This is a genomic window from Nitrospirota bacterium, from assembly GCA_040752355.1.
Taxonomy (GTDB): Bacteria; Nitrospirota; Thermodesulfovibrionia; order Thermodesulfovibrionales; family Dissulfurispiraceae; genus JBFMCP01.
Genome location: JBFMHE010000015.1, coordinates 1 through 92,495, shown reverse-complemented (window position 1 = coordinate 92,495; position 92,495 = coordinate 1). Strand labels below are relative to the sequence as shown.

General features: G+C 57.9%; 97 protein-coding genes and 1 tRNA gene. 57 read left to right on the top strand and 41 right to left on the bottom strand.

Annotated features, from left to right (window positions below; genetic code table 11):
• On the bottom strand, positions 1–1,831 hold a 1,831-nt coding region (locus AB1805_11815), incomplete at its 3' end, for a hypothetical protein (protein MEW5746109.1).
• Positions 1,832–1,882: 51 nt separating this feature from the next.
• Entirely contained in the window at positions 1,883–2,695 is an 813-nt protein-coding gene (locus tag AB1805_11810) for a CbbQ/NirQ/NorQ/GpvN family protein (protein MEW5746108.1), read from the bottom strand.
• Between the two features lie 137 nt (positions 2,696–2,832).
• Between AB1805_11810 and AB1805_11805 the strand changes: the two genes are divergently transcribed.
• The 3 genes from AB1805_11805 (at position 2,833) to AB1805_11795 (ending at position 4,863) form a co-directional block, all read left to right on the top strand.
• Positions 2,833–3,486 (top strand): histidinol phosphate phosphatase domain-containing protein, encoded by a 654-nt coding sequence (locus AB1805_11805; GenBank protein MEW5746107.1) that lies wholly within the window; start codon positions 2,833–2,835, stop codon positions 3,484–3,486.
• A 59-nt stretch (positions 3,487–3,545) separates the two neighbouring features.
• The gene (locus AB1805_11800; protein MEW5746106.1) at positions 3,546–4,226 is read left to right on the top strand and encodes a tetratricopeptide repeat protein; all 681 of its coding nucleotides are present in this window, start codon (positions 3,546–3,548) and stop codon (positions 4,224–4,226) included.
• 247 nt (positions 4,227–4,473) lie between these two features.
• Complete coding sequence (locus tag AB1805_11795; GenBank protein ID MEW5746105.1) at positions 4,474–4,863, top strand: DUF2845 domain-containing protein; 390 nt, start codon at positions 4,474–4,476, stop codon at positions 4,861–4,863.
• A 78-nt stretch (positions 4,864–4,941) separates the two neighbouring features.
• Here the strand turns inward: AB1805_11795 and AB1805_11790 are convergent, their stop codons facing one another.
• From AB1805_11790 to AB1805_11730, 13 genes are all read right to left on the bottom strand, one after another.
• Positions 4,942–6,654, bottom strand: coding sequence for a transglycosylase SLT domain-containing protein (locus AB1805_11790; GenBank protein MEW5746104.1), 1,713 nt, complete (start codon positions 6,652–6,654; stop codon positions 4,942–4,944).
• Positions 6,655–6,763: 109 nt separating this feature from the next.
• A complete protein-coding gene (locus AB1805_11785) occupies positions 6,764–7,906 on the bottom strand; it encodes a 4Fe-4S binding protein (protein ID MEW5746103.1) in 1,143 nt (380 codons plus the stop codon).
• Positions 7,907–8,015: 109 nt separating this feature from the next.
• Positions 8,016–8,609, bottom strand: a complete 594-nt coding sequence (locus tag AB1805_11780; protein ID MEW5746102.1) for an Rnf-Nqr domain containing protein — start codon at positions 8,607–8,609, stop codon at positions 8,016–8,018.
• Positions 8,610–8,621: 12 nt separating this feature from the next.
• On the bottom strand, positions 8,622–9,281 hold the full coding sequence (rsxE, locus tag AB1805_11775; protein MEW5746101.1) for an electron transport complex subunit RsxE: 660 nt from the start codon (positions 9,279–9,281) through the stop codon (positions 8,622–8,624).
• Entirely contained in the window at positions 9,259–9,852 is a 594-nt protein-coding gene (locus tag AB1805_11770) for an FMN-binding protein (protein ID MEW5746100.1), read from the bottom strand. Before AB1805_11770 ends, rsxE begins: the two co-directional genes overlap by 23 nt.
• Positions 9,849–10,877 carry an RnfABCDGE type electron transport complex subunit D gene (locus tag AB1805_11765; GenBank protein MEW5746099.1) on the bottom strand — a complete coding sequence of 343 codons (1,029 nt, stop codon included), beginning with the start codon at positions 10,875–10,877 and terminating at the stop codon, positions 9,849–9,851. The genes AB1805_11770 and AB1805_11765 overlap by 4 nt, the downstream gene beginning before the upstream one ends.
• Before the next feature lie 10 nt (positions 10,878–10,887).
• Positions 10,888–12,195 carry an electron transport complex subunit RsxC gene (rsxC, locus tag AB1805_11760; protein MEW5746098.1) on the bottom strand — a complete coding sequence of 436 codons (1,308 nt, stop codon included), beginning with the start codon at positions 12,193–12,195 and terminating at the stop codon, positions 10,888–10,890.
• A gap of 242 nt (positions 12,196–12,437) precedes the next feature.
• Positions 12,438–12,773: a metalloregulator ArsR/SmtB family transcription factor gene (locus tag AB1805_11755; protein MEW5746097.1), complete on the bottom strand. Its 336-nt coding sequence runs from the start codon at positions 12,771–12,773 to the stop codon at positions 12,438–12,440.
• 84 nt (positions 12,774–12,857) lie between these two features.
• Positions 12,858–13,502 (bottom strand): protein-L-isoaspartate(D-aspartate) O-methyltransferase, encoded by a 645-nt coding sequence (locus AB1805_11750; GenBank protein ID MEW5746096.1) that lies wholly within the window; start codon positions 13,500–13,502, stop codon positions 12,858–12,860.
• A gap of 22 nt (positions 13,503–13,524) precedes the next feature.
• Positions 13,525–14,937, bottom strand: a complete 1,413-nt coding sequence (locus AB1805_11745; protein ID MEW5746095.1) for an NAD(P)/FAD-dependent oxidoreductase — start codon at positions 14,935–14,937, stop codon at positions 13,525–13,527.
• Positions 14,937–15,071, bottom strand: a complete 135-nt coding sequence (locus AB1805_11740; GenBank protein MEW5746094.1) for a hypothetical protein — start codon at positions 15,069–15,071, stop codon at positions 14,937–14,939. Before AB1805_11740 ends, AB1805_11745 begins: the two co-directional genes overlap by 1 nt.
• Positions 15,056–15,817, bottom strand: a complete 762-nt coding sequence (gene surE / locus AB1805_11735; protein MEW5746093.1) for a 5'/3'-nucleotidase SurE — start codon at positions 15,815–15,817, stop codon at positions 15,056–15,058. The genes AB1805_11740 and surE overlap by 16 nt, the downstream gene beginning before the upstream one ends.
• Before the next feature lie 74 nt (positions 15,818–15,891).
• On the bottom strand, positions 15,892–16,875 hold the full coding sequence (locus AB1805_11730; GenBank protein ID MEW5746092.1) for a ribonuclease Z: 984 nt from the start codon (positions 16,873–16,875) through the stop codon (positions 15,892–15,894).
• 115 nt (positions 16,876–16,990) lie between these two features.
• Between AB1805_11730 and galT the strand changes: the two genes are divergently transcribed.
• The 4 genes from galT (at position 16,991) to AB1805_11710 (ending at position 22,611) form a co-directional block, all read left to right on the top strand.
• Positions 16,991–17,989, top strand: a complete 999-nt coding sequence (gene galT / locus AB1805_11725) for a galactose-1-phosphate uridylyltransferase (protein ID MEW5746091.1) — start codon at positions 16,991–16,993, stop codon at positions 17,987–17,989.
• Positions 17,986–19,458, top strand: coding sequence for a glycogen/starch synthase (locus tag AB1805_11720; protein ID MEW5746090.1), 1,473 nt, complete (start codon positions 17,986–17,988; stop codon positions 19,456–19,458). Before galT ends, AB1805_11720 begins: the two co-directional genes overlap by 4 nt.
• Positions 19,459–19,520: 62 nt before the next feature.
• Positions 19,521–22,250: a PAS domain S-box protein gene (locus AB1805_11715; protein ID MEW5746089.1), complete on the top strand. Its 2,730-nt coding sequence runs from the start codon at positions 19,521–19,523 to the stop codon at positions 22,248–22,250.
• A 1-nt stretch (position 22,251) separates the two neighbouring features.
• On the top strand, positions 22,252–22,611 hold the full coding sequence (locus tag AB1805_11710) for a response regulator (protein ID MEW5746088.1): 360 nt from the start codon (positions 22,252–22,254) through the stop codon (positions 22,609–22,611).
• A gap of 83 nt (positions 22,612–22,694) precedes the next feature.
• Here AB1805_11710 and AB1805_11705 read toward each other — a convergent pair whose 3' ends face one another.
• The gene (locus AB1805_11705; GenBank protein MEW5746087.1) at positions 22,695–23,087 is read right to left on the bottom strand and encodes a response regulator; all 393 of its coding nucleotides are present in this window, start codon (positions 23,085–23,087) and stop codon (positions 22,695–22,697) included.
• Positions 23,071–24,657, bottom strand: coding sequence for an ATP-binding protein (locus tag AB1805_11700; GenBank protein MEW5746086.1), 1,587 nt, complete (start codon positions 24,655–24,657; stop codon positions 23,071–23,073). The genes AB1805_11705 and AB1805_11700 overlap by 17 nt, the downstream gene beginning before the upstream one ends.
• Before the next feature lie 249 nt (positions 24,658–24,906).
• On the opposite strand from AB1805_11700, the gene AB1805_11695 reads away from it, so the two are divergent.
• The 9 genes from AB1805_11695 to AB1805_11655 are packed head-to-tail and all read left to right on the top strand — an operon-like array spanning position 24,907 to position 30,544.
• On the top strand, positions 24,907–26,061 hold the full coding sequence (locus AB1805_11695; protein MEW5746085.1) for an ATP-binding protein: 1,155 nt from the start codon (positions 24,907–24,909) through the stop codon (positions 26,059–26,061).
• Between the two features lie 8 nt (positions 26,062–26,069).
• Entirely contained in the window at positions 26,070–26,426 is a 357-nt protein-coding gene (locus AB1805_11690; GenBank protein ID MEW5746084.1) for a DRTGG domain-containing protein, read from the top strand.
• Positions 26,427–26,428: 2 nt separating this feature from the next.
• The gene (locus tag AB1805_11685; GenBank protein ID MEW5746083.1) at positions 26,429–26,872 is read left to right on the top strand and encodes an ATP-binding protein; all 444 of its coding nucleotides are present in this window, start codon (positions 26,429–26,431) and stop codon (positions 26,870–26,872) included.
• A complete protein-coding gene (locus AB1805_11680) occupies positions 26,866–27,222 on the top strand; it encodes a DRTGG domain-containing protein (protein ID MEW5746082.1) in 357 nt (118 codons plus the stop codon). The genes AB1805_11685 and AB1805_11680 overlap by 7 nt, the downstream gene beginning before the upstream one ends.
• Positions 27,223–27,269: 47 nt before the next feature.
• Complete coding sequence (locus tag AB1805_11675; protein MEW5746081.1) at positions 27,270–28,010, top strand: PHP-associated domain-containing protein; 741 nt, start codon at positions 27,270–27,272, stop codon at positions 28,008–28,010.
• Entirely contained in the window at positions 28,010–28,558 is a 549-nt protein-coding gene (locus tag AB1805_11670; GenBank protein ID MEW5746080.1) for an ATP-binding protein, read from the top strand. Before AB1805_11675 ends, AB1805_11670 begins: the two co-directional genes overlap by 1 nt.
• 1 nt (position 28,559) lies before the next feature.
• On the top strand, positions 28,560–28,928 hold the full coding sequence (locus AB1805_11665; protein MEW5746079.1) for a response regulator: 369 nt from the start codon (positions 28,560–28,562) through the stop codon (positions 28,926–28,928).
• A 5-nt stretch (positions 28,929–28,933) separates the two neighbouring features.
• A complete protein-coding gene (locus AB1805_11660) occupies positions 28,934–30,316 on the top strand; it encodes a sigma-54 dependent transcriptional regulator (protein MEW5746078.1) in 1,383 nt (460 codons plus the stop codon).
• A gap of 21 nt (positions 30,317–30,337) precedes the next feature.
• Positions 30,338–30,544 carry a uracil-DNA glycosylase gene (locus AB1805_11655; protein MEW5746077.1) on the top strand — a complete coding sequence of 69 codons (207 nt, stop codon included), beginning with the start codon at positions 30,338–30,340 and terminating at the stop codon, positions 30,542–30,544.
• Positions 30,545–30,593: 49 nt separating this feature from the next.
• Here the strand turns inward: AB1805_11655 and AB1805_11650 are convergent, their stop codons facing one another.
• Positions 30,594–30,926 carry a thioredoxin fold domain-containing protein gene (locus AB1805_11650; GenBank protein ID MEW5746076.1) on the bottom strand — a complete coding sequence of 111 codons (333 nt, stop codon included), beginning with the start codon at positions 30,924–30,926 and terminating at the stop codon, positions 30,594–30,596.
• A gap of 9 nt (positions 30,927–30,935) precedes the next feature.
• Positions 30,936–31,364, bottom strand: a complete 429-nt coding sequence (locus tag AB1805_11645) for a disulfide isomerase DsbC N-terminal domain-containing protein (GenBank protein MEW5746075.1) — start codon at positions 31,362–31,364, stop codon at positions 30,936–30,938.
• 219 nt (positions 31,365–31,583) lie between these two features.
• Between AB1805_11645 and AB1805_11640 the strand changes: the two genes are divergently transcribed.
• From AB1805_11640 to AB1805_11630, 3 genes are all read left to right on the top strand, one after another.
• Complete coding sequence (locus tag AB1805_11640) at positions 31,584–32,510, top strand: GGDEF domain-containing protein (GenBank protein MEW5746074.1); 927 nt, start codon at positions 31,584–31,586, stop codon at positions 32,508–32,510.
• Positions 32,511–32,687: 177 nt separating this feature from the next.
• Positions 32,688–33,461 (top strand): transglycosylase SLT domain-containing protein, encoded by a 774-nt coding sequence (locus AB1805_11635; protein ID MEW5746073.1) that lies wholly within the window; start codon positions 32,688–32,690, stop codon positions 33,459–33,461.
• A gap of 69 nt (positions 33,462–33,530) precedes the next feature.
• Positions 33,531–34,043: a hypothetical protein gene (locus AB1805_11630; GenBank protein MEW5746072.1), complete on the top strand. Its 513-nt coding sequence runs from the start codon at positions 33,531–33,533 to the stop codon at positions 34,041–34,043.
• 24 nt (positions 34,044–34,067) lie between these two features.
• On the opposite strand, the gene AB1805_11625 is transcribed toward AB1805_11630, so the two are convergent.
• Positions 34,068–34,565: a DsrE family protein gene (locus AB1805_11625; GenBank protein ID MEW5746071.1), complete on the bottom strand. Its 498-nt coding sequence runs from the start codon at positions 34,563–34,565 to the stop codon at positions 34,068–34,070.
• 135 nt (positions 34,566–34,700) lie between these two features.
• Entirely contained in the window at positions 34,701–35,543 is an 843-nt protein-coding gene (locus AB1805_11620; protein ID MEW5746070.1) for a YihY/virulence factor BrkB family protein, read from the bottom strand.
• Between the two features lie 125 nt (positions 35,544–35,668).
• Between AB1805_11620 and AB1805_11615 the strand changes: the two genes are divergently transcribed.
• Both AB1805_11615 and speD read left to right on the top strand, forming a co-directional pair.
• Positions 35,669–35,744 (top strand) — tRNA-Phe (locus AB1805_11615).
• Between the two features lie 298 nt (positions 35,745–36,042).
• The gene (gene speD / locus AB1805_11610) at positions 36,043–36,489 is read left to right on the top strand and encodes an adenosylmethionine decarboxylase (GenBank protein MEW5746069.1); all 447 of its coding nucleotides are present in this window, start codon (positions 36,043–36,045) and stop codon (positions 36,487–36,489) included.
• A 201-nt stretch (positions 36,490–36,690) separates the two neighbouring features.
• On the opposite strand, the gene AB1805_11605 is transcribed toward speD, so the two are convergent.
• From AB1805_11605 to AB1805_11595, 3 genes are read right to left on the bottom strand one after another with little or no spacing between them, the layout of a single operon-like run.
• Positions 36,691–37,923 (bottom strand): phosphoglycerate kinase, encoded by a 1,233-nt coding sequence (locus tag AB1805_11605; protein MEW5746068.1) that lies wholly within the window; start codon positions 37,921–37,923, stop codon positions 36,691–36,693.
• Between the two features lie 2 nt (positions 37,924–37,925).
• Positions 37,926–38,930 (bottom strand): type I glyceraldehyde-3-phosphate dehydrogenase, encoded by a 1,005-nt coding sequence (gap, locus tag AB1805_11600; protein ID MEW5746067.1) that lies wholly within the window; start codon positions 38,928–38,930, stop codon positions 37,926–37,928.
• Positions 38,931–38,954: 24 nt separating this feature from the next.
• A complete protein-coding gene (locus AB1805_11595; protein MEW5746066.1) occupies positions 38,955–40,220 on the bottom strand; it encodes a DUF1015 domain-containing protein in 1,266 nt (421 codons plus the stop codon).
• A gap of 162 nt (positions 40,221–40,382) precedes the next feature.
• Here AB1805_11595 and AB1805_11590 point away from each other — a divergent pair, with 162 nt between their 5' ends.
• The 6 genes from AB1805_11590 to AB1805_11565 all read left to right on the top strand — a co-directional run bounded on the left by AB1805_11590 (position 40,383) and on the right by AB1805_11565 (position 46,129).
• A complete protein-coding gene (locus tag AB1805_11590; protein ID MEW5746065.1) occupies positions 40,383–41,981 on the top strand; it encodes a DUF3365 domain-containing protein in 1,599 nt (532 codons plus the stop codon).
• Positions 41,978–43,333, top strand: coding sequence for a sigma-54 dependent transcriptional regulator (locus tag AB1805_11585; GenBank protein ID MEW5746064.1), 1,356 nt, complete (start codon positions 41,978–41,980; stop codon positions 43,331–43,333). Before AB1805_11590 ends, AB1805_11585 begins: the two co-directional genes overlap by 4 nt.
• Before the next feature lie 413 nt (positions 43,334–43,746).
• The gene (locus AB1805_11580; protein ID MEW5746063.1) at positions 43,747–44,163 is read left to right on the top strand and encodes a universal stress protein; all 417 of its coding nucleotides are present in this window, start codon (positions 43,747–43,749) and stop codon (positions 44,161–44,163) included.
• A 13-nt stretch (positions 44,164–44,176) separates the two neighbouring features.
• Positions 44,177–45,286: a putative sulfate exporter family transporter gene (locus AB1805_11575; GenBank protein MEW5746062.1), complete on the top strand. Its 1,110-nt coding sequence runs from the start codon at positions 44,177–44,179 to the stop codon at positions 45,284–45,286.
• A gap of 12 nt (positions 45,287–45,298) precedes the next feature.
• A complete protein-coding gene (locus AB1805_11570) occupies positions 45,299–45,697 on the top strand; it encodes a biotin/lipoyl-binding protein (protein MEW5746061.1) in 399 nt (132 codons plus the stop codon).
• Positions 45,698–46,129, top strand: a complete 432-nt coding sequence (locus AB1805_11565; protein ID MEW5746060.1) for a universal stress protein — start codon at positions 45,698–45,700, stop codon at positions 46,127–46,129.
• 158 nt (positions 46,130–46,287) lie between these two features.
• Here the strand turns inward: AB1805_11565 and nrdR are convergent, their stop codons facing one another.
• From nrdR to AB1805_11535, 6 genes are all read right to left on the bottom strand, one after another.
• Positions 46,288–46,758: a transcriptional regulator NrdR gene (gene nrdR / locus AB1805_11560; protein MEW5746059.1), complete on the bottom strand. Its 471-nt coding sequence runs from the start codon at positions 46,756–46,758 to the stop codon at positions 46,288–46,290.
• A gap of 2 nt (positions 46,759–46,760) precedes the next feature.
• Positions 46,761–47,999 (bottom strand): serine hydroxymethyltransferase, encoded by a 1,239-nt coding sequence (glyA, locus tag AB1805_11555; protein ID MEW5746058.1) that lies wholly within the window; start codon positions 47,997–47,999, stop codon positions 46,761–46,763.
• A 59-nt stretch (positions 48,000–48,058) separates the two neighbouring features.
• Entirely contained in the window at positions 48,059–48,529 is a 471-nt protein-coding gene (gene rpiB, locus AB1805_11550; protein ID MEW5746057.1) for a ribose 5-phosphate isomerase B, read from the bottom strand.
• 131 nt (positions 48,530–48,660) lie between these two features.
• Entirely contained in the window at positions 48,661–48,957 is a 297-nt protein-coding gene (locus AB1805_11545; GenBank protein ID MEW5746056.1) for a cytochrome c, read from the bottom strand.
• A 12-nt stretch (positions 48,958–48,969) separates the two neighbouring features.
• Positions 48,970–49,884 carry an ornithine carbamoyltransferase gene (gene argF / locus AB1805_11540; GenBank protein ID MEW5746055.1) on the bottom strand — a complete coding sequence of 305 codons (915 nt, stop codon included), beginning with the start codon at positions 49,882–49,884 and terminating at the stop codon, positions 48,970–48,972.
• The gene (locus AB1805_11535) at positions 49,881–51,089 is read right to left on the bottom strand and encodes an acetylornithine transaminase (GenBank protein MEW5746054.1); all 1,209 of its coding nucleotides are present in this window, start codon (positions 51,087–51,089) and stop codon (positions 49,881–49,883) included. Before AB1805_11535 ends, argF begins: the two co-directional genes overlap by 4 nt.
• Positions 51,090–51,179: 90 nt before the next feature.
• On the opposite strand from AB1805_11535, the gene AB1805_11530 reads away from it, so the two are divergent.
• From AB1805_11530 to AB1805_11480, 11 genes are all read left to right on the top strand, one after another.
• A complete protein-coding gene (locus tag AB1805_11530; GenBank protein MEW5746053.1) occupies positions 51,180–51,956 on the top strand; it encodes a carbon monoxide dehydrogenase accessory protein CooC in 777 nt (258 codons plus the stop codon).
• A gap of 10 nt (positions 51,957–51,966) precedes the next feature.
• Positions 51,967–52,578: a 5-formyltetrahydrofolate cyclo-ligase gene (locus tag AB1805_11525; GenBank protein ID MEW5746052.1), complete on the top strand. Its 612-nt coding sequence runs from the start codon at positions 51,967–51,969 to the stop codon at positions 52,576–52,578.
• Positions 52,559–53,116, top strand: coding sequence for a GTP cyclohydrolase I FolE (gene folE / locus AB1805_11520; protein MEW5746051.1), 558 nt, complete (start codon positions 52,559–52,561; stop codon positions 53,114–53,116). Before AB1805_11525 ends, folE begins: the two co-directional genes overlap by 20 nt.
• Before the next feature lie 51 nt (positions 53,117–53,167).
• Positions 53,168–54,076, top strand: coding sequence for a bifunctional methylenetetrahydrofolate dehydrogenase/methenyltetrahydrofolate cyclohydrolase FolD (folD, locus tag AB1805_11515; protein ID MEW5746050.1), 909 nt, complete (start codon positions 53,168–53,170; stop codon positions 54,074–54,076).
• Positions 54,077–54,524: 448 nt separating this feature from the next.
• On the top strand, positions 54,525–55,124 hold the full coding sequence (locus tag AB1805_11510; protein MEW5746049.1) for a 4Fe-4S dicluster domain-containing protein: 600 nt from the start codon (positions 54,525–54,527) through the stop codon (positions 55,122–55,124).
• Between the two features lie 9 nt (positions 55,125–55,133).
• Positions 55,134–56,012 carry a CoB--CoM heterodisulfide reductase iron-sulfur subunit B family protein gene (locus AB1805_11505; GenBank protein MEW5746048.1) on the top strand — a complete coding sequence of 293 codons (879 nt, stop codon included), beginning with the start codon at positions 55,134–55,136 and terminating at the stop codon, positions 56,010–56,012.
• Complete coding sequence (locus AB1805_11500) at positions 56,009–59,053, top strand: FAD-dependent oxidoreductase (GenBank protein MEW5746047.1); 3,045 nt, start codon at positions 56,009–56,011, stop codon at positions 59,051–59,053. Before AB1805_11505 ends, AB1805_11500 begins: the two co-directional genes overlap by 4 nt.
• 84 nt (positions 59,054–59,137) lie before the next feature.
• Entirely contained in the window at positions 59,138–59,635 is a 498-nt protein-coding gene (locus AB1805_11495; protein ID MEW5746046.1) for a hydrogenase iron-sulfur subunit, read from the top strand.
• On the top strand, positions 59,632–60,330 hold the full coding sequence (locus AB1805_11490) for a methylenetetrahydrofolate reductase C-terminal domain-containing protein (GenBank protein ID MEW5746045.1): 699 nt from the start codon (positions 59,632–59,634) through the stop codon (positions 60,328–60,330). Before AB1805_11495 ends, AB1805_11490 begins: the two co-directional genes overlap by 4 nt.
• Positions 60,331–60,349: 19 nt before the next feature.
• The gene (locus tag AB1805_11485) at positions 60,350–61,327 is read left to right on the top strand and encodes a methylenetetrahydrofolate reductase (GenBank protein ID MEW5746044.1); all 978 of its coding nucleotides are present in this window, start codon (positions 60,350–60,352) and stop codon (positions 61,325–61,327) included.
• A gap of 435 nt (positions 61,328–61,762) precedes the next feature.
• Positions 61,763–62,977 (top strand): type II secretion system F family protein, encoded by a 1,215-nt coding sequence (locus tag AB1805_11480; GenBank protein MEW5746043.1) that lies wholly within the window; start codon positions 61,763–61,765, stop codon positions 62,975–62,977.
• Positions 62,978–62,981: 4 nt separating this feature from the next.
• On the opposite strand, the gene AB1805_11475 is transcribed toward AB1805_11480, so the two are convergent.
• Entirely contained in the window at positions 62,982–64,361 is a 1,380-nt protein-coding gene (locus AB1805_11475; protein ID MEW5746042.1) for a sigma-54 dependent transcriptional regulator, read from the bottom strand.
• A 19-nt stretch (positions 64,362–64,380) separates the two neighbouring features.
• Positions 64,381–65,523, bottom strand: coding sequence for a HAMP domain-containing sensor histidine kinase (locus AB1805_11470; GenBank protein MEW5746041.1), 1,143 nt, complete (start codon positions 65,521–65,523; stop codon positions 64,381–64,383).
• Between the two features lie 232 nt (positions 65,524–65,755).
• Here AB1805_11470 and AB1805_11465 point away from each other — a divergent pair, with 232 nt between their 5' ends.
• The 13 genes from AB1805_11465 to lpxI all read left to right on the top strand — a co-directional run bounded on the left by AB1805_11465 (position 65,756) and on the right by lpxI (position 78,903).
• On the top strand, positions 65,756–66,202 hold the full coding sequence (locus AB1805_11465) for a prepilin-type N-terminal cleavage/methylation domain-containing protein (protein MEW5746040.1): 447 nt from the start codon (positions 65,756–65,758) through the stop codon (positions 66,200–66,202).
• A 242-nt stretch (positions 66,203–66,444) separates the two neighbouring features.
• The gene (locus tag AB1805_11460; protein MEW5746039.1) at positions 66,445–66,933 is read left to right on the top strand and encodes a GspH/FimT family pseudopilin; all 489 of its coding nucleotides are present in this window, start codon (positions 66,445–66,447) and stop codon (positions 66,931–66,933) included.
• Positions 66,911–67,375, top strand: a complete 465-nt coding sequence (locus AB1805_11455; GenBank protein MEW5746038.1) for a prepilin-type N-terminal cleavage/methylation domain-containing protein — start codon at positions 66,911–66,913, stop codon at positions 67,373–67,375. The genes AB1805_11460 and AB1805_11455 overlap by 23 nt, the downstream gene beginning before the upstream one ends.
• Before the next feature lie 42 nt (positions 67,376–67,417).
• Entirely contained in the window at positions 67,418–68,161 is a 744-nt protein-coding gene (locus tag AB1805_11450) for a prepilin-type N-terminal cleavage/methylation domain-containing protein (protein MEW5746037.1), read from the top strand.
• A 15-nt stretch (positions 68,162–68,176) separates the two neighbouring features.
• Complete coding sequence (locus tag AB1805_11445) at positions 68,177–68,653, top strand: hypothetical protein (GenBank protein ID MEW5746036.1); 477 nt, start codon at positions 68,177–68,179, stop codon at positions 68,651–68,653.
• A gap of 11 nt (positions 68,654–68,664) precedes the next feature.
• Positions 68,665–71,646 (top strand): PilC/PilY family type IV pilus protein, encoded by a 2,982-nt coding sequence (locus AB1805_11440; GenBank protein ID MEW5746035.1) that lies wholly within the window; start codon positions 68,665–68,667, stop codon positions 71,644–71,646.
• Positions 71,647–71,704: 58 nt separating this feature from the next.
• Positions 71,705–72,430, top strand: a complete 726-nt coding sequence (locus AB1805_11435) for an Ig domain-containing protein (protein MEW5746034.1) — start codon at positions 71,705–71,707, stop codon at positions 72,428–72,430.
• A 294-nt stretch (positions 72,431–72,724) separates the two neighbouring features.
• A complete protein-coding gene (bamA, locus tag AB1805_11430) occupies positions 72,725–74,977 on the top strand; it encodes an outer membrane protein assembly factor BamA (GenBank protein ID MEW5746033.1) in 2,253 nt (750 codons plus the stop codon).
• A gap of 117 nt (positions 74,978–75,094) precedes the next feature.
• Positions 75,095–75,685, top strand: coding sequence for an OmpH family outer membrane protein (locus AB1805_11425; protein MEW5746032.1), 591 nt, complete (start codon positions 75,095–75,097; stop codon positions 75,683–75,685).
• A gap of 69 nt (positions 75,686–75,754) precedes the next feature.
• Entirely contained in the window at positions 75,755–76,777 is a 1,023-nt protein-coding gene (gene lpxD, locus AB1805_11420; GenBank protein ID MEW5746031.1) for a UDP-3-O-(3-hydroxymyristoyl)glucosamine N-acyltransferase, read from the top strand.
• Positions 76,774–77,205 carry a 3-hydroxyacyl-ACP dehydratase FabZ gene (gene fabZ, locus AB1805_11415; GenBank protein MEW5746030.1) on the top strand — a complete coding sequence of 144 codons (432 nt, stop codon included), beginning with the start codon at positions 76,774–76,776 and terminating at the stop codon, positions 77,203–77,205. The genes lpxD and fabZ overlap by 4 nt, the downstream gene beginning before the upstream one ends.
• Positions 77,206–77,213: 8 nt before the next feature.
• Positions 77,214–77,993: an acyl-ACP--UDP-N-acetylglucosamine O-acyltransferase gene (lpxA, locus tag AB1805_11410; GenBank protein ID MEW5746029.1), complete on the top strand. Its 780-nt coding sequence runs from the start codon at positions 77,214–77,216 to the stop codon at positions 77,991–77,993.
• A gap of 94 nt (positions 77,994–78,087) precedes the next feature.
• Positions 78,088–78,903: a UDP-2,3-diacylglucosamine diphosphatase LpxI gene (gene lpxI, locus AB1805_11405; GenBank protein MEW5746028.1), complete on the top strand. Its 816-nt coding sequence runs from the start codon at positions 78,088–78,090 to the stop codon at positions 78,901–78,903.
• Between the two features lie 860 nt (positions 78,904–79,763).
• Here lpxI and AB1805_11400 read toward each other — a convergent pair.
• The 4 genes from AB1805_11400 to AB1805_11385 form a co-directional block, all read right to left on the bottom strand.
• The gene (locus AB1805_11400; GenBank protein MEW5746027.1) at positions 79,764–80,630 is read right to left on the bottom strand and encodes a biotin/lipoate A/B protein ligase family protein; all 867 of its coding nucleotides are present in this window, start codon (positions 80,628–80,630) and stop codon (positions 79,764–79,766) included.
• Between the two features lie 185 nt (positions 80,631–80,815).
• Positions 80,816–82,003: an HD domain-containing protein gene (locus AB1805_11395; GenBank protein MEW5746026.1), complete on the bottom strand. Its 1,188-nt coding sequence runs from the start codon at positions 82,001–82,003 to the stop codon at positions 80,816–80,818.
• A gap of 43 nt (positions 82,004–82,046) precedes the next feature.
• Entirely contained in the window at positions 82,047–82,241 is a 195-nt protein-coding gene (locus AB1805_11390; protein ID MEW5746025.1) for a CooT family nickel-binding protein, read from the bottom strand.
• On the bottom strand, positions 82,234–82,647 hold the full coding sequence (locus tag AB1805_11385; protein ID MEW5746024.1) for a DUF3842 family protein: 414 nt from the start codon (positions 82,645–82,647) through the stop codon (positions 82,234–82,236). Before AB1805_11385 ends, AB1805_11390 begins: the two co-directional genes overlap by 8 nt.
• Before the next feature lie 107 nt (positions 82,648–82,754).
• On the opposite strand from AB1805_11385, the gene AB1805_11380 reads away from it, so the two are divergent.
• Positions 82,755–83,972, top strand: coding sequence for a DUF401 family protein (locus AB1805_11380; protein MEW5746023.1), 1,218 nt, complete (start codon positions 82,755–82,757; stop codon positions 83,970–83,972).
• Positions 83,973–84,328: 356 nt separating this feature from the next.
• Here the strand turns inward: AB1805_11380 and AB1805_11375 are convergent, their stop codons facing one another.
• The 4 genes from AB1805_11375 to serS all read right to left on the bottom strand — a co-directional run bounded on the left by AB1805_11375 (position 84,329) and on the right by serS (position 86,911).
• The gene (locus AB1805_11375; GenBank protein ID MEW5746022.1) at positions 84,329–84,538 is read right to left on the bottom strand and encodes a hypothetical protein; all 210 of its coding nucleotides are present in this window, start codon (positions 84,536–84,538) and stop codon (positions 84,329–84,331) included.
• On the bottom strand, positions 84,513–84,800 hold the full coding sequence (locus tag AB1805_11370; GenBank protein ID MEW5746021.1) for a BrnT family toxin: 288 nt from the start codon (positions 84,798–84,800) through the stop codon (positions 84,513–84,515). Before AB1805_11370 ends, AB1805_11375 begins: the two co-directional genes overlap by 26 nt.
• A 7-nt stretch (positions 84,801–84,807) precedes the next feature.
• Positions 84,808–85,257: a hypothetical protein gene (locus AB1805_11365; protein ID MEW5746020.1), complete on the bottom strand. Its 450-nt coding sequence runs from the start codon at positions 85,255–85,257 to the stop codon at positions 84,808–84,810.
• Positions 85,258–85,645: 388 nt separating this feature from the next.
• Positions 85,646–86,911 carry a serine--tRNA ligase gene (gene serS / locus AB1805_11360; GenBank protein ID MEW5746019.1) on the bottom strand — a complete coding sequence of 422 codons (1,266 nt, stop codon included), beginning with the start codon at positions 86,909–86,911 and terminating at the stop codon, positions 85,646–85,648.
• Positions 86,912–86,987: 76 nt separating this feature from the next.
• Here serS and AB1805_11355 point away from each other — a divergent pair, with 76 nt between their 5' ends.
• The 5 genes from AB1805_11355 (at position 86,988) to dinB (ending at position 91,710) form a co-directional block, all read left to right on the top strand.
• Complete coding sequence (locus AB1805_11355) at positions 86,988–88,568, top strand: flagellar hook-length control protein FliK (protein MEW5746018.1); 1,581 nt, start codon at positions 86,988–86,990, stop codon at positions 88,566–88,568.
• Between the two features lie 5 nt (positions 88,569–88,573).
• Positions 88,574–88,840, top strand: a complete 267-nt coding sequence (locus AB1805_11350) for an EscU/YscU/HrcU family type III secretion system export apparatus switch protein (GenBank protein ID MEW5746017.1) — start codon at positions 88,574–88,576, stop codon at positions 88,838–88,840.
• Between the two features lie 159 nt (positions 88,841–88,999).
• Positions 89,000–89,659: an endonuclease III domain-containing protein gene (locus AB1805_11345; protein ID MEW5746016.1), complete on the top strand. Its 660-nt coding sequence runs from the start codon at positions 89,000–89,002 to the stop codon at positions 89,657–89,659.
• Positions 89,656–90,585, top strand: a complete 930-nt coding sequence (locus tag AB1805_11340) for a hypothetical protein (GenBank protein MEW5746015.1) — start codon at positions 89,656–89,658, stop codon at positions 90,583–90,585. Before AB1805_11345 ends, AB1805_11340 begins: the two co-directional genes overlap by 4 nt.
• An 84-nt stretch (positions 90,586–90,669) precedes the next feature.
• Positions 90,670–91,710, top strand: a complete 1,041-nt coding sequence (dinB, locus tag AB1805_11335) for a DNA polymerase IV (GenBank protein ID MEW5746014.1) — start codon at positions 90,670–90,672, stop codon at positions 91,708–91,710.
• A gap of 34 nt (positions 91,711–91,744) precedes the next feature.
• Here the strand turns inward: dinB and AB1805_11330 are convergent, their stop codons facing one another.
• A complete protein-coding gene (locus tag AB1805_11330; protein ID MEW5746013.1) occupies positions 91,745–92,152 on the bottom strand; it encodes a hemerythrin family protein in 408 nt (135 codons plus the stop codon).
• Positions 92,153–92,495 lie beyond the last annotated feature (343 nt).

The window sequence follows — 92,495 nt, the reverse complement described above, 5'->3', positions numbered from 1 at the left end:
AGCCGTAGATGGCGTAGCGGTCGCCGAGCGCCTCGAGGGCCTCGCACATGAGCACCAGCGCTTCCTTTTCCGCCTCGTTCACCCACCCCTTCGTCGAGCCGCTCATGTCGATCAGGAAAAGAACGGCGATGTCGCGCTTCTCCCGCTGGGTCCGCGTATAGATATTCTCCTCCGGGACCAGGCCTGCATGGAGGTCGGAGAGCGCCTCGACAGCGGCGTCGAGATCGATCATATCGCCGTCCCCCTGTTTTTTCGCCCTCTGCTGACCGGTCTTTATGCGTTCGAACTTCTTCTTGAGCACGGCGACCTGCCTCCGGTAATGCTTCATGGTCGTCTCGACAAAAGGCTCATCGCCGGCCTCGACATCCTGCTCGTAGAGGATGCACCACGCTTTCTTGTAATCCCCCCGGTGATAATCCCATTCGTCATAAGCGATCCCGCCGTGCCTCACGCGCGCCAGCTCTTCCTCAGTGACCAGATCCTCGAGCATGATGTACGAGCTTCCGCTCTCGAGCGTGCTCCCCTTCACGAGCGCTCCCTCGGGAATGACGGCGCCGCCCTTGATCTTTTCCTGCAGGTCCTTGTCAATGGCAACCGTCCGTCCCTTGATGACGAGATATTCCTGTTCGGGTTTGACCGGCCGCTCCTGCAGAATCCTCTTGCCCGCAGGGCGCTGGCGCAGATCGCGCTTCGGCATATTGAGCAACGTGGAGATCATGCGCTCGACCTTTTTCCTCATCTCGTTCCGCCTGGCCCTGAGGCGGCGCACGATCCGTTCCGGCTTGACCGTCCCGAGAAAGAAGACCGGCCGGTGCGGCTCGTAGAGGCCGTCGAGCGCCTGCGCCGCCGCATAGCAGGTAATGAGCGTCCTGATGATCTCTGCCGGGCTCTCGGCCTGCCGGAGCCCGAGTATCTCCGGCGTCAGCCGCGCGAGGGCGTCCGGGGCCGGTCCCTTCGTCCTCCCGGCCAAATAGAGATGGTAGACCCCCTCGCTGAAGGAGGTCTTTTCCGACACCTCGTTCAGCGCAGGCCGCTCATCGAAGATCTCCTTCTTGAGCGAAGCCGAACGTTCCATCAGGCCGGGGAGCTCTCTCCACAAAAAGGCATCGAGCATGAACGCCTCGAGCAGCGTGAAAAGATCGATAGCGAGCTCCCGCTCGGGAAAGAGATTGAAAAGAGCTTCGAGATCCTCCGGGGCATCCTCCTCGCCGGCAAAGGGAGTCCCCGCGAGCGCGAGGCCGAGGTCGGGCGTCAGCGTTCCGGTGGCTATCTGCGCCCATTTGTGGGCCGCCATGAGCAGATAGACGAGCAGGTTGTCGTCCGCCCGCTTGAAACGGCTCAGCACCGCCGGGAAATAGACGGTGTCTATATCGGTGGAGGACTCGATATCCGTGCCGACGGCGAGATCGCTTCCCGAGATCCCCTTGAGGTAGAGCTCTATCGTCGTCGCCACCTCCTTGAAACGCAGCCGGTCGACACCGGCAAAGGCCTTGAGGTGCTCCTCATCCGTCCGCGAAACGAAGCGGAAGAAGGCGTCGGTGCCCTGGCCGTTCAGGATCTCGGCAGCGCTGTCGATCCATTTCTCGAGGTCCGCTGCATCGAGCTTCCGGCCGACCTTCTGTATGCGCCGCAGGGTGCTGGGGATGATCGACGGGGTCTCGTCGGAGAGGATGACGCAGAGGACGAGCACCTTGAGCCTGAGGCGCTCGTCAAAGGTATCGACCGCATCGATGATCCCGATGATGTCCTGATTATCGAAGAAATTGAGCCTCAGGTTCTTGATGAGCTCGCCTATAAGACGCTCGCTATGGGTATCGATGGTAATCGGCATAGGGGTCAGGAGTACGGCAGCGGAGGTTAGGTTCCGTACGGAACCGGGAACTCAGAACAGCGACTGGACAATCTCGGAGAGGGCCTTCAGCATCTCGTGGTCATCGGTAAGGGCCTCGGATATCGCCACTTCGCACGCCTTTCTCGGCGGAATATCCGAGCGGATCAGACGTGCGGCATGAATGAGAAGCCTCGTGCTCGCCCCCTCGGTAAGCCCCGCATCCACGAGATTCCTGGTCTTCTCTGCAAAACTGACGAGCAGCTCGGCGACACGCATCGGCACCCCGGTCTCGTGCACGACGATCTCCATCTCGAGCTCCCGCTGCGGGTAGTTGAATTCAATGGCGAGGAACCGCTGCCGGGTGCTCTGCTTCAGGTCCTTCAGCACGCTCTGGTATCCCGGATTGTACGAGATGGCGAGGAGGAACTCGGGCGAGGCGGTCAGTATCTCCCCGCGCTTTTCGATGGGGAGGATCCGCCGATGGTCGGCGAGAGGGTGGATCACGACGGTCGTATCCTTTCTCGCCTCGACGATTTCATCGAGATAGCAGAACCCGCCCGCCTTGACCGCCCTCGTCAGCGGGCCGTCCACCCACTCCGTCTCGTCGCCGCGGATGAGATATCTCCCGACGAGGTCAGAGACGGTAAGGTCGTCATGGCACGATACCGTCACGAGCGGACGCTTGAACTGCCAGGCCATGTACTCCATGAAACGTGTCTTGCCGCAGCCGGTCGGCCCCTTGAGCAGCACGGGGATGCGGTTCCTGTACCCTGCTTCGAAGAGCGCTTTCTCTCCGTTGACCTCGAGATAGTAAGGCTCCTCCTCGATCAGGTACTCTTCTATCTTGACGATATCGGCCTTCATATGCATAGTTAAATTGTACTGTACCGGGCTCCATTAGTAAATCTTTTCCGGGATTTCCGGCTGTCGCGCCCGCAGTCCCGCGCCCCCCGTTGTCTTTACTTTTCAGCGATTTTTCCGGTATTCTTAACAATTGCGCAATGATAGACCTCCATACACACAGCATATTCAGTGACGGGGAGCTCATTCCGGCGGAGCTGATCCGGCGGGCGGCGGCGATGGGGTACGAGGCCCTCGCCATCACCGACCATATGGACCATTCGAACCTGGACCTTATCATCCCGCGCATCGTCAAAGCGGTGGCGGCGTTGCAGAAGCACGTTCCGCTCGCCGTCATCCCCGGCGCCGAGCTCACCCATGTGCCTCCGGCGCTCATCCCCGACCTGGTGAAGGAGGCGCGCTCGCTCGGGGCGAAGATCGTGGTCATTCACGGAGAGACCGTGGTGGAGCCGGTAGTCAAAGGGACCAACAGGGCGGCCATAGAGTCGGGAGCGGATATTCTCGCCCATCCCGGGCTCATCTCGACCGAAGACCTCTCCCGTGCAAAGGAGACCGGGATCACCCTCGAGATCACCGCGCGGAAAGGGCACAGTCTCTCGAACGGCCATGTGGCCAAATACGCCCTGCAGTACGGCATTCCGCTCACCATCAATACCGACGCCCATGCGCCGTCGGACCTCATCTCCACGACCTTTGCACGCCAGGTGCTCCGCGCTGCCGGGCTCGACGACCGCCAGGCGGACGGGGTCTTCGCCCACGCGCGGACCGTCATCGAGAGAGCGCTCAAATCATAGTATCCATGGTAAAATAAAAGCTCATCATTAGCGCACCGGCACACGAGGGAGGGAACGAGATGCCAAGACCGATAAAAAAATACGTTAAGAAGAGCGACTATGAAGAGACCGATATCAGGGAGACCGTCGAGGATATCCGGGAACGGCTGAAGGGGCAACAGCGCACGCTGATCTATGCGCTCCTCGCTTTCGGCATAGTCGTCATAGCGGTCGGGGGATTCTACATCTATCACAGCGTCTCTACATCGAGGGCCGAGGAGCTGCGCTACGAGGGCTACAAGCTCTTTCATGGTATGACCCAGGCCCCCTTTGCCGCTCCTGCCGAGCGGTACAAGAGCGCCCTCGAGAAGTTCAAAGAGTCCTACGCCACCAGGAAGAACCCGGCGACCCTGCTCTACATCGCCAACAGCCACTACGAGCTCGGCAACTATGACGAGGCGATCACGACGCTCAAGGAGCTTACCGCCCGCTATTCCGACCCCCGGATCATGCCGCTGGCGACGTATAAGTTGGGAATGACCTATCTGAAGAAAGGCGATGTGAACAACGCCCTGACCACCTTCAACAATCTCGCCGCCATAAAAGACAGCCCGTTCCAGGATATGGCCCTGCTCGAGAGCGGCAAAATCCTCGAGTCGATGGGAAAGACCGAAGAGGCGAAGGCGAAATACCAGGAGCTCGTCAACAAGTTTCCCCGCTCGGCAGCGGTGAGCGAAGCGAAGGCCCGCCTCGGAAGCTGACCGGAACAGCTGCCGTAGAGCCGATAGAGAATGAGAAAAGGGGCTGCTCCGGAGCCCCTTTTTTGTTGACCGAAAGCGCTTCTCCCGCTCATCATACCGCTCGATGCGCTTGAATTCACAATCCTTCACCCCCCTTTCACAGCAGGTTCACCGCTATTTGGTATAGTAGAGATAAGGACATCTGCAGGGGAGGGGAATCGTTGCCTCTCCCGGTACTGCGTTTGCCGGCTGCTTTGGGGATCGTGCTATGAAGAACCTATGGATATATGCGATAACCTTGCTTTCTCTTTTGGTGCTCCACACCGCCTCTTTTGCCCTCGACTCCCTCCGGTGCGGCTCGCGGATCGTGACGATCGGCGAGACGAGGGCCTCGGTCCGCGCCAAATGCGGGGAGCCTGCCGATAAGGAGGTGCGCTACGAGAAGAGGATCGCGCGCGACTTTTACCGGGACCTCTTCCCGCCCCGGGGGTACGAAAGACAGAGGGAACGAGAGAAGTACCGGGAGCCCCTCTTTGTCGAGGTGTTCGTCGAGATCGAGGAGTGGACCTACAACCTGGGGCCGACGTCCTTCATCCGCTACCTGACCTTCGAGAACGGAAGGCTCGTGAGTATCGAGACCGGCGACTACGGCTATTGATCGCAACCGGAGCAGCAGGGGCAGGCACTTTGGAGAAGGGATGCTGCTGGAGGGACAACAGGGGAGAGGGCCGTGTGCTCAGGCCCTCTTTGTTTTTACTTTACTCTTCTTCGCCTTGCTCTTCACTTTTGCGGTTCCGGCGCTCTTGGCGGTTGAGGTCTTTTTCTTGGCAATGCCGGCGCTCTTCGCCTTCTTGCTCTTCGTCCTCACCTCGGCCTTCTGCGTGCTCTTCTTCCCCCGTTTGCCGATGCGCTTCTTCTCCTCTTTATCCGCCACCCGCTTCTTGTACACCGCCTTCTTCGCCAGGCTGCGCATATCGTTCCGGTCATCGAGGTCAGCGGAAAACTTCTCCTGCGGCGGAAGCTTTATCACCTCTCCTGCGCTGATCCGCTCGATGCCCGACAGCGAGTTCAGGGCGAGGATCGCGCTTACCGGCGTTCCCGTCCTCTGGGCGATCTTCCTGACCGAATCGCCTTTCCTGGCGATATAGGTGTCGACCGTAAACCGCTCCTCCTTGGGGATCGAGGCGAGGCTCTTCTGAAAAGCCTCTTTGCTTCCCGCCGGGATGCGGATCGTGTACTGCGGGACATTGGGAGGCGTGCTCCACCTTCTCAGCTCGGGATTCAACTCCCGTATCTCTTTCACCGTGCATTCAGCGCATCGCGCGATAATATCGACATCGAGGGGCGCGTGTATGGTCACCTCGTCATATTCGAGAGGCTCATGGTATTCCAGGTTTTCGAATCCATACTCCTCCGGCGTATGGGCGATCATCGTCGCCGCGATATAGCGGGGCACATACTCCCTTGTCTCGGCAGCGAGCTGCTTCGTATCGATGAGCGACCAGTAGTCGCCGGTGTCGGTCTTTTTAAGAGCCCGCATGATCCTCCCCTCGCCGGCATTGTACGCGGCGAGGGCGAGATTCCAGGAGCCGAACATCTTGTAGAGGTCCTTGAGGTAGTCTGCAGCGGCCCTGGTGGATTTGACCGGGTCTTTTCGCTCGTCGCGCCACCAGTCGATCACCAGTCCGTAGCGCTTCGCGGTCGCGGCAATGAACTGCCACGGGCCGACCGCCCGGGCGCTCGAATAGGCATTCAGGTTGAACCCGCTCTCGACGATCGGCAGGAAGACCAGCTCTTCGGGAAGGTTCTTTTCCCTGAGCACATCTTTCATGATCTCCACGTAGCGTGCCGACCGCTCGAGCCAGACCGAGAAGCGTTCTTTGAGCCTGTCCTTGAAGAGGGTAATATTGCGCTCTACCGCCTTCATCGCCGTCTCGTTGGTCATATGGGAAGTATCGATCAGGGGCGGCGCGGCTGGTCCCTGCTTTTCGGCGGGGGCGGCTGCAGAGACCTGCTTATCGCCCTCGACAACGCCCGGCGCAGCCTGCCCCGCCTTGACCTGGGCCTGGGCCTGGACCTGGGCCTGAGCCTGAGATTGTAATGGTGCTCCGGTTACTTTAGTCGATGACTTCTTATCGGCGGAATTCTTGGGTTTAGCACTGGAGGGGGCTTCGTTCTGTCCGCCGTCATTCGGCGCGCTGTGAGTCGCCTGCCCGGCCGCCGCTTCGGGAGGGGGCACGGAGATGACCTCTTCCGCCGAGTGCTCTACGACAACGGAAGCCGCGACAGAGATGGCCTGCTCCCTTTCGGGCTCCTCTCCTGTCATGAGGGGCTCCGGTTCGGCAGCCCAGAGCAGCCCTCTCACCGCATCAGCAGTGGAGAAGGCGCTCATGAAGAGGAAGAGCATCACGAGAAAAGTAATTCCTATGGAGCCGCTGTACCGTTTCATAAGGAGACCGTGTATTTGTACCTTAAGCGCCCCTGAAAAGTCAAGAGTTCGCCTCCTCTTTTAATCGGCGAACTCTCGAAAAAGTTTACTCTCTGCTTTTGGGAAAGGACTACGCTGCTGCTGCTTTCTGCTTCCTGGCTGCTGCTGCGGCGAGCACCGCTGCGGTATTGAAGGTGCCCTCGATGGCCTGCACCGGGCACTTTGCCGTGCAAATGCCGCAGCCGACGCACCTGCTCTGGTCCACGGCGTGCTTCTTCTTCGGCTCTCCGCTCGCAGCGTTGACCGGGCAGACTTTCGAGCAGATCTGGCAGCCGATGCATTTATCCGTGACCGCCGCCTTGGGCCGCTGGGGAATGAAGTCGACGACCGCCTTGGTCGGGCAGACAGCGACACACTGGCCGCAGACCCTGCACTTGCCCAGATCTATCCGTGAGAGATTGCTCTCGACCTTTGCCGCGTCGAAGGGGCAGACCTTCGCGCACTTGCCACAGGCGATGCAGCCGACCTGGCAGTTCTTCCGCACCTCTACGCCCTTGTCCTTCGAATGGCACGCAACGAGGACCGCCTTCGAAGCGGGGAGCACCTCGATAACCCGCTTGGGGCAGGCAGATTCGCACTTTCTGCAGCCCGTGCACTTCGCCATGTCGATCACCGGGAGGTTATCGCCGCTCATCGAAATGGCGCCGAAGGGGCAGACCTTTGCGCAGGTCCCGTACCCGAGGCATCCATAGATGCATGCCTTGTCGCCGCCGCCCGCGAGCACCGCAGCCCGGCAGTCTTCTACCCCCTCGTATTTGAAGCGCTTCGTCGACCTGCTCGAGCCGCCCTGGCACATCACACGGGCGAACTCCGGCTCCTTCACTTCCGCTTTCTTGCCGGTGATCAGGGCGACCTTCTCGGCTCCTTTTGCGCCCGCGGGAATGCAGAGCGCGGGGGATACCTCCGGATTATTCACGACCGCCTCGGCGTACTGTTCGCAGCCCGCATAGCCGCAGGCACCGCAGTGCGCGTGGGCAAGGCAATCTTTCACCTGCTCGACCCGGGGGTCGATCTTGACAGCGAACTTCTTCGAGGCGAACGCGAGGCCGGCCCCGAAGACCGTCCCGAGGCCCGCAAGGAATATGAGGGTGAACTTCACGAGGGGGATGAAATCGACACGCTCCTTGGCCTCGACTCCGCCTCCGACGCCTGCCGAAGCGAGCGAGGGACAGAAGAGGGCGAGTGCGGCGACGGCACAAATAAAAAGGAGCATACCGGGAACTGCTTTTCTTTTATGTAGCATCGGAATGGTAGACATCTCTACTCCTTTGTTTCTTTGTACGTTAATTGATACGGCAAACTTCCTCTTTTATTATAGCTTATTACAGGGTAATCAGTCCCGAAAATCCGGTGAACGCCAGGGCGATCAGCCCGGTCACCACAAACGCCATGGGAAGGCCCCTGAACGGCTTCGGCACATCGGCAAGCTCGAGCTTCTCGCGGATGCTCGCCATGATGATCAGGGCGAGCGCGAAGCCTATGCCGGAGCCGAGCCCGAAGGCGAGGCTCTGGATAAAGTTGTAGTGCTCGCCTGCATTGACCAGCGGAACCGCCAGGATGATGCAGTTCGTCGAGATAAGGGCAAGATAGATGCCGAGCTTATAATAGAGCCCCGGGGCGATCTTTCTCATGATCGTATCCGACGCCTGAACGAGGCCGGCGATGATGCCGATGAAGACGATGATCTTCAGGAACGTGATATCGAGCGGGACCATCATGTAGTTGTAGACGACCCAGCTCAGCGCTGCGCTGATCATCATGACCGCCGTAAAGGTAATGCTCATGCCCACCGCCGTCTCCATCTTCTTCGAGACGCCGAAGAAGATGCAGAGACCGAGGAACCGGGTAAAGACGAAATTGTTTATCAGCGAGGCCGAAACGACCAGCTGAAACAGTTTGGTGAATTCGCCGTCCATCGTTCTCCTCCTTTAGTGAGCGGCAGGCGCGCTTGCGGCAGGGGCGCTCGCAGCGCGTGCGCTCTTCTCTTTGTACCGTGCATCGAGCCAGTTGAAGAGGGCCATCAGGAGCCCCACCGCAAAAAAGCCCCCTGCGGGGAGAATGGCGATCAGCAGCGGCTTTGCGTTCACGATCGGAACGCCCCAGAGCGCGCCTTTCCCGATCAGCTCCCTGAAGAAGCTGATGACGGTAAGGGCGAAGAGGAAGCCGAGCCCCATCCCGATGCCGTCGGCCATCGAGGGAGCGATACGGTTCTTGCTCGCGAACATCTCCGCGCGGGCGAGGATGGAGGCAAAGGCGACGATGAGCTGGATGTACAGCCCCATCTGCCGGTAGACATCGGGCACGAAGGCGGCCATCGACATATCGGTCACCGTCACCCATCCCGAGATGACGAGCATGAATATGGGCAGCCTGACCTTGGGGTGGATAACCCCCTTCAGCGCCGAGATGGTGATGTTCACCATCACCTGCACGAAGAGCACCGCGACGCCCATGAGAACGCCGTTCTTCAGGCTGTTCGTCACCGCGATCGAAGGGCAGAGACTGAGGGCAAGCTTGAATATGGTATTCTCTTTTACCAGTCCGTTGGTGATAAGCTCTACGTAATTAGTTGTGCTTTCCTGCGCCATCTGCCGCTCCTCCCTCTCTTACCGTCTTTATAAGAAAGCTGACGCCGTTTTTCACGGCATCCTCGGTGACCGCCCTAGTCGAGATCGTCGCCCCCGAGATGGCTTCGACGTACTCCGCAGTCTCGGTCTTCACCACCTTCAAATGGTCCACGTCTTTTCCCTTGAGCCGGTCCTTGAAGTAATCGAGCTCTATCTCATCTCCCAATCCCGGGGTCTCGGTGTGGCCGAGTATATCGATCTTCTGCACCCTGAACTCTTTGTCCACAGCAGTGAACGTGTTGATGTACCCCGAATAGCCCTTGCCGAAGGACTGGATAACGTAGCCGATGACGGCGCCGTCCTTCTTCGCAGCGAAGTACTCGGCCTTCTTGCCGTGGGGAGTCCAGTCGCCCAGCTTCTCGACAGCGTCAGCTTCCGGCGCAAGCGCTTTCAGCGCCTTCTCCTTCTTGATGACCTCGTTTCTGAACATGATCGGCGAGGTCTTGGCGTAGACCCCTGCCAGGATGAGTCCGCCGAAAAGGTAGATGATGACGAGATTGAGGGTTACCTTCAGGATATCTTTGCCGGTCATTTCGTCGCCTCCTTTGCCTTGGCCGGTTTGACCGCCCCGAAGACCTTCGTCTTGAAACCGCGGTCGATGAGAGGGGCGAAGCAGTTCATGATGAGGATCGCGAACATGACGCCCTCGGGATAGCCTCCCTTCAAACGGATGAGCATTGTCAGGAAGCCGCAGCCGATGCCGAAGAGGATTTGTCCCTTCTTGACCGAAGGACAGGTGACGTAATCGGTGGCCATGAAGAACGCGCCGAGGAGCATGCCGCCGCTCAGGAGGTGCACGATCGGGTCGCCGGCGAAGAGCGCGCCCTTGGCGCCGAAGACCCAGGCGATCACCGCCGCGGTGCCGAGGAACGAGACCGGGATATGCCACGAGATGTAGCCGCGGTAGAGAAGGAAGGCGGCGCCGATGAGCAGCGCGATCGACGAGGTCTCGCCGATCGAACCTGCGCGGTGCCCCACGAAGAGCTCCGCATAAAGGTTGATCTTGTCGCCGAAGGCCTCCATCAGCTTCGCCACGCCCTCTTCCTTCAATATACCCAGGGGGGTCGCGGTCGTCACCGCATCCATCTTTACGAAGGCCGCATCCGGCTTGATCCAGATCGTCATCAGCTTCGGGAAGGAAATGAGCAGGAACGCGCGGCCGATGAGCGCGGGATTGAAGACGTTGAAGCCGAGCCCGCCGAAGAGCTGCTTGGTAATGACGATCGCCACAAAGGAGCCGATGATCGGGATGTAGAACGGCACCGACGCCGGCAGGTTCATGCCGAGCAGGAGCCCTGTCAGCACAGCGCTGCCGTCGCCGACCGTGATCTTCTGGTTGAGCGCCTTCTGGTAGATATATTCGGACAGCGCGGCCGCGATGATGCAGAGCGCAACCGTAACCGCCGCGCGGGGGCCGAAGAAGTAGATGCCCATCACCGTTGCAGGGAGGAGCGACGCGCTCACGCTCCACATGATGCGGCTCGTGGTCTCCTCGCTCTTCACATGCGGGCTGACCGAGACGATGAATTGATGGTCTTTCTTTGTTGTCATTTCCATGAGTGGCTCCTTACGGTTTGACCTGCGACTTCGCGAGCCGGACGAGCTGCACGATCGGCCTCTTCGAGGGGCAGACAAAGGTGCAGGAGCCGCACTCGAAGCAGTCGAAGAGATTGTACTCCTTCGCCTCCTCGTAGAACCCCCTCTCCGCGAGCACGCTCAGCATGGAGGGCATGAGGTTCATGGGACATATCTCGATGCACCTGCCGCAGCGGATGCAGGGGCCGAAGTCTTCGGCGTGCATCACCCCCTCTTCGGGCAGGACGAGAACGCCCGAGGTCCCCTTGGTCACCGGCACCTCGAGGGAGTACATGGCGAACCCCATCATCGGCCCCCCGGAGATGACCTTGGCAGCCTCGGTCTTGAACCCGCCGCACTCTTCGATGAGGTCGGTGGTGATCGTGCCGATCTTGACCATGAGGTTCTTCGGCTCCCTGATCCCTTCGCCGGTGACGGTCACCACGCGCTCGATGAGCGGTTTGCCGTAGCGCGCCGCTTCGTACACGGCGACCGCGGTGCCGATATTCTGCACCACCACCCCGGCATCCATGGGGAGTCCTCTCGCCGGCACCTCGCGGTCGACGGCGGCCTTAATGAGCATCTTTTCAGCGCCCTGCGGATACTTCACCTCGAGAGCGCATACCCTAAGAGCGGGATCTCCTGCAACGGCCTGTTCCATCGCCCTGATGGCATCGGGTTTGTTGTTCTCGATGCCGATAACCCCTCTGCTCACCCCGACGATCTTCATAAGGGTCCTCAGTCCCTCGACGACCTCCTTCGGCCGTTCGACCATCAGCCGGTAGTCGGCGGTGAGATAGGGCTCGCACTCGGCGCCGTTCAGGACCACCACATCCACCGGCTTCTCCTTGGGAGGAGAGAGCTTCACATGCGTAGGGAAGGCGGCGCCGCCCATGCCCACGATGCCGGCGTCCTTTACCTTGGCCTTCAACGCTTCGGGAGAGAGGCTCAGATAATCGGGATTGTCCTTTAATGCGATCCACTCTTCTTTGCCGTCGTTCTCGATGACCACCGACGTGACCATTCTTCCGCTAGCAAGGGGAAACTCGCCAACAGCAACGACCTTTCCCGACACCGATGCGTGGACAGGAGCGGAAACAAATCCTTCCGGGCTGCCGATGACCTCGCCTTTCTTCACCTCCTGGCCGACGCTCACCGCCACTTTACAGGGGGCTCCGATGTGCTGCACCAGGGGGATCACGACTCGTTTCGGCGGTTTGGCGGGGGAAATGATCTTGTCTTTGGAAAGTTCCTTCTTGTCAGGAGGGTGAATCCCTCCTTTAAAGGTTGCAAGAGACATTGAAGGTTCCTCCATTCAGGGAGAATATATACTCAAAATCAGGGTTGAGTACCTGGTAAAGGCCTAAGCCTTTAAGTAATAACATGTTGCAAAACAATATGTCAAGCAATAATGAGAATTATCAGGAGTTCTGGCCAGTTGTTAAAAAGGAGGGATTGACCGCAGTACAAACTAAGGGACGGAAAAATGCACCGGAAGGCAGGCCAGCGGACCAGCGGACCAGAGGAAAGGAGGGGACGGTGCTATTCGCCTTTCCGCATGAGGCTCGCCATCTTGCTCCGCTCGGTCAGCAGTTCGGTGAGCACCTCTCTCATGAGCATGCAGGCCTCGATCACCTTCGGGTGGGCGATGCTGTAGAAGATATTGACGCCATCCCGCCTGGTCTTCAAGATGCCTTTGAGGCGCATGACCGCAAGATGCTGCGAGACGTTCGCCTTGGGAGTGTCGAGGATATCGACCAGCTCGGTGACCGACTTCTCTCCCCCCTTCAGCGCGTTGATGATCTCGAGCCGCTTCGGGCTCGAGAGGATCTTGCAGACCTCTGCCTGGAGCTCGTATATGGATTTTTCCTTTTTCATACAACCTCTAGTTTAGTGCCTAAGCAATCTAAAGGTCAAGACCCCGGACATCAAAGGAGAGGGACCGGCGAGATGCGGCATCCGCTATTCGTTCCAGCCGTACTCGCCGATGAGCGGCACGAAGACGCAGGGCGTGCTGCGCTCTTCCACGAGAGCGCCGGCTCTCTTTCTCCCCTTGATCAGGATCTGCGAAAACCGCTCTCCCACCGGCGCAACGATGACGCCGCCCTCGCGGAGCTGTTCTGCGAGGGGCGCCGGCACTTCGGGGGCAGCGGCGGTCACGATGATGCCGTCGAAGGGAGCCCGATCGGGAAGCCCTCTCGTCCCGTCCCTGACGATGACTTCGACATTGGCATAGCCGAGCCTTCTCAGGCGCTCCTGCGCCTGCTGCGCCAACGCGGGCACACGCTCGATGGTGAACACCTCTCGCGCGAGCTCCCCGAGTATCGCCGCCTGGTACCCGGAACCGGTCCCGATCTCGAGCACCCGCTCGTCTCCTTTCAGCTCGAGGAGCTCGGTCATGACCGCCACCATGTAGGGCTGCGATATGGTCTGCCCTTCGCCGATGGAGAGGGCCATATCCTCGTAGGCGCGGTGCCGCATGGGCTCCGGAACGAAGAGGTGGCGCGGCACCTTCCTCATGGCGCTGAGGACGCGCTCGTCCGTTATGCCCCGCGGCACGAGCTGGGAATCGACCATCATGTTTCTCAGAGCGCTGAAATCATCCATAGTATCGCTGCAGCGTTGAGCACTATAACGCCGTACGCTGCACCCCCGAACGCGTCAATATCTCCCGCGCGGCGATGACGCCCGAAGCCGACGCCTGGATAAGGCCCCTGCTCACGCCCGCGCCGTCGCCTATGGCAAAGAGGTCGGCGATCTCGGTCTCGAGCGTATTCGAAAGGCTGAGCTGCATCGAGTAGAACTTCACCTCCACGCCGTACAGCAGCGTGTGGCGCGAGCTGACGCCGGGAGCGATGCGGTCGAGCGCTTCGAGCATCTCCATGATATTGGCGAGATACCGGTAGGGAAGCACGAAGCTGAGATCTCCCGGCGTTGCATCCCGCAGCGTCGGCTGCACCAGGCCCCGGGCGATCCGCTCCGGGGTCGAGCGCCGCCCCTGCAGGAGGTCGCCGAGCCGCTGGACAATGACGCCGCCTCCGAGGAAGTTCGCGAGTCGCGCGATATAGGTACCGTACGAGATCGGCTCGTTGAAGGGCTCGGTGAAGAAGGTGCTCGAGAGGATGGCGAAGTTCGTATTGTTCGTCCTGATACCGGCATAGCTGTGGCCGTTCACGGTCCAGATGTCCTTCAGGTGCTCCTTCACCACCTCGCCGTAGGGGTTGACGCAGAAGGTCCTGACCTTGTCGTCGAAGCGCTTTGAATAAAAAATCAGCTTCGGCTCGTAGGTGACACTGGTGAGAGGCTCGAGGACCGCTGCAGGGAGCTCGACCCTCACCCCGATATCGACAGGATTCTTCAGAAGGGTGAGCCTGAGCCGCTTCGCCTCTGCCTCGAGCCACCGGGAAGAGGCCCTTCCGGGAGCAAGGACAACGAAAGGCGCCCTTATCTCCCTGCCGTCCGCGAGCCGGACGCCCGCGACCCGCTTCCGCTCGACGAGCAGCCGCTGCACTGCTGCGCCGAAGAGCGTATCCGCCCGGGCATCTATCGCGTCTCTCATGCCCTTCAGCACCTCGCGGCAGCGCTCGGTGCCGATGTGGCGGATATGGGAGGGAACAAAGCTGAGGTCGTTCCTGGCGGCCAGGTCCTTTATCCGCTCGATCTCTTTCTCGTCGCCGCCGTGAAGCTCTGCCGGGGCCCCGTACTGCACGTAAATGCGGTCGACATACTCGATCAGCTCGCGCAGTGCCGCCGGTTCGAGATACCGGGAGAGAAATCCGCCGATCTCGGGCGAAAGCGTCAGCTTCCCATCGCTGTAGGCCCCCGCTCCTCCCCATCCGCTCACCAGCTCGCAGTCCGGGCAGGCCCAGCAGGCCGACTGCTCCTCGCCCCCAGGGCCTTTGCTCATGGGGCAGTGGCGCTTGTCGATATCCTTGCCCTTTTCTACAATGAGGACCTTGAGCTGCGGCGCGCGCTCGATAAGCTCGAGGGCGGCGAAGATGCCCGCCGGACCGGCGCCGACGATGACGACATCGTATTTCATCAGAAAATCCAAATTCCAGATTCCAAATTCCAGGCACCATCCAAATCCTCAAGGACCGAAATCCCAGGATATCCGGAATTTTCCTTTTGTTTGTATTCTGGAGTTTGGAATTTGGGATTTATTCTTTCTTCCATGTTTTCTTCATGTATTCGAGCGCCTCGTAATTGGTGAGATTGAGATGGACCGGCGTCACCGAGACATAGTTGTGCAACACTGCCTGGATGTCCATGTCCTCTCCATGCTCCCAGTAGGGCGTACCCCCGCCGATCCAGTAGTGCTTGTCGCCCCAGGGAGAGAAGACCTCCTGAATGGAGCCGTCGTAAATCCGCTTCCCCTGCTCGGTGATCCTGATGCCTTTGATCATATCTTTTTTCGCCGCGTTGGGGACATTCACGTTGAGCAGGGTGTCAAAGGGCAGCGACTGCTGGAGAATATACGTTCCCACCTCGATCGCGAAGGGAGCGGCGGTGTCGTAATGGAACGGCCGCTGTCCGATTATCGATATGGCGAACGAGGGAACGCCGAGGATCGTGCCCTCCATGGCCGCCGAGACGGTCCCCGAGTAGGTGATATCGTCACCGAGGTTCGCGCCGTTGTTGATGCCCGAGGCGATGAGGTCGGGCTTCCTCGGGAGGACTTTGTGCACTGCGAGCGCGACACAGTCGGTCGGCGTGCCGTTCACACTGTAGACATGGTCGCGGAGCTCCTCCACCTTGAGGGGCCGGTGGAGCGTAAGCGCATGGCCTACGGCGCTCCGCTCGCGATCGGGGGCAACGATATAGGCATCGCCGAGCTCCTTCATCGCCTTGAAGAGGGCGATGATGCCGGGCGCGTGTACGCCGTCGTCATTCGTAACGAGTATCAGGGGCTGCGTGCTCATGTAAGATAAATATTACACCAATTTACCCTTTCTGAGTAGCCGAAAAAAGCGCCGCTCCCGTCAGAAGCCGGGCATCAGGAGCCGGAAGATACGCCTCTGAACGCATCCATCGCCTCCCGGTAGAGGGGCTCTACCTCGTCCCGGTACTTCGGCGAGATATGCATGACCTCGAGGCTCCCCACTGCTGCGGCCCTGGCGATCCGGCCTGCAAGCGCAGCGGTGAGATGATGCCGCTCACAGGCCCGGTCCCTGTCCCGCTCCATGAAATATGCCTCGCAGAAGAGCAGGTCAGCGCCCCGGACAAAAGAGACGGCCCGTGCGATATTCTCCTCTGTCGGCGACACATCAGTTACATAGGAGACCTTCTGCCCCCGGGTGACCATCGCGATGTCGCGCAGCTCATCGAGCGCATGCCGGCCCGCTCCTGTATCGAATACCCTGTCGCCGGGAGCGCCTTCACGGAGCGCTCTCTTGAAATCGGCGAGCCAGGGACCCACCGGAAGGCGCCGTTCCTGCAGCTTCGCCTTATTGATATTGATATGGAGCTCCTCTTCCAGCGAATAGGCCATTACCGGTATATCGTGGGTAAGTGTCGTAGCCTTGATGGTGAACAGGGGGTCTTCCAGGAGCGTCCCGCTGAACGCAGCGGCGCCGTTATCGACCCTCCTGAAGCTGTTCCCGGCATGAAAGCTCGCATGGTGCAGGGTATCACCCCTCACCTCGAAGACCTCGATCCTGAGCGGGTAATCCCGGATGAGGTTCCAGATATACCCGTTGAGCTTGCCCTCGACACACCGTATAATATGCTCGGGGCCGAAGATGCGGAGGGGCGCCTCTCTCCTCAGGCTGTTCCTCAGCAGCATATCAAAGCCGAAAAAGTGATCGATATGCGTATGGGTGATGAAGACATCGGATACCTTCAGGACACTCGACGCGCTGAGCCTGCCGATATAACCCAGGTCGAAGAGGAGGGCCCGGGCCTCTCTCAAAATCCTGATGAAAATACAGGGATCTTCGAAGGGGCCGTTGACCGGGGCGGCATGAAAAGTTGGCTTCATAGTGATATAATTATACCATTCAGCAGAGAGGGAACATATTACGATTGCACCTTATCCTACATCTCGCTGTTCACCCCGTGCCGTTCACTACGCATACTTTGACTGAGGAGGATTTATGCCCGAACTGAGAAAGGACCCAATCTCCGGCAGGTGGGTAATTATTTCTATCGAGAGGGGGAAGAGGCCGTCGGATTTTGTGTCCCCCTCCCAGAAGCGGAGGGCGGGAGGGTTCTGCCCTTTCTGCCCGGGAAACGAGCACACGACCCCGCCGGAGATAATGGCCTTCCGCCCCGCGAGCACGCCGCCCAACTCCCCCGGCTGGACATTGAGGGTCGTCCCCAATAAATTCCCCGCCCTGCAGATCCACGGCGACCTCAACAAGCGGGGCGAGGGCGTCTTCGACAGGATGAACGGCGTCGGCGCCCATGAGGTCATCATCGAGACCCCCGAGCACCAGCTCTCGCTCGCCACCATGCCGCAGCGGGCGGCCGAGGATGTGCTCTGGGCATACTACTTCCGGCTGACAGACCTGAAGAAGGACAACCGTCTGAAATACGTGCTGATCTTCAAGAACGAGGGAGAGATCGCCGGAGCCTCGCTCGAGCATACCCACAGCCAGCTCATCGCGCTGCCCATCATACCGAAGAGCGTGCGGGAAGAGATGGATTCGGCAAAGAAGTATTACGAAGCGAAGGAGCGCTGCATCTTCTGCGATATCGTCAGCCAGGAGCTCGGTTCCGACAAGCGGGTGGTCTATGAAAACGACCGGTACGTAGCGATCTCGCCCTTTGCCCCGCGGGAGCCCTTCGAGACCTGGATACTCCCGAAAAACCACGAGTCGAACTTCTCCCCCCCTGAAAAGAGCTTCGCCAGCTTCGCCGAGATACTCCAGCGGGTGCTGAAGCAGCTCGACCGGGTGCTCGACTCGCCTCCCTATAACTTCATCATCCATACCTCGCCGTTCAAGGAGGAGGTGAACGACTACTACCACTGGCACCTCGAGATCGTCCCGAAGCTCACCAAGACCGCGGGCTTCGAGTGGGGCTCGGGCTTTTACATCAATCCGACCCCCCCGGAAGAGGCGACGAAGTTCATGCGAGACGCCAAACTATGAGAATCGCTATAGTCGCATCCGAGGCGGTCCCCTTCTCGAAGACAGGGGGGCTCGCCGACGTTGCGGGGACGCTCTTCAAAGAGTACCGCTCCCTGGGTATCGAGACCTGGCTCTTTGTTCCCCTTTACAAGAGAACAAAAGAACAGTTCGGGGACGGGATACGGGATACGGGGATCAGGCTCTCGATCCCCCTGGGCAAAGCGTCACGGACCTGCTCGGTCTTCATGCTGAAGGACCAGGGGACGGGAAGCCAGAGGCGAGGCGCGGACCGCAGTACGGCTGCCGGCGGGGTCTTCTTCGTCGGCAATGACGACTTTTTCGAACGGGACGAGCTGTACGGGACACCGGCCGGCGATTATCCCGACAACGATCAGCGCTTCATCTTCTTTTCGCGGAGCGTTCTTGAGATCTGCCGGGCCTTCCGCATCGCCGTCGATGTCGTGCATTGCAACGACTGGCAGACAGGGCTCATTCCGCTCTACCTCAAGCGGCTCTACCCGGGAGACCCCGTGCTGCGGGGGGCCGTCTCGCTGATCACCATCCATAATCTCGGCTACCAGGGGCTCTTTCCGCCCCAGACGCTCTCGATCACCGGGCTCGGCACGGACCTGTTCCATCCCGACGGGATCGAATTCTACGGGAAGGTGAACTTTCTCAAGGCGGGGATCGTCGGCGCCGATATGATTACTACCGTGAGCACGACCTATGCACAGGAGATCCTCACCCCCGCGATGGGCTTCGGGCTCGACGGGATACTGGCCAAGCGGGCCGATGTCCTTGCAGGCATCATCAACGGCATCGATTACAGCGAGTGGGACCCGTCCCGCGATCCCTTTCTCCCCCGGCAGTATACTGCAGAAGACCTCTCGGGCAAGAGGGCCTGCAAGAGCGCCCTAGCGGAGCGCTGCTCCCTGAAGGACAGCCGCGCTCCGCTCGTCTGCTTCATCGGAAGGCTGTCGGCGCAGAAGGGGGTCGATCTGATTGCCGAAGCGACGCCGTCCCTGATCGACGAGGGGGCGAACCTCCTTGTCATCGGCAAGGGGGATGCGCCGTACCATGCCCTCTTCGACTCCCTCGCCGGGCGGTTCGCGGGCCGCCTCTACGTTTATTCCCGTTTCGACGAGGCTTTCGCGCATATGGCCTATGCGGGGTCGGACATCTTCCTGATGCCGTCGCAGTACGAGCCCTGCGGGCTCGGCCAGATGATCGCCATGCGGTACGGGACCATCCCGGCGGCGCGGAAGACCGGCGGCATTACCGATACGGTCGAGGACGGAGAGACGGGCTTTCTTTTCGAAGAGTACACCGTGGAGTCGTTCCTGGGATGTCTGAGGAGAGCGCTGAATGCCTTCGCCAGCAAAAGAACCTGGCAGAGGGTTATAATAAAGGCGATGAGCAGGGATTTTTCGTGGAAGCGGTCGGCGGAACAGTACGTGGCCTTGTACCGCCGCGGCCTTGCCGCCCGGTAGCCGTGTCGTAACCACGTGCAGATAAACCGTTGCAGTCTTACCCGGCAGGTGCTATGGAGAACATGAGAAGACAGGACGAACAGCTCGCAGCCCTCGGCGAGAGCAACAGCGATATGCTGCACCAGCTCGAGACCGCGCTCGAAAGAAATGTCGATCTGTATAAAACCACGCGCGAGCAGCTCAGCCGCATCACCGTCATCTATGAGCTGACGAAGGCGATCCTCTCGATCCGCGACTTCGACGAATTGCTGAAGAGGATCACGGTGGAGACGACGCATCTCTTCAATGCGCAGGGCTGTATCATCCGCCTCATCGAGGAGGGCATGCTCAGGGTCAAGGCATACTACGGCTTTCCCGAGGAGATCATGAACTCCATAACCCTCGGCATGGGCGAAGGTCTCGCCGGAAAGGTCGCGGCCGAGGGGAAGACGCTCCTCGCCGACGCCTCGGCGGATTTCGGCGCCCTGTCGCAGCATATGCAGATAAAATCGGCCCTCTGCACCCCCCTGAAGATCGGGGAGCAGATCATCGGCACCTTCGGTCTGTATGACAAGAAGGCGGCCTCGGGCGACGGCAGCGAGCTGATCGTCCCGTTTACCGAAGAAGACATGATCACCCTCGAAGGGTTCGCTTCGATAGCGGCGATCGTCATCGATAAATCGATCCTCTACGAGAAGGCGGTGCGGCAGGAGCGGGAGGCGATCGAGGCGAAGAAGCGGGGCGAGGAGCTGCGCGACTACCTCCAGGGATTCATCGACAATACCGCCGATGCGATCGTGACGACCACGCTCGACGGCGTCATCACCTCCTGGAACCTCGGCGCCGAGAGGATCTACGGGTTCACCCGGCAGGAGGCGCTCGGGAAGTTCCTCCCCTTTGTGCCCGATTTCCTCGTGGAGGTCGAAAAGAGCTACAATGAACGCGTTAAGCGGGGCGAAACGATAAAAGATATCGAGACCGTGCGGAAGACAAAGGACGGCCGCCTGATCGATGTCAACCTCACCCTCTCGCAGATCAAGGACGCTTCGGGCACCATCATCGGCATCAGCGGCATCGCCCGGGATATCACGGAGCGGAAGCGGATAGAGAAAGACCTGCTGAACAAGAACGCGGTGCTCTCCAAGCTCTTCCTCATAAGCTCGGCCATGCGCGGCACCCTGGAGCTCGACAAGCTGCTCAGGATGGTGCTCACCGCCGTCACCATGGGAGACGGGCTGGGGTTCAACCGCGCCATGCTCTTTCTCGTGAACGATGAAGGGAATATCCTGAAGGGCGCCATGGGCGTGGGCCCGGCGAGCCACGAAGAGGCGTGGGAGATATGGTCGCGCCTGACCATGGAGCAGAAGAGCCTCCACTCGATCATGGAGGAGATCGAGATGGGCCCCCTGAGAAAGGACTCCTTCATGGACCGGCTCTGCTGCGGGGTGGCCGTCTCCCTCGACTCCGCTACGATCCTTACCAAGGCGGTGAAGGAGAAGCGGGCCTTCAACGTCACCGATGTCCATGCCGAGCCGCTCTCCGATCCCGTGCTCATTCAACAGCTCGGCACGATTGCGTACGCGGTGCTCCCGCTGATATCGAGGGACCGGGTCATCGGCGTGCTCTGGGTCGATAACATCTATACCGGACGGCCTATTACCGAACACGATATGGAGTTCCTGCGGGGATTTACCGACCAGATGGCCTCCGCCATCGAGAACGCCCGTCTCTTCGAGCACGTGGCCCAGGCGGAGCAGGAGCTCGAGAATATCTTCGAATCCATTTCGGACCTCCTCTACTTCAACAGCAGCGATTATACGATCAAGAAAGTGAACAAGGCGGTGGTGGCGAAGCTCGGCAAGCCCGCGGACACGATCGTCGGAAAGAAGTGCTATGAGCTCTTTCATGGTACACCGGGACCCTGGAAGAAGTGCCCCCACCACAAGACGATCACGACCAAGCAGCCCTCTGTCGAGGAGATCGAGGACCCGGTGCTCGGCGGGACCTTTCTCGTCTCGAGCTCTCCCATCTTCGACAAGGCCGGGGAGCTCCTCGGCACCGTGCATATCGCCAGGGATGTCACCGAGATCAAGAAGCTGCGCGAGAAGGTCGCGATCGCGGACCGCATGGCCGCACTCGGCGAGATGGCGGCCAAGGTGGCGCACGAGATCCGCAACCCGCTGCTCTCGATCGGCGGGTTCGCGCGACGGCTCGAAAAACGCCTCGACACCGACCTCAAAGAGTACGCCAGGATCATCGTTGATGAAGTGAGCCGCCTCGAGGGAATCCTGAACGATACGCTCAGCTTTGTCAAAAGCTCGAAGATAAAGAAGGGCGCCTTTGACTTGGGCGAGCTGATCGACGGCATTCTGAACCTGCTCGAACCCGCAGCGCACGAACGGGGCAACACCCTGATAAAAAATATGCCCGCCGCCGTCCCTGTCAATGCCGATTATGACCGTCTGAAAGAGGTGCTCCTCAATCTCGTCACCAATGCGAACCAGGCGACCGATACCGGCATGATCACGGTGCGCGCCTATACCGCAGCACTGCCGGTGCCACCCGACCTGCCGGGGCATTCGACCGAAAGGAGCGAGGTGGTTATCGAGATCGCGGACAACGGGTGCGGCATCCGGGAGGAAGACGTAGGGCGCATTTTCGATCCCTTCTTCACCACCCGGCCCACCGGCACCGGCCTCGGGCTCTCGATCACCAAGAGAATTGTCGAGGAGCACGGCGGGAGAATTGAGGTTGCGAGCACCTGGGGCGGCGGCACGAAATTCAAAATTTACATACCTTCAGAGGAGGCGTGATATGAAGATACTCGTTGTCGATGATGAGAAGAATATATTGAAGCTCTACCAGGCGGAGCTCGAAGACGAGGGGTACGACGTCGTCACCGCCAATTCGGGGAGAGAGGCGCTGGAGGTCTTCGAGCGGGAGAACCCGGACATCGTTACCCTCGACATCCTCATGCCCGACATGGACGGCATCCAGGTGCTGCGGCAGATGAAGGAACGGCGCTCCACCGTGCCGATCATCATGCTTACGGCGTACGATTACCGCGACGACTTTTCGGTATGGGTTTCGGACGCCTATGTCGTGAAGTCGTCGGACCTCACCCAGCTGAAAGCTACCATAAAGCAGCTCCTGAGCAAGACGGCATCCTCGTAATACGAGGGCATCTATAAAGCAGCAAAGGGCCGCCTTCATAGAAAGGCGGCCCTTTTTTTGAGCGGCCGGGAGCAGGGCAGCGCCTAGAGAGGAGGCCCGTCCTCCCGCTTCTGTTTAAGGGCGTTCTCTACCGTCGCCAGTATGCTGTCGGGGGTGAACGGCTTCTCGAGGTAATCGAAGGCGCCGAGCTTGATCGCCTGCACGGCAGAGGTGATCGTCTGGTATCCGGTAATCATGACCACCTCGATATGCGGCCACTCTTCCTTGACCCTCCTGAGCACTTCGATGCCGTCGATATCGGGCATCTTCAGGTCGGTAAGGACGAGGTCGAAGGGCTCCGCTTTGAGCAGCGCAAATGCATCGGTAGCGCTCTTTACGGTCTTGACGTCATAGCCTTCCGGCGTAAGGAGACGGTTGCAGCTTATACGGACTATTTCTTCATCATCGACGACAAGAATTTTACCTTTGGGCATCATGTTCAGGGCTGATCGGGAGCCGTATGGTGAACGTCGTTCCCTTCCCCACCTCGCTTTTTACTTTAATATTACCACCGTGGTCCTCTATTATGCCATAGCTGATTGCGAGACCGAGACCGGTGCCCTTGCCGACCGGCTTGGTGGTGAAGAAGGGCTCGAATATCTTCGGGAGGTCCTCTTCGGAGATGCCGTGCCCTGAATCGGCAAAATCGATCTCGACCCACTCCTGGTCTCCCTCAGCTGTCCTCCGCGTCGCGATCCGGAGCGTCCCCTCTCCTGCCATGGCATCGGCGGCATTCAGGACCATGTTCAGGAAGACCTGCTGCAGCTGCGCGCCGCCTGCCTTGACCGGCGGGAGCTTATCGGCGAGGTCTACCACTATTTTTATATTGAAGAAATCGGCCTTGTGGCCGATGATGTCGAGCGAGCCCTTGAGCAGGACATTGATATCCGCATCGGTCTTTTCAGGGGAAGCGCCGCGCGCAAAGCCGAGGAGGCCCTTGATGATATTGGAGCAGCGCTCCGCCTGCTCGATGATGAGCTTCACATCCTCTTTCTCTTCGCTCCCCTCCGGGAATTTCCGGTAGAGCAGATGGCCGAAGGTGACGATGCCGGTGAGCGGGTTGTTGATCTCATGCGCTACCCCGGCAGCGAGCCTGCCGAGGGAGGCGAGCTTTTCGGATTGGATCAAATGGGCCTGCGTCCGCTTGATCATATCCGTCTTCTCCGCCACCCTCCTTTCGAGCATGCGGCCCCAATCGAGAAGCTCCCCCTTGGCACGGGAGAGGTCCTCGGTCATGGCATTGAACGATTGCGCGAGCTCCCCCATCTCGTCTTTCGTATTGATTATGACCTTGTGGTCGAGGTCGCCGGCCGCAACCTTTCTCATGCCCTCGGCGAGCATATGCACGGGCGTCGAGACGAGCTTCCAGAGGATCGTGCAGAGCACCACCGAGAGCACCCCGAGAAAGACCAGGACGTACGCCGAAATAGCGAAGCTCTGCTGTTCGATCGCCATATCCATGAGCTCGAGCGAAAAATTGGCCTCGACGAAGCCGAGAACCCTCTTGTTCCGGGGATGCACATGGCAGGAAGAGACGTAGCAGGCAGGCTCGTTATAGACGGGCTGCACCACGTTGAGCACCCTGAATCCCCCGTCACCCTTGCTGATGAACCACTTCTGGGCCGCGGCAGGCCTCTGCCCGGCATGGCAGGCGGCGCAGGCCGGCGCGGTAAGGGGGAGCGTCGCCCCCCTCTCTTCCTTGAGAGAGGAGTGCGCAATGCGGCCGGTGCAGTTGTAGATCCGCACCCTCATCACTCCCTCGGTGGACGCGACCGCCTCGATGGTCTGCTGGATGATAAGGCTCTCGGAGGTGAGCATCCCGTAGCGGGTGCTCTTCTTCACGTTATCCGTAAAGGACGTGCCGTACCGTACAAAGCTCTTCAGCAGCTCTTTCTCCTGGTACTTGATCAGGAAAAACCAGAAGACGCTGCTCACCACGAGGACGAGAGTCCCGATGGCGATGAGGAGCTTGCCGGTCAGTGAGCTGAAGGGCTCGTCTTTTCTCATATAGCACCCCGTGCCGTCATTCCGCCATTCCGCTGGTGCGCCACGCTGCACGAGACGGGGCGCAGGCAGAGCGCGGTACTGCGGTACGGTGTATTTAGCTTAAGAGCTCTCAGGAGCTCCCGTCAAGCCTTCCTCGTGCTGGAAGGCGGGGCCAAGGCCCGGGAACAGCGCGGATTCCCTTGTTTTTCAAAGCACGCCGTGGCGCCTGCTCCTCTATGGACAGCCGAACAGACCGTGAGGTATTATTAAATGATGTTTAATCATAAGCGGTCATTGGAGTCCCTCGCCGGGAAGCTCATCTTCTCCATAGGCAGCCTGATGGTCATCATGGGCCTGCTCTTCGCTTATACGTTCAACCGGCAGTATCCGGGTGTCAGCCTCTTCGAGGTCCTCCTTTACGGCGGCCCCTTTGTCATCATCGTCTCCTTCGTCCTCTGTCTTATCCTCTACAACTTCGTCACCAAGCCCATCTCCTATCTCGTGGACGGTATGGACCGGCTCGGGAAGGGCGACATGGACTTCCGGATCAATCTTACCACCAAGGACGAAATAGGGATGCTGGCCCGCTCCTTCGATTCCATGGCCGAGGAGCTGAAGGAATACCGGAGCAAGATGGAAGACTGGACCAAGCGGCTCGAGGAAGAGGTCCAGAAGAAGACGGAGGAGATCTACAAGGCGCAGGAGCAGCTCATCAATGCGGAGAAGCTCGCCTCCCTGGGCCGCATGGCTGCCGGCGTGGCGCACGAGATCAACAGTCCGCTCACCGGCATCGTCACCTTTTCCCACCTGATGCTCAAGCGCACCCCGCCCGAGAAGCAGCAGGACATCGAGGACCTGAATATCATCATCGACCAGGCCGAGCGCTGTTCGAAGATCATCAAGGGCCTCCTCGGCTTCTCCCGCAAGACCGCCTCTGAAAAGGCGCCGGTCAACCTGAACACCCTCGTCGAGAATACGCTCGCGATGGTGCGGAACCAGGCGAAATTCTACAACATCGAGTTCGACATACGGTTTGCGCAGGAGATCCCGGAGATCACGGTCGACCCGAACCAGATCCAGCAGGTCTTCCTGAACCTCCTCATCAATGCCGCCGACGCCATGGACAAAAGGGGGAGGATCACCATAGGGACGCGGCTGGTCGAGCACGAAGGGACCAGGTTTATAGAAATGGAGTTCACCGATTCGGGGCACGGGATTCCCGAAGAGATACAGGGCAGGATTTTCGAGCCGTTCTTCACCACCAAACCTACGGGCAAGGGCACCGGGCTCGGCCTTGCGGTGAGCTACGGCATTATCAAGAAGCACGGCGGCAATATCTTGGTAAGGAGCACGCCGGGGCAGGGCTCGAGCTTCTTTATCCGCTTCCCCGTGGCGGAACCGGTCGCTGCGGAGCCCGAGGCGTAGAGCACCGCATGGAATTGCAACGAATCGTCGAGCTGGTCGAGGGGAAGATCGTGGTCAGCGGCAGGAGCAGCCCGGGCTCGGGGGTCTCGGTCACCTCTGTCTACAGCACCGATCTCATGAGCGACGTGCTGCATTACGCGATACGAGGGTCGCTGCTCATCACCGGGCTGAACCAGTCGCAGGTGATCAGGAGCGCCGAGATCGCCGACATCCCCGCGGTCCTGGTCACCCAGGACAAGAGGATCGACAGGGAGATGGCCGAACTGGCGAGGGCGAAGGACATTACCATCATCTCGACCCGCCTGCCGATGTTCACGGTCTGCGGGATACTGTATGAGCAGGGGTTGAGGAGCTCCAGGGAGTAGGCGTGTCCGCTGCCGAGCCGATAGAGGGATGCTTTCAGCTGATGGGCGGCGACTTCACCAATGCCGGCGCTGCTTCGAGCGAGCTCAAGGCGATTCTTGCGAAGCGCGGCGTCTCGCAGGAGGTGGAGCGGCGGGTGGCCATAGCCGCCTTCGAGGCGGAGATGAATGTCATTATCCATGCCGTTGCCGGGACCATGCACTACACCATAACATCTGAAGCGGTGAAGGTGACGGTCACCGATATGGGGCCCGGCATCGAGGACATCGAGCTGGCGATGCAGGAAGGGTACTCGACGGCGCCCGACTGGGTGAGGGAAATGGGCTGGGGAGCGGGCATGGGACTGCCGAACATCAAGAAGAATGCGGACCTCTTCTCGATCGACTCCGTTGTCGGCGAGGGGACGACGCTCGAAATAACCATCCACATAAAGGATCGTCCATGTTGACCGTACGGGATATCACCGATCAGATGGGACTCGGCATTGCAGTGGAAGGCGCACAGCACAGGCCGGTGAGCGGGTGCTACATCAGCGACCTCCTTTCCGATGTTATGGCGCACGGCAGGGACGGCGAGATATGGATCACGCTCCAGACCCACCCCAATACCGTGGCGGTCGCCGTGATAAAGGGCATTTCCGCGATCCTCATTCCCAACGGCCGCCGGCCCGACCCCGAAACCATGCGGAAGGCGGCAGCGGAAAACGTAGCGATCGTGACCACACCGCATACGACCTTTACGATAGCGGGACGCCTCTACAATCTGTTCCAGAACGATCAGCATCCCGCCCCGGGGTAGCCTCCCGATGCGCGAACGGCACAGCCCCTGCCGGGGATGACCCCCTCATGAAGCGCTTCCTCGCTGACCTCCATATCCATACCTGCCTCTCGCCCTGCGCCGAGCTCGACATGACCCCCCGCCGCATTATCGAGCAGGCGGAGAGAAAAGGGGTCGAGATCATCGCCATAGCCGACCACAACTCGGCGGAGAACACCGCTGTCGCCGTCGCGCTCGGCAGGGAGAGGGGGATAACCGTACTGCCTGCGCTGGAGCTTACCTCCTCCGAGGAGGCGCACCTGCTCGCGCTCTTCGGCACGACCGAACAGGCCCTGGCCATGCAGGCGGTGGTCTACCGGGCGCTGCCGGAGGGGAGCAATGATGAACGGGCCTTCGGCTACCAGCTCGTCGTGAACGAGCAGGACGAGATCCTGGAGTTCAACAAGCGGCTCTTCTTTGCCGCAGCGGACCTGCCGCTCAAAGCGCTCGTCGATACCGTCCATTCGCTCGGGGGCCTCGCGGTTGCGAGCCATATCGATCGCGAGTACTTCAGCGTCATATCACAGCTCGGGTTCATCCCCCCTGACCTCGGCTTCGACGCCCTCGAGATCTCGTACAACACCGGGAAGACGATGGCCCTTTCGCTCTTCGGCGAGTATCGGTCGCTGCCCTGGATCACCTCTTCCGACGCCCATCACCTCGATGAAATAGGCAGGAGGACCACCTCCTTTCTCCTGAGGGAGGCCTCGTTCGAGGAGATGGCATCGGCATTGAAAGGCGAACGGGAGCTGGAATGGAATACTGAGTAATGGAAGACCTCTCACTGCACATTCTCGACATCAGCGAGAACTCCATCGATGCCGGCGCCGGCAGGATAGAGATACGCATCATCGAGAGCGAGAGCGCCAACAGGCTGACGCTCGAGATCAGGGACGACGGGAGGGGTATGGACGAGGAGACGCTCATGAAGATCAGGGACCCCTTCTTCACCACAAAGAGCGTCAGGAGGTTCGGCCTCGGCATCCCGCTGCTCGCCCAGGCAGCGGAAGAGTGCAGCGGCGCCTTCTCGGCAGATTCGGCGCCGGGGCGGGGCACCGTGATCACGGCGTCGTTCCAGCGCGACCATATCGACCGGAAGCCGCTCGGGGATATGGGCGCCACCATGATGGCGCTCGTCGGCAGCCATCCGGAGCTGCACTTCGTCTTTACGTATCAGAGGGAGACGTCGGGGGAGACCGGCACCTTCACCTTCGACAGCAGGGCCTTTGCCGCGCTGCTCGACGGTATACCCTTAACCCTGCCCGATGTTTTACAATTAATAAGGAACAGCATCAATGTATCGCTGAAGGGAGAGTAGCATGACCACGCCGAAGAGGATCCTCGTTATCGATGATGAAGAGATCGTCAGGAAGAGCTGCAAGAGAGCGCTCGAGCCGGAGGGGTACACGGTGGACATCGCCACCTCGGGCCGGGAGGGGTTCGAGCTCCTCGGCAAGAACACCTATGACCTCCTGCTCATCGACCTGAAGATGCCGGGCATCGACGGCATCGAGATGCTCCGGGACATCAAGAGGGAGCACCCCGGACAGAACGTCATGATCATGTCCGGATACGATACGATCGAGCATGTCGTGCTCTCGCTCGCGTCGGGCGCGGAACACTATCTCGAGAAGCCCTTTACTCCCGATATGCTCATGGCGCGGATAAGAGAGGTGCTCGAGGATTGACCGTCATGACCCCGCGCATACTCGTCGTCGATGACGAGGAGATCGTCAGGAAGAGCTGCGTCTCCATCCTCTCGCCGGAGGAGTATACGCTCGACACCGCCGCCGACGGGGGATCGGCGCTGAAGAAGCTCAAGAGCGCGCCGTTCGACCTGGTCCTCACCGACCTCATGATGCCCGACATGACCGGCATCGACCTCCTCAGGCGGATCAAGGAGGAGTGGCCCGATACCGAGGTTATTGTCATTACCGGGTACGGGACGGTGAAGACGGCCATCGAGGCGCTGAAATACGACGCTTACGACTTCATAGAAAAGCCCTTCACCCCCGAGGTGCTGCTCAACGCCGTCTCGCGCTGCCTCGAGAAGAAGCGCCTTTATATCGAGAACGTCAAGCTCAAGAAAGAGATAAACGCCCTCTACAGCCTCGACAACATCATCGGTGTTTCGAGGGAGATGCAGAAGATCTTCAAGCTCGTCGCCACGGTCGCCCCCCTGGGCAGCACGGTCCTGATCTGCGGCGAGAGCGGCACCGGCAAGGAGCTCATCGCCCGGGCGATTCACTACAACAGCGCCCGGAGAGAACAGCCCTTCATCGTCGTCGACTGCGGCACCCTTCCGGAAAACCTCATGGAGTCGGAGCTCTTCGGTCATGCCAAGGGGTCCTATACCGGTGCGGTCACCACCGAGAAGGGGCTCCTCGAGACCGCAAACGGCGGCACGCTCTTCCTCGACGAGATCAGCAATCTCCCTCTCGCCATGCAGGCGAAGCTGCTGCGGGTCCTGCAGGAGAAAGAGCTCAGGGCAGTGGGCGGCAAGAGGATGCTGAAGGTCGATGTCCGTTTTATCGCAGCGACGAACAGGGACCTGTCGGCCATGGTCAAAGCGGGCGCCTTCAGAGAGGATTTCTTTTACCGGCTCAACGTCTTTCCGGTCCACCTGCCCCCGCTCCGGAGCAGGAAGGAGGACATCCCCGCGCTCGCCTACCATTTCCTCCACAAGTACGGCAAGGAGGTCGGAAGGGATATTCCCCACATCGCCACCGAAGCGATGCGGCAGCTCATAACCTATGACTGGCCCGGCAATATACGCGAACTCGAGAACGTCATCCACCGGGCGGTCATCGTATGCAATGGACGGTCGCTGAAGCCCGAGCATATCATCGTCCCGCTCGAGGCCGGACAGGAGGCCCCGCGTACGATGGAGGAGCTCAAGAAGCTGAAGAAGGACTTACGGCTCAAGTCCATCGAGGAGATCGAAAAGAACTTCCTCGTCTCGGCCCTGCAGCGCAACAGCTGGAATATATCGAAGGCAGCCCGTGAAGTCGGCATGCAGCGCACCAATTTCCACTCCCTCCTGAAGAAGTACAGGGTAACGCGGAATGGCGACTGACAATCTGCGGTAACGTGCGCTATGGACCGGCCGCTCATAGATTGCTTCAGATGCAGGCACTTCTCCATTACCTGGGACAAGCACTTTCCCTACGGCTGCAAAGCCATGGGCTTCAAATCCAGGAGCCTGCCGTCACGGGATGTGTATCACGCCTCGGGTGCTGGTTGCATGAGCTACAGGGAAAAGATAACGCCTGCAAACAGGGACACCGCCGGCAACATCCCGTGAAAATGAAGACGGGAGCGGCAATGCACCGCTCCCGTCTTCGTGAGCCCCGCTACTTCGCTTTATCCACCATATCCTTAATTGTCGCTGCGTCCTTATAGCCCGAGACGAGCACCCCGTTCGGCAGTACCATCGCAGGCGTACCATTAATGCCGAGCTTTCTGGCAAGCTGTATCGTTTCATCGACAGCCGTGGTCTCGCATGTGGCGGGCGGGACCGGCTTCTGGTTATAGGCGTCCTCGAGGAGCTCCAGCGACTTCTCGCAGACGATCGTCTTGGACTTGCCGTAGGCGTCCTTGTGCATGGGCAGGGGGTAGAGCTTCATGTAAAAGGCGATATCGTTCCTCTCGGCGATCACTTTCTTCATCTCCTGATGAAGTTTCAGGCAGTAGGGTCAATCGGGGTCGGTGAAGACAATGACCTTGTGCTTCGCATCCTTATTGCCCATGACGAGCGCATCCTTGAGCGGAATCGAGGCGACATCCACTTTGCTGAGCTCGGCGAAGCGCTCCTGGGTGATGTTCCGCTTCTCCTTTATATCGATGAGCGAGCCAAGGAAGAGGTGCTTCTTCGAATAGTCGATGTAGATAATCCCCTTCTGGCCCCCTGCCTCGACCGCCACCTCCCAGACCGCCGGCGCCGCGCTCTGGTTGATCGCCGTCACCGAAGGGTTCGGGATAATCTCCTTGATCAGCGCCTCGGCCTCCTCTTTCTTCAAAGTATGGCATTTCGAGCAGTCCTGGCCCATGGTGGCAAACCCGTATGTCGAGGCCGTCGGGTACAGCAGCATTACGAGCATCAGTGCAAGCACTCCCTTTCGCATCCGTTCACCTCCGTGATTTTCTACATAGTACCACAAAACTACCCGACCCGCAAAAAACAGCCGCACGCATGCGTGCGGTCGCCGCATCCTCAAGCCTCGAGAATGTTAAATCGAGAGCTGTCAGGTCCTCTTGCTTTTCGCTTGACAAGCCGGCCCGCTTCTAAGTAATAATCCATAACCACTTCGCATCATTACCCAGAAGAGGAACTTGCCGCTTACATGGAAATCAGACTGCCCGAGAACGAAATCCTCTACTTCCTGAACAGGCTCAACAGGGATATGGAGGAGTTCCTCAAGAACTCCCTCGAGCACGGCTCGGAGGGAAAAGAGTGGAGCACCCTCCATAACGATTTCCGGCTTCTCCGCTGCCGGGAGGTGAAGCAGTGCGACAAGGAAAAGTGCCCGGCGTACCGCAGCAAAGACTATCGCTGCTGGCTTGTAACGGGCACCCTGTGCGCCGATGAACCCCTCGGCGATTACTCGAAAAAATACCAGACCTGCTCTGCCTGTCCTGTTTTCCAGAAGGTCGCGAAAGACCCGCTCCTCGCCCTCTACGAAAATATCAGCATCCTCATCTACCATCTCCAGCAGCGGGCAAGCAGGTTCCGGGACCTCGCGATCAGGGACCAGCTCACCGGGCTCTACAACAGGCACTTTTTCAACGAGATCATAGGTCGCGAGATCGTGAGCCTGGGCAGGAGACCCGAGGTGCTCTCCTTCGCCATCGTCGACATCGATTGTTTTAAAGAGATCAACGACACACTCGGCCACCTCATGGGCGACGAGATCCTGGTCGAGACCGCCGCCCTGATAAAGAGCGCTGTCCGCAAGTCGGATGTCGTCTTCAGGTTCGGCGGCGACGAGTTTCTCGTCATGATGTCGACGGCCGACACCGCCGTACGCAACACGGTCGACGAACAGATCGGCAGTGCAGTCGCCGCGTGGAACCGGAAGAATGCACAAAAGTACGGGGTCGAGCTCTCCCTGAGTATCGGGTGCGCCACCTGCGGCAAAGACGGCGACTACCTCGCTGCTCTCAAAGAGGCCGACAAGAGAATGTATCTGAACAAGGTGACGAAGAAAGGAAAGATGAGAGCACCCGGGCTGCCCGATATCCAGTCCGATATCCGGACAGCGAACCAGTAAGCGCTCTTACTCCGTGATGCGGAGTGCGTACTCGCTCTGCTCACGCCCGCCGCCGCCGAGGGTCTGACAAACGACCGGGAAAATGCTATAATGGTTAAAACCAGAACAATCAGAGCCCTTTTTCCCTTTTGGCCGTTCACTATGCTCCGTCGAGGTGAAGGAATGATAAAGTGGTGTATGTCGTCAGTCGCAACGCTGTCGCTGCTCCTGGCGCCCTCGACGATGCCCGCTGCCGACTACCTCCACACCATACAGAAGAAAGAGTCGATTCGCGGCTATTACGACCGCACGATCGAATTTTTCACTAAGAAGGTCCCCGAGGCCTTCGATAAGAAGCTTACCCTTGCCTACAAATACATCGACCTGATCACCCCGATCCTCGATGAAAAAGGGATCCCTGCGGATATCGCCTATCTCCCCCTTATCGAGAGCGGCTTCTCCCCCTTTGCCGTCGGCGCAGGCGATGCGGTCGGCCTGTGGCAGTTCGTGAGGGGTACTGCGCAGAAGTACGGCCTTAAAATCGATACATACGTGGACGAACGGAAAGACCCGGTCAAATCTACCCGCGCAGCGGCACACTATCTGAAGGACCTCTACCGGCTGTTCGGCAAGTGGGACCTTGCTCTCGCTGCATACAACGCGGGCGAAGGGAAGGTCAGGAACTACCAAAAGAGCAATGCGCAGTATCTGCCCGACTTCCTCAATCGCTACATCGGCACCTTCGTTGCTGTGGCGGCCATAGCCCGCGACCCCGAGCGCTACGGGTTCCAGCCGAACGACGATATGCACGATGAAGATTACGTCGAGATCACGACCGACCAGAGCATCAGCCTGAAGACGTTGGCAGCGAAATACGACACGACCGTCAAGACGATCAGGGAGATGAACCCCGCCCTGCTCACCGACTACACGCCTCCCTATGCGTACCGCCTGCGACTGCCCACCTACTGATGTCCTCCGGCGGCAGCGGATGCGGGGAGCGGGTATGCCCTCCCGGCACGCTCCTCCGATACGCCCTCAATGGTAGGAGCGCTCGGTGCGTTCTGGGGAGTGGCGGGAGTAGCGCTGCTTCTGGGGAGCGCCATGTACCGGCTCGGCGCTGTTGCGCTGACCGCCTTCGCTCACGAGCTCTCTCCGTCCCACTGGGCCTCGCTCCTGCTGGTCATTCTCTTCATGGCATACGCAGAAGGGTACCGCGGCTTTCAGCAGCGGTTCGCGCCGCGCGTTGCCGCGCGCGCCCGCTATCTGCGGCAGCATCCCCGCGCCCTGCACCTCCTTCTCGCGCCGCTCTTCTGCATGGGGTTTTTCCACGCTACCCGGAGGAGAAGGCTCACCTCCCTCTCGGTAACCTTCACGATCGTCGCCCTGATCTTGTGTGTTCGCCTTCTGCCGCAGCCCTGGCGGGGTATCATCGACGCGGGGGTGGTCATCGGGTTGGCGTGGGGGCTCTTTTCGCTGCTCTTCTTCGCAATCCGGGCCTTTACCGCGGAACGGTTCGACTACGCGCCTGATGTGCCCGAAGATCAGCACTGAGGCTGCCGGGCAAGAGCTTGCCCCTCACCTGCTGTCGCGCACGGGAAGGTATGCGTAGCCTTTGTTCTGGAGCGCGGCAATCGTCGCCAGGACGTTTTCGCCCGCGGCGACGAAGGGGAGGAGATTGTCTCCGGATATCTTGCCCTGATCCATCGAGATCTTGCAGGTGATGATCCTCATCCCTTCCCGGTGCATCTCTTTGAGCCGTTCCTGTATATCCTCCCGTTCCTCGATGCGCTCTTTCTCGAAGCGGGTCCCGGAGAGGCGTTTCGCTGCAAATTTTACCGAAGGCCCGTTGAGCGCAACGACAAAGACCGGGGTGATGCCTTTCTTGCGGAGCACTTCAGCGGCGTGCTGAATGAGCGCAAGCTTGTTCTCGAACGATTCGCTCTCGGTCGCCGTCACATCCCATACGGCCCGCACCCTCTTGAGGCCGTCGAAGTCGCTGCTGTATGCGGGGCATGGCACGATACCGATGGCGAGGACAGCAAGGAATGCGAAGAATGCGGACCGGCAGCTCATGATAGTCCCTCCCTTCGGCGGTCGTTGAGATCGGTCCACTGCATAGAGTATCCTTTCGTTGCTGCAGCGATGGAGTAATGAGACGATGGCCTCATTAACAGTATAGCAAAACGAAGAGCGGGTGTTGAGAGGGCACTACCGCCGCCCGGGAAGAGCTTTCCCGGGTGTCCCGAGGTTATGCACGACCTCTGCGCCGATCAGGAAGATGCATGATGAATAAAAGACCCAGAGCAGGAAGATGATGAAGGCCGAGAGGGGACCGTAAACAGCGCCGAGCTTGGCGACCTCGACCACGTAAATGGCAAAGAGATGCTTGGCAGCCTCGAGGAAGACGGCGGTGATAAAGGCTCCCGCGACCGCGTGGGCAGCCCTCACCCTCCTCCTCGGCAGCAGCTTGTAGAGCGTGGCGAGGATGAACGAGATCAGGACAAAGGGGACGACGAACCTGATGAGAAAGCCGCTTATCCTGTTGATCTGGCCGATAGGGGCCTCGGGGAAATGCTCCCGCAGCGCCTTCAGCACCGATATGGCCGAGGTCGCCCCGAAGGAGACGAGAATAAAGATCATGATCAGCGTGATAATGAGCAGCGACAATATCAGCGTAACGGCAAAGGACCGCCCGGTCCTGATCTTGAAGATGGCATTGATGGCCGACTCGAGCGAAGAGAAGAGCTGGTACGAAAGAAGCCCGTACAGCACGAAGGAGAAGGTGCCGAGCCCCTTGTACGAAATCAGCTTCCTGAGCTCTTCCGTAACCTTGTGGGTGACTGCCGGGAAAAAGCCGACGAGTTTTCCGGAGAAGAACTTCAGGATGACCTCGTTTTCGCCGAGCACATACCCGAAGATCGTGACGAGAAAGAGGCAGAACGGGACGAGCGCCATCATCGAGAAATAGGAGAGAGAGCCTGCCAGCATGAGGCCGCCGTCACGGAAGAAATCGATGAAGCTCTTAACGAGGATGCCCGGGTAGTATCGCACAGCTTTTCCTTCTCCTTAGCTCTGCATTATAGGGAGAATACGGCTATCCGGTCAAGGTCGCGCGACCGGAAATCTTGACTTTTCGTGCCCTAAACGTTTAATGTTTAAGATTGCGGCAATGCTGCGGGCAGTTAGCTCAGTCGGTAGAGCAGGGGCCTGAAAAGCCCCGTGTCGGGAGTTCGATTCTCTCACTGCCCACCATCCTTTTCCCGTCGGCCTTTCTTCCGGACGCCTCCTGTTCCTGGTGTGCTCAGCTTCTTCTAACCCCGCATGGCTGCTGCTAAATTTTTGTGGAAATGGGGGCAGCGATTGTATAATATATAGATAACTCGGCCGCCCTGGGCGCCGGCGATCAACCGGTCGTGACCGGCAGAGAAAGGAGAGGAAAGCAGGGGAAAGTAAGGAGCGATGCAGGGGATTCCAGGCCCGGTAAGCCGCTGCAAAAATCCTTGACAAGGAAATATAATTTCCTGTAAGATGTAAGGCTTGTAAGGAGCGGTTGCTCCTTCGATTCTTAACTGAAGGGGGTAGAGGGTTGAATGCTTTAGGTACCCATCTTTTGGTGGAATTGAGGGACTGTAATCCTGAGATTCTCAAAAATCTGAGCATGGTAAAAGAGGCTTTGGTTTCCGCGGCGAAGGAGGCCAGAGCGACAATCATCGATGTATCCTTCCACGAGTTCAATCCCTTCGGGATCAGCGGTATGGTCGTCATCGCCGAATCACACCTCTCCATCCATACCTGGCCCGAATACGCGTACGCTGCCGTAGACATCTTTACCTGCGGGGACGTCATCAAGCCCGAAGTAGCCGCTCATTATCTCATTCAGCAGTTCGAGAGCAAAACCCCCTCCATCGTGGAGTTGAAGCGGGGGATCATCTCTCTTTCGAATGAGAAGCTGCCGCACAAGGTCTGTGACGATGTCGAGCTCCAGGTAGCTTCATGAGGAACACCGAATAAGGAAAGAGCCCGTCGCCAGCACGACGAGCGCGGATGGCAAGGCGCCGCGGCGCAGAGCGCTGCGGAGGGTTGCCGTTATCAACAGACTACCCAGGAGCGCGATCTCCTGTTCCTTTCCATAAAACAGAACCGGGGGGCTGCCGAGCATCTTCGGCAGCCCCCCGGTTTTACCTGCTACGTTTCCTTGTTACTTTTTATCCGTCAATGCCGAAATGCCGGGGAGGTCCTTGCCTTCCAAAAGCTGGAGCGAGGCGCCGCCGCCCGTGGAGATGAAGGTGATGGCGTCACTGACCCCTGCCTTGTGCACCGCATAGTCGGTGTCGCCCCCGCCGACGATCGTGAGCGCGTACGCATCGGCCACCGAGTGGGCGATGGCATACGTCCCGCGCGAGAAGGCGTCGATCTCGAATACGCCCATCGGTCCGTTCCAGATAATGGTCTTGGCGTCCTGGAGGGCCTCGGAAAAGAGCTTGACCGATGCAGGACCGATGTCGAGGGCCCGCCAGCCAAGGGGGATCTCTTGCGTCGTCACTATCTTGGTCTCGGCCCCTGCCTCGATGTTCTGGGCGATAACGCTGTCGACCGGCAGGTAGAATTTCACGTTATTTTTTCTCAAATTCTCGATGATACTCTTGGCGAGATCGAACATGTCGGGCTCGACCAGGGAGTCGCCGATCTCGTAGCCCATCGCCTTGATGAAGGTATAGGCCATGCCGCCGCCGACAATAACCTTGTCGACCTTGCTCGCGAGGTTCTCGAGCACGCCGATCTTGCCCGACACCTTCGCGCCGCCCAGGATCGCGACAAAGGGGCGTATCGGATTTTCGACGACCCCTTTGAGATATTCGATCTCCTTCTTCATGAGGAATCCCGCCGTGGCGGGCTGGAGGAACGCGGTGATGCCCGCCGTAGAGGCGTGCGCCCGGTGCGCTGCGCCAAAAGCGTCGTTGACATACACATCGGCGAGCTTGGCGAGGGCCTTTGCAAAGGACTCTTCGTTCTTCTCCTCTTCGGGATGGAAGCGGAGATTCTCGAGCAGGAGGACATCTCCCTCCTTCATCTTCGCGACGAGGTGCTCGACCTGGGGGCCTACACAGTCAGGGGCGAAGACCACCTCTTTGTTCAGGAGCCTCTGGAGCCTCTTGGCTACCGGGGCAAGGCTGAACCGGGGCTCCACCTTTCCCTTCGGCCTGCCGAGGTGCGAGGCGAGGATCACCTTCGCGCCCTCGTCGATAGCGTAGTTGATCGTCGGGAGGGTCGAGCGGATCCTGCTGTCATCGGTGATCACCATGTTGTTGTCGAGGGGCACATTGAAGTCCGCCCTTATGAACACCCGCTTGCCTTTGATAGCGACATCCTCTATCGTGAGCTTGCCGAGGATATCCTTTATCCCCGCAGGAATGCCGTTTCTCCTCGCCATGCCTAGCTCCTCTTGCTGATGAGCAGGATGAGATCCCTCAGCCGCGTGCTGTAGCCCCATTCGTTGTCGTACCAGGAGATGACCTTCACCATGCGGCCCTCCATCACCTTGGTCAGCGTCGAGTCGAAGATGGAGGAGTGGGGATTGCCGTTGAAGTCGATCGAGACGAGCGGGGCGTCGACATACTGGAGGATGCCCTTCATCGGTCCGTCGGCCCACTTCTTCATCGCTGCATTGACCTCCTCGGCCTTGACCTCCCTGCCCAGCTCGGCGACGAGATCGACGACAGAGACGTTGGGGGTGGTGACGCGGATCGCGAAGCCGTCGAGCTTGCCCTTGAGCTCGGGCAGCACGAGGCCGACCGCCTTTGCAGCCCCTGTCGTGGTCGGGATCATCGAGAGCGCTGCTGCACGGGCCCTCCGCAGGTCCTTGTGCGGGAGATCGAGGATCCGCTGGTCGTTGGTGTAGGAGTGCACGGTCGTCATCAGGCCCCTCAGAACACCGAACTCCTTGTTGAGCACCTTCGCCACCGGGGCGAGACAGTTCGTAGTGCACGAGGCGTTGGAGATGATCTTGTGCTTCGCGGGATCGAGCGTCTCGTCATTGACGCCGAGGCAGACCGTCACATCCGGCTCTTTTGCCGGCGCAGAGATGATCACCCACTTCGCTCCTGCATCGAGATGCTTTGCCGCCTTCTCCCGGTCGGTGAAGAGCCCCGTCGATTCGACGACGATGTCCACCTTCAGCGCCTTCCAGGGGAGGTTTTCGGGAGCCCGCTCGGCAGAGACCTTTATCTCCTTGCCGTCCACGATGAGGGTGCCGTCTCCGGCCGCCACGTCGGCATTGAAGATGCCGTGCACCGAGTCGTACTTGAGGAGGTGGGCCAGCGTCTTCGCATCGGTCAGGTCGTTGATGCCGACGATCTCGATATCGCCGATTCCCTTGCAGGTCCTGAAGAAATTCCTTCCGATCCTTCCAAAGCCGTTAATCGCTACGCGCACTGCCATATGAAGCCTCCTTGGAATTTGAATTTAAAACCTGTATATAACCATACCGGTAAGAAGTTTCGGGTAGAAGTACGTAGACTTCGGAGGCATTCTCAGGTTCGACAGGGCGACCCGCTCCACATCGCCGACCCCTGTAGGGTTGAGAAAGAAGACGCCGTCGAAGTCCCCGTTGCGCACTCTCCGGAGCGCCTCCTTCGCATCCATTTCGAAGGCGACCTCCGTTATCCCCAGGTCGCGCTTGAGGATCAGCTCGTGGAGAATCACCACATCGAGCTCCCTCAGCGCAGGAGGGACGTCCTGCAGATGGTCCTCTCTATAGTTCAAGACATAGAGCTGCTGTTCCGTATCCAGGTACAGCCCGAACGCGTGGCCGCTCTCTCCGGACAGCAGCCCGGCGATATCCGCATCCAGCGGCGCCCGGGAAACGGCGAAATCAGGGGCCAATTTTTCGAGGACGGCGGATTTATCCGCAATTCCCTTGACCATCCGGTGCGTGGGAAGGATACTCACTCCCTCATCCGCCATATTCGCAAGGAACATCAGCACATAGTCCCAGGGGCGGGATGCTTCGGCTGAGCGCTCTCCGGGGGATGCGGACTGCTCCCGGCGGTCCATCTCCCGCTTGAACTCGAGCGCCACTTCATAACGGTGGTGCCCGTCGGCTATAAATATATGTTTATCACACAACTCTCTCGTTATCAACTCAATTTTCGCAGGATCGGCTATCCGGTAGAGGCGGTGCTCGGCGCCGTCCAGGTCTTCGGCGCTGAAGTACGGCCTCCCGGCAGCGGCCTCTTCGAGGAGCGCGGCGGTCCCGTGCTCCGGGCTGTTATACAGCGCGTAAATGGGGCTGATATTGGCATGGCACCACCGCATCAGGTTCAGCCGGTCTTCCTTCGGCTTCGCATGGGTAGCCTCGTGGGGATAGACGCCCTTGCCCAGCTCCTCGAGCTTCACCAGGCCGAGAAAGCCCCTGAGGCGCTTCCGTTTTCCCCTCAGCTCGTAGTCGGCCTCATAGGCATAAAAGGCGGGCTCGCTGTCCCTCGAAAGGACCCCTTCCTGCTCCCACTGCGCGAGCAGGTCGCGGGAGCGCGAATACCGGTTGACGCTCTCGTTATCCCCCGGCAGCTCTTTGCCGAAGTCGATCCGCACGATGTTGTACGGGCTCTTCCGGTAGAGCGCCTCTTTGTAATCGGGGCTGATGACGTCGTAAGGGGGCGCGATGACCTCGTTCCCGGATACCTTGTCCGGGTTGTAAAGGAGTCCTTTGAAGGGAAGAATGCGTGCCATGACTATCGCTGTTTCCGTATCGTACGTGTATTTTCCGTCTTTTAAAGCGCCGCCGGAGAATTATTATATTAGCAATTCAAACGGAGGGAATTCAATAAATTATTCTCTTCCCCCTGCACGCGTTCTCTCGCTGTTATGCTCTGTGTTACAATGAGAAAGACGATGAGAACCAGAAGCTTCAATCTCGGGATACGGTTCAGCTTGATGATCGGCGCCCTGCTCCTCGCTTTCTGTGCCTTCTTCTCCGCGATCCTCTATGCGTATCTGAAAGCCCAGGTCATTAACGAGGCAAAAGACAAGACCGTTATCATCATGACCCATGTGAAGGCGCTGGGGACCTATGTCAAGGACTCGCTGCGTCCCAGGATGTTCGATCTCCTGTCGAGGACGACGACGGAAGATGCCTTCGTCCTCGAGGCGATGTCGACGACGCATGTCAATCTCCAGGTCATGAAGCACTTCGCCAGGGACCTCCCCGAGTACGTGTATAAAAGAGTATCGGACAAGCCGCTCAATGTCCAGAACCGCGCCGACCGCTTTCATGTACGGATGATGCGCTATTTCGAGGGGGGGAGGGACAGGACCTCCTGGCAGGGGATCGAAACCATCGACGGCAAGGAGTATCTCGTCTATGTGCGGCCGATCCTCTCGGAGAAGAGCTGCCTCAAGTGCCACGGCGAGCCGGGGGATGCGCCGCAGCCGCTGCGCGCCAAGTACGGTCCGACCGGGACGTTCGGCTGGAAGGACAATACGATCGTCGGGGTAGAGTCGGTCGCTATCCCGCTCTCGGTAGCGCTGGCCAACGTAAAGAAGGTGGCGCTCGACACCTTTGTCTTCGGTATCGCGACTCTCGGCATTCTCTTCATCGCCCTCTTCGGCACCTTCCGGGGCCTCGTATCCAAGCCCCTGCACAACCTCTCGCGCATTTTCAGGGGCATTGCGCACGGGAACGAGCCGCTCGGCAAGGATATCCCGATCTCGCGCCATGACGAGATCGGCGACGTGACCGCGTCGTTCAATCTCCTCGCACGCCACCTCCTGGACGCCCAGGAAAAGCTCAAGAAGACCGCCGAGATCGAAAAGCAGATGATCGAGACGGAACGGCTCGCCTCGCTGGGACAGCTCGCGGCAGGGGTTGCGCACGAGATCAACAATCCGCTCGGCGGTATCAAGCTCTGCTTCAACAACCTGATCAGCACCCCTATGGACGAGGAGAAGAGAAGGCAGCATATCGAGATCGTCAATGCAGGGTTCACCAGGATACAGATGATCGTAAAGAACCTCCTCGACCTCTCGAAGAATGCGCCGTTGTCCATTGCGCCGTGCGGGATCGCCGGCATCATCGAGACCGTGCTCAGCCTTACCGAATACCTTATCGGCAAAAAAGGGATCGTCCTGGTCAGAGAGCTCTCCCCGGACATCCCGCCCATAGCCGCGGACGCCAGCAAGCTGGAGCAGGTCTTTCTCAATCTCGTCATAAACGCTGTTCAGGCGATGGAGGGAGGCGGGACCCTGACCATTCGGGCGCAACGGGCCGGGGCCTCGTGTGCGGTGGCGATCTCCGATACGGGGAGCGGCATTCCGGAAGAGATACTCCCCAGAATATTCGACCCCTTCTTTACCACCAAGGGAATGGGGGAAGGGACAGGGCTCGGCCTTACGGTGAGCAAGGCTATCGTAGAACAGCATAAGGGAGAAATAAGCGTGACGACCTCGGCTGAAGGGACGACCTTTACCGTGCTCTTGCCGCTCCAGCCATGAAAAAGCAGCTCCTCATCGTCGAAGACGAGCCGATCATGCGGCTCGGCATGGAGCACCTGCTCACTTCCGAGGGCTATACCGTTTCGCTCTGCGCCACGGGGGATGAGGGGTTCCGCGCTCTCGAAAAAGAGCGGTTCGACCTCGTCATTACCGACCTGAAGCTTCCCGGCAAGGACGGATTCTCCCTTCTCAAGAGAACGAAAGAGATCGCTCCCGAAACCGGGGTCATCATCATCACCGGATATGCAGAGGTGAAGGATGCGGTCCAGGCGATGAAAGAGGGCGCTTTCGACTATATCGGAAAGCCCTTTGCCAATGACGAGCTCCTCATAGCCATCGAGCGCTTCTTCCGCTACCGGAAGCTCGAGGACGAGGTCACCTTCCTCAGGGAGACCCTCAAGGAGAAGGTGGAGTTCGAGAGCATTATCGGCGTAAGCCCCGTGATGCGCGACGTCTTCGACCGCATCGCCGCTGTTGCCGGGACCGATGTCCCGGTGCTGATTCAGGGCGAGAGCGGGACCGGCAAGGAGCTGGTGGCGAATGCCATCCATCGGCTGAGCCAGCGGAACACCAAGCAGTTCGTCAAGATCAACTGCGCGGCCATTCCCGATACCCTCTTCGAGTCCGAGCTCTTCGGCCACGAGCGGGGGGCCTTCACCGGCGCCACCGAATTGAGGAAGGGCAAATTCGAATACGCGAGCGGCGGCACCATCTTTTTCGACGAGATCGGCGATATCCCGGTAGCGCTCCAGCCGAAACTGCTGCGGGTGCTGGAGGACAATACCATAACGCGCTTGGGAGGGAATACGCCGGTGCGGGTCGATGTACGGGGCATTTATGCCACCCGCAAGAGCCTGAAGGAGAGCGTCGCGGCAGGCGCCTTCAGAGAGGACCTGTTCTACAGGATCAATATCGTGCCGATCGCCCTGCCGCCGCTCAGGGAGAGAAAAGAGGATATCCCCTATCTCATCGACCATTTCCTCAAGCTCTTCAAGGAGCGGCTGAACAAGACCGAGGTGAGGCTCTCACAGTTCGCCTACGACGCTCTCCTCGCCTATAGCTACCCGGGCAATGTGCGCGAGCTGAAGCATGCGATCGAGCGGGCCGTGGTGCTTTCAAAAGATGGGGTTATCGATCTCAGGCATCTCCCCGACGAGATATCGGACGATACCGACAGGACCCCCTGCATTACCCAGGACCTCACCCTCGAAGCGAGCCTCAAATGCTTCGAGCGGCAGAGGATCATCAAGGCGCTCAATGAATCGGGCGGCAAGAAGATCGAAGCAGCCGCCCGGCTTGGCATAAGCAGAAAGGTCCTCTGGAAAAAGATGAAAGAGTACGGGATCGATTAAGAGCGTCTAACAGAATGAGGAAAGGGAGCCGGACGAAGCACAGTATGTTCGACTCATTCTCGGTCGATACGACCTCCGAGGTACCAGCTCGCTTCGTCATCCATGACTTCGCTTCAGGCTGCTAAAACCGCTCACCTACTGTACCTCGTCCGACCCCAAGCTCTTTCAGTTCGTCAGGGGCTCTAAGTTCCCTTGCGGGAACCCGTGCCACACTTCCACGTTCCCGCAAGGGAACATTTTTTCAGCACTCTCCGACAAATCTCCTTATCTTTCAAGCCGCTCACTATCTGGCACCGCACTTGCTCGGCAAAAGCAGACCCTCAGCCAGTGTACCGGCGCTCATGAGCCTGGAGGGGGCGAGAGAAAGGCCAGAGGGGGACCAGAAGGGGACCAGAAAGGGAAAGGAGAGAGGGATGAAAATTCTAGTCGCACATGACGGATCGGAGCAGGCGAACAAGGCGCTGCGAGAGGCAGCGACTATTGCCGGGAAGACCGGGGGAGTGCTGAACATCGTCACCGTTGTTCCGGACCTGTGCCTCATGGAGGTATCAGACAATGAATGCAAGACCATCACCGAGTCGCTGTTCTCCGATGCAAAAGGATCGATGAAGAAGGTGGCCGACGAGATCGCGGCCAGGGGGATCAAGGCCGAGATTCTGACCAAAGAGGGCCACCCGGCAGAAAGGATCATCGAGACGATCAGGGAGACCGGCGCCGATATGGTCGTGGTGGGCGCCCACGGGAAACACGGCGCAAAGAAGTTTCTGCTCGGGAGCGTATCATCGAAGGTGGTAGAGCATGCTCCTTGCCATGTTCTCGTCATAAAGTAAAGGAGGAAGGTATATGGAGGATAAGAGTTTACTGCAAAAACTGCCGGCGATAATCCCCGGCCTGGCGATGATGGTCCTGACGCTCTATGCGTTGAGAACCTATGTCGAGCCCTGGATGGCGGACGCGGTAGTCTTCGGTCAGAAGGGATGGCTCACGAAGGCCGCAGGCCTCAACTATGTCCTGCTCGCCATTATCGTGGGGGTCTTTTACCGGAACGTGCTCTTCGGCGGGAAGATCCCGGGATGGGCGGAAGAAGGATTCAGGACGACGAGGCTCTTCATCAAGACCGGCGTTATCATGCTCGGTTCGCTGTACACCATTCAGAGCCTCTTCAAGGTGGGCGGCATCGCCATCGTCCTCATCCTGTCCTTCGTCTTCGGCACGATATTCTTCGTGATGCTCTACGGGAGGCTCGTCGGCATGGACCGGTCGATGATCGGCACCATGGGCGCTGCCTGCGGCGTCTGCGGCGTCTCTGCTGCCATTGCGACATCGACTGCGGTTAAAGCGAAGCCGTCGGAAGTCGCCATGGCCATTGCAACGATCCTCGGGTTCGGCATCGTCAGCATGTTCGTCGCCCCGTTCGTCGGCAGGGCGCTCGATATGTCGGATTACCAGTTCGGCGCCTGGGTCGGCACCGGCATCCTCAACTCCGGGCAGGTCCTCGCAACATGCCTCGCCTACAATCCCAACATAGCTCCCGGAACAGCGGTCGCCTACGGAGAGATATGGAATGTGGTGAGGGTCATCAGCATTCCGTTCGTCGTCTTCTTCATCACCGCATGGTTCTGGAAGGGCGAGGCGAATGCAGAACATATTTCCCTGATGCAGATACTGAAGGACAAGTTCCCCATCTTCGTGCTGGGGTTCTTCGGCATGACCGCCCTCTCCTCCATCGGCGCCCTGGGCGAGGAGGGTTCCGAGACCCTGCACCTCCTGCGGGAGGTCATGTCCTGGATATTCGGCATCGGGCTCGTCGGGATCGGCGCCTACATCGATGTGCGCGAGATACGGGCAGCCGGCGGCAGGCCGCTCAAAGTAGGAGTTGCGGCGGGCTTGATCAAGATCGTGCTTGCGCTGATTATCATCCTGCTGTTCGTTCCCAAAGTGGCGAATTTCTAAAGAGGAGGAGATATGGCTGAGGAAAAGAAAAAGGGAATGACTGTATTCAAGAGTGACCGGCACGAAGACTGGGCCTCCATCGTCGCCGCGGGGCTCGTGGTGATCGCGGTCCTTTCCTATATGGCGTTCTTCGTGTCCAGTGTGCCTTTCAAAGCCCCGTCGGACGGGAAGATACTGGCGGTGAAGGTCACCGAGAACTCCATCGTGAAGAAAGGCGATACGCTGCTCACCATGGAAATAAAAGAGAAGAAGGTGGTCCAGGGGGTTACGGAGGAGAAGGTAGTCCAGAAGGACATCAAGGCGAAGATCAACGGGAAAGTAGTGAAGGTCGCCAAAAAAGAGGGCGACACGGTGAAGAAGAAAAAGGATGTCCTCATGGTCCTGGAGCCCGAGAGAGGACAGCTCCCCTAGATGAAAATTCTCCTGGCGCTCGATTCATCGCCTGACGCCATCGAAGAAGCGGTGAGGCTTGCAAAGGAACGCGGCGCAAGCCTTACCGCTCTCTTCGTTCTCGATGCCTCGTGGTCCGAGTACATCGGCCACGACTGGCTCTCGGGAAGCAATGCGCGGGAAGGCTTCCTCACCTACATTTCCGACAACGAAAACGCCCTGGCCGAAAAGACCGTTCAGGAATTCAAGGAGAGGGCCCGCGGAGTAGCTTCTGAGATCAAGATGGTGGCGGGGCGTGTGCCCGACGAGATACTGAGGGAGCTGAAGAACGGGTACGATCTGCTGGTCATGGCCGCTCCGTTCAAGCGGGGACTCGAGATCCTGAGGAATCCGGCGGCAAAAATTATCGAGAGCGCTCCCTGCTCCGTCTACCTCGTAAAAGAGCCCGTTTAATCTGCACGTGCTGTTACGGGAGAGGGAAGAGAGGGTCGAGGAGATCGAGACGAAGCTGCGGGAGGTGCTCAGAACATGGCTGGGGAGGATCAAGGAAAGGGTCGAATCGGAGGCCGCGCCGTAATACCGGCCGCTCTGCTGCCGGGTTGCCCGGCGGGCTACTGCTTCTTCAGCTCCTTCAGCTCGAAGAGCGCCTTCACCTCTTCCATGAGGTCGTTGATGTCCTTGAACTGGCGGTAGACCGAGGCGAACCGCACATAGGCGACTTTGTCGAGCTCCTTCAGGGCGGACATGATCTCCTCGCCCACCCAGGTGCTGTTGATCTCCTTGACCCCCATGCCGATGAGCTTCTTCTCGATGGTGCTCTCGACCTCTTCGAGCTTCGAGATGGGGATCGGGCGCTTCTCGCAGGCCTTCTTCAGCCCGGTGATGATCTTATGGCTGTCGAAGAACTCGCGGCTGCCGTCTTTCTTGATGACCATGGGAAGGGGATCTTCGACCCGCTCGTAGGAGGTGAACCGCTGCGCACACTTGAGACACTCGCGCCTCCTGCGGATAACGTCACCGTCCTTACTCGTCCTCGAGTCGATGACCTTATCCTCGATGCTTCCGCAGAAGGGACATTTCATAATCAGTAGATCGGGTACTTGTCGCAGAGCGCCTTGACCCGGTTGTTCATCGCCGCGCGGAGGGAAAGGTTACCGTTGTTTCTGATGACGGTGGCGATGATATCGGCTATTTCATCCATCTCGGCTTCACCCATGCCCCTGGTGGTGACGCAGGGAGTGCCCAGCCTGATACCGCTCGTGATCGCCGGCGGCTTCGTATCGTAGGGGATCGCGTTCTTGTTCACCGTAATGCCCGCCGCATCCAGCGCCTCCTCGGCATCCTTGCCGGTCACCTCCATGGCACTGAGGTCAACGAGCATGAGGTGGTTATCGGTCCCTCCTGACACGATGCTGAAGCCCCGCTTCCTCAATCCCTCGGCAAGGCTCTTCGCATTGCGCACGATCTTGTGCTGGTACTCCCTGAACTCTTCCGTCAGCGCCTCCTTGAAGGCGACCGCCTTGGCGGCGATGACATGCACCAGCGGTCCACCCTGGATACCGGGGAATATCATCTTATCGATCGCCTTGGCATGCTCTTCCTTGCACATGATCATGCCGCCCCGGGGGCCCCGGAGCGTCTTGTGCGTGGTAGAGGTCACGAAGTCGGCATAGGGGAACGGCGAAGGGTGCGCTCCCGCGGCGATCAGGCCGGCGATATGCGCGATGTCGGCCATGAGATAGGCGCCCGTCTCTTTCGCGATAGCGGAGAAGGTCTTGAAGTCGATGGTGCGCGAGTAGGCGCTCGCCCCGACGATGATCAGCCTGGGCTTGTGCTGCCGTGCGAGGCTCTGCACCTCGTCCATATCCATATAGCCCGTCTCCCTCTTGATGCCGTAGGAGACGGCGTTGTAGATGATCCCGGTGAAATTTACTTTTGCTCCGTGCGAAAGGTGCCCGCCATGGGCGAGACTCATGCCGAGGATCGTATCGCCGGGCTTCAGGCAGGAGAAGAAGACCGCCATGTTCGCCTGGCTTCCCGAATGGGGCTGCACATTGACATGCTCTGCGCCGAAAATCTTCTTGGCGCGCTCGATCGCCAGGCTCTCGATCGCGTCGGCATACTCGCAGCCGCCGTAGTACCGCCTGCCGGGGTATCCCTCGGCATATTTATTCGTGAGCACCGAGCCCTGGGCCTCGATCACCGCCCGGCTCGCATAGTTTTCGGAGGCGATGAGCAGTATCTTTTCCTGCTCGCGCCTCGTTTCGCTCTCGATGGCGTCGTAGACCTCGCGGTCCGTCTTCTTGAGGTGTTCGAAATGCATTGTTCAATACCAGCAGGGATTCCCGGGCAGCAGCACACCGGGGCTGCAGCACTGCTGTCTCAGGGAATCCTTTTCGTTCCTTTCGCTAACATTCTCTCTTCGATGAGCTTTATTTTGTTGAGCCTGTTCTCATGCCGCCCCCCTTCGAAGGGAGTGGTCATCCAGGTCTTGACTATCTCGCGCGCCAGGTCACGACCTATGATCCTTCCGCCGAGGACGAGCACATTCGCATCGTTATGGAGCCTGCTCATCCGCGCGGAGAAGAGCTCGTTGCAGAGCGATGCCCGGACATAGGGGAACTTGTTCGCCACGATCGACATGCCGATCCCGGTGCCGCAGATGAGGACCCCCCTCTCGACCGCTCCCGTCGATACGGCATCGGATACCTTTTCACCGAAATCGGGGTAGTCCACGGACTGCGGGGTCTCTGTGCCGTAATCGACGTAGTCGTGGCCAAGCTCGGTCAGAAGCGAGATAATCTCCCGTTTCATATCGAGCCCGGCATGGTCGGAACCTATAGCGATGCGCATCTTCCTCCCACCGCAGGCCACCGGCTGGCGCCCCGCTGAGCAGTAAAAAACTCCTATGGCTAATCAGGGCAAGTACCTACGGAAAGTGTATCTTATCTAAGAGCGCGACGGTAAGTCAAGAAAGCGGGAGGCTACTCTTTCAAGTAATCAATAAGGGCCTGCATCTCTTCATCGGAGAGGTGCCGGTAGCTCGGCATCGCCGAGTGGGGGAGAACGGCTTGAGGCATTCTGAGCTTATCCCTGATCCATGCGTCATCATGCCTCTTATGAACTGCGGTGAGGTCAGGACCCGCTGCGCCTCCCCGCCCCTTGAAGCTATGGCATTCGATGCAGCGCTCTCTCTCGAAGATCGATTTACCCGGGGAAGGGGCGCAGGCAGCCAGAACAATCACTGCAAGAAAAAGAAGCGTTCGCTGCAGAGAGACCATGCATTCAGTATATTAAGCGGTCAAGAGAAACTCAAGAAGCGCCTTTTCGGTATGCAGCCTGTTTTCGGCCTGGTCAAAGACAGCGCTGTGGGGCCCGTCCATCACCTCATCGGTGATCTCTTCTCCCCGATGAGCCGGGAGACAATGGAGAACGGTCACCTCGGGCTTCGCGCACCGGAGGAGCTGAGCATTGACCTGGTATGCCTTGAGCTTCGCCTTCTTCCTTTCGGCCTCAGCCTCCTGCCCCATGCTCACCCAGACATCGGTATAGACCACATCAGCCCTCCCCGCTGCCTCGCGGGGGTCCCTGAGGACCACGATCTCTCCCGAGGCTTCCCGCCGGGCCTTTTCGAGCACTTCGGGGTCTGGCTCGCACCCTTCGGGGCAGGCTATGATCATGGAGAGGCCGGTCATCGCCGCTGCCTCGAGCAATGAATTGGCTACGTTGTTGCCGTCGCCGATGTAGGCGAGCCTGATCCCTTCGAGCCTGCCTTTCCGCTCCTGGATCGTCATCAGATCCGCCAGGGCCTGGCAGGGATGGTGGATATCCGAGAGACCGTTGATCACCGGCACCGCTGCATGCCTGGCGAATTCCCGGATCAGGGCATGGGTATGGGTCCTCAAGACGACACCACTCAGATAGCGGGAAAGAACTGCTGCCGTATCGGCGATGGTCTCTCCCCTGCCGAGCTGTATCTCCTTGGGATTGAGGTAGAGCGCCTGCCCCCCGAGCTGGTAGATACCCACTTCGAACGAGACCCGCGTCCTCGTCGAGGGTTTTTCGAAAAAGAGGCCGACACTCTTGCCGATGAGGGGGCACTTCTGCCGGTCGGCGCCGGCTTTGAGCTCCTGCGCTCGCTTGAGCACGTATCCCAGCTCATCGCGCGACAAATCGCCTACTGTGAGAAAATCGCGCTTCCGCCTCATAGCGCCTTTTCCAGAAGCTCGTCGAGGACTCCCACCACATGGTCGATATCCTTTTCCTCAACCGTCAGCGGCGGCATGAACCGGAGCACATTGCCGCCCCCGGTGCAGTTGATCAGGATGCCGCGCTCGAGGCACGCGGTGACGATCGGCATGCCGTCCCTGGTGAGCTCCATGCCGACGAGGAGGCCCCTGCCCCGCACCTCCATGATCTGCTGGTGGTATTCTTTGAGCTGTGCCAGACGCTCCACGAGATAGTTCCCCATGCGGTTGCAGTGGTCCAGGATGAAGCCGTCCTCGATCACCGCCTCCAGGGTCGCGATCGCAGCTGCGCAGACGAGCGGATTGCCGCCGAAGGTCGAGGCATGGTTGCCTGGCTTGAATGCCGCTGCCACCCGGTCGGTCGCGAGCATAGCCCCGATCGGGGCGCCGCCGCCGAGCCCTTTGGCGAGGGTCATGATGTCGGGAGTTATGCCGTAATGCTCATAGGCGAAGAGCTTCCCTGTCCTGCCGATCCCGGTCTGCACCTCATCGAGGATCAGGAGGAGGTCATGCCGGTCGCAGAGCTCCCGCACCTGTTTCAGGTACTCCTCCGAAGGGAGCTTCACCCCGCCCTCGCCCTGAATCGGCTCGAGCAGGACCGCGCAGGTGTTCCTGGTCAGCGCTGCCTCGAGGGCCTGGATGTCGTTGAACGGCACATACTTGAAGCCGGGCATGAGCGGCTCGAACCCTTTCTGGAACTTCTCCTGGCCCGTAGCCGTGATCGTGGCGAGCGTCCTCCCATGAAAGGAGTTCAGGGCCGTAATGATCTCGTAGCGGTCATGGTCGCGATGCCCTGAATGCTCTTTCGCGTACTTCCGGGCCAGTTTCATGGCAGCCTCGTTGGCTTCCGCTCCCGAGTTGCAGAAAAAAACCTTATCGGCGAAAGAGTGGGTTACGAGGATCCTGGCCAGCTTTACCTGGGGCTCGATATGATAAAGGTTCGAGACATGGAGCAGCCGCTGCGCCTGCTTCTGGAGGGCGATGACGACCTTGGGATGGCAATGCCCGAGCACATTCACCGCGACCCCGCCGACGAAGTCGAGATACTCCTTGCCGTCGGCGCCCCATACCTTCACTCCCCGGCCTTTTCTCAACACCACGGGGAAGCGGTTATAGGTATGCATCAGGTAGCGGTCTGAATCCTCAATGATTTTTCTGGCTTCCATGAAAAATGATAACACACGGCAAAACAGCAGGGCAACTTAACTACAGAGGAACTGCTGTGAGGCAGTATCGTTGTGTTATAATTTAAGATCATGAAGATAGCGGTTACCGGCAAAGGAGGCGTCGGCAAGACGACGCTCTCGGCAGTATTAAGCCACCTCTTTGCATCAGAGGGGAAACGGGTCATCGCTGTCGATGCCGACCCGGACGCCAATCTCGCGCAGGCCCTCGGGGTGAAGCCCGCCGATATACAGAAACTGAGGCCCATCGCAGAGATGGACGACCTTATCGAGGAGCGTACCGGCGCCAGGCCGGGCAGCCCCGGCAGCATGTTCAAGCTCAACCCCAAGGTCGACGACCTGCCCGAAGGGATCGGGCATCGGATCGATGGGGTCACCCTCCTCGTCATGGGGAAGTCGAAGGCGGCTGCTTCCGGCTGCTACTGTCCCGAACATGTCTTTTTACGGAGACTGCTCAAGCACCTCATCGCCGAGCGCGATGAGGCGATCATCGTCGATATGGAAGCGGGCATAGAGCACCTCACCCGCGGAACTGCCGAGGCGGTCGATGCCTTCATCGTCGTCGTCGAGCCGGGACAGAGGAGCGTGCAGACCGCGCATACGGTCAAAGAGCTTGCCAAAGGGCTCGGCGTGCAGAAGGTGTTTGTCGTCGCCAACAAGGTGAGGAGCGACAGCGACCTCGCCTTTCTGCGGGAGCACCTCGGCGAGATGGAGCTCCTGGGCGCCATGCGCTTCAGCCAGGAGGTCATGGATGCCGACCTGCGCGGCGTCTCTCCTTTCCAGACCTCTTCACTTGTCAGCGACATCAAAGAGATCAAAGCCAGACTCGAACAGTCGATGCGACGCTAGGGGCGGCGCTTTGGAAGACCGGGGCCAGGAGAGCAGCCTGTTCAACGAGAAGCGCCTGATGCGCAAAGAGGTCCTCTCCCGCCGTGACGCCATAAGCGAGGAGCTCAGGAACGCCAAAGACCGGGCGATCGGAGAGCGCCTTGCGGAGCTCCCGGAATTTCATACTTCCCGCACCATTCTTTTCTACGCCTCGTTCAGGAGCGAAGTCGACACCCTGACCCTGCTCCGGCAGAGCCTCGCGGAGGGGAAGCGCGCCGTCCTCCCGAAAGTGGACCGCGCAAGCGGCCTCCTCGCCCTCTACGAAATCAAATCCATGGAAGAGCTCGTCCCCGGCTACCTGGGGATACCCGAGCCGCAGCTCTCTGAAGAGCGGAGTGTCGATATTGCAGCGGTCGATGTCGTCATCGTGCCCGGCGTCGCCTTCGACGGGCAGGGCAACAGGCTGGGATACGGCAAGGGGTTTTATGATAAACTACTTTGTCGTACGGCGGCCCGTACCGTTGCGCTGGCGTACGAAGAGCAGATGGTGGAGCGCATTCTCTCCGAAGACCATGATATGAAAATGGATATAATCGTTACCGATAGAAGGATTTTACGCTTCGATGGACGCAAAAAAAATTAGAGAAGGGGTAAGATTGATCCTCGAAGGGATCGGGGAGGATACTGCCAGGCCCGGCATCAAGGATACGCCCGAGCGGGTGGCGAAGATGTTCGCCGAGATCTTTTCGGGACTGCAAGACCCTGAAGAGGACCTGCTCAAGCCGATCGACGGCGAGAGCCACGACGAGATGGTGCTGCTGAAGGATATCCCCTTCTACTCGGTCTGCGAGCACCACCTGCTGCCCTTCATCGGCAAGGCGCATATCGCCTATATCCCTTCGGGCAATATCGTCGGCTTGAGCGAGCTGGCCAAGGCCCTCGAGCACCTCGCCAAGAGGCCGCAGGTCCAGGAGCGGCTGACCGCACAGCTCGCCGATATGATCATGACCAGGATCAAGCCTCGGGGCTGCATGGTCGTCATCGATGCAGAGCACCTTTGCATGAGCATGAGGGGAATCAAAAAGCCGGGATCGAGGACGACGACGTCGGCAGTGCGGGGGATCTTCAGGTCGAAACAGAGCACCCGCGAAGAGATGCTCTCGCTGATCAAGGGCGCTTAACACACCGATATTTGCTTCCGTTTTTCAATAAAAGCTAAAGAGGAGGTCAGAATGTCAGCAAAAATCATCAGCGGCACCGAAGTAGCAGCGCAGATCAGGGAGGAGCTCAAGAAGGAAGTAGCCGATCTGAAAGCAAAAACAGGGGTCGTGCCCGGCCTGGTCACCATCCTGGTAGGCAAGAACCCCGCTTCAGTCAGCTATGTTACCGCCAAGCAGAAGACCGCGCATGAGCTCGGCTTCCACTCCATTCAGGACGATCAGCCCGAGGACCTCTCCGAAGAGGGTCTGCTCACGCTCATCGAAAAGTACAACAAGGATCCGAAGATCCACGGCATCCTCGTCCAGCTCCCGCTCCCCAAACATATCAATGAGAAAAAGGTCCTCAATGCCATCGACCCCGACAAGGACGTCGATTCCTTCCATCCGGTCAATGTGGGCCGCCTGATGATCGGCGGCTCGGAGGCGAAGTTCCTCCCCTGCACCCCTGCCGGCATACAGGAGCTGATCGTGCGCTCCGGCTATGAGACCTCGGGCGCCGAGGTCGTGGTGGTCGGCCGCTCGAATATCGTCGGCAAGCCCATCGCCAACATCATGCTCCAGAAGGGCAGAGGTGCAAACTCCACCGTCACCATCGTGCATACCGGGACGAAAAACCTCCAGTCTCACTGCAAGCGCGCCGATATCCTCATCGTCGCTGCCGGCGTGCCGGGCCTGGTAAAACCCGAATGGATCAAGCCCGGCGCCTGCGTCATCGATGTGGGCGTCAATCGCGTCGGTGAAAAGAAGAGCGAGAAGACCGGCAAGATGGTCCCCATCCTCAAGGGCGATGTCGATTTCGATGCTGCCAAAGAGATTGCCGGCGCCATCACCCCTGTGCCCGGCGGCGTCGGTCCGATGACCATCACCATGCTCATGAAGAACACCGTCACGTCGGCAAAGATGCACGCCGGCATAAAGTAAGCACCTGAAATGCCAAGATTATGATGATACCCCGGGGCGTACAGGAATCTGCGGCGCTCCGGGGATAGCGATCAGAAGAGGAGGGGGCAGAGGTGAGTCATTTTCGCTCATTCTCGGTCGATGCGACCTCCGAGGCGGGGCAGCTCGGAATCGAGTCGTACCGACCCGCTCCGGAATTCCCGAAAAGTCTACGACTTTCCGGGAGCCCTCTGCATCTCTATGGGGTCCCCAAAAAGACAACGTCTTTTTGGGGCGGGGCTCCGCTTGGGCTGCCCATGCCGCTCCAAATGACTCACCTCTGCCCCCTCCTTTTGAGCGGCGCCTTTTTATTGCATAAACCAGAAAGGCGATGGTAATATAAATTTTAATTATCCTCGTATAAAAGACGCCCCTGGCATACCTGTATCGTGCGGGAATTCCAGAGTAAAGTCTTCTGAAGGAGTAGGCTATGTCGAGAACTGCATTGAAGTATGAGCCTGCGCTCTCCACGTCTCTGTTACAGGAAATCGTCGACCGGTCGGGCCAGAACCTGCGCGCCTGCTACCAGTGCCGCCGCTGTGCAGCAGGCTGCCCGGTAGGAGAAGAGACCGAAGGGGTCACTCCCGACCGCCTCATCAGGATGATCCTGCTCGGCGACAAGGAGGCAGCCCTCAACAACCTCCTCGTCTGGAAGTGCCTCTCCTGCTATACCTGCGGTACGCGCTGCCCCAACAATATCCAGACCGCCCGCATCAACGAGACCCTGAAGCAGATGTCCAAGGAAAACCACAGCCAGCCGCTGCTCCCCAAGGTGGCCGCTTTCCATGAATCCTTCATGAAGTCTGCAGCGCACTTCGGCCGGTTCAACGAAGCGGAGTTCATGGGACTTTATATCGTCAAGGAGATGAAAGAGGGCGGCATGAAGGCTGCGCTCGACGAAGTGAAGAGCGCCTCCCGGCTGGGTCTCGCGATGATGGGCAAGAAGAGGCTGCATCTCGGGCTCGGAAAGGTCAGGAACCGTTCCGAGGTCAAGAACCTTTATAAAAAGTCCAGGGAAAAGGCAAAGTAGGGGTATTTTATGGTAGAGATAGCGTACTATCCCGGTTGTACCTTACATGCTTCGTCCGAGCTTTACGATATCCAGTGCAAGGCGGTGCTCGGTAAGCTGGGGATCGAGCTCAAGGAGATAGAGGACTGGAACTGCTGCGGCGCAACCTCGGCCGCAAAGACCGATGAGTTCCTCTCCATCGCCCTCCCCGCCCGCAACCTCGGTATCGTCGATGCCAGCGGTTATGCGGAGATGGTGATTCCCTGCTCCTCCTGCTACAGCAGGACCCTCGTCTCCCAGAAGAAGCTGCTCGAGGACCCCGAGCTGAAGAAGACGATCAATGAAGAGCTGAGCAAGAAGGTCGAAGGAAAAACGAAGATCAGGAGCATCCTCGAAGTCCTCCTTCCGAAGGTCACCTCCGGCGAGCTCGCCGAGAAGGCGGCCAGGAAGCTCGAGGGGCTGGTCCCGGTCTGCTACTACGGCTGTCTCATGACCCGCTTCCCGATGGACCTGGATGTCCCCGACAGTGTCGAGAATCCGCAGGGGATGGAGACGGTCCTCAAGGCCCTCGGCGCAAAGCCCCTCGACTGGAGCTTCAAGACCGACTGCTGCGGCGCCGCCGCCTCGGTCAACGATACCGACACCTCGCTCTTCCTGATGTCGAGGATCATGAAAGACGCCCTTGCCCGCGGCGCCAACTGCTTTGTCGTCACCTGCCCGATGTGCCAGTTCAACCTGGACGCCTACCAGGACCAGGTGAGAGAGAAATTCGGCATCCCCGAGCGTCTGCCGGTCTACTTCATCACCGAGCTGATCGGTGTCGCCCTCGGCCTCGATGCCCGGCAGATGCAGATCGACCGGCACTTTACCGATGCAATGGGACTGTTAAAGGAGCTGAAACTGCTATGAGCGCGAACCCTTCATCTAATAACGGTGGCAAGAAGCGCGGTTCGGTCCTCATCGTCGGCGGCGGCATCGGATCGATGCAGGCCGCCCTCGACCTCGCCGACAGCGGATTCAAAGTCCATCTCGTGCAAAAAGATCCCTCCATCGGCGGCACGATGGTCATGCTCGACAAGACCTTCCCGACCGGCGATTGCGCCATGTGCATGATCTCGCCCAAGATGGTCGAGGTGGGCAGGCATCTGAACATCGATATCCACACCCTCGCCGAGGTGACCTCGGTAGAAGGCGGACCCGGCAACTACCGGGCAACAATAAAGCTCGCTCCCCGGTATGTCGATCCCGAAAAGTGTACGGGCTGCGGCGACTGCGAAGCGAAATGCCCCAAGAAGGTGACGAGCGAGTTCGAGCAGGGGCTCGCGACGCGCAAGGCGATCTACTCGCTCTTCGCCCAGGCGGTGCCGAACACGAGGGCGATCGACGCGGGCCAGTGTCTCTATCTCACCAAAGGCGTCTGCCGCAGCTGCCAGAAGGTCTGCAAGGCGGGCGCGATCAATTACGAAGACAAGGGCCGGGAGATAGAAGTAAACGTCGGCGCCGTTATTCTCGCTCCGGGCCTGGACCGCTACAACGCGAAGGTGCGCGGCGAGCTCGGTCTCGGGCGCTGGCCCAATGTGGTCTCTTCCATTCAGTTCGAGCGCATCCTCTCGGCCTCGGGTCCGTATAAGGGCGAGGTGAAACGGCCTTCCGACGAGAAGCATCCGCACAAGGTCGCCTGGATCCAGTGTGTCGGCTCCAGGGACTCGCACAATGCCAATCCCTGGTGCTCCTCGGTCTGCTGCATGTACGCGACCAAGCAGGCGATCATCGCCAAAGAGCACGACAAGCGCATCGAGCCCACCATCTTCTACATGGAGATGCGGGCCTTCGGAAAAGACTTCGACAAGTATGTGGAAAGGGCAAAGAAGGATTACGGCGTGCGGTATCAGCGCGCCATGGTCTCGGCGGTCAGGGAAGAGCCCGGCACCGGCAATCTCATTACGCGCTATGCCGACGAAGAGGGGCGGCTTATCGATGAGAGCTTCGATATGGTGGTCCTCTCGGTCGGGCTCGAGCCGCACAAGAACGCCGATGAATTCGCCAAGACCTTCGGCATAGAGACCAACGCCTATAAATTCGCCAGGACCTCTCCGCTCCTCCCGGTGAGGACCAGCAAAGAGGGTATCTTTGTCACCGGCACCTACCAGGGGCCCAAAGACATTCCGGATACGGTGATGCAGGGAAGCGCCGTTGCAGGGGAGGCCATGGCCCTCCTCGGCGAGGCCCGCGGCACCGAGACGGTGAAGAAAGAGCTGCCTCCTGAGAGGGATGTCGCTGCCGAGGACGCGAGAATCGGCGTCTTCGTCTGCCATTGCGGCATCAATATCGCCTCAACCGTCGATATCGACAAGGTGGTCGAGGCGGCAAAGGAGCTGCCCGGCGTCGTCTATGCGACAAACACCATCTATGCCTGTGCGCAGGACAACCAGGAAGTCATCAAACAGACGATCAAGGAGCAGAACCTGAACCGGGTCGTTGTCGCCTCCTGTACGCCGCGTACCCATGAGCCGCTTTTCCAGGAGACCATACGCGATGCAGGACTGAACAAGTATCTCTTCGATCTCGCCGATATCCGCGAGCAGTGCTCCTGGTGCCATATGGGCAAGAAAGAAGAGGCGACGAAGAAGGCGAAACAGATCGTCAAGATGTCTGTCGCCAAGTCGAGGCTCCAGAAGCCGATACAGACCGATACGGTCGGCGTCACCCCCTCCTGCATGATCATCGGCGGCGGCGTGGCGGGAATGACCTCTGCCCTCGCCCTGGCTGAGCAGGGCTTCGAGGTCCACCTCATCGAGAAGGAGAGCGAGCTGGGCGGCCTCGTCAGGAATCTCCACCGCACCCTCGAAGGGAGCGATGTCCAGGCATTCCTGAAGCAGCGGATAGAAGCGGTGAGGAGTCATCCGCGCATCAGGCTCCATACCGGCGCCGAGGTGAAAAAGACCGAAGGCTTCGTCGGCAACTTCAAGACCACGCTGACCGACGGCTCCGCCTTCGAGCATGGAACGATCATCCTGGCTACCGGCGGCGTAGAATACGAGCCGACGGAGTATCTGTTCGACGACAGCAAACGGGTCGTCACCCAGCGGGAGCTCGAGAAGAGGCTCGCTGCCGGAGAGACACCGAAGACCGGCGAATCCTTTGTGATGATCCAGTGTGTCGGGTCGCGGGAGGAGCCGAACCAGTACTGCTCCCGCATCTGCTGCCAGGATGCGGTCAAGAACGCCATCGCGATCAAGGAAAAGAACCCCGATGCACAGGTGACCATTCTCTACCGGGATATCCGCACCTACGGCCTGCGCGAGGACTTCTACAAGAGGGCGCGTGAGCTCGGCGTGCTCTTCGTGCGCTATGAGGTAGACAGGAAGCCGGCAGTCGAGAAGGCGGGCGACCGTCTGCAGGTCAGGACATGGGACTACATGCTGGACAGGGAGCTGTCGCTGGACGCCGACTGGGTGGCGCTCTCTACCGGGCTCAGGCCCCATCCCACGACCGACCAGGTCGGCGAGATGTACAAGGTCACCCGCAATCCCGACGGCTACTTCCTCGAGGCGCATGTCAAGCTCCGCCCGGTGGATTTCCCGAGCGAAGGCATCTTCGTCGCCGGTCTGGCCCATGCGCCCAAGAACCTGGACGAGACGATCACCCAGGCGTTGGCAGCAGCGGGCCGCGCAGGAGTGGTCCTCTCCCACCAGCGGCTGGCGGTGTCCGGAATCATCGCGAAGCACCGGAGGGAGCTCTGCATGTCCTGCCTCAGCTGTTTCAGGGTGTGCCCCTTCGACTCGCCCTATATTGCCGAAGACGGCAAGGTCTCGCACAACGAGGTCAAGTGCATGGGCTGCGGCATCTGCGCCGGCATCTGTCCTGCCAAGGCGTTCCAGGTCAACAATTTCCGTGATGACCAGGTCCTTGCCATGATCGATGCAGCGGTAGAGTGCGAGACGGCTTAACAACAGAGGAACGCTTGTTTTTATAGAGGAGGATCAGGAATGAGCACAACCGAGGAAACAACGGCACAGAGCGGCGTTTCATCCATCGAGAAGCCGCGGGAGGCGCCGGAGGGCTGGGAGCCTAACATCCTTGCCTTCGCCTGCCACTACTGCGCCTTTGCCGCAGCAGACCTGGCAGGAGTGATGCGGCTCTCGTATCCTTCCAATGTAAAGGTCATCCGCCTCCCCTGCACCGGCAAGCTCGACCACATCCATGTGCTTCGGGCCTTCGAGCGGGGCGTCGACGGCGTCTTCGTCGCCGGTTGACTGCGGGGACAATGCCATTACCTGGAAGGTAATTTATACGCGGCACGCAGAATCGAGTACATAAAGAAGTTGCTGGCCACTGTCGGCGTCGACCCGGCGCGGCTCGAGATGTACAATCTCTCGGCGGCGATGGGTCCGAAATGGGCTGCTATCTGCACGGAATTCACCGAGAAGATCAGGAGTCTCGGTCCCTCTCCGCTGTGGTTTGCGGTATGCCGGAAGAACGGCCGCAATGACGGCAAGAACGCCGAATCGAAAAGGAGCGAGCAGAAATGATAGTCGGCACACAAAAGCCATTTGAAGAGATCTGGGAAATGGTCAGGGGCTTCAAGAAAGTGATGGTCCTGGGCTGCAACACCTGCGTGGCGATCTGCCATGCAGGGGGCGGCAAAGAGGCGGAGATCATCGCCTCGATGCTCAGGATGAAGGCTGCGCAGGAAGGCGCTGCCATGGAGATAACCAACGGCGGCATCGAGCGCCAGTGCGAGCCCGAGTTCTTCGAGCCGGTGATGGAGCAGCTCAAGGCACAGGACCTGGTGGTCTCCACCGCCTGCGGCGTGGGAGTGAACTTCCTCTCCGACAGGATCGGGAATGTCCCGGTATACCCCGGGGTCAACACCTCGTTCTACGGAGCGGTTCCGCAGGCAGGCGTCTTCAAAGAGCTCTGCGCAGGCTGCGGCAACTGCATCCTCCACCTCACCGGCGGAATATGCCCCATAGCCCGCTGCTCTAAGTCGCTCATGAACGGGCCCTGCGGCGGCACCAATAAAGGCAAGTGCGAGATCAGTCAGGAGGTCGATTGCGGCTGGTACCTGATCGTCGAGAGGATGAAGCAGCTCGGCACCCTCGAGAAACTGTACGAGATCCAGCCTCCGCGGAACTGGTCAACAGGGTTCTACGGCGGACCGCGCCGGGTGGTGCTGCAGCACATACAGGACCTCGAAGAGCAAGAAGAAAAGAAAGCGTCATAAGGGCGGAGGATACAGGACAATGAAAAGCGGAAGCAATCTCGAAAAGGTTATTGCAAGCGGAAAACCGGCGGTGACGGCAGAGCTCGGCCCCCCGATGAGCGCCGATCCGCATGAGGTGATACACAAGGCGAAGCTGCTCAAGGGGACCTGCGACGCGGCGAACATCACCGACTGCCAGACGGCGGTGGTGCGCATTTCGAGTATCGCCGCAGCCTATCTTGCGCTCAGGGAAGGGCTCGAGCCGGTCATGCAGATGACCTGCCGCGACCGCAACCGCATCGCCATGCAGGCCGACCTGCTCGGCGCAGCGGCCCTCGGTCTGAAGAACTGCCTCTGCATCGCAGGCGACCACCAGTCCTTCAGCGCAGCGGGAAGGCTCAAAGGGCATCCGGGCGCCAAGAATGTCTATGATGTCGATTCCATTCAGCTCGTCGGCATCCTCAAGAAGATGCGCGACGAGAGCCTCCAGGAGGGCGGGGACAAGATCGAGGTGCCGCCCAAGTTCTTCATCGGCGCTGCCTTTACCCCGGGCGGAGAGCCCCTCGATTTCCGGCCTTACCGCCTGAAGAAGAAGGTGGATGCCGGCGCGGACTTCATCCAAACGCAGGGTATCTACGACGTGGAGCAGTTCAAGAAGCAGATGGAGATCGTCAGGAATCTCGGCCTCCACGAGCGGACGGCGATTCTCGGCGGCATCATCGTTCCGAAGAGCGCGATGATGCTCAAGTACATGGATTCGTCCGTTGCGGGTGTCAGCGTTCCCAAGCCGCTGATCGAGAGAATGGCGAAGGCGAAAGAGGCTGCCGGCGACGACAAGAAAAAGATGAAGGAGCTGCAGGAGGCCGAGGGCATCAAGATCGCGGTCGAGCTGGTTCAACAGGTCCTCGAGATCCCGGGCATCAAGGGCGTCCACATCCAGGCGATCGAGTGGGAGAGCGCCATGGAGGGCATCGTCAAGGCAGCGGGACTCTGGCCGCGCCCGACCTTCAACGACTAACCTGAACCTTCCGTACATGGAGGGCACTGCTCTACGGCAGTGCCCTTTTTATTGGTGCTAAGGACATCTAACGAAGTGAGCAGGGGGAGTCGGACGAGGCACAGTATGTTCGCTCATTCTCGGACGGCATCCGAGCCGTCCTCCGAGGCACCAGCCCGCTCCATCATCCATGATTCCGCTTTGGGCTGCTGATACCGCTCCACATACTATGCCTCGCCCGACTCTAAGCTGCGTTATTTCGTTAGTGGCTCCAACTTTATATATAGATACTCTTAATGTAACCGCTTTATATATAAGTATGTTTAGAGATAGGGTAAAGTTCGTTCCGAAGTCGCCGATAAAATGAGTGCGGTGACTACCGTCTTGGAAAAGTTGTGATAGCCATCACATCGCAGCGCCACCGGCTTCGATTACGATTGAGCACAAGGGACGATCATGGCAACCTTCGCATGGACAGGTAAAACCCTCCAGGGCGCCGTAAAGAGCGGCGAGACCTCTGCCCGCAACAGGGACGAGCTCGTTGCGCTCCTCAGGAGGCAGGGCGTCATCCCCACCGTAATCAACGAGAAGAAAGAGGCCTCCCAAAAAACCCGCGGCAAGAAAAAGAAGATCACCGATAAAGACCTCGTCGTCTTCACCCGCCAGTTCGCCACCATGTTCACCGCAGGCATCCCGATCGTGCAGGGCCTCGATATCCTCTCGAGACAGACCGAGAACAGGTCGCTGGGCGCCATAATCGGCGATATCAAAACCGATGTCGAGACAGGGACGACGCTCGCCGATGCACTGAAGAAGCATAAACGCATTTTCGACGACCTCTACGTCCATCTCGTTGCAGCAGGCGAGGCAGGCGGCGTGCTCGACAACGTGCTCATGAGACTCGCCGGATACATCGAAAAGGCGATGAAGCTGAAGAAAAAAGTAAAAGGCGCGATGATCTATCCCGGCATCGTCATATCGGTTGCAGTGCTGGTCATCGCAATCATCATGATCTTCGTCATTCCCATATTTGCAAAGATATTCGGTGAGATGGGAGCCAAGCTTCCTGCACCGACGTTGAGCGTGATATGGTTGAGTAGATTTCTGGGGGGCATCGGCGGAATAATTGTATTTTTTTCTATAGTCGGTACCATCTTAGGTTTCCGGCAATATCGGAGGACTGAAGGGGGTCGAAAGAAAACCGACCAGATATTTCTTAAGCTGCCTATTGTTGGAGACCTCATGAGAAAGGTCGCTGTAGCGCGCTTCACGAGGACCCTCGGAACACTCCTGAGCAGCGGAGTGCCCATACTCGATGGGCTCGAAATATGCGCCAGATCCTCGGGGAACAAGGTGATTGAGGAAGTCGTTTTCGGGGTGAGAAAAGAGGTTGCATCAGGCAAGACCATTGCCGAACCCCTCTCTCATTCGACTGTCTTTCCCCCGATGGTCTGCCAGATGATCAATGTCGGCGAGTCGACAGGCGCCCTCGACGCGATGCTCGTGAAGATCGCCGACTTCTATGATGATGAAGTCGATAATGCGGTGGCAAACCTCACCACCATGCTCGAACCCATGCTGATGGTCTTCTTGGGAACGACGATCGGCTATATCGTTATTGCCTTGTATCTGCCCATATTCAAGATGGGCGAGGCAATCGGCGGCAAGTGATTACCTAAGCGGAGCGCTTTCGGTCTTGCTCTTCCGGCCCGGAAGGACTCCCGCTCCTGTACTTCGATATCCTGTATCTGAACTCTCTGAAGGAGAGGCCCAGAAGCTCCGCTGCCTTTGTCTTTACTCCTTTTGTTTTTTCCAGGGCTCTATTCAGCAGTTCCCTTTCTATCCCGCTCAGATACGCATTCAGATCGACGCCGGAATCGGGAATTTCCAGAGAAGAGCTGGAAGGAGAGGCGACAGGGCATACCGTGCATCGCAAGTGCCCATCTTCAGAGAGAATGATTTCCCGCTCTATTATATTTTTAAGCTCCCGCACATTGCCCCTCAGCTCCTGACTCACCACGTAATCGATGAAAGCGGGATCGATCTTTGTGATCTCTTTCTCCAGCTTTTTAGAAAACAGTTTGACAAAGTGGTTAATCAGCAGAGGGATGTCCTCTTTTCTCTCCTTCAAAGAAGGCATCCGTATCTCGAAGGTCGCAAGGCGATAGTAGAGATCCTCCCTGAACTCGTTCTTCTCTTTCAAGTCACCCAGGACCTTGTTTGTCGCTGCCACGATGCGCACATCCACCTCTATCTCGCTGCCGCTGCCGAGAGGACGAATCTTCTTATCCTCCAGAAATCGCAGCAGCTTCGCCTGGAGCGAGAGCGGCATCTCGCCGATCTCGTCCAGGAAGAGCGTACCGCCATGCGCCTCCTCGATCAACCCTCTCTTCGAGGTGTAGGCGCCGGTGAACGAGCCTTTCGCATACCCGAAGAGCTCGCTCTCGAGAAGCTCCGAGGGCAGGCTCGCGCAATTGATAGCGATGAAAGATTTCTCAGCGCGTCTGCTCCTGTTGTGTATAGCCTTTGCAACGAGCTCCTTGCCTGTGCCGCTGTCGCCAATGATAAGCACGCTCGTATCGAAGGGAGCGATCTTTTCTATCATATTGAAGACCCGCTGCATCGCCTCGGACTTGCCGACGATGCTCTGGTAGGCATCGGCATACTGGCGGAGCTCCTTGACCTGTTTCTGAAGGAGTATCTTCTCCTTTATATTCTTCAGGACTACCCTTATCTCATCCAGGTTGAAGGGCTTCGTCACATAGTCATAGGCGCCCAGCTTCATTGCCGATATGGCGGTCTCCGTGGATGCGAAGGCGGTTATGATGAGTACGACCGTCTCGGGGTGCTGCTCCTTGATTGCTTTGAGCAGGTCGATGCCGGACCCGTCACCGAGGCGGAGATCGACAATGGCGATATCGAAGTAGTGCTGGCCGATGAGCGTGGTCGCCTCTGCAAGTCCGCCCGCCTCATGGGAATCGAATCCCCCCTCATCGACCAGGACCTTTATGATCTTCCTTATGTTCTGCTCGTCATCGACAATAAGTGCACGCATCAGATCTCCTCATTCATTCTCATTGCTCGACCGGAAAAGTGATAATGAACTTCGCTCCGCCCAGGGGGGAGCGATCTACCATGACCGCACCGCCGAAGCCGGTGATCATCCGGTAGGCGATGGCGAGGCCCAGCCCGGTGCCGTTCGGCTTTGTAGTGACGAACGGCTCGAATATCTTATCTCTCATCTCCTCCTCTATTCCCGCCCCGTCATCCTCTATAGTAATGACAATGCCGCGATGGTCCTTTTCGATCGAGGCCCATACCGCGGACCTCGCTGCATCAATGGCATTCTTGATTATATTATTAAGAGCTATCTCGATGAAGTTTCTATTTGCGACTATGGCAGCCTTGTCTACCGTATCGAGCACTATCTTTTTAGTGCTGTCGCAGCGGTTCACCACTGCCTGGAGCATTTCGGAGAGCTCTACCTCCTCCTTCGAAGCATCCGCAGGACGGGAAAAAAGGAGGAAGTCATTCACGAGAGTATTTATGCGCTTTACCTCCGCGCCCAGCATTTCGATGAAATCCTTGTCATTCCTTCCCTCCCTCAAGAACTGCACCGCAGCGGTAATAGAGGCGAGCGGATTCCTCAGCTCGTGAGCGAGATCCGCACTCACCCGGAAGAGCCGCTCGTATCCTTTCATCCTGATCCGCTCCTCTTCGAGCCGCCTGATATGCTCCTCCTGCCGCTCCATCCTTGTCTTCAGGTAATCTCCGGCCAGGGCGATTAGCGAGAAGGCGAGCAGGTGCAGTGAAATGTTGAGAATGCTCTCCCGTTCGAAAAAAATGCCGCTCATAAAATAAATCAGGCCGTAGAGCACTACGGAGGCAACAGGGAATATGAATACTTTCTTCGTCTTTATCAATACCGAGGCAAAGAAGATGGGGAAGAGATAGAGGAGCGTCAGGTACGAATAGGTGCTGATGCTGATATACACCATAGAGGAGATGAAGACGATATCGAAGAGGAGGTCGAAATAATTGGCTCCCTTAGAGGGGATGATAAGTCTGATCAAAGCAATAATGCTGTAGATGATAAGAACGTTTCTCAGGACCGGGTTGGCATAGGGGAGCCCCGCCAGCTGGAAGGAGATGAGAAGGGTCAGGGCAAAGATAAATCGCCCGGTTCTGTAGTAATTGAAGTAGGTTGCCTGGTACATTGCGCCACTAGTCTATGTACGATGACAATTTTTGTCAATCCCTGCCTGCCGGAAATTGTCATTGCGAGGACGATTCAAAAGCACCCCTTCATCAAATCACTGAAAAAACAGCTCCCTTCTGAAGCACGTTCCGCTGGCATGGAACGTGCTTTTACAGAAATGTCGTTTGGAAGAACTACTAGGAAGCAGAATTCATCCGCCGAAGACGGATGAAAGCGAAAAGGAGGTTTCAATGTTCAAGGCAATCAACACAATGAAGGTAAGGGATGAGAGAGGCTTTACCCTCGTCGAGCTGCTGATCGTCATCGCAATCATCGCCATCCTTGCAGCGATAGCGATCCCGCAGTTTACAAGGTACCGGGAAAGCGCTTTCAGAAATGCGACGAGAACAGACGTAAGGAACGCAATAGCTGGTATCGCGGGCTTTCAAGCTGATTTTGGAGCAATGCCTACCGGTCCTGCGGGATGCGGCCCTGGCCCTGCTCAATGTGATATCACCGGCGGAGGAAACACGGTGACTGGTGGCTTGAATATATCAAGAAATGTGACCCTTGCGCTCGCCTTTGTGGCGTGCCCGACGGGTGCAGCTGGATTCACCGTAACCGGCACTCATGCTGAACTCCCTGCAGCATGGTCAGCATCATACAACTCTTGCACAGGCGTATATACAAACTTCTAATAGCATCTGTTAACAGGAAGTTAGTGTTAGGGATCAAGGGGCGTTGCATAAACGCCCCTTGCTATTTTGTCATTTGTGGCAAAATCTGCCGAATATCAATCCTTATGTACTTCACTGCCCATAACTGTGGAATCGACTACCGAGCGTACGCCAGCAAGGATCTGAGGGCACTTACATATAAAGGGATTTTTAAGTATGGACTGCTGGCATTCTATTTGCTTGAATAGTGCGAGGAGATACTGATGAGAGCCGGAACACAAGAAGGGTTTTCGATAGTAGAACTCATTATAGCAGTTGCTATCGCCGCAATTGCAGGGGCGATCGCCATGCCGGCGTTTCACAATTTTACGGAGAACAAGAAGCTCAAATCCGCTGCGCGAGCGCTCGAGTCCGATTTCTTCGAGCTGAAGGAAAGAGCGATAGCTGAAAACAGGCAGTTCAGACTGACCATTAATGTAGTGCCCAATAACTACACGACCGAGCGGTGTGGTGCGGTTGCGCAGTCTCCCTGTGCCGGATGGGAGCCCCCGACCGTTCGGGACTTTTCGGCCATCGGAACGAATATTGCCATTGCCGGGGCTCCCAATACTACAGAAACTCAGTACACTTTTCAAACGAGAGGAACGGCAACTCCTGGGACGGTCAGATTGATTTTAACTAACAGGCCCTCCTGGGCTGAAATCACTACCAACATTACGGGAAGGACCTATGTCCGATTCGATCTCCAATAATAGAGGTCTGAGCATGATCGAAGTGCTCATCGCGCTCCTCCTGACCATGATCGGGGTTATGGGGCTCATGTCCATGCAGCCGCAGGGGTGGTGGCTGTCGGGGAAGTCCGATTTTCTGGGCAGGGCCGCAGGCATACTGCACGAAGAGCTCGAAGCCAAATCGGCGCTCATAATGAATCCCTGCAACAATGTCGTGCAATCCAACCCGAACATCAAGACAACCTTTGCGAACGGTCCCGTGAGCACGGGGGCCGGCGATATCCAGTACATTGTCCAGACGAATATCGTCCCGGTCGTGCCGAACCTGACCTGGAGATTGACGATCAGGGTGACTCCGCCCGGGAGCCCGGCCGTGTCCGAGAGCACAATAGTCACGAGACAGGAGGCCTTCAGGTTTCCTGGGGGCTGTGTTAACAATTCAGTAACTCCCAATTACAACTAGGCTGCTGAAATGAACGAGACTGCCGAATTCGAAAGAGCCTGTTTGAAAACAAAAGGCTTCACCCTTGTAGAGGTCCTGTTCGCTATTACTATCGGCCTCATGCTCTTGGGCGCCATCTTTGTTGCGGTCCAGTCGGGTCAGCGGTCGTCGATGGTGATTGAATCGAAAGTCGCTGCACAGCAGGATGTGCGGGCAGCCCTGGAGCTTATGGCGATAGAACTGGGCATGGCATCGTTCAATCCGACGCTTAACCCGAACATCTGGACAACGGGGTGTAACAGCGGGTCAGCGGTCAACGCCAATAGAGGAATCCAGGCGGTGCCGGGGAGCTCTATGGCAAACGTAGTGACCATCGGTATGGATATTACGGATAGTGCAGCGGGGCCTAATGGTGACGGCGCGATCGATGACCCCAGTGAGGTAATCACCTATGCCTATGATGCTCCGAACCAGCGCGTTACCCGCTCAACGAGTTGCGGCGGGTCACAACCCTTTCTAGGCGATACAGCTGCATCCGGTAATCCGAGAGTTGTAAGGGTCAGAAACGATGTCAACGGCAATGGAGCGTATGACGAGGGAACCGACATTCCGGTGTTCAGGTTCTTTGACGGCAGCGGCGCCATGATCCCTTTTGCATCCCTGCCGGCGAATGTTCCGAGCATACGGCGGATCGAGATCACGCTTGCTGTCGAGACCGAAGATATCGACCCCAATACCGGGCAGAGGAGACGGATGATCTACTCGACCAGCGTTACACCGAGAAATCATGTGATCAGTCCTCCATAAGGCGACGAGGCAGGTATGAGAGAAACGAAAATGCATGATCAAAAAGGCTTTGCGATGATCGCCGCTCTCCTTGCGATCCTGATCCTTACTGCTGTCGGGGTCCTCGTGTTCACCGTATCCACACGGGACATAAGGATAAGCACAAGGGTTACCGGCGAGAAAAAGGCGTTTTCAGCGGCAGAAGCCGGCGTCAGCATGCTGCTGCAGGGGTTCGGGCCTCTGACCTTCAGCTCTTCCGCGGTCGCCAATGTCCCGGTCGACCCTGCCACCGATCCCGACTCCCTCTACACTATCGGCGCCCCGGTGGCCAGCGGGGCCGGCTGGATACCCATGGCCGGGTATACCATGTCGACCGGGGGGCCAACCCCTCCTATGGGGCAGGATACCTTTGACACGGTCGTTACCGGAACGAATGCGCGCTATAACAGCACTGTCCGGATAGAGCTCGGAATGGGGTTCGGCCCTGTTCCTTTCGGCACTACCTACCAATAAGGAGGCTGATCATGAACCTCGATAAGCATACATTTCTATGTGTCCTTTTCCTCGTACTTTGTGCACTGCCCCTTGCGCATGCCGATGAGACAGCGCTTTTCACCACGATAAAGCCCGATGCGCTCATCATTCTCGATCTGTCGGGGAGCATGGACTGGAATCCCGCAGGCGGGGACGACATATGGAGCAACGCATCCTGCAGCGGGCCTTTTTTCAGCTCTTCGGGTGATGGGCATAGCACGAGGTGCAGCCGTCTCGCCATTGCAAAAAGGGCGATCTTCGATATTCTCGATGACAACGATGACAGCGCCATCAACAACAGCGATGAATCGAGCTTGTCGATACGCATAGGATACATGAGATTCCATGACGGCAATGATACAAGCGGCGACTACGCCACAGGGAATATTCGGCTGGGAAGAAAGAACACCTCGGGGTGCAGTGAGTCTTCCTCGACCTCCAATGCATTGGGGATAGGCTCCTCGTATAGTTATATAAACAGCAGGGTCGACTGTGAGAATGCAAACGGGGGCACACCGCTCGCATCCTCCCTCAACGAAGCAATGCTCTATCTCAAAAACCATCAGGACGCCGATGCCGATGGCCTCTGCCGGAAAAAATTCGCCATCCTTATAACAGATGGCGCTGACACCTATGCCTGCGGTGGTACGGGCGGCGAGACCCAAAGCGACCAGTACAAGAGGAGGAGGGAGACTGTCGCAAAGGCGAAGGCTCTTGCCGACAGCGGATACAAGGTTTTTGTCGTGGGCTTCGGCTCAGCCATGCCCAATTATCTGGAGAACACCCTCAACTGGGCCGCCTACTACGGCGGTACCGACAACCCGCTTATCGCCAATTCGGGGAACACCGGCGCTTATACCATAGAGGGCAATGCGCTCTATCCGTCGAGTGTCAGCAGCTGCAGCGAGACCTCGACTTCCGGCGTATGCCCCAACTGCTTTGCGACCTCCAACGACCCCGGCAGCCTCCCCCTCGCCGGCTACGCATTCCTCGCAGCCAGTGCCGACGACCTTGCCACGGCGCTCAAGCAGGCGTTCAACATCATCAAGGAGGCTAATTATGCCTTTTCTCTCGCGTCGGTCTCGTCGTCAAGAGTGTCCGACGAGAACTTTCTCTACGAGGCCTCGTTCGTTCCCTTGAACAGCGACCCGTTCTGGCGCGGGCACCTGAAAAAGTACGCCATCAATGCAGACGGCTCTATCGGAAACTTTGTATGGGACGCGGGAGCCAAGCTCCAAGCGACAGCAGCGGCATCGAGGAACATGGTCACCTATAAGTCGGGGGCTCTCGTCCCCTTTACTGCTGATTATATCACTGCTGCCGACGTAGGGGTCGCGACCACTGCCGAGAGGGATGCCATCGTCGGATATATACGGGGAGAATCGGACCGCAACCCCGACAACTGGAAGCTGGGAGACATATTCCGCTCCAACCCGATAACGATCGGCACCCCCTCTTTATACTTCAATGATGCGCTCGACAGCAACAATGCCTTTGCCGCGTTCCGCGCCAACCATGAGAGGACTTCGGCCAACGGTAAAAGAGTTGTTATAGCAGGGGCCAACGACGGGCAGTTCCACGCATTCAGGACACTGGACGGCGCCGAGGTCTGGAGCTTTATTCCGCCCAATCTCCTGCCCAAATTAAAAAATATTACCCATGCCGCTCATCCTACGGGGCTCCTCCATCAATACTTTATCGACGGGCCGGTAACCGCTGCCGACGTGTGGCTGGGCACGGGGACAGGAGGAACCAAAGCTGAAGGAGACTGGAGGACATTAGCGGTATTCGGAGAGGGCCGGGGCGGCGGCTCGACACTGTGGAGCTCCTCTTCCTCCTGCAGTTCGGGATTCAGCGCAACGTACTCATCGACCTACAGCAACTTCTGCGGCTATTACACCTTTGATTTCACCGAACCTCTTACTCCCCAGTACAAGTGGCGCATTGCTCCCACCTCTTTAAACGCCCCCTACCTGGGCGAGCCGTGGAGCCGGATGGTTATCGGAAGGGTAAAGTACGGCGGCAATGAGCGGTGGGTCGGCTTTATCGGCGGCGGCTACAATGCCGCCAACTGCGCCGGAGGAGGCTCGTGCGACACGCGCGGCAAGGGCTTCTTCGTGATAGATCTCAGAACAGGAAGTGTACTGTGGAGCTATACGCGGGCTGACAACTCGTCGATGGAATACAGTGTTCCCGCGCCTCCTGCCATTGTCGATACGGATAATGACGGATATGTAGACACCGCCTATATCGGCGACCTCGGGGGCAACATATGGCGGCTGAAATTCTGCACCTCGAGCCAGATGGCTTCCTGCAGCAGCACCTCCTCATGGAGCGGTGGCTTGCTGTTCAATGCGACCGGAAGCCAAGGAGAGGGCGCTCGCCCTGTCTTTAACGCCCCCACCGTTGCACGAGACAGGAGCGGGAACCTGTGGGTTTATTGGTCGACAGGCGACAAGACAGACCCTACTGCGGCGAGCACCAACGAGAAGGTTATGGGAGCTAAAGACAATGACCGCACTAAAGTTTACAGCCTGAACGATTTCGAGAATGTCACTTCTGAACAAAACCAGTGCAACAGCACCATAAAAGGATGGTATATAAACTTTACGGGGCGTGAAAAGGCATTGTCCGATATTGTCGTTTTCGGCGGTGTCGTGTACTTTACCACCTATATCCCTTCAGAGGGCGGGAGCGCCTGCGACCAGGCGGGGACATCGAAGTTCTATGCCATAAATTACGAAACGTGCGATGGCGCACTGGCAAACGGCGCCCGGAGCATCAGTATCGGTGTAGGCATCGCCTCGGGGCCGGTTGTCACCATAGGCCCTGACGGCAAGACGGTGACGCTCTATGTCACCCTCAGCGGCGGCGCCGGATTGAGCGGCGGCACGATAATTCCTCCCGGGCTGTCTTTTCTTCCCTCTCCGAGCGCCAACATGCTCTACTGGAAAGACAGGAGAGTACGCTAAGAGGTGACGACACCTTGCTGAAAGAGCAGACCGAGAGTAACGGTACGGGGAGGATAGAGTGAAAAGGCATACTGCATATCTGCTCATCATCGTTGCTCTCGTGCTCCCGGCGCTCTTTTACTCCCTTACCAGTAAGGGAACCGTGGAGCAGAAGGGGGTTGCCAGTCCGAAAATGGAGGCAGCTCCCTTGCAGCTGATCAATGAGCCTGTCACGCCCTTGAGAGAGGAGACGAGAAAGCGCCCGACCATAGGATCGATTGTGCTGACTCCTCAGTCCTCAACCGTTACCGACCAGATCAAAGCTGAAGTGACATCCGCCTCCGGCGAAATGAATGCTGTTGTCTATTCGTACCAGTGGAAAGTTAACGGCAGGATTATCAAGGAGGCACAAGGAAATACCTTGCCCTCCGGCCTTTTTAAAAAGGGGGACGTAGTCAATGTAAGCGTGGTCCCGCATGCTGATGAGGAGGCCGGGCATGCACGCGAGAGCGGCTATCTTTACATCCAGAGCGCCCCCCCTTCGCTCGAATTGAAGGAGACGAAACAGAAGGTGGACGAGAGCATCGAGCTCCAGCTGGTCGGGAGCGATCCGGATGGGGATAAGATCACCTTTGCGCTCGAGGAGCCTCTTCTGGAAGGGATGTCCATAGAAAAGGAAACGGGAAGGATCGTATGGAAGCCCCAGAAAAGAGAGAAAGGGGCCTATACCTTTAAAGCCTCTGCAACCGACACGGACGGCGTAAAGGCAATCAAGCTCTTTCAGTTCGCTCTTGCTGATAATTGATTCGATAAGCCTCCCGAACGCTGTTCTCTAAAAGGCCGACGAGAGCTGTTCACCGGCATACTGCCCGCCTTTTCCCCCCGGGCCCTTATGAAGAGCCGGGATATTTCCCTCTGAAAGTCTGCGCAGACAGAGTGGATTTTCTTGATTACTATTGTGGTATACTAACCGGCAGTGTAAAAGTACATATGTATTCTGCACACTTGGAAATCCCGGCAAGCGTTACGCTTGAGCCATCTTTAGTGAAGAGAGGGGCCGGAAAGGGCCGGTCGGCCCGACCGAATAGATGAATTGAGCATGAAGACAAGCAAAGCAATTTCTTGTATCATTGTAATAGCTGCCGCCCTTTTTCTCGGGACCGCTTTTGCTGAAGAGCTGCCTATAGTGACCGCCGTAGAGGTCAAAGGGGTCAAGCGTATCGAAGAGGGCTCTGTCAGGGGGAAGGTCTCCCAGAAGGTCGGGGAGCCGCTCTCGAACGAGAAGACCACCGAGGACATAAAGGCGATCTACCGGATGGGCTATTTCGATGATGTCAATGTCACCATCGAGCCCTTCGAGGGGGGGATAAAGGTCACCTATGTCGTCAAGGAAAAGCCCACCATCATCAAAGTGGACTTCCAGGGAAACGAGGAGTTCGATAACGACAAGCTGAGGGAAAAGATAACGCTGTCGCCCGGCGCTCTTTCGGATGTCACGCTCATCAATGACAATGCCGGGAAGCTGCGGGCCTTCTACGAGGACGAAGGCTATTATCTCGCGCGGGTCGTGCCGGTGGTGAAAAAGGTCGACGAGGGCGAGGTCACGGTCACCTACCAGATTGACGAAGGCCGGAAAGTAAAAATAAAGCAGATCAAGCTCGAGGGGAACAAAGCTCTCTCCTCGCGCAAGATCAAGAAGGCGATGAAGACCCGGGAGCGGTGGCTGTTCTCGTTCGTCACCGGCAGCGGCTACTATAAAAAGGATGTCATGCGGGCAGATATCGACCGTATAAAAGACCTCTACTACGATAACGGGTACATCAAAGTGGCGGTCGGCGAGCCGAGGCTCCAGCTTACGGATGACAAGCGGGGCATGACCATTACCATCCCGATCGCGGAAGGCGAGCAGTTCAAGGTCTCTTCGGTCGAGATCGCCGGCAACAAAGTATTCCCCGAGGCGACGCTGCGCCCCCTGATAAAGCTGACGCCGGGCACGGTCTTCAGCAAGTCGGTCCTGACCAAGGATGTGTCGGCGCTTACCGACCAATATGCGAACAACGGCTATGCCCTCGTCTCTATCTTCCCCGACCTCGTTCCCGATGAGCAGAAAAAGGAGGCGAAGGTCGTTTACCGCATCAGCGAGGGCGAAAAATACCGTGTGGGCAGGGTCGAGATCTCCGGCAACACCAAGACGAGGGACAAGGTCATCCGGAGAGAGGTCAGGCTCGACGAGGGGGACACCTTCAATGCCTCGGCGCTGAAGAGGAGCTATGAGCGGCTGAACAACCTCCAGTACTTCGAGACCGTTGACATCGCGCCGAAGCCGAAGCCGGAAGAAAAACTGGTCGATCTCGATGTGACGGTAAAAGAGAAGCCCACGGGCTTCCTGAGTGTCGGCGGCGGCTACAGCTCGGTGGACAAGTTCGTCGCCATGGTCGACGTTACCCAGGGCAACCTCTTCGGCAAAGGCCAGTATATAAAGCTCCGCGGCGAGCTTGGAGGCCGGAGCTCGTTCTATGAGCTTTCGTTCAGGGACCCCTGGTTCCTGGATAAACCGCTCTCGTTCGGCGCCAGCATCTATAAGACCGAGCGGGAATACGGCAACTTCGACCGCAAGGCAACGGGCTTCGAGGTATCGCTCGGCAAAAGCTTCTGGGAATACTGGGGCGCATCAGTAGCATATAATTTCGAGAACGTCGAAATATTCAACATTAAAGAGACCGCATCCCTGATAGTGAAGGACCAACAGGGGGAGCGCCTCACGAGCAGCGTCGGATTCTCTGTTGCGCGCGACACGCGGGATAATTACCTCGATCCTACGAGGGGATCGAGGAATTCCGCTCGCTTCACCTTTGCGGGACTGGGCGGGGATAATGCCTTTATCAAGGGAGTCTATGATTCGAGCTGGTACTTCCCGGTATTCGATGTAACGACCGTACACCTGAGGGGGAGTATCGGCTACCTGACGGGCCTTTTCAATAAGAAGATTCCCTTGTACGAGCGGTTCTATGTAGGAGGCATCTATACGATACGCGGCCTCGGTTACGGAGAGGGAGGCCCCCTCGATATCAACGGTGAGCCGATCGGCGGCGAGAAGCAGCTGATATTCAACGCTGAGTACATATTCCCCATCGTTTCGGAGTACAAGTTCAAAGGCCTCGTCTTCTTCGATGCGGGACGGGCCTACGATAAGGGAGAAACACTGGGCAGCGACCTGAGATACACCACCGGCTTCGGTATCAGATGGATATCCCCCATGGGTCCCATCAGGATCGAGTGGGGATACAACCTGGACAAGAGACCGGGTGAATCGGAGAGCAAGGTGGAGTTTACCTTCGGGTCATTCTTTTAACAGAGTACTTACAGGGGGGCGGACAGCGTCTGCCGGTGGCTGGAGCCGGACTCCACGCCTGCGCAAGGGGCCGCTGCCCTCTTCCTATCCGGTAGGAATCAAACGTGGAGGAACGAAATGAAGAGAATTCTGGCGGTAATGGTCGTAGGATTTTTCGTCGCACTATCAGGAGTGGCAGGAGTGGCAGGAGTGGTCGGTGCTGCGGAGGCCGAGGTGAAGATAGGGTATGTTGATATAGATAAGGCGGCGAACGACTCGGAGGAGGGCAAAAAGGCGGTCTCTACCCTCAAGGACTATATGGCGTCGAGGCAGGCGTCCATTAACGAGAAGGGGAAGGCTATCGAGAAGATGAAGAGCGATATCGAGAAACAGGGCGCCGTCATGTCGACTGAGGCGCGGAAGTCCAAGATCGAGGAGATCGAGAGGGCAGAGCGCGACTTCCAGAGAATGCTCACCGACGTCAACCAGGAGCTCGAGAAGAAGCGGAGAGAGCTCACCGAATCGGTATATAAAGAGATCATGGGAGTAATCGAGAAGATCGGGCAGGAAGAGAAGTATTCCGTCATCATGCCGAGCCAGTCGCTCCTCTTCGCCGAAAAATCCCTGGATATCACCGATCTCGTGATCAAGCGCTATAACGAGGCAAAGGCAGCCTCGAAGGCGGATGCGAAGGCTGAGCCGAAACCCGAACCCAAGAAGAAAAAGTAGCAGCCTCGCTGTTTTGCCTGACATCCCTTCCGGCGTCGTAGAGGCCGGAATCGCAGAGGAATCTTGCACATGAAACTGCGGGACATAGCCGCCCTCGTCGGCGGTGAAGTGCGGGGAGACGGAGACACCCCTATCACTGGTGTTGCAGGGATCACCACTGCCCGGGAAGGTGATATCACCTTTATCGCCGGACCCAAGATGGTACCTGCCGCGCGGGAGAGCAGCGCTGCGGCGGTGCTCGTGAAAGAGTTTGACGACAGCCTCGCGAAGCCGCAGGTGCGCACCGGGAATCCCCAGCTCGCCTTTGCAAAACTCCTCGCCCGCTTCTATGTGAAACCGCATTCTCCCCGGGGGATCAGCAGTAACGCTTCTGTTGCGGACGACGCGGTCATCGGGCAGGACGTTTCGATCTACGACTTCGCCTTTATCGCTCCGGGGGTGCGCATCGGGGCGCGGAGCATCGTCTACCCAGGGGTCTTTATCGGCGAGGGCTGCACCATTGGCGAGGACTGTCTCATCTACCCGAACGTGACGATACGCGAGGGGACGAGCATCGGCAACAGGACTATCATCCATGCCGGTGCGGTTATCGGCTCCGACGGGTTCGGCTATGTCTACGACGCCGGCAGCCACTATAAGATACCCCAGGTCGGCGCCGTCATTATCGAGGACGATGTGGAGATCGGCGCTAATACCGCCATAGATCGCGCAACGACGGGGGCCACGGTCGTCAAGAAAGGCACGAAAATAGACAACCTCGTCCAGATAGGCCACAATGTGCAGGTCGGCAGAAATGTTATAGTAGTAGCTCAGGTAGGGGTCGCCGGCAGCTCGGAGATCGGCGACGGCGTCGTGCTGGGGGGGCAGGCAGGCGTTGCCGACCATACCCGCATCGAGGCCGGCGCCATGATCGGAGCCCAGTCCGGCGTTCTCGGCCAGGTGAAGCAGGGTGTTTATTCCGGGAGCCCGATCATGCCGCACCGTGAATGGCTCAAGGCGAGCGCGGTATTTGCCAGGCTCCCTGAGCTCAAGAAGAAGATCGAAGAACTAGAGAAGCGGTTACAGACTCTCAGCACCCCGGAGGAGCAATGATCGACGTTAAGGAAATCATGTCCATACTGCCCCATCGCTATCCCTTTCTGCTGGTTGACAAAGTTACGGAACTGGAGCCGAACGTGCGGGCTATCGGGATAAAGAACGTCACTATCAACGAGCCCTTTTTCCAGGGCCACTTTCCCGGCAACCCGGTGATGCCCGGCGTGCTCATCGTCGAGGCGATGGCGCAGGTCGCGGGCATACTGGCGTTCAAGTCGGGCGTCCACGGAAAGACCGTCTATTTCATGAGCATCGAGCGGGTGAAGTTCCGGAAGATCGTTTCTCCCGGGGATCAGCTGCGCTTCGAGATCAGCGTAATCCATAAGAGAGGGGCGGTCTGGAAATTCTCGGGCAATGCCTTTGCAGGAGACAAGCTGATGTCCGAGGCTGAGTTTACGGCAATGGTCTCCGATAAAGAGCTCTAGGAGGAGAGATGCCGAAAGAGATACATAAGACAGCGGTGGTGAGCCCGAAAGCCGAGATTGCCGACAATGTTTCGATCGGGCCTTACTGCATCATCGGCGAGGACGCCGTTATTAAGAAGGGAGCGAAGCTGCAGGCGCACGTTGTCGTCGAGGGCAGCACCGAGATCGGGGAGGACTGCATCATCCATCCCTTTGCCACAATCGGCCTCGCTCCGCAGGATCTCAAGTACAAGAACGAAAAGACCGGCCTGCGCATCGGCAAGCGGAACATCATCAGGGAATATGTCTCCATCCATCGGGGCTCTGTCGGGGGCAACGGGTTCACCGAGATCGGAGACGCCAATTTTCTCATGGCGTACGTCCACGTCGCCCACGACTGCAAGATCGGCTCGTCGAACGCCCTGGCTAATGCCGCCACGCTCGCGGGCCATGTCATGGTCGAGGACTTTGCTTTCATCGGGGGGGTTGTGGCGATCCACCAGCATACGCGCATCGGCTCCTATGCAATGGTAGGCGGCTTCAGCGGCATAGGGCAGGATATCCCCCCCTACACCATGGCGTCGGGGGCACGGGCTAAATTGTACGGACTCAACAGCATCGGACTGAAGAGGCATGGATTCTCCGATGAGACCGTCAACCTGCTCAAGAAGGCCTACAAAATCCTCTTCCGCGAAAAGCGGACGCTGACCGAGGCGCTGAAGAAGATAAAGGCCGATCTGCCGGATACGAAAGAGATACGCCACCTGGTAGAGTTCATCGAAAAGAATAAACGGGGCATATGCAGATGAAGCAAATCCTAAGTCCTAAGCGCGAAATTCTAAACCTCTTGAATATGAAGCTTTCGGAGTCGTTTCGGATTTAGAGCTTCGAAATTCGAATTTTATGAAGACTATTGGTATCATTGCCGGCACCGGCGACCTCCCGAAAATAATTGCACACGATGCGCGCAGCCGCGGCTGCAGGGTGGTCACCGTTGCGCTCGAAAGTCTCGCCTCGCCGGACATGAACGAGCTCTCCGACGAGATACGATGGATCAATGTCGGCAAGCTCGGGGAGCTTATCGACACACTGAAACGCTCCGGGGTCAGGGAGGCGATCATGGCAGGAAAAGTCCCCAAGTCCCTTCTTTACAAGTCGAAAGTCACTCCCGACCTGAGGGCGATGAAACTGCTCTTCTCATTAAAGGATAAGAGCGACGACTCCATCCTGAACGCGATCACCAGGGAGCTCGAGGGCGAGGGCATCAACATCATCGACACCGCCTCGCTGAGCCCCCACCTGCTCACCCCCGAAGGGGTGCTCACCGACGACAAGCCTTCCAAAGAGGAATGGGGCGATATAGCCTTCGGCTGGAACGTTGCAAAGGAGATCGGCAGGCTCGACATCGGCCAGACGGTGGTGGTGAAGGGGCAGGCGGTCATGGCGATAGAGGCTATCGAGGGGACCGATGAGGCCATACTCCGCGGGGGGAAGTGGGCAGGCGACGGCGCGGTTGTGGTAAAGGTGAGCAAGCCCCACCAGGACATGCGGCTCGATGTCCCGGTGATCGGGCTGGCAACCCTCAATACCATGATCACCGTGGCGGCCCGCGTCCTGGCTGTCGAGGCCCGCAGGAGTATCATCGTAAACAGAGAGGTCATGATCAAAGAGGCTGAAGAGGCGGGCATCACGATCGTGGGATACACGGGGAAGCGGTAGCATGGCATACCTGTCGACCATCAAAGAAGGTATTCAGACGGTCCATAAGAACTGGCAGCTCGTTTTCGTGCAGCTCGCGTCGGTGCTGCTGAGCTGCATCAGCTTCTTTCTCATCGTCGGCGTTCCTATCGCTGTCGCCTTTATCATGTTCGGTCTCGACCTGACCGAGATACTGCGGCTCAAGGACATCGTCAGTGCACTGAAGGGGTCTGCCGAGCTGCTCAACAAGTATTTCGGCATGGCCCTTGTCATCATAGTAGCGCTCCTCTTCTACGTGATCGTTATTCTCATCGTATGGGTCTTTACGCTCGGAGGGACCATCGGGGTGCTCGCCAGGGCGATCGCGAAGAGCTCCGAGAAGTTCAGTCTCTCCCTCTTCTTCTCTGAAGGGAAGGCGCTCTTCTTCCCCGCTTTCGTCTTCTCGAGCCTGATCGGCCTGGTCTTCATCGTCCTCGCCTTCGTCCTCGGGCTTCTGGGAGGGGGAGCCTCTACCATAATCGATCTGGCGAAAGGATACGAGGCGACCTTGGGGCTTTTCCTCGGGGTCTTCTTTTCTCTCGTGCTGCTCTCCGTAGGGTTTCTGCTGATCCTGGTGACCCTGTCGGTAACGGTATACGGCGCTGCCTATCTCGCTTTCAACCGGCCGAAGCCGCTGAAGGCCCTGAAAGAAGCGGTGCGTTATCTCTATGCCGAGCCCTCGGCGCTCGTCTTTTACGGCATACTGCTGCTGGGGTATATGCTCGCAGGATTCCTCGTGATCCTGATCGGCTCGCCGCTCGCGCTCGTTCCGGTCATAGGGCCGATCATCTCGCTGCCCTTTCAGCTCGTCTCCTATATCATTCAGGGCTACATCAGCCTCATCATGCTCTCCTCGGCGTTTCACTACTACCACAAGACCGGCCCTGTTCCACCCGCTTCTCCGTCCATTCAGGGTCCTGATACTTCTCCCGCAGAAGCGCCCGGGCAAGCGCCTCCTCCCGGGGGGACGGGAGAGCAGCCGCAAGCGTAACGCCGAAGGTCCGCTCAAAGGATTCCTTAAGAAAGCGCTTGAACAGCTCCGGGTCGAAATCAGGGACTGATTTTCTGAGGCCATGGATGCCGGCGCGGAAGTCTTCTTCGGAATTACTTCTTCCTCCTCGCCCTTCCGCGCTCTGTTGATTGAACACCGCCTCAAGCAGCTCCCGATCTATTGCATAGGGAATCGAGCCCTGCTGAAGGAATCCGTCCTGCCATCTCTTCTGTGCCGATCCGACGAGCTTCACCCCCTTCGAGCTGACTTCGCCATACGATGCTGACTCGAAACAGAGCGGGCTGCGGGTCAGGACGCCTCCCGGCTCCCTCTCGCGTTTCATCTCCACATCGAGGCCGAGCATCGCAAGCGCTTCGATGACGGCCGTGCCGAGCTTCCGGTAGGTGTCGAGGAGTCCGCTCGAGAAAATCCCCTCGTTTCTCGCTGAGAAGCTGTAGGTGAGCTCATCGCCATGCACGATGCCCCTTCCGCCGGTAGGCCGCCTTACGACCGGGATAGACCGGGCAGCACAATAGTGCGCGTCGAGGTCGGTGAAGCGCTGAAAGGAGCCGAGGCTCACCGCGGGCCCGGTCCATCCATAGAGCCGGAGGGTGGGAGGAGCAGCGCCCTCCCTTACGGTCGAGGCAATGGCTTCATCGGCTGCCATGTTCCAGGCAGCCTCGCCGGGACCGGAATCGATAAGACGCCAGATAGCCATTTTAGTGGCAACCACCAAACTCCAAACACCAAGCTCCAAACAACCTTGAACAGCCGGAACCTACATGCGAACCAGAAAATCCCAGGTCGCTTTGACCGTCCGAACCTTTGCATCCTTTTACGTTTTGAGCTTTGGGCATCGGGTTCTATTTGGAATTTGTGGTTTGGGATTTGAAATTTATATTTTTATTCGAAGTCTGCGTATATTTCGCCGAACTTGATGCCGGCGATCACCGATTTTTTGTACTGCCCCTTGAGGGAGGTCTTCCCGTGCTCGAGCTCGGGCGAGGTCATGCCGTTCTTGATAGCCATGTACGCCTCGATGAACGCTGCCAGATGGTCTGCTGCCTTGACTATCTCCCCATCCCTTGGATTATAGCCGTCGGCATTGAAGTTGGCGCTTATATCGGCGGAGGTCATGTTTTCCGTCCTGCCCTCGATGGTGACGATACTGTCGAATTCGTTTTCGGCAAACATCTTCATGTCGGCATGCCACTCTTCCGGGATGAGCGCATAGACCGCCTGCTCCATCTGCTCTTTCTCGTACTCCTTGATAAGCTCGTTCAGCCCTTCGATCGAGTTCTTCACCGGAGAGATGATGTCCCTCGTGAGGACTTCGGGCAGATCGTGAAACAGGCCGGTGAAATAATTATTGACGCACCGCCTCCTGCACCCCTCGATCTCCAGGGAGACGAGGTAGGATACGATGGCGACGATCAGCATATGCCCGAGCACCGACGTCTTGGGAATCCGGTGTATATGGCTCCATCGCAACTGGAACCGCAGCTGACCGCAGAGGTCGATGAAGTTCCTCAGGTTCGAATAGAGCGCCAGATGCTGGATTCCCTTCAGATCATAGTACCGCTCCTGCTTCGTCTGCAGGTCGTGCCTGATCTTGTCGATCTCATATCCCCCGGGATTTGCGCGTTCTATTATATTGAACTCCCACTTGGTGGCATAGAAATGAGCGGCGCTCAGGATTCTCTTGTTCAGGGTCTCGCTCGAATCCGAAAAATAGTCCCTGAATCTCCTGCAGAAGCCGTCGCCCAAAGGGGAGATGAACGGCTCAAGATTGTTATACACCCACTCATTGAGCTGCTTGTACTTGTCCCTGTCCTCTTTGATCTTATAAAAGATCTGGGGTTTCAGATCGGTAATCACCAGCCGCTGCAGGAACTCGAAAAAGCCGCCCTCGATGATCTCGACCCAATCAAAACCGGGCTGCGCCTCCTCGAACTTGCCGATGGCATAGGCGATGATCATCTTATGCGCCTGCTTGTCGAGCTCCCGGAGCTCGACAGGGCGGATCTTGTCGTTCCACCGCTGCATATTAGCGGCATCGAACATCTTCAACAGCAGCGACTTTCTGATCATAACCGTAACGATGAATCCGGTGTCCGCCTCGGGCGGACCGGGTTCAGGATTTCTTCTCCTCCAGGATGATCCGGTGGCGGAGCAGCGAGACCTCCTTCAGCCGCCCCTCGAAGGTCTTCTGCTCTCCGAAGAGGTTCTTGAGATATATCGTATCACCTTCGGGGATCATCACGTCCACGTTCTCCAGGTAGAGATCCTCTTTGCCGTCTCTCAGGATATACGCATTCGCTTCACACATGGGCAACCTCCTTGATGCTCTCGACTAAACGCTCGATAAGATGAGGGAGGGGCTCTCTGGTGACCCCCAGCACCTCAACCCCCTCCTGGTTAAGGGGAATAATAACCTTTCTCGCCGGTGATGAGGCGATGGCTTCCGCCATGCGGGGCGTAAGCTCGCCCAGCATGCCGTTGGCGAGCACGATGCTCAACGGACCGGCAATGATATCGACCCGGGGGGCGTTCCAGACGATGGCGTTCTCTCCGGTAGCTCCCTTGTTGGCCCGTGACTTCATCATGACCGAGGTAGCGGTCGAGTTGGTCCCGAGCGCGATAATTTCGACCCGGTCGCCGAGCACCTCGCGCAGCCGCTTTATCACCAGGCTGCCGATCCCGCCTCCCTGCCCGTCGATAACCGCTATCTTTATCATAAACTTAAGTATACCTCAAATACAGGAGCAGAAGACAGCTGTCAGCCGATGGCTGAGGGCTGATCGCTGACTCCTGCTTCTTTGTCCTCATGCTATAATTGGAAATGCTCGATGTCCTCAAAGTCTCTGCCGTCTTTGTTTCCATGCTCGTGCTGCTCCGGTTAAAAGTAAGCATCGGCCCTGTGCTCATCCTCTCCTCCGGACTCCTGGCCCTCCTTTACGCCATGCCGCCGCAGACTTTTGCAATGACTGCTGTGACAACGGCTACCGACCCGGTGGCCGTAGAGTTCTTCCTCGCGCTGACACTTATCAAAGTGTTCGAAATGATCCTGAGAGAGCGTCAGGTCCTGGCAACGATGATGGAGACCTCGCGGAGCTTCCTGAGGAAAAAGAAGGCGGTTATCGTTTCTATGCCCCTTCTGATCGGGATGCTCCCCTCGGTCGGAGGGGCCTATTTCTCGGCGCCCATGGTCGACGAATCCTCGAAGGGACTTCGCATGTCGCCCGAGGAAAAGAGCTTTGTCAACTACTGGTTCAGGCATCCCTGGGAGACGGTGCTTCCCCTCTATCCCGGCATCCTCCTCGCTTCAGCCCTGACCAGCATAGAGCTCAGGAACCTGATAGCTGCGAACCTGCTGTATGCGCTCATCATACTCGTCACCGGCTTCGCTTTCAGCATGCGGCAGGTGAACGGGAGCTATCGTGCGGAAGTACGGGAACGCGGAAGCATGAAAGTATTAGAGGGTAAAAGCTCTTCCGGTCTGGCGAGCTTCCTGCCTGTCGGTCTCGTGCTGGTGCTCGTAATGTTGATGCATGTCGAGCTGTACTATGCGCTCGGCATAGCGATTGTGCTCCTCCTTTCGTACTACAAATACGGCTTGAGAGACATTTTCAGGGTTCTCAGGCATGGATTCACGCTTGATATCATTATCCTCATCTTTGGCGTCATGCTCTTCAAATTCACCATGGAAAGCTCAGGGGCTGTAGGGCAGCTGAGCAGTTATCTCACCGAAAAAGGCATTCCGCTGCTGCCCATCCTCTTCGTCCTGCCCTTTATCAGCGGTCTCCTCACCGGCTTTACGATCGGCTTTGTCGGCAGCACCTTCCCGCTCATCCTGAGCCTCGCCGGCGGCGCGCACCTGAACCAGATCACCTTCGCCTTCGCCTCGGGCTTCGCCGGCGTGCTCCTCTCGCCGGTGCACCTCTGCCTTGTGCTGACGAGGGAATATTTCAAGGCGGACATGTGGGGAGTCTACCGCAGGATTATCCCCGCAACGCTCATCATGCTGGCAGGCGCAGCGGCGCAGTACTTTATTTTATAGCCTCTGCTTACGCTGATGACTCTTTATTAAAAGTTATGGTATTATTTTTTAATAACGGCTCACCCGACTAAAATTGTTTTATTAAACGGAAGTGATTATAAATCAAAAGGATATAGGCGGAATCGACTAAAGTATCATCCTCCACTGCGGCGGCTGCTTTGCATCATCTGCAGACCCTCGGCATTGTGCGTGAATTTACCGGGCGTGAAAGAAACCGTTTTTATATATACGATAAGTACGTCAAAATCCTGAGCGAAGGAACGGGGCCTTTGAAAGAGGGATGACGCGCGGCTGACCCGCGGGCGAAGCCCGGACGGAGTCGAGCCGCATGTTGGAAGGAATGCTTCGATAGTGGGCTAGGCGAATTTCTTCTGTTTTTTGATGATTTCAGACAAGGAACGCAGTGCTTCATTGACTGAGTCGTGGTCTGGGAAATATCTCGCAACATCAGGTTCAATTACTATTACATTTGTACCTTCTGCATAACGCTTCGCATATTTGCCGCGAATACCTTTGCTGAAATCATATTCCTCAAGCATGTCAGGGTCTTTTCGCATTTTCTTCATATTGGTTCCTTTCATATTTCGTCGCTTTTCTTGCGCTAATGATTCTTATACTGTCGCCTCGTTCTGCATGAACGACTACAAGCAGGCGATTTTGATAAGAGGTGCCGATTAATATTTGTCTATGCTCATCCTCTGAATGAAGCGGATCATAAATTGTAAGAGACAATGTATCTTTGAAGGCGGTGCTCGCCTCATCAAAGGTAACGCCATGAACTTTGATATTCTTTTTTGCCTTTGCCGGATCCCACTCGAAGGAAAGCATGTCTCACCTATACTCTTACAGATTTCCGAATAATGTCGCCATAATTCGGGAATTTCTTGATGAGCAAGGCTATTAAATCTTCTGCTTTCGATGGAGTCAGAAGGCGGTCAAACTCATCCGCTGTTATGCCCAGTTGACGCCCGTATTTGTCTTGAACTGTTTGTTGGGCAACGTTGTGCTTTCTGGCGATTAAGCGGGTTGCTTCATTTCGCGTGTAATTTCCGCTCTTTATAAGGCGGACTACTTCCAATATCTGTTGTAAGGCTATAGGTGTACCAACAGGGAAAAGAGTGGTTATCTGATCGGCCGCTTTTGCTGATGTGGTAATAACAGGTGTCCGGCCATTTTTTAATAACTCGCGTCGCAAAACACTGTTTGGAGTATCTTCAAAAGGTTCTGCTCGCCTTTTTAAATATTGGAAAACGTCATCATCAATTTCAATTGTATGACTTTTCATTTGAATCCTCCGGTCACCCTGGAATACTTAAAGCATACTACAAGTACTTTAAGTTTGCCAAGTGTCCATTCGATTCACGGATCAACAATGAGTTCACACGCCGCCTAGCGGTCAACGTGGAATGACAGGTTAAGAAAAAATATTCAGGGTTTCCTTTCATTTTTGTTGACTTGCGAATCTGTTTAGTGATTGAGCGACTTCACTTCCGGGCCTGAAAAAGGGCCATACAGCCCACTACGCCGACAGAACTTGTGGAACCGAAGAAGACGCCACCGGGGCTCAGTCTCGTTTTGATTCGTTCGAAGACATCTCTTTTGTCGTGCTCATGGTACCCGGCAAGCAGTGGAGGCTGAAATAGACCTTTTATAGAAAGTAAGTGTAGGTTGGATTACTTTATGATCTCAACCCCCATATACGGCCTCAGCGCCTCGGGGACGACCACCGTACCGTCCTTCTGCTGGTAGTTTTCGAGCACGGCGACGACCGTCCTTCCGATGGCAAGCCCCGATCCGTTGAGGGTGTGAACGAACTCGGTACCTTTCTTGCCCTCACGTTTGAAGCGTATGTTGGCGCGCCGCGCCTGGAAGTCCTCGAAGTTCGAGCATGACGATATCTCGCGGTATTTATTCTGTCCCGGCAGCCAGACCTCGATGTCGTATGTCTTCGCCGACGAGAAGCCCATATCGCCCGTACAGAGCACGATGACGCGGTAGGGAAGGCCGAGCTTCTGGAGGATGCTCTCGGCGTCGGCCGTCAGCTTCTCGAGCTCATCGCAGGAGTCTTCCGGCTTGCTGAATTTGACCAGCTCGACCTTGTTGAACTGGTGCTGGCGGATGAGGCCCCGCACATCCTTGCCGTACGACCCTGCTTCGCGCCTGAAGCATGGCGTATATGCGGTGTAGTAGAGGGGAAGCTGCTCTTCCCTGAGGATCTCCTCTCTATGCAGATTCGTCACCGGCACCTCTGCCGTAGGGATCAGGTAGAACTCGGGGTCGGCTATCACAAAGTATTCACCCTCGAACTTCGGTATCTGACCTGTTCCTATCATGCTATCCCTATTAACCAGAATCGGCGGGAATATCTCCTTGTAGCCCTTGGCAGTGTTCATATCGAGCATGAGGTTCATCAGCGCCCGTTCGAGCCGCGCTCCGAGGCCCTTCATGACCGAAAAGCGCGCACCCGCGATCTTGGAGCCTCGCTCGAAGTCGACGATATCGAGGGGCTCGGCAATATCCCAGTGGTTGAGCGGCGTGAAGTCGAAGGTGCGGGGCTCCCCCCATTTCCGCACCTCGACATTCTCTGTCTCGTCCTTGCCCACCGGCACTGACTTGTGGGGAATGTTCGGTATGTTCAGGAGAAACTGGCCCGCCCTCTCCTCGATCCCCCGCAGCGAATCATCGATCTCCTTGATCCTGTCCGACACCCCTTTCATCTCTGCTACGAGGCTGTCAGCGTTCCGGCCCTGGCGTTTGAGCTTCCCGATCTCCTCCGAAACCGTGTTCCTCCTGCTCCTGAGGTCCTCCGCCTCTCTCATGAGCGTGAGCCGTTGCTCTTCGAGAGAGAGAAACTCCGAAAAATCGATATCGGCGTTCCTTTTCTCGAGAGCTCTCTTTATGACATCGATGTTCTCCCGCACAAACCGTGCATCGAGCATGACCGTCTCCTTAGTTCACTTTTTTTGAAAAATCCCGAAAAATATAGGAAATACTAAGGATATAATAGACCGGTCCATGATTAATTTCAAGATTACCAATCTCGGTGACGGCTCTCTCACGATCGGCAAGACCGACGGCCAGTCACTCACGCTGAAGGCCGGCGATACCATCCGCGCAGAGATTGTGGAGGTGCAGCCCTCGGGCAGTGTCGTCCTCAGGGTGCGCGGCAATCTCTTCTCGGCGCAGACAGAGGTCCCCCTCGAAAAGGGCAGCACCGCCTTCTTCAAAGTCACCGACACCCCGCTCTCGGGTAAGGAGTTCAGGTTCCAGTTTGCAGGGTATGCCGAAGCGCCGGAGGCTCAGGGGAGCGGCATAGCAAGGGGTTTCATGACGACCCCCGAGGGGCAGCTCCTGAAGGAGCTCATGCAGCAGCTCTCCGCCAGTCTGCCCAAGGGCATGACGCCTGCCCCCGATGCGCAGCGCAGCATACCGCAGCAGCCCGCACCACCCTTGCCGGAAGGCATCCCCCTCGACAAATTTCCCCTCGAGAAGATCGAACAGCTGCTGAAAGCGCTGCCGTCGGATATAGCGGCGCTTCCGAAGGAGATCAGAGCACAGCTTCAGGACCTGCTCGGCGCGAGTCTGAAATCAACGGGCCAGAGCATACAGGCGCGTCTCGACAGCCTCCTTCAGCAGCTCCCCGAGCCGCTCCAGAAGAGCAGCGTCGTCGAGAATATCAGGAGTGCCCTGACCGTCAGCATCGATAAGCTCCTTGCAGGCCCCCTCAAGGAGTCGCTGCTGAACACCGGCATCGCCCTCGAGGCGAAGCTGAAGGCCCTCGTCTCCTCCCTGCAGCTTCAGCGGCTCGCCGATGCAGTGAGCGGCTCGCCGCAGTCTCCTGCCCAGACCACCGTACAGAACCCTGCCTTCGAGCGTGAGCTCACCTCTGCCCTGATGAAGGAGATGATGAATCAGGCATCCGTGAACGAGGCGGACAAGGGCAAGCAAGATGCTTCGGGCCGCCCCCTTGTGAAGCCTGAAGAGCAGGCAGTGGCGCAGCAGAAGGGAAATACTCATGAGCCTTCGGCGATAAAGCATGACCTGAAAGCAGCCCTGCTCGAGTTAAAGCAGGTCCTGAGCGAAAAGGGCGCCGCTGTTTTGACAAGCGCTGAGGCAAAGGGTCCGGCGGAGCCGGCATCGTCCGCTGCCGCTTTAAAACCGCTCCAGGCTGCGATCGACGGGCTGCTCAAGGATATCGAGACCTTCCAGGCCCTTTCGAAGACGACCGACTCCTTCTACACCTTCCTCCCGATCAACTGGAAACCCCTGAAAGACGGCGAGATCGCGTTCAAGAAACGGCAGGCGGATGCCCGGGGAGGCGCTTCCTGCTCGTGCAGGATAAACCTCGCCTTCGAGCAGCTGGGAGACCTGTCGGTAATGGTGATTGTGCAGGATAAAGAGTTCTTCGTCTCCTTCAAGGCCGATCAGCCGGCGCTGCATGCCGCACTCGATGCAGGGCTCGACGACCTCAGGGACGCCTTCAGGCAGAACCGGCTCAACCTCAAGGCAGCGCATATGCTCGACAAGAACGACCGCTCGCTGGAACAGCTCGAGAAGCTCGATTCTTCCGAGGGAATCATCAATATAAAGGCGTAGCGGCTATGGCAGAGCAAAGAAAAAAAGCGGCGGCATTACGGTACCTCCCCCAGAAGGATGCCGCGCCGAAGGTTGTAGCCAAGGGGAGCGGAGCGATCGCCGAAAAGATCATCCAGCTCGCGAAGGAGCATAACATCCCGCTCAAGGACGACCCCCAGCTCGTCGAAGTCCTCTCAGCGATCGACCTCAACAAGGAAATCCCCCCCGAGCTCTACCGTGCCGTTGCAGAGATCCTCGCCTTCATCTACCGGACCACGAAGAAGATATCGTAAGTGATCACACGCTTTAAATTCTAAACACGAACTCCTGACCTTTAGACATCTCTGCCTTTAGCGTCACTAACACCCCTCTCTCCGCTCATTTCGCTAGATGCTTTAGAAGAATTATATATTCCGGATTGGTCGTTTGGTTGCTATAATAAAGAAGCCCGGATGAATACGAAAAGAAGGCTCCTTAAAATATATGATTCGCTCTTCTCGTTCTACGGTCCCCAGCACTGGTGGCCGGGCGAGACCCCTTTCGAGGTCGCGGTAGGCGCTATTCTCACGCAGAACACGAACTGGACGAACGTTGAGAAGGCGATCGCGAATCTCAGGAAGGCGCGGCTCCTTTCCCCGAAGGCGCTCCGCGCGCTTCCGACAGAGAGACTAGCGGCGCTCATTCGGCCTGCCGGATACTTCAATGTCAAAGCAAGCCGGCTGAAGGCCTTTCTCGATTTTCTCGGAGAACGTTACGGCAGCAGCATGGACCGGATGCGAAAACAGGATATGCAGCTGCTGCGGGAGGAGATGCTCGGGGTGAAGGGCATCGGTCCGGAGACAGCGGACTCGATCCTCCTGTATGCGCTCGACAAGCCGGTCTTCGTGATCGACGCCTACACGAAACGCGTGCTTTCGCGCCACGGCATACTGGATCTCGATGCATCGTATAGGGCGTACCAGGACCTCTTTCATCGGGCCTTCGATGAGGATGTCCCGTTCTTCAACGAATACCATGCGCTGATGGTGATGGTCGGAAAGGACTTCTGCAAGCCCGAGCCCCGCTGCGAGCGCTGCCCGCTGAGGGAGAGACGGCCCTCGCGTTCCCGATGATCCCTGTACGAAAGAGAGCCCTTCCCGCTGCTCTCCTCCTGTGCGCATTTCTTCTCTTCCGGCCTGCCGCCGCTGATGCGATCGAGTCGTGGACTGCGGGAGGGAAGTCGCTCTCGCATAAGTATGCCGAGATCGAGGACAGACTGCTCAAAAACCAGTTCGACCTTCCCCTCTACATAGAATCATCGGATAAGGATAAGTCGCTGCGCGTCGATGTATACGGCATCTTCGACTACCCCTTCGATGAGGTACAGGCAGCCCTCCTCACTCCGGCAGGCTGGTGCGACATCGCCCTGCTCCATATCAATATCAAGGCATGCACCTTCGCGAAGCTGGACGGGAACTGGCTCCTGACCTTTTATAACGGCCGCAAACACTACCAGGCGCCTGAGGAGACTTCTCCGCTGAGATTCACCTATCGTCCCGGCGCCACGGGGCCTGGTTATTTCACCATTGTGCTCTCCGCGGATGAAGGTCCCTTGCGGACCAAGGACCACAGGATGGCGCTCGAGGCGATGCCGCTCGGCGAGGGGAAGACGTTTGTCCATCTGAGCTATGCGTATCGTTACGGCTTCTGGGGACAGGTGGCGATGAAGAGCTATTTCTCGACTATCGGGAGGGATAAAGTAGGCTTCAGCGTTACCGGCGCCGACAGGGAGGGGAACCCCGTCTACGCAGCCGGCGTCAAGGGCGCTATCGAGCGCAACGCCGTCCGTTATTACTATGCGATCCTGTCCTATCTCGATACCCTGAAGGCGCCGGAGGACCAGCAGTTCGAAAAGCGCATCGAGCGGTGGTATGACCTGACCGATCGCCACAAGAGACAGCTGCATGAGCTCGAGCGGAGCGACTATCTTCTCAACAAGCGGCAGGAGTACAAGAATCAGCTCATACTCCAGCGCGGCGCACCGCTTCTCCATCAGTAGCGCCTGCCTCATGCTTGAAAACTCTGCGGTATTCACCGGGAGCTTCCCATTGCTCCCCTGCTCCTGCTAAGGTACATCACTCCTATGCGTCGAATCCTCCATATGGACATGGATGCCTTCTTTGCCGCTGTCGAACAGAAGCGCCGGCCCGAGCTCATCGGCAAGCCGGTCGTCATCGGAGGTTCGGGAGACCCCGGCTCGCGCGGCGTTGTCTCGACCGCTTCGTACGAGGCCCGGAAGTACGGCATCCATTCCGCCATGCCCCTGAGGACCGCCTACAAGCTCTGCCCCCAGGCGATATTCCTCCCGGTGGACTACCGGGAGTATTCGCGGGTATCGGCCCAGTTCAAGGCGGTCCTCAGGGAGATAGCCCCTCTGATGGAAGACGTCGGCATCGACGAGGCGTTCCTCGATCTGTCGGCTCTCGACCAATCCTCCGAAGAGATCGCCGCACGGATAAAGGAAGGGATCAGACAGGCGGCCGGCCTGACCTGCTCCATCGGTATCGCGCCGAACAAGCTCCTCGCGAAGATCGCGTCGGACATGCAGAAACCCGATGGCCTCACCATTCTCGGAGAACAGGACGTAGAGCAGCGCGTCTGGCCTCTGCCTGCCCGCAAGCTCTGGGGGGTCGGGCCGAAGACCGAGGCCGCGCTCAAGGAAATCGGCATCGCCACCATCGGCGAGCTCGCCGCCATGCCGCTCCAGGAGCTCGTCATGCGCTTCGGCCAATCCTACGGACATTATCTCTACGAGGCATCGCGGGGCATCGACGAGAGCCCGATCGTCACCCACTGGGAGCCGAAGTCGACGAGCAGGGAGACCACCTTTCAGCACGATATCGGCAACTGGCAGGAGATCGCGAAAAACCTTGCCGACCTCTGCAGGGAGGTCTCGGACAGCCTCAAGGAGACCGGGTACAAAGGCAGGTCGGTGACCGTAAAGGTGCGCTACAGCGACTTCAAGTCCGTGACCCGGGCAAAGACGCTCGACGAGCCGACCAGCACCCTCGAGATAATAAGAAAGGCCGCCTTCGACTGCCTGTCCAGGGTAGAGCTGAAAGGGAAGAAAATAAGGCTCATAGGGCTGCGCGTCGATAAGCTCGAGAAGCACGACGGAGGGTAGAAGTCACTCTACGCTCAATCTGTGAGAATGCCTATTACGCCCGGGCTTCGATTTTGCTCTTCAGAAACTCACCCATACGCTTATCGACCGACAGGATATGCTTGCGGAACCAGAAATAGAGCCAGACCACCATATCCGTCCTGACCGCCTCTCCCACTTTCAAGTAGTCGTGCTTCTTTCCGGCAAGCTCCTCAAAGAATTTTTCGTGCTGCGCCCTGTGAACATCATAGGCAGGATAGGCGTACTTCTGCATATATTCTTCTTCAGTGCTGAAATGCGTGTTCACATAGTTGTCGAGGAACCTGAATATCTCTTCAATGTTCGCGGACGCTTTTTTCTGCTCCACCGCTTCCTGAAGGTTGTTGAAGAGCATAAAGATCTCCCGGTGCTGGTTGTCTATGGCCTCTACGCCTATCACTAATTCCTGCGTGAACTTTTCCATGGCTTCAGCCTCCCTGGCTTGTTGCAGCATAGAGATGTGGACCGGCGGAAAAGAGCATACCGCCGTTTCGCTGAAGGATTGTACCACAAGAGGCGGCCTTTCGGCTGATCTCAATCTAACTGGTGATATTCTCAGTATTCTCAGGGCAGGGGACGTCTCAGGGCAGGGGACGTTGATGAATTAGTTGACCTGATTGATGGATTGCGGGATAATATGGCATGCCACGACAAGCGAGACTCGACTATCCCGGCACACTGCACCACGTAATATGCAGGGGAATAGAAAAGAAAGCTATAGTCTCTGACGACAGAGACAGAGACTATTTCATTGAGCGTTTTGGGAA

What these genes read in the sequence shown, in the direction of transcription:
- AB1805_11490 (MEW5746045.1), top strand. Translation starts at nt 59,632, where the DNA reads ATGATAGTCGGCACACAAAAGCCATTTGAAGAGATCTGGGAAATGGTC.
- glyA (MEW5746058.1), bottom strand. Translation starts at nt 47,999, where the DNA reads ATGCATTTCGAACACCTCAAGAAGACGGACCGCGAGGTCTACGACGCC.
- folE (MEW5746051.1), top strand. Translation starts at nt 52,559, where the DNA reads ATGGACGCAAAAAAAATTAGAGAAGGGGTAAGATTGATCCTCGAAGGG.
- AB1805_11505 (MEW5746048.1), top strand. Translation starts at nt 55,134, where the DNA reads ATGGTAGAGATAGCGTACTATCCCGGTTGTACCTTACATGCTTCGTCC.
- AB1805_11750 (MEW5746096.1), bottom strand. Translation starts at nt 13,502, where the DNA reads ATGGATGATTTCAGCGCTCTGAGAAACATGATGGTCGATTCCCAGCTC.
- rpiB (MEW5746057.1), bottom strand. Translation starts at nt 48,529, where the DNA reads ATGCGCATCGCTATAGGTTCCGACCATGCCGGGCTCGATATGAAACGG.
- AB1805_11645 (MEW5746075.1), bottom strand. Translation starts at nt 31,364, where the DNA reads ATGCGAAAGGGAGTGCTTGCACTGATGCTCGTAATGCTGCTGTACCCG.
- AB1805_11635 (MEW5746073.1), top strand. Translation starts at nt 32,688, where the DNA reads ATGTCGTCAGTCGCAACGCTGTCGCTGCTCCTGGCGCCCTCGACGATG.
- AB1805_11345 (MEW5746016.1), top strand. Translation starts at nt 89,000, where the DNA reads ATGAATACGAAAAGAAGGCTCCTTAAAATATATGATTCGCTCTTCTCG.
- AB1805_11785 (MEW5746103.1), bottom strand. Translation starts at nt 7,906, where the DNA reads ATGCTCCTTTTTATTTGTGCCGTCGCCGCACTCGCCCTCTTCTGTCCC.
- rsxC (MEW5746098.1), bottom strand. Translation starts at nt 12,195, where the DNA reads ATGTCTCTTGCAACCTTTAAAGGAGGGATTCACCCTCCTGACAAGAAG.
- AB1805_11440 (MEW5746035.1), top strand. Translation starts at nt 68,665, where the DNA reads ATGAACCTCGATAAGCATACATTTCTATGTGTCCTTTTCCTCGTACTT.
- folD (MEW5746050.1), top strand. Translation starts at nt 53,168, where the DNA reads ATGTCAGCAAAAATCATCAGCGGCACCGAAGTAGCAGCGCAGATCAGG.
- nrdR (MEW5746059.1), bottom strand. Translation starts at nt 46,758, where the DNA reads ATGAAATGTCCCTTCTGCGGAAGCATCGAGGATAAGGTCATCGACTCG.
- AB1805_11390 (MEW5746025.1), bottom strand. Translation starts at nt 82,241, where the DNA reads ATGTGTGAAGCGAATGCGTATATCCTGAGAGACGGCAAAGAGGATCTC.
- AB1805_11640 (MEW5746074.1), top strand. Translation starts at nt 31,584, where the DNA reads ATGGAAATCAGACTGCCCGAGAACGAAATCCTCTACTTCCTGAACAGG.
- AB1805_11580 (MEW5746063.1), top strand. Translation starts at nt 43,747, where the DNA reads ATGAAAATTCTAGTCGCACATGACGGATCGGAGCAGGCGAACAAGGCG.
- AB1805_11500 (MEW5746047.1), top strand. Translation starts at nt 56,009, where the DNA reads ATGAGCGCGAACCCTTCATCTAATAACGGTGGCAAGAAGCGCGGTTCG.
- AB1805_11460 (MEW5746039.1), top strand. Translation starts at nt 66,445, where the DNA reads ATGAGAGCCGGAACACAAGAAGGGTTTTCGATAGTAGAACTCATTATA.
- AB1805_11380 (MEW5746023.1), top strand. Translation starts at nt 82,755, where the DNA reads ATGCTCGATGTCCTCAAAGTCTCTGCCGTCTTTGTTTCCATGCTCGTG.
- AB1805_11510 (MEW5746049.1), top strand. Translation starts at nt 54,525, where the DNA reads ATGTCGAGAACTGCATTGAAGTATGAGCCTGCGCTCTCCACGTCTCTG.
- AB1805_11475 (MEW5746042.1), bottom strand. Translation starts at nt 64,361, where the DNA reads ATGCGTGCACTTATTGTCGATGACGAGCAGAACATAAGGAAGATCATA.
- AB1805_11655 (MEW5746077.1), top strand. Translation starts at nt 30,338, where the DNA reads ATGGACCGGCCGCTCATAGATTGCTTCAGATGCAGGCACTTCTCCATT.
- AB1805_11805 (MEW5746107.1), top strand. Translation starts at nt 2,833, where the DNA reads ATGATAGACCTCCATACACACAGCATATTCAGTGACGGGGAGCTCATT.
- gap (MEW5746067.1), bottom strand. Translation starts at nt 38,930, where the DNA reads ATGGCAGTGCGCGTAGCGATTAACGGCTTTGGAAGGATCGGAAGGAAT.
- AB1805_11670 (MEW5746080.1), top strand. Translation starts at nt 28,010, where the DNA reads ATGGAAGACCTCTCACTGCACATTCTCGACATCAGCGAGAACTCCATC.
- AB1805_11720 (MEW5746090.1), top strand. Translation starts at nt 17,986, where the DNA reads ATGAGAATCGCTATAGTCGCATCCGAGGCGGTCCCCTTCTCGAAGACA.
- AB1805_11590 (MEW5746065.1), top strand. Translation starts at nt 40,383, where the DNA reads ATGAGAACCAGAAGCTTCAATCTCGGGATACGGTTCAGCTTGATGATC.
- AB1805_11680 (MEW5746082.1), top strand. Translation starts at nt 26,866, where the DNA reads ATGTTGACCGTACGGGATATCACCGATCAGATGGGACTCGGCATTGCA.
- AB1805_11330 (MEW5746013.1), bottom strand. Translation starts at nt 92,152, where the DNA reads ATGGAAAAGTTCACGCAGGAATTAGTGATAGGCGTAGAGGCCATAGAC.
- AB1805_11605 (MEW5746068.1), bottom strand. Translation starts at nt 37,923, where the DNA reads ATGGCGAGGAGAAACGGCATTCCTGCGGGGATAAAGGATATCCTCGGC.
- AB1805_11395 (MEW5746026.1), bottom strand. Translation starts at nt 82,003, where the DNA reads ATGATCAGAAAGTCGCTGCTGTTGAAGATGTTCGATGCCGCTAATATG.
- AB1805_11365 (MEW5746020.1), bottom strand. Translation starts at nt 85,257, where the DNA reads ATGAAAAGTCATACAATTGAAATTGATGATGACGTTTTCCAATATTTA.
- AB1805_11700 (MEW5746086.1), bottom strand. Translation starts at nt 24,657, where the DNA reads ATGAGAAAAGACGAGCCCTTCAGCTCACTGACCGGCAAGCTCCTCATC.
- AB1805_11755 (MEW5746097.1), bottom strand. Translation starts at nt 12,773, where the DNA reads ATGAAAAAGGAAAAATCCATATACGAGCTCCAGGCAGAGGTCTGCAAG.
- AB1805_11800 (MEW5746106.1), top strand. Translation starts at nt 3,546, where the DNA reads ATGCCAAGACCGATAAAAAAATACGTTAAGAAGAGCGACTATGAAGAG.
- AB1805_11630 (MEW5746072.1), top strand. Translation starts at nt 33,531, where the DNA reads ATGGTAGGAGCGCTCGGTGCGTTCTGGGGAGTGGCGGGAGTAGCGCTG.
- AB1805_11400 (MEW5746027.1), bottom strand. Translation starts at nt 80,630, where the DNA reads ATGGCTATCTGGCGTCTTATCGATTCCGGTCCCGGCGAGGCTGCCTGG.
- AB1805_11370 (MEW5746021.1), bottom strand. Translation starts at nt 84,800, where the DNA reads ATGCTTTCCTTCGAGTGGGATCCGGCAAAGGCAAAAAAGAATATCAAA.
- AB1805_11740 (MEW5746094.1), bottom strand. Translation starts at nt 15,071, where the DNA reads ATGGAAGAAAGAATAAATCCCAAATTCCAAACTCCAGAATACAAACAA.
- AB1805_11575 (MEW5746062.1), top strand. Translation starts at nt 44,177, where the DNA reads ATGGAGGATAAGAGTTTACTGCAAAAACTGCCGGCGATAATCCCCGGC.
- AB1805_11745 (MEW5746095.1), bottom strand. Translation starts at nt 14,937, where the DNA reads ATGAAATACGATGTCGTCATCGTCGGCGCCGGTCCGGCGGGCATCTTC.
- fabZ (MEW5746030.1), top strand. Translation starts at nt 76,774, where the DNA reads ATGATCGACGTTAAGGAAATCATGTCCATACTGCCCCATCGCTATCCC.
- AB1805_11765 (MEW5746099.1), bottom strand. Translation starts at nt 10,877, where the DNA reads ATGGAAATGACAACAAAGAAAGACCATCAATTCATCGTCTCGGTCAGC.
- AB1805_11660 (MEW5746078.1), top strand. Translation starts at nt 28,934, where the DNA reads ATGACCCCGCGCATACTCGTCGTCGATGACGAGGAGATCGTCAGGAAG.
- AB1805_11810 (MEW5746108.1), bottom strand. Translation starts at nt 2,695, where the DNA reads ATGAAGGCCGATATCGTCAAGATAGAAGAGTACCTGATCGAGGAGGAG.
- AB1805_11780 (MEW5746102.1), bottom strand. Translation starts at nt 8,609, where the DNA reads ATGGACGGCGAATTCACCAAACTGTTTCAGCTGGTCGTTTCGGCCTCG.
- AB1805_11445 (MEW5746036.1), top strand. Translation starts at nt 68,177, where the DNA reads ATGAGAGAAACGAAAATGCATGATCAAAAAGGCTTTGCGATGATCGCC.
- AB1805_11690 (MEW5746084.1), top strand. Translation starts at nt 26,070, where the DNA reads ATGGAATTGCAACGAATCGTCGAGCTGGTCGAGGGGAAGATCGTGGTC.
- AB1805_11350 (MEW5746017.1), top strand. Translation starts at nt 88,574, where the DNA reads ATGGCAGAGCAAAGAAAAAAAGCGGCGGCATTACGGTACCTCCCCCAG.
- AB1805_11470 (MEW5746041.1), bottom strand. Translation starts at nt 65,523, where the DNA reads ATGTACCAGGCAACCTACTTCAATTACTACAGAACCGGGCGATTTATC.
- AB1805_11770 (MEW5746100.1), bottom strand. Translation starts at nt 9,852, where the DNA reads ATGACCGGCAAAGATATCCTGAAGGTAACCCTCAATCTCGTCATCATC.
- AB1805_11570 (MEW5746061.1), top strand. Translation starts at nt 45,299, where the DNA reads ATGGCTGAGGAAAAGAAAAAGGGAATGACTGTATTCAAGAGTGACCGG.
- AB1805_11710 (MEW5746088.1), top strand. Translation starts at nt 22,252, where the DNA reads ATGAAGATACTCGTTGTCGATGATGAGAAGAATATATTGAAGCTCTAC.
- AB1805_11730 (MEW5746092.1), bottom strand. Translation starts at nt 16,875, where the DNA reads ATGAAGCCAACTTTTCATGCCGCCCCGGTCAACGGCCCCTTCGAAGAT.
- AB1805_11455 (MEW5746038.1), top strand. Translation starts at nt 66,911, where the DNA reads ATGTCCGATTCGATCTCCAATAATAGAGGTCTGAGCATGATCGAAGTG.
- AB1805_11585 (MEW5746064.1), top strand. Translation starts at nt 41,978, where the DNA reads ATGAAAAAGCAGCTCCTCATCGTCGAAGACGAGCCGATCATGCGGCTC.
- rsxE (MEW5746101.1), bottom strand. Translation starts at nt 9,281, where the DNA reads ATGGCGCAGGAAAGCACAACTAATTACGTAGAGCTTATCACCAACGGA.
- AB1805_11715 (MEW5746089.1), top strand. Translation starts at nt 19,521, where the DNA reads ATGAGAAGACAGGACGAACAGCTCGCAGCCCTCGGCGAGAGCAACAGC.
- galT (MEW5746091.1), top strand. Translation starts at nt 16,991, where the DNA reads ATGCCCGAACTGAGAAAGGACCCAATCTCCGGCAGGTGGGTAATTATT.
- serS (MEW5746019.1), bottom strand. Translation starts at nt 86,911, where the DNA reads ATGCTCGATGCACGGTTTGTGCGGGAGAACATCGATGTCATAAAGAGA.
- AB1805_11595 (MEW5746066.1), bottom strand. Translation starts at nt 40,220, where the DNA reads ATGGCACGCATTCTTCCCTTCAAAGGACTCCTTTACAACCCGGACAAG.
- surE (MEW5746093.1), bottom strand. Translation starts at nt 15,817, where the DNA reads ATGAGCACGCAGCCCCTGATACTCGTTACGAATGACGACGGCGTACAC.
- AB1805_11425 (MEW5746032.1), top strand. Translation starts at nt 75,095, where the DNA reads ATGAAGAGAATTCTGGCGGTAATGGTCGTAGGATTTTTCGTCGCACTA.
- lpxI (MEW5746028.1), top strand. Translation starts at nt 78,088, where the DNA reads ATGAAGACTATTGGTATCATTGCCGGCACCGGCGACCTCCCGAAAATA.
- AB1805_11665 (MEW5746079.1), top strand. Translation starts at nt 28,560, where the DNA reads ATGACCACGCCGAAGAGGATCCTCGTTATCGATGATGAAGAGATCGTC.
- AB1805_11675 (MEW5746081.1), top strand. Translation starts at nt 27,270, where the DNA reads ATGAAGCGCTTCCTCGCTGACCTCCATATCCATACCTGCCTCTCGCCC.
- AB1805_11535 (MEW5746054.1), bottom strand. Translation starts at nt 51,089, where the DNA reads ATGGAAGCCAGAAAAATCATTGAGGATTCAGACCGCTACCTGATGCAT.
- bamA (MEW5746033.1), top strand. Translation starts at nt 72,725, where the DNA reads ATGAAGACAAGCAAAGCAATTTCTTGTATCATTGTAATAGCTGCCGCC.
- AB1805_11790 (MEW5746104.1), bottom strand. Translation starts at nt 6,654, where the DNA reads ATGAAACGGTACAGCGGCTCCATAGGAATTACTTTTCTCGTGATGCTC.
- AB1805_11480 (MEW5746043.1), top strand. Translation starts at nt 61,763, where the DNA reads ATGGCAACCTTCGCATGGACAGGTAAAACCCTCCAGGGCGCCGTAAAG.
- lpxD (MEW5746031.1), top strand. Translation starts at nt 75,755, where the DNA reads ATGAAACTGCGGGACATAGCCGCCCTCGTCGGCGGTGAAGTGCGGGGA.
- AB1805_11705 (MEW5746087.1), bottom strand. Translation starts at nt 23,087, where the DNA reads ATGATGCCCAAAGGTAAAATTCTTGTCGTCGATGATGAAGAAATAGTC.
- AB1805_11530 (MEW5746053.1), top strand. Translation starts at nt 51,180, where the DNA reads ATGAAGATAGCGGTTACCGGCAAAGGAGGCGTCGGCAAGACGACGCTC.
- AB1805_11355 (MEW5746018.1), top strand. Translation starts at nt 86,988, where the DNA reads ATGATTAATTTCAAGATTACCAATCTCGGTGACGGCTCTCTCACGATC.
- dinB (MEW5746014.1), top strand. Translation starts at nt 90,670, where the DNA reads ATGCGTCGAATCCTCCATATGGACATGGATGCCTTCTTTGCCGCTGTC.
- AB1805_11565 (MEW5746060.1), top strand. Translation starts at nt 45,698, where the DNA reads ATGAAAATTCTCCTGGCGCTCGATTCATCGCCTGACGCCATCGAAGAA.
- AB1805_11545 (MEW5746056.1), bottom strand. Translation starts at nt 48,957, where the DNA reads ATGGTCTCTCTGCAGCGAACGCTTCTTTTTCTTGCAGTGATTGTTCTG.
- lpxA (MEW5746029.1), top strand. Translation starts at nt 77,214, where the DNA reads ATGCCGAAAGAGATACATAAGACAGCGGTGGTGAGCCCGAAAGCCGAG.
- argF (MEW5746055.1), bottom strand. Translation starts at nt 49,884, where the DNA reads ATGAGGCGGAAGCGCGATTTTCTCACAGTAGGCGATTTGTCGCGCGAT.
- AB1805_11485 (MEW5746044.1), top strand. Translation starts at nt 60,350, where the DNA reads ATGAAAAGCGGAAGCAATCTCGAAAAGGTTATTGCAAGCGGAAAACCG.
- AB1805_11465 (MEW5746040.1), top strand. Translation starts at nt 65,756, where the DNA reads ATGTTCAAGGCAATCAACACAATGAAGGTAAGGGATGAGAGAGGCTTT.
- AB1805_11695 (MEW5746085.1), top strand. Translation starts at nt 24,907, where the DNA reads ATGATGTTTAATCATAAGCGGTCATTGGAGTCCCTCGCCGGGAAGCTC.
- AB1805_11795 (MEW5746105.1), top strand. Translation starts at nt 4,474, where the DNA reads ATGAAGAACCTATGGATATATGCGATAACCTTGCTTTCTCTTTTGGTG.
- AB1805_11375 (MEW5746022.1), bottom strand. Translation starts at nt 84,538, where the DNA reads ATGAAGAAAATGCGAAAAGACCCTGACATGCTTGAGGAATATGATTTC.
- AB1805_11340 (MEW5746015.1), top strand. Translation starts at nt 89,656, where the DNA reads ATGATCCCTGTACGAAAGAGAGCCCTTCCCGCTGCTCTCCTCCTGTGC.
- AB1805_11625 (MEW5746071.1), bottom strand. Translation starts at nt 34,565, where the DNA reads ATGAGCTGCCGGTCCGCATTCTTCGCATTCCTTGCTGTCCTCGCCATC.